93 protein-coding genes, 1 tRNA gene, 3 rRNA genes and 3 pseudogenes (2 of these 100 only partly in view) are annotated in these 115,343 nt (G+C 43.0%); 52 read left to right on the forward strand and 48 right to left on the reverse strand.

Features of this window, described 5'->3' with window-relative positions; translation table 11 throughout:
• The 5 genes from ACQY1Y_RS01690 to infA all read right to left on the reverse strand — a co-directional run.
• Nucleotides 1-525: the 5' portion of a DNA-directed RNA polymerase subunit alpha gene (locus ACQY1Y_RS01690; protein ID WP_002737965.1), read on the reverse strand. Its footprint begins 417 nt before the window's first position; the window shows 525 of its 942 coding nt (coding positions 1-525); its start codon is at nucleotides 523-525; its stop codon lies beyond the left edge, outside the window.
• Between the two features lie 179 nt (nucleotides 526-704).
• Entirely contained in the window at nucleotides 705-1,097 is a 393-nt protein-coding gene (rpsK, locus tag ACQY1Y_RS01695) for a 30S ribosomal protein S11 (protein WP_002735413.1), read from the reverse strand.
• A 39-nt stretch (nucleotides 1,098-1,136) separates the two neighbouring features.
• Complete coding sequence (gene rpsM / locus ACQY1Y_RS01700; protein WP_002735415.1) at nucleotides 1,137-1,520, reverse strand: 30S ribosomal protein S13; 384 nt, start codon at nucleotides 1,518-1,520, stop codon at nucleotides 1,137-1,139.
• 93 nt (nucleotides 1,521-1,613) lie between these two features.
• Nucleotides 1,614-1,727 carry a 50S ribosomal protein L36 gene (rpmJ, locus tag ACQY1Y_RS01705; RefSeq protein WP_012593611.1) on the reverse strand — a complete coding sequence of 38 codons (114 nt, stop codon included), beginning with the start codon at nucleotides 1,725-1,727 and terminating at the stop codon, nucleotides 1,614-1,616.
• 127 nt (nucleotides 1,728-1,854) lie between these two features.
• The gene (infA, locus tag ACQY1Y_RS01710) at nucleotides 1,855-2,085 is read right to left on the reverse strand and encodes a translation initiation factor IF-1 (RefSeq protein ID WP_002737109.1); all 231 of its coding nucleotides are present in this window, start codon (nucleotides 2,083-2,085) and stop codon (nucleotides 1,855-1,857) included.
• Nucleotides 2,086-2,521: 436 nt separating this feature from the next.
• Between infA and ACQY1Y_RS01715 the strand changes: the two genes are divergently transcribed.
• Entirely contained in the window at nucleotides 2,522-3,115 is a 594-nt protein-coding gene (locus ACQY1Y_RS01715; RefSeq protein WP_430013838.1) for an IS607 family transposase, read from the forward strand.
• Nucleotides 3,087-4,325, forward strand: a complete 1,239-nt coding sequence (locus ACQY1Y_RS01720) for an RNA-guided endonuclease InsQ/TnpB family protein (protein WP_430013839.1) — start codon at nucleotides 3,087-3,089, stop codon at nucleotides 4,323-4,325. Before ACQY1Y_RS01715 ends, ACQY1Y_RS01720 begins: the two co-directional genes overlap by 29 nt.
• Nucleotides 4,326-4,422: 97 nt before the next feature.
• On the opposite strand, the gene ACQY1Y_RS01725 is transcribed toward ACQY1Y_RS01720, so the two are convergent.
• Nucleotides 4,423-4,689, reverse strand: a complete 267-nt coding sequence (locus ACQY1Y_RS01725) for a YciI family protein (protein ID WP_002776115.1) — start codon at nucleotides 4,687-4,689, stop codon at nucleotides 4,423-4,425.
• A gap of 160 nt (nucleotides 4,690-4,849) precedes the next feature.
• Between ACQY1Y_RS01725 and ACQY1Y_RS01730 the strand changes: the two genes are divergently transcribed.
• Together ACQY1Y_RS01730 and glcD are read left to right on the forward strand one after the other, a co-directional pair.
• Complete coding sequence (locus ACQY1Y_RS01730; protein WP_069473888.1) at nucleotides 4,850-5,401, forward strand: 2'-5' RNA ligase family protein; 552 nt, start codon at nucleotides 4,850-4,852, stop codon at nucleotides 5,399-5,401.
• Nucleotides 5,402-5,548: 147 nt separating this feature from the next.
• The gene (gene glcD, locus ACQY1Y_RS01735) at nucleotides 5,549-7,015 is read left to right on the forward strand and encodes a glycolate oxidase subunit GlcD (RefSeq protein WP_430013840.1); all 1,467 of its coding nucleotides are present in this window, start codon (nucleotides 5,549-5,551) and stop codon (nucleotides 7,013-7,015) included.
• A gap of 29 nt (nucleotides 7,016-7,044) precedes the next feature.
• Here the strand turns inward: glcD and ACQY1Y_RS01740 are convergent, their stop codons facing one another.
• Both ACQY1Y_RS01740 and ACQY1Y_RS01745 read right to left on the reverse strand, forming a co-directional pair.
• On the reverse strand, nucleotides 7,045-7,809 hold the full coding sequence (locus tag ACQY1Y_RS01740; RefSeq protein WP_430013841.1) for a hypothetical protein: 765 nt from the start codon (nucleotides 7,807-7,809) through the stop codon (nucleotides 7,045-7,047).
• A gap of 707 nt (nucleotides 7,810-8,516) precedes the next feature.
• Nucleotides 8,517-9,284: a creatininase family protein gene (locus ACQY1Y_RS01745; protein ID WP_430013842.1), complete on the reverse strand. Its 768-nt coding sequence runs from the start codon at nucleotides 9,282-9,284 to the stop codon at nucleotides 8,517-8,519.
• A gap of 69 nt (nucleotides 9,285-9,353) precedes the next feature.
• Between ACQY1Y_RS01745 and ACQY1Y_RS01750 the strand changes: the two genes are divergently transcribed.
• The 3 genes from ACQY1Y_RS01750 (at nucleotide 9,354) to phoU (ending at nucleotide 12,247) form a co-directional block, all read left to right on the forward strand.
• Entirely contained in the window at nucleotides 9,354-10,109 is a 756-nt protein-coding gene (locus tag ACQY1Y_RS01750; protein ID WP_430013843.1) for a response regulator transcription factor, read from the forward strand.
• 47 nt (nucleotides 10,110-10,156) lie between these two features.
• Nucleotides 10,157-11,458, forward strand: a complete 1,302-nt coding sequence (locus tag ACQY1Y_RS01755; RefSeq protein ID WP_430013844.1) for a sensor histidine kinase — start codon at nucleotides 10,157-10,159, stop codon at nucleotides 11,456-11,458.
• 120 nt (nucleotides 11,459-11,578) lie between these two features.
• A complete protein-coding gene (gene phoU, locus ACQY1Y_RS01760; RefSeq protein WP_046662732.1) occupies nucleotides 11,579-12,247 on the forward strand; it encodes a phosphate signaling complex protein PhoU in 669 nt (222 codons plus the stop codon).
• Nucleotides 12,248-12,296: 49 nt separating this feature from the next.
• Here phoU and ACQY1Y_RS01765 read toward each other — a convergent pair whose 3' ends face one another.
• Nucleotides 12,297-13,166 carry an ABC transporter permease gene (locus ACQY1Y_RS01765; protein WP_016515633.1) on the reverse strand — a complete coding sequence of 290 codons (870 nt, stop codon included), beginning with the start codon at nucleotides 13,164-13,166 and terminating at the stop codon, nucleotides 12,297-12,299.
• A gap of 293 nt (nucleotides 13,167-13,459) precedes the next feature.
• On the opposite strand from ACQY1Y_RS01765, the gene ACQY1Y_RS01770 reads away from it, so the two are divergent.
• The 3 genes from ACQY1Y_RS01770 to ACQY1Y_RS01780 all read left to right on the forward strand — a co-directional run bounded on the left by ACQY1Y_RS01770 (nucleotide 13,460) and on the right by ACQY1Y_RS01780 (nucleotide 16,925).
• Nucleotides 13,460-13,936: an NAD(P)H-quinone oxidoreductase subunit N gene (locus ACQY1Y_RS01770; RefSeq protein ID WP_430013845.1), complete on the forward strand. Its 477-nt coding sequence runs from the start codon at nucleotides 13,460-13,462 to the stop codon at nucleotides 13,934-13,936.
• A 202-nt stretch (nucleotides 13,937-14,138) separates the two neighbouring features.
• Nucleotides 14,139-15,581, forward strand: a complete 1,443-nt coding sequence (gene gltX, locus ACQY1Y_RS01775; protein WP_430013846.1) for a glutamate--tRNA ligase — start codon at nucleotides 14,139-14,141, stop codon at nucleotides 15,579-15,581.
• A 261-nt stretch (nucleotides 15,582-15,842) separates the two neighbouring features.
• The gene (locus ACQY1Y_RS01780; RefSeq protein ID WP_002735114.1) at nucleotides 15,843-16,925 is read left to right on the forward strand and encodes an ATP-dependent 6-phosphofructokinase; all 1,083 of its coding nucleotides are present in this window, start codon (nucleotides 15,843-15,845) and stop codon (nucleotides 16,923-16,925) included.
• Nucleotides 16,926-17,246: 321 nt separating this feature from the next.
• Here ACQY1Y_RS01780 and ACQY1Y_RS01785 read toward each other — a convergent pair whose 3' ends face one another.
• The gene (locus ACQY1Y_RS01785) at nucleotides 17,247-18,050 is read right to left on the reverse strand and encodes a PEP-CTERM sorting domain-containing protein (protein ID WP_316577401.1); all 804 of its coding nucleotides are present in this window, start codon (nucleotides 18,048-18,050) and stop codon (nucleotides 17,247-17,249) included.
• Between the two features lie 530 nt (nucleotides 18,051-18,580).
• On the opposite strand from ACQY1Y_RS01785, the gene ACQY1Y_RS01790 reads away from it, so the two are divergent.
• Together ACQY1Y_RS01790 and ACQY1Y_RS01795 are read left to right on the forward strand one after the other, a co-directional pair.
• Nucleotides 18,581-18,694, forward strand: a complete 114-nt coding sequence (locus ACQY1Y_RS01790) for a type II toxin-antitoxin system RelE/ParE family toxin (protein WP_430013847.1) — start codon at nucleotides 18,581-18,583, stop codon at nucleotides 18,692-18,694.
• A complete protein-coding gene (locus ACQY1Y_RS01795) occupies nucleotides 18,687-18,944 on the forward strand; it encodes a helix-turn-helix domain-containing protein (RefSeq protein ID WP_002736118.1) in 258 nt (85 codons plus the stop codon). Before ACQY1Y_RS01790 ends, ACQY1Y_RS01795 begins: the two co-directional genes overlap by 8 nt.
• On the opposite strand, the gene ACQY1Y_RS01800 is transcribed toward ACQY1Y_RS01795, so the two are convergent.
• Nucleotides 18,904-19,803, reverse strand: a complete 900-nt coding sequence (locus ACQY1Y_RS01800) for an ROK family protein (protein WP_430013848.1) — start codon at nucleotides 19,801-19,803, stop codon at nucleotides 18,904-18,906. The two genes, ACQY1Y_RS01795 and ACQY1Y_RS01800, sit on opposite strands and share 41 nt — an antisense overlap.
• A gap of 189 nt (nucleotides 19,804-19,992) precedes the next feature.
• Between ACQY1Y_RS01800 and ACQY1Y_RS01805 the strand changes: the two genes are divergently transcribed.
• From ACQY1Y_RS01805 to ACQY1Y_RS01815, 3 genes are read left to right on the forward strand one after another with little or no spacing between them, the layout of a single operon-like run.
• A complete protein-coding gene (locus tag ACQY1Y_RS01805; RefSeq protein WP_272071883.1) occupies nucleotides 19,993-20,484 on the forward strand; it encodes a DUF29 domain-containing protein in 492 nt (163 codons plus the stop codon).
• 10 nt (nucleotides 20,485-20,494) lie between these two features.
• Nucleotides 20,495-20,986: a DUF29 domain-containing protein gene (locus ACQY1Y_RS01810; RefSeq protein ID WP_430013849.1), complete on the forward strand. Its 492-nt coding sequence runs from the start codon at nucleotides 20,495-20,497 to the stop codon at nucleotides 20,984-20,986.
• A 13-nt stretch (nucleotides 20,987-20,999) separates the two neighbouring features.
• Complete coding sequence (locus ACQY1Y_RS01815) at nucleotides 21,000-21,491, forward strand: DUF29 domain-containing protein (protein WP_004162190.1); 492 nt, start codon at nucleotides 21,000-21,002, stop codon at nucleotides 21,489-21,491.
• Between the two features lie 9 nt (nucleotides 21,492-21,500).
• Here ACQY1Y_RS01815 and ACQY1Y_RS01820 read toward each other — a convergent pair whose 3' ends face one another.
• The 6 genes and pseudogenes from ACQY1Y_RS01820 to cobN form a co-directional block, all read right to left on the reverse strand.
• Nucleotides 21,501-21,881, reverse strand: coding sequence for a DUF7682 family zinc-binding protein (locus ACQY1Y_RS01820; RefSeq protein WP_002747647.1), 381 nt, complete (start codon nucleotides 21,879-21,881; stop codon nucleotides 21,501-21,503).
• A 206-nt stretch (nucleotides 21,882-22,087) separates the two neighbouring features.
• Nucleotides 22,088-23,140 carry a phosphotransferase enzyme family protein gene (locus ACQY1Y_RS01825; protein ID WP_004162191.1) on the reverse strand — a complete coding sequence of 351 codons (1,053 nt, stop codon included), beginning with the start codon at nucleotides 23,138-23,140 and terminating at the stop codon, nucleotides 22,088-22,090.
• A gap of 283 nt (nucleotides 23,141-23,423) precedes the next feature.
• A pseudogene (locus ACQY1Y_RS01830) lies at nucleotides 23,424-23,864 on the reverse strand (DUF4276 family protein); the annotation flags it as partial.
• Between the two features lie 158 nt (nucleotides 23,865-24,022).
• Nucleotides 24,023-24,249: pseudogene (locus ACQY1Y_RS01835) on the reverse strand (hypothetical protein); the annotation flags it as partial.
• Between the two features lie 4 nt (nucleotides 24,250-24,253).
• The gene (locus ACQY1Y_RS01840) at nucleotides 24,254-25,543 is read right to left on the reverse strand and encodes an AAA family ATPase (protein WP_287636551.1); all 1,290 of its coding nucleotides are present in this window, start codon (nucleotides 25,541-25,543) and stop codon (nucleotides 24,254-24,256) included.
• A 74-nt stretch (nucleotides 25,544-25,617) separates the two neighbouring features.
• Complete coding sequence (cobN, locus tag ACQY1Y_RS01845; protein WP_430013850.1) at nucleotides 25,618-29,259, reverse strand: cobaltochelatase subunit CobN; 3,642 nt, start codon at nucleotides 29,257-29,259, stop codon at nucleotides 25,618-25,620.
• Nucleotides 29,260-29,613: 354 nt separating this feature from the next.
• Here cobN and ACQY1Y_RS01850 point away from each other — a divergent pair, with 354 nt between their 5' ends.
• Nucleotides 29,614-31,815, forward strand: coding sequence for an ATP-binding protein (locus ACQY1Y_RS01850; protein WP_430013851.1), 2,202 nt, complete (start codon nucleotides 29,614-29,616; stop codon nucleotides 31,813-31,815).
• 155 nt (nucleotides 31,816-31,970) lie between these two features.
• On the opposite strand, the gene ACQY1Y_RS01855 is transcribed toward ACQY1Y_RS01850, so the two are convergent.
• From ACQY1Y_RS01855 to ACQY1Y_RS01865, 3 genes are all read right to left on the reverse strand, one after another.
• Nucleotides 31,971-32,087 carry a photosystem I reaction center subunit VIII gene (locus ACQY1Y_RS01855; protein WP_002737043.1) on the reverse strand — a complete coding sequence of 39 codons (117 nt, stop codon included), beginning with the start codon at nucleotides 32,085-32,087 and terminating at the stop codon, nucleotides 31,971-31,973.
• A gap of 57 nt (nucleotides 32,088-32,144) precedes the next feature.
• Nucleotides 32,145-32,627, reverse strand: a complete 483-nt coding sequence (locus ACQY1Y_RS01860; RefSeq protein ID WP_002737469.1) for a photosystem I reaction center protein subunit XI — start codon at nucleotides 32,625-32,627, stop codon at nucleotides 32,145-32,147.
• A 518-nt stretch (nucleotides 32,628-33,145) separates the two neighbouring features.
• On the reverse strand, nucleotides 33,146-33,556 hold the full coding sequence (locus tag ACQY1Y_RS01865; RefSeq protein WP_016516027.1) for a universal stress protein: 411 nt from the start codon (nucleotides 33,554-33,556) through the stop codon (nucleotides 33,146-33,148).
• A gap of 163 nt (nucleotides 33,557-33,719) precedes the next feature.
• Here ACQY1Y_RS01865 and ACQY1Y_RS01870 point away from each other — a divergent pair, with 163 nt between their 5' ends.
• A complete protein-coding gene (locus ACQY1Y_RS01870; protein ID WP_193976926.1) occupies nucleotides 33,720-34,928 on the forward strand; it encodes a phosphoglycerate kinase in 1,209 nt (402 codons plus the stop codon).
• A gap of 132 nt (nucleotides 34,929-35,060) precedes the next feature.
• Here ACQY1Y_RS01870 and ACQY1Y_RS01875 read toward each other — a convergent pair whose 3' ends face one another.
• From ACQY1Y_RS01875 to ACQY1Y_RS01890, 4 genes are all read right to left on the reverse strand, one after another.
• A complete protein-coding gene (locus tag ACQY1Y_RS01875; protein ID WP_130756682.1) occupies nucleotides 35,061-35,645 on the reverse strand; it encodes a Uma2 family endonuclease in 585 nt (194 codons plus the stop codon).
• Between the two features lie 260 nt (nucleotides 35,646-35,905).
• Nucleotides 35,906-37,261 carry a glucose-6-phosphate dehydrogenase assembly protein OpcA gene (gene opcA, locus ACQY1Y_RS01880; RefSeq protein WP_002736509.1) on the reverse strand — a complete coding sequence of 452 codons (1,356 nt, stop codon included), beginning with the start codon at nucleotides 37,259-37,261 and terminating at the stop codon, nucleotides 35,906-35,908.
• Nucleotides 37,262-37,367: 106 nt separating this feature from the next.
• The gene (gene zwf, locus ACQY1Y_RS01885) at nucleotides 37,368-38,897 is read right to left on the reverse strand and encodes a glucose-6-phosphate dehydrogenase (RefSeq protein ID WP_002736082.1); all 1,530 of its coding nucleotides are present in this window, start codon (nucleotides 38,895-38,897) and stop codon (nucleotides 37,368-37,370) included.
• A 316-nt stretch (nucleotides 38,898-39,213) separates the two neighbouring features.
• Entirely contained in the window at nucleotides 39,214-40,404 is a 1,191-nt protein-coding gene (locus ACQY1Y_RS01890) for a DUF3747 domain-containing protein (protein WP_430013852.1), read from the reverse strand.
• A 460-nt stretch (nucleotides 40,405-40,864) separates the two neighbouring features.
• Here ACQY1Y_RS01890 and ACQY1Y_RS01895 point away from each other — a divergent pair, with 460 nt between their 5' ends.
• From ACQY1Y_RS01895 to ACQY1Y_RS01905, 3 genes are all read left to right on the forward strand, one after another.
• Nucleotides 40,865-47,002 carry a translocation/assembly module TamB domain-containing protein gene (locus ACQY1Y_RS01895; RefSeq protein ID WP_430013853.1) on the forward strand — a complete coding sequence of 2,046 codons (6,138 nt, stop codon included), beginning with the start codon at nucleotides 40,865-40,867 and terminating at the stop codon, nucleotides 47,000-47,002.
• 82 nt (nucleotides 47,003-47,084) lie between these two features.
• Nucleotides 47,085-47,576 (forward strand): GNAT family N-acetyltransferase, encoded by a 492-nt coding sequence (locus tag ACQY1Y_RS01900; protein ID WP_002735254.1) that lies wholly within the window; start codon nucleotides 47,085-47,087, stop codon nucleotides 47,574-47,576.
• Between the two features lie 349 nt (nucleotides 47,577-47,925).
• Nucleotides 47,926-48,429, forward strand: coding sequence for a hydrogenase maturation protease (locus ACQY1Y_RS01905; RefSeq protein WP_002738268.1), 504 nt, complete (start codon nucleotides 47,926-47,928; stop codon nucleotides 48,427-48,429).
• On the opposite strand, the gene ACQY1Y_RS01910 is transcribed toward ACQY1Y_RS01905, so the two are convergent.
• The 3 genes from ACQY1Y_RS01910 to ACQY1Y_RS01920 form a co-directional block, all read right to left on the reverse strand.
• Nucleotides 48,356-50,038, reverse strand: a complete 1,683-nt coding sequence (locus ACQY1Y_RS01910) for a mechanosensitive ion channel family protein (RefSeq protein WP_016516022.1) — start codon at nucleotides 50,036-50,038, stop codon at nucleotides 48,356-48,358. The two genes, ACQY1Y_RS01905 and ACQY1Y_RS01910, sit on opposite strands and share 74 nt — an antisense overlap.
• 3 nt (nucleotides 50,039-50,041) lie before the next feature.
• Nucleotides 50,042-51,139 (reverse strand): saccharopine dehydrogenase family protein, encoded by a 1,098-nt coding sequence (locus ACQY1Y_RS01915; RefSeq protein ID WP_430013854.1) that lies wholly within the window; start codon nucleotides 51,137-51,139, stop codon nucleotides 50,042-50,044.
• A gap of 92 nt (nucleotides 51,140-51,231) precedes the next feature.
• Complete coding sequence (locus ACQY1Y_RS01920) at nucleotides 51,232-52,671, reverse strand: sensor histidine kinase (RefSeq protein ID WP_002736280.1); 1,440 nt, start codon at nucleotides 52,669-52,671, stop codon at nucleotides 51,232-51,234.
• A gap of 834 nt (nucleotides 52,672-53,505) precedes the next feature.
• On the opposite strand from ACQY1Y_RS01920, the gene ACQY1Y_RS01925 reads away from it, so the two are divergent.
• The 10 genes from ACQY1Y_RS01925 (at nucleotide 53,506) to ACQY1Y_RS01970 (ending at nucleotide 67,088) form a co-directional block, all read left to right on the forward strand.
• Nucleotides 53,506-54,852, forward strand: a complete 1,347-nt coding sequence (locus tag ACQY1Y_RS01925) for a glycoside hydrolase family 10 protein (RefSeq protein ID WP_430013855.1) — start codon at nucleotides 53,506-53,508, stop codon at nucleotides 54,850-54,852.
• A gap of 45 nt (nucleotides 54,853-54,897) precedes the next feature.
• Nucleotides 54,898-55,509: a hypothetical protein gene (locus ACQY1Y_RS01930; protein WP_430013856.1), complete on the forward strand. Its 612-nt coding sequence runs from the start codon at nucleotides 54,898-54,900 to the stop codon at nucleotides 55,507-55,509.
• Nucleotides 55,510-55,712: 203 nt separating this feature from the next.
• Entirely contained in the window at nucleotides 55,713-57,263 is a 1,551-nt protein-coding gene (locus ACQY1Y_RS01935) for a glycoside hydrolase family protein (protein ID WP_430013857.1), read from the forward strand.
• A 91-nt stretch (nucleotides 57,264-57,354) separates the two neighbouring features.
• Complete coding sequence (locus ACQY1Y_RS01940; protein WP_430013858.1) at nucleotides 57,355-57,990, forward strand: hypothetical protein; 636 nt, start codon at nucleotides 57,355-57,357, stop codon at nucleotides 57,988-57,990.
• Nucleotides 57,991-58,084: 94 nt separating this feature from the next.
• Complete coding sequence (locus ACQY1Y_RS01945) at nucleotides 58,085-58,966, forward strand: hypothetical protein (RefSeq protein WP_002737178.1); 882 nt, start codon at nucleotides 58,085-58,087, stop codon at nucleotides 58,964-58,966.
• Nucleotides 58,950-59,300 (forward strand): hypothetical protein, encoded by a 351-nt coding sequence (locus ACQY1Y_RS01950; protein WP_002736715.1) that lies wholly within the window; start codon nucleotides 58,950-58,952, stop codon nucleotides 59,298-59,300. The genes ACQY1Y_RS01945 and ACQY1Y_RS01950 overlap by 17 nt, the downstream gene beginning before the upstream one ends.
• A gap of 250 nt (nucleotides 59,301-59,550) precedes the next feature.
• Nucleotides 59,551-60,528 (forward strand): DUF3616 domain-containing protein, encoded by a 978-nt coding sequence (locus ACQY1Y_RS01955; protein WP_002737462.1) that lies wholly within the window; start codon nucleotides 59,551-59,553, stop codon nucleotides 60,526-60,528.
• Between the two features lie 409 nt (nucleotides 60,529-60,937).
• On the forward strand, nucleotides 60,938-64,060 hold the full coding sequence (locus ACQY1Y_RS01960) for a DEAD/DEAH box helicase (RefSeq protein ID WP_430013859.1): 3,123 nt from the start codon (nucleotides 60,938-60,940) through the stop codon (nucleotides 64,058-64,060).
• 13 nt (nucleotides 64,061-64,073) lie between these two features.
• Nucleotides 64,074-64,913, forward strand: a complete 840-nt coding sequence (locus ACQY1Y_RS01965; protein ID WP_430013860.1) for an SWIM zinc finger family protein — start codon at nucleotides 64,074-64,076, stop codon at nucleotides 64,911-64,913.
• A gap of 150 nt (nucleotides 64,914-65,063) precedes the next feature.
• On the forward strand, nucleotides 65,064-67,088 hold the full coding sequence (locus ACQY1Y_RS01970) for a potassium channel family protein (RefSeq protein ID WP_430013861.1): 2,025 nt from the start codon (nucleotides 65,064-65,066) through the stop codon (nucleotides 67,086-67,088).
• A 50-nt stretch (nucleotides 67,089-67,138) separates the two neighbouring features.
• Here the strand turns inward: ACQY1Y_RS01970 and ACQY1Y_RS01975 are convergent, their stop codons facing one another.
• Nucleotides 67,139-68,917: a hypothetical protein gene (locus ACQY1Y_RS01975; RefSeq protein ID WP_430013862.1), complete on the reverse strand. Its 1,779-nt coding sequence runs from the start codon at nucleotides 68,915-68,917 to the stop codon at nucleotides 67,139-67,141.
• Between the two features lie 248 nt (nucleotides 68,918-69,165).
• On the opposite strand from ACQY1Y_RS01975, the gene groL reads away from it, so the two are divergent.
• Nucleotides 69,166-70,839 (forward strand): chaperonin GroEL, encoded by a 1,674-nt coding sequence (gene groL, locus ACQY1Y_RS01980; RefSeq protein ID WP_002759846.1) that lies wholly within the window; start codon nucleotides 69,166-69,168, stop codon nucleotides 70,837-70,839.
• Nucleotides 70,840-71,029: 190 nt separating this feature from the next.
• Nucleotides 71,030-72,919: an ABC-F family ATP-binding cassette domain-containing protein gene (locus ACQY1Y_RS01985; RefSeq protein WP_430013863.1), complete on the forward strand. Its 1,890-nt coding sequence runs from the start codon at nucleotides 71,030-71,032 to the stop codon at nucleotides 72,917-72,919.
• Between the two features lie 29 nt (nucleotides 72,920-72,948).
• On the opposite strand, the gene ACQY1Y_RS01990 is transcribed toward ACQY1Y_RS01985, so the two are convergent.
• From ACQY1Y_RS01990 to rpmF, 3 genes are all read right to left on the reverse strand, one after another.
• Nucleotides 72,949-73,416, reverse strand: a complete 468-nt coding sequence (locus tag ACQY1Y_RS01990) for a hypothetical protein (protein ID WP_288136865.1) — start codon at nucleotides 73,414-73,416, stop codon at nucleotides 72,949-72,951.
• A gap of 213 nt (nucleotides 73,417-73,629) precedes the next feature.
• Nucleotides 73,630-74,229, reverse strand: coding sequence for a sulfite oxidase-like oxidoreductase (locus tag ACQY1Y_RS01995; RefSeq protein ID WP_288136864.1), 600 nt, complete (start codon nucleotides 74,227-74,229; stop codon nucleotides 73,630-73,632).
• An 88-nt stretch (nucleotides 74,230-74,317) separates the two neighbouring features.
• Entirely contained in the window at nucleotides 74,318-74,500 is a 183-nt protein-coding gene (rpmF, locus tag ACQY1Y_RS02000) for a 50S ribosomal protein L32 (protein ID WP_002742494.1), read from the reverse strand.
• 188 nt (nucleotides 74,501-74,688) lie between these two features.
• Here rpmF and acsF point away from each other — a divergent pair, with 188 nt between their 5' ends.
• Nucleotides 74,689-75,747, forward strand: coding sequence for a magnesium-protoporphyrin IX monomethyl ester (oxidative) cyclase (acsF, locus tag ACQY1Y_RS02005; protein ID WP_288136863.1), 1,059 nt, complete (start codon nucleotides 74,689-74,691; stop codon nucleotides 75,745-75,747).
• Between the two features lie 158 nt (nucleotides 75,748-75,905).
• Here acsF and ACQY1Y_RS02010 read toward each other — a convergent pair.
• Both ACQY1Y_RS02010 and ACQY1Y_RS02015 read right to left on the reverse strand, forming a co-directional pair.
• A pseudogene (locus tag ACQY1Y_RS02010) lies at nucleotides 75,906-76,568 on the reverse strand (IS1 family transposase); the annotation flags it as partial.
• Between the two features lie 456 nt (nucleotides 76,569-77,024).
• On the reverse strand, nucleotides 77,025-78,452 hold the full coding sequence (locus ACQY1Y_RS02015) for a glycosyltransferase (protein WP_002774578.1): 1,428 nt from the start codon (nucleotides 78,450-78,452) through the stop codon (nucleotides 77,025-77,027).
• Between the two features lie 213 nt (nucleotides 78,453-78,665).
• Between ACQY1Y_RS02015 and ACQY1Y_RS02020 the strand changes: the two genes are divergently transcribed.
• Nucleotides 78,666-79,901: a bifunctional sterol desaturase/short chain dehydrogenase gene (locus ACQY1Y_RS02020; protein ID WP_002774580.1), complete on the forward strand. Its 1,236-nt coding sequence runs from the start codon at nucleotides 78,666-78,668 to the stop codon at nucleotides 79,899-79,901.
• Nucleotides 79,902-79,911: 10 nt separating this feature from the next.
• Here the strand turns inward: ACQY1Y_RS02020 and ACQY1Y_RS02025 are convergent, their stop codons facing one another.
• Both ACQY1Y_RS02025 and ACQY1Y_RS02030 read right to left on the reverse strand, forming a co-directional pair.
• Nucleotides 79,912-80,856: an NAD(P)-dependent alcohol dehydrogenase gene (locus ACQY1Y_RS02025; protein ID WP_430013864.1), complete on the reverse strand. Its 945-nt coding sequence runs from the start codon at nucleotides 80,854-80,856 to the stop codon at nucleotides 79,912-79,914.
• A 2-nt stretch (nucleotides 80,857-80,858) separates the two neighbouring features.
• A complete protein-coding gene (locus ACQY1Y_RS02030) occupies nucleotides 80,859-81,245 on the reverse strand; it encodes a hypothetical protein (RefSeq protein ID WP_409880059.1) in 387 nt (128 codons plus the stop codon).
• Between the two features lie 441 nt (nucleotides 81,246-81,686).
• Here ACQY1Y_RS02030 and ACQY1Y_RS02035 point away from each other — a divergent pair, with 441 nt between their 5' ends.
• Nucleotides 81,687-82,217, forward strand: a complete 531-nt coding sequence (locus ACQY1Y_RS02035; RefSeq protein WP_430013865.1) for a universal stress protein — start codon at nucleotides 81,687-81,689, stop codon at nucleotides 82,215-82,217.
• Here the strand turns inward: ACQY1Y_RS02035 and ACQY1Y_RS02040 are convergent.
• Complete coding sequence (locus ACQY1Y_RS02040) at nucleotides 82,207-84,366, reverse strand: ComEC/Rec2 family competence protein (RefSeq protein WP_430014634.1); 2,160 nt, start codon at nucleotides 84,364-84,366, stop codon at nucleotides 82,207-82,209. The two genes, ACQY1Y_RS02035 and ACQY1Y_RS02040, sit on opposite strands and share 11 nt — an antisense overlap.
• Before the next feature lie 53 nt (nucleotides 84,367-84,419).
• Nucleotides 84,420-86,231, reverse strand: a complete 1,812-nt coding sequence (gene sppA / locus ACQY1Y_RS02045) for a signal peptide peptidase SppA (RefSeq protein WP_430013866.1) — start codon at nucleotides 86,229-86,231, stop codon at nucleotides 84,420-84,422.
• Nucleotides 86,232-86,401: 170 nt separating this feature from the next.
• Between sppA and ACQY1Y_RS02050 the strand changes: the two genes are divergently transcribed.
• Genes ACQY1Y_RS02050 through obgE form a run of 3 tightly spaced genes read left to right on the forward strand, consistent with a single transcriptional unit; the run spans nucleotide 86,402 to nucleotide 88,160 of the window.
• Nucleotides 86,402-86,617: a hypothetical protein gene (locus ACQY1Y_RS02050; protein WP_430013867.1), complete on the forward strand. Its 216-nt coding sequence runs from the start codon at nucleotides 86,402-86,404 to the stop codon at nucleotides 86,615-86,617.
• Between the two features lie 2 nt (nucleotides 86,618-86,619).
• On the forward strand, nucleotides 86,620-87,087 hold the full coding sequence (locus ACQY1Y_RS02055; protein WP_430013868.1) for a type II toxin-antitoxin system VapC family toxin: 468 nt from the start codon (nucleotides 86,620-86,622) through the stop codon (nucleotides 87,085-87,087).
• Between the two features lie 44 nt (nucleotides 87,088-87,131).
• Nucleotides 87,132-88,160: a GTPase ObgE gene (gene obgE, locus ACQY1Y_RS02060; protein ID WP_002753947.1), complete on the forward strand. Its 1,029-nt coding sequence runs from the start codon at nucleotides 87,132-87,134 to the stop codon at nucleotides 88,158-88,160.
• 9 nt (nucleotides 88,161-88,169) lie between these two features.
• Here obgE and ACQY1Y_RS02065 read toward each other — a convergent pair whose 3' ends face one another.
• Together ACQY1Y_RS02065 and rpsP are read right to left on the reverse strand one after the other, a co-directional pair.
• The gene (locus ACQY1Y_RS02065) at nucleotides 88,170-88,535 is read right to left on the reverse strand and encodes a KH domain-containing protein (protein ID WP_002736767.1); all 366 of its coding nucleotides are present in this window, start codon (nucleotides 88,533-88,535) and stop codon (nucleotides 88,170-88,172) included.
• Nucleotides 88,528-88,776 carry a 30S ribosomal protein S16 gene (gene rpsP, locus ACQY1Y_RS02070; RefSeq protein WP_002736858.1) on the reverse strand — a complete coding sequence of 83 codons (249 nt, stop codon included), beginning with the start codon at nucleotides 88,774-88,776 and terminating at the stop codon, nucleotides 88,528-88,530. Before rpsP ends, ACQY1Y_RS02065 begins: the two co-directional genes overlap by 8 nt.
• Here rpsP and ACQY1Y_RS02075 point away from each other — a divergent pair.
• Entirely contained in the window at nucleotides 88,775-88,915 is a 141-nt protein-coding gene (locus ACQY1Y_RS02075) for a hypothetical protein (protein ID WP_155119094.1), read from the forward strand. The genes rpsP and ACQY1Y_RS02075 overlap by 2 nt on opposite strands.
• Nucleotides 88,916-89,235: 320 nt before the next feature.
• Here ACQY1Y_RS02075 and rfbB read toward each other — a convergent pair whose 3' ends face one another.
• The 3 genes from rfbB to ACQY1Y_RS02090 all read right to left on the reverse strand — a co-directional run bounded on the left by rfbB (nucleotide 89,236) and on the right by ACQY1Y_RS02090 (nucleotide 93,351).
• Nucleotides 89,236-90,312 (reverse strand): dTDP-glucose 4,6-dehydratase, encoded by a 1,077-nt coding sequence (rfbB, locus tag ACQY1Y_RS02080; RefSeq protein ID WP_430013869.1) that lies wholly within the window; start codon nucleotides 90,310-90,312, stop codon nucleotides 89,236-89,238.
• Nucleotides 90,313-90,358: 46 nt separating this feature from the next.
• Nucleotides 90,359-91,285: a cation diffusion facilitator family transporter gene (locus ACQY1Y_RS02085; RefSeq protein WP_430013870.1), complete on the reverse strand. Its 927-nt coding sequence runs from the start codon at nucleotides 91,283-91,285 to the stop codon at nucleotides 90,359-90,361.
• A 392-nt stretch (nucleotides 91,286-91,677) separates the two neighbouring features.
• Nucleotides 91,678-93,351, reverse strand: a complete 1,674-nt coding sequence (locus ACQY1Y_RS02090) for an IS1634 family transposase (protein WP_430013871.1) — start codon at nucleotides 93,349-93,351, stop codon at nucleotides 91,678-91,680.
• A 333-nt stretch (nucleotides 93,352-93,684) separates the two neighbouring features.
• Between ACQY1Y_RS02090 and cysK the strand changes: the two genes are divergently transcribed.
• The 6 genes from cysK to ACQY1Y_RS02120 all read left to right on the forward strand — a co-directional run bounded on the left by cysK (nucleotide 93,685) and on the right by ACQY1Y_RS02120 (nucleotide 101,698).
• Nucleotides 93,685-94,665 (forward strand): cysteine synthase A, encoded by a 981-nt coding sequence (cysK, locus tag ACQY1Y_RS02095; RefSeq protein WP_272103431.1) that lies wholly within the window; start codon nucleotides 93,685-93,687, stop codon nucleotides 94,663-94,665.
• The gene (gene epsC / locus ACQY1Y_RS02100) at nucleotides 94,662-95,621 is read left to right on the forward strand and encodes a serine O-acetyltransferase EpsC (protein ID WP_430013872.1); all 960 of its coding nucleotides are present in this window, start codon (nucleotides 94,662-94,664) and stop codon (nucleotides 95,619-95,621) included. Before cysK ends, epsC begins: the two co-directional genes overlap by 4 nt.
• Before the next feature lie 78 nt (nucleotides 95,622-95,699).
• Entirely contained in the window at nucleotides 95,700-96,632 is a 933-nt protein-coding gene (locus ACQY1Y_RS02105) for a family 2A encapsulin nanocompartment shell protein (protein ID WP_002735851.1), read from the forward strand.
• A complete protein-coding gene (locus ACQY1Y_RS02110) occupies nucleotides 96,625-98,280 on the forward strand; it encodes a family 2A encapsulin nanocompartment cargo protein cysteine desulfurase (RefSeq protein ID WP_430013873.1) in 1,656 nt (551 codons plus the stop codon). The genes ACQY1Y_RS02105 and ACQY1Y_RS02110 overlap by 8 nt, the downstream gene beginning before the upstream one ends.
• Before the next feature lie 272 nt (nucleotides 98,281-98,552).
• Nucleotides 98,553-101,123: an SUMF1/EgtB/PvdO family nonheme iron enzyme gene (locus ACQY1Y_RS02115; protein ID WP_430013874.1), complete on the forward strand. Its 2,571-nt coding sequence runs from the start codon at nucleotides 98,553-98,555 to the stop codon at nucleotides 101,121-101,123.
• A gap of 335 nt (nucleotides 101,124-101,458) precedes the next feature.
• Nucleotides 101,459-101,698, forward strand: a complete 240-nt coding sequence (locus ACQY1Y_RS02120) for a hypothetical protein (protein WP_002750429.1) — start codon at nucleotides 101,459-101,461, stop codon at nucleotides 101,696-101,698.
• Between the two features lie 196 nt (nucleotides 101,699-101,894).
• Here the strand turns inward: ACQY1Y_RS02120 and ACQY1Y_RS02125 are convergent, their stop codons facing one another.
• Together ACQY1Y_RS02125 and ACQY1Y_RS02130 are read right to left on the reverse strand one after the other, a co-directional pair.
• The gene (locus ACQY1Y_RS02125; RefSeq protein ID WP_002736383.1) at nucleotides 101,895-102,227 is read right to left on the reverse strand and encodes a DUF5615 family PIN-like protein; all 333 of its coding nucleotides are present in this window, start codon (nucleotides 102,225-102,227) and stop codon (nucleotides 101,895-101,897) included.
• Nucleotides 102,217-102,534 (reverse strand): DUF433 domain-containing protein, encoded by a 318-nt coding sequence (locus ACQY1Y_RS02130; RefSeq protein WP_002750425.1) that lies wholly within the window; start codon nucleotides 102,532-102,534, stop codon nucleotides 102,217-102,219. Before ACQY1Y_RS02130 ends, ACQY1Y_RS02125 begins: the two co-directional genes overlap by 11 nt.
• Nucleotides 102,535-102,969: 435 nt before the next feature.
• Between ACQY1Y_RS02130 and dprA the strand changes: the two genes are divergently transcribed.
• The gene (gene dprA, locus ACQY1Y_RS02135; protein ID WP_069473893.1) at nucleotides 102,970-104,118 is read left to right on the forward strand and encodes a DNA-processing protein DprA; all 1,149 of its coding nucleotides are present in this window, start codon (nucleotides 102,970-102,972) and stop codon (nucleotides 104,116-104,118) included.
• A 66-nt stretch (nucleotides 104,119-104,184) separates the two neighbouring features.
• On the opposite strand, the gene trxA is transcribed toward dprA, so the two are convergent.
• Nucleotides 104,185-104,541 (reverse strand): thioredoxin, encoded by a 357-nt coding sequence (gene trxA, locus ACQY1Y_RS02140; protein WP_103113154.1) that lies wholly within the window; start codon nucleotides 104,539-104,541, stop codon nucleotides 104,185-104,187.
• 376 nt (nucleotides 104,542-104,917) lie between these two features.
• Between trxA and ACQY1Y_RS02145 the strand changes: the two genes are divergently transcribed.
• Nucleotides 104,918-106,123, forward strand: a complete 1,206-nt coding sequence (locus tag ACQY1Y_RS02145) for an acetate kinase (protein WP_430013875.1) — start codon at nucleotides 104,918-104,920, stop codon at nucleotides 106,121-106,123.
• A 3-nt stretch (nucleotides 106,124-106,126) separates the two neighbouring features.
• On the opposite strand, the gene ACQY1Y_RS02150 is transcribed toward ACQY1Y_RS02145, so the two are convergent.
• Together ACQY1Y_RS02150 and ACQY1Y_RS02155 are read right to left on the reverse strand one after the other, a co-directional pair.
• Nucleotides 106,127-106,678: an anti-sigma factor family protein gene (locus ACQY1Y_RS02150; protein WP_430013876.1), complete on the reverse strand. Its 552-nt coding sequence runs from the start codon at nucleotides 106,676-106,678 to the stop codon at nucleotides 106,127-106,129.
• A gap of 113 nt (nucleotides 106,679-106,791) precedes the next feature.
• Entirely contained in the window at nucleotides 106,792-107,448 is a 657-nt protein-coding gene (locus ACQY1Y_RS02155) for a sigma-70 family RNA polymerase sigma factor (RefSeq protein WP_002735181.1), read from the reverse strand.
• A gap of 594 nt (nucleotides 107,449-108,042) precedes the next feature.
• Between ACQY1Y_RS02155 and ACQY1Y_RS02160 the strand changes: the two genes are divergently transcribed.
• From ACQY1Y_RS02160 to rrf, 4 genes are all read left to right on the forward strand, one after another.
• A 16S ribosomal RNA gene (locus tag ACQY1Y_RS02160) occupies nucleotides 108,043-109,531 on the forward strand.
• 132 nt (nucleotides 109,532-109,663) lie between these two features.
• Nucleotides 109,664-109,737, forward strand: a tRNA-Ile gene (locus ACQY1Y_RS02165).
• Between the two features lie 155 nt (nucleotides 109,738-109,892).
• Nucleotides 109,893-112,772, forward strand: a 23S ribosomal RNA gene (locus ACQY1Y_RS02170).
• Nucleotides 112,773-112,827: 55 nt separating this feature from the next.
• A 5S ribosomal RNA gene (rrf, locus tag ACQY1Y_RS02175) occupies nucleotides 112,828-112,945 on the forward strand.
• The 16S, 23S and 5S rRNA genes sit together here with 1 tRNA gene alongside, the layout of an rRNA operon.
• A 50-nt stretch (nucleotides 112,946-112,995) precedes the next feature.
• Here rrf and ACQY1Y_RS02180 read toward each other — a convergent pair.
• A complete protein-coding gene (locus tag ACQY1Y_RS02180; RefSeq protein ID WP_002775585.1) occupies nucleotides 112,996-113,286 on the reverse strand; it encodes a DUF2288 domain-containing protein in 291 nt (96 codons plus the stop codon).
• An 890-nt stretch (nucleotides 113,287-114,176) separates the two neighbouring features.
• Between ACQY1Y_RS02180 and ACQY1Y_RS02185 the strand changes: the two genes are divergently transcribed.
• Nucleotides 114,177-115,343, forward strand: the start of a protein-coding gene (locus ACQY1Y_RS02185; protein ID WP_430013877.1) for an SDR family NAD(P)-dependent oxidoreductase. It continues 7,635 nt past the right edge of the window; the window shows 1,167 of its 8,802 coding nt (coding positions 1-1,167); its start codon is at nucleotides 114,177-114,179; its stop codon lies off the right edge, out of view.

Here is a 115,343-nt window from a genome sequence, read left to right on the forward strand (position 1 = left end):
TTTGGTTACGGGCATAAAGATAGAGTCGATTTGCAGAAAGTCGAGCGAAGTGGCTTCTTCTTTACTGCGATCAATTGCCCGGTAGCCTTTGCCTTTTTCCACGCGAAATTCCATCTCTAGCTTGGCCCCTTCGGCTAGGGTGGCGACGTACTGATTGCGATCAACTATCTCGATTTCTGAGGGTAAATCGAATTGTGCCGCCACTACTGTCGCCGGCCCAGTTGCCACTAAACGCCCGATCTGGGTTTGATTGGTGTAGCTTTTCAGAATGATTTCTTTCATGTTGAGCATGAGTTCCATCACGTCCTCGCGTACCCCCTCGACGGTGGCAAATTCGTGATTGACTCCCGCGATCCGCAGGGCCGTCACGGCCGCCCCTTCCAGATTGGAAATGAGAATCCGTCTCAGGGCATTACCTACGGTTGTACCCTGGCCTCTTTCCAGAGGCTCTAGTACAAATTTACTGTACTGACTCTGATTCTTGTAAGTTTTTGCTTCTACACACTCGATTTGAAATTGCGCCACCGATTGACCTCCCTTGTTCAGTTATCAGTTATCAGTTATCAGTTATCAGTTTTCTTTGGCTTTCAGCCTTTAGCTTTTTGCTCAGATGGTCTTTGACGACCCGATTCTGCTGCTGATGCGCTCAAAGCTAACGGCTGTCGGCCTCAAGATCCCTGTCACCTGAAAAAGCTGTTCACTGTTTACACTCTCCGGCGTTTGGGAGGACGACAACCATTGTGGGGGATGGGAGTCACGTCCCGGATCAGGGTGATTTCTAATCCTGCTCCTTGCAGGGCCCGGATTGCGGTTTCCCGTCCTGCCCCGGGGCCACTAACCATCACTTCTAGTTGACGCATTCCCTGTTCGATCGCTCGGCGGGCGGCGTTATCGGCGGCGGTTTGGGCGGCGAAGGGGGTTCCTTTTTTGGCTCCTTTAAAACCACTCGATCCCGCCGATGCCCAAGAGATCACATCGCCTTTGGTATCGGCGATCGTGACAATGGTATTGTTGAAGGTCGATTGAATGTGAGCGACTCCGGTAGGAATATTTTTTTTCTGTTTTTTCGGTCCGGTTTTTTTGGTTGGTCGCGCCATAGTTTTTCTTGATTGGGGGATATCGCAATGAATAAAAAATTATTTCTTGGAGGGGGCTTTTTTCTTCCCTGCCACTGTCACCCGACGACCGCGACGGGTCCGCGCATTGGTTCGCGTCCGTTGCCCGCGCACGGGTAATCCTAGCCGATGCCGACGACCTCGATAGGTGCCGATATCGGCGAGGCGTTTGATGTTCATCGCCTCCCAGCGTCTCAAATCCCCCTCGATTTGATAATTTGTCTCGATATAAGTCCGTAGCGCCGCCACGTCTTCATCGCTGAGATCCTTGACCCGAGTGTCAGGGTTAACACCCGTCGCGGATAAGACTTCTTGGGAACGCGATAGACCCACTCCGTAGAGGTAGGTCAGGGCGATTTCCACACGCTTATCGCGAGGTAGGTCTACACCAGCTATCCTTGCCACGCTTTTTTTTTCTCCCTATGAACGATTTTTTTTCCAAAAACGACTACAATTAACGGTAACGATTCTCTGCCCCAAGACAGTGACTTTGGTTGATTAACCTTGTCTCTGCTTGTGTTTGGGGTTAGAACAAATTACCATGACTCGACCGCGCCGACGGATGACGCGGCACTTTTCGCACATTTTTTTGACAGACGCTCTAACTTTCATGCCTAACTATTTTGGCAACACTGCAAGCTTATTATTATATCAGATTTCTTTTACTCGTGTCACCTATTTTTTTTAAATAAATTTGGCTGCTTATTAGGCTTTTTGGCTTCTCTGCCCCTATTTATCGCTATTTTTTTTGATTTTTCAGGCGATAGGTAATTCTGCCTTTGGTTAGGTCGTAGGGTGTGAGTTCCACTTTTACTCGATCGCCAGGGAGGATTTTGATATAATTACGGCGGATTTTGCCGGATATGTGAGCTAAGACGTTGAAACCGTTATCTAAATCCACCCTAAACATGGCGTTGGGCAAAGATTCGGTGACGGTTCCTTCCATTTCGATGAGATCTTGTTTAGACAAAGTTAATTCCTCAATTTCACTGGGGACAATTTATTTAATGATTCGGAGCTCTCTTGGGTTTGGTGGTTAAAATGTATTCTAAGATACATTCCTCCCAGCGGGGGGGTGGAACGAACCACAAAGACACAAAGGACACAAAGATTGATCGATCATATAGTAAGTTAAACTTATCACACAGAACCTAGTAGGAGAGCCGATTCGGCAGCAGCAACCGTGCTGTCACCACAGTTCCCCCAGTATAGCTTATCAGTGATCAGATGTGAGTTTTCAGTTCACAGCAAAAAAGCGCCCCATCTTCCCTCTCCCATCTCCTGACTCCAGTCTCCACCCCCATCTCCCCACTACTAGGCAGTATTGTAAAGTTTTGTAAAAAATATATGCAAATGACTGCAAACAACTGCTAATATGGTTAGTACAAGTTTACGTTGCAGTTCACATGAAACTATCAGATTATGCTAAGAAAAAAGGGATCAGTTATGATACTGCTTGGAGAATGTGGAATCGAGGGCAGTTACAAGGAGAACGTCTTCCTACAGGAACAATTATTATTTTTGAAGATGACCGTTCTTGCGGTGAAAATAAAGTAGCTATTTATGGGCGAGTTTCTAGTTCAGAAAATAAATCTAACTTAGAGACTCAGGCAAAAAGATTGGAAGCTTATTGTATTGCGAAAGGCTATCAAATTGTTCGAGTAGTTAAAGAAGTAGGAAGTGGAGTCAATGCTCATCGAAAGCTATTATTAAAACTTCTAGAACAAACTGATTATAATTTGATTGTCGTAGAACATAAAGATCGTTTAAGCAGAGTAGGGTTTAATTATCTGAAAGTTCTTTTAACTCAAACAAATAGAGATCTAGAGGTCGTTAATCTAGCAGAAGAAAGAAAAGACGATTTAATGCAAGACTTCCTGAGCATAATTACCTCATTTTGCGCTCGATTATACTCATTAAGACGACGAAATAGAAAGACAGAGTGTTTAATTAAATGCCTTGAGGAGAATGATGAAATTAGTTCAAAAACATCTAATTAAATTTAATCACAAAAATTATTCAGTAATTGATAAATTAGGATTTTTATCGAAGAATCTGTATAATTGTGCTGTTTATTTAAACCGTCAAGTTTTCTTTTCACATCAACCATTTTTAACAATGACTGAGTTACATCATGCCTTAAAAATGAGTCCAGATTATCAAGCCTTACCGGCCAAAGTAAGTCAGTTAGTATTAAAGCAAGTAGAAAAAACCTTTAAATCCTACCAAAAAGCGAAAGAACAATACAAAAAATCGCCAGATAAATTTACAGGAGAGCCTAAGTTGCCAAGATACAAAGACAAGGAAAAAGGTAGAAACGTTTTAACTTATAACTATCAAGCCATTTCTAAAAAAGCGTTGAAGCAAGGTTTAATCAAGCTATCAGGGACTAATTTAGAATTTAAAACTAATTTAAAGGAAGTTTTAGAGGTCAGGATTATTCCTAAATTGGGTGCTTATTGTTTAGAGATTGTCTATGAACAACCATCCTCATCAAGTCAAGAGGGAGAAAGATATGCTTTTATCGATTTAGGCTTAAATAACCTAGCTGCTGTTACCTCTAATATTCCCGAATTTCAGCCAACTTTAGTATGTGGAAAAGCCTTAAAATCCTGCAATCAAAAGTACAACAAGACACTAGCTAAACTCAAATCGGAATTACCCAGTCTCCAGAAGACCAGTAAAAGAATACAAGGTTTAACTTTAAAGCGTAATTGCCAGGTGGATTATTACCTCCACACCGCTAGTAAATATATTATTGATAAATTACTAGCTCATCAAATTAACCTTTTAGTTATTGGTCATAATCAAGGCTGGAAACAAAACATTAATATTGGAGATAGAAATAACCAGTCCTTCGTAAATATTCCTCATTCAAGGTTTATCGAACAACTTACCTATAAAGCAAATTTAGTAGGAATAGAGGTCAAAACAACTAATGAAAGCTATACCTCTAAATGTAGTTTCTTGGACTTAGAGTCTATTCAAAAGCAAAAAAGCTATTTAGGCAAGAGAATTAAAAGAGGACTATTCAGAAGCTCGTCGGGTTATTTCTATGGAGCAGATATTAATGGTTCCTTAAATATTGGAAGAAAGGTAGTCGGAGAGGCCGCCTTTAGCGGGAATCCGATAGAGAGGTTCGTAGTTAACCCAGTACGGGTCAAAGCGTACAAAGCTAATTCTAAATGCAATATTTGCGTACAGAATTAGTAACTATTAGGGAGTAATATTTAGATAATCAACAGCTTAACATTGCCGTCTTTTCACTGATTACTGATTACTGATTACTGTTCCCTGAAAAGCTAGATTACTCTACGACAATTCGCCATTCATGGAGTTCGTATTCCACACAACCATTCTCGATTAAAGGATCGCGAACTATAATTGCTTGAGCCTCCTCAAGAGAATCGGCCTGAAATAATAACATTCCGCCGCCCCTTTCTGCCCAATAACCAGTTTTTGCTGCTCGTCCTTGGCTAATTAAATCACGCACATAGTCCTTATGGGCGCTGACATAGCGATCGAAGGTAGTTTTATCAACAATGCCTTTTTCTATCTTGACAAACCAGGGCATAAATTCTCAGGAGGCTAGGACTGATTAACAATCATATAATTATACCGATTAATCTTGACCGTCGAGGGTGCAATATAACAGAGATATACAATTAGCTAGAGTTGTGGAAGACTGCTAGAATCGAGGTGACAGCTTTATTTCTGTAGCTTTGCTTGCTTCCATGAATCAACCCCAGGGATCTCTATTTTTTATCGCACTTTTGCCGCCGCCAGAAGTACAGGAAATTGCCACAAAAATCAAGTTAGAGTTTGCAGAAATTTACAATAGTCGCGCTGCCCTGAAATCGCCTCCCCACGTCACTCTCCAACCCCCTTTCCGGTGGAATTTAGAACAATTACCCGATTTAGAAAGATGTTTAGAGGAATTTGCCCGCTTGCACGCTCCTATTCCCCTAATTCTCCAGAATTTTGCCGCCTTTAAACCGCGAGTCATTTATATTAATGTCCAGAAAACGCCAGAATTATTAACCCTGCAAAAACGGCTTTTACAGCAGCTAGAATCTTCCTTGAATATCATTGATAATGCCTCAAAAAGCCGAGCTTTTTCGCCCCATTTAACCGTTGGCTTCCGAGATTTAACTAAAGATAATTTCTGGAAAGCTTGGTCAAAATATGCTAATCAAGAGCTATTTTTTGAGGTGATGATCGATCAAATTACCCTCCTAATTCATAACGGTAAGCGCTGGGAAATTTATCGGCAATTTTCTCTATAATCCAGACCCTTGCAGGTTTCTATCTACAGAGGAAGAGGTTCTAGTGGTAAAATAGGAGAGAGCAGTTTTTAAAGCTTAATTTCTGGCTTTTTTGCGATATTTTAACCTATAGAGCCATTTTACTGCGACTCCGCCGCCCTGAAACCTATGTTACTCAAAAATCCCCCGAAAATCTCCCCCAATCTGATCAAACAGCTAGAAGCGATCCTTGGCAAAGATGGAGTCATCCGTCGCAAAGATGAATTATTAACCTACGAGTGCGATGGTATCACAGGATACAGACAAAGACCCGCTCTTGTGGTGTTGCCTCGCAGTACCGCAGAAATTGCGGCGGTGGTGAAACTCTGTCACGATAACGAGATTGCCTGGGTAGCAAGGGGTGCAGGAACGGGCTTATCGGGAGGGGCGTTACCCTTAGAAGAGGGGATTCTCATCGTCACGGCGCGGATGAATCAGATTCTCAGGGTTGATTTAGATAATCAAAGGGTGGTGGTACAGCCCGGGGTGATTAATAATTGGGTGACGCAAGCGGTAAGCGGGGCGGGATTTTATTACGCACCGGATCCCTCTAGTCAAATTATCTGCTCGATCGGCGGTAATGTGGCGGAAAATTCCGGCGGGGTTCACTGTTTAAAATACGGTGTCACCACCAATCACGTTATGGGCTTAAAAATCGTCCTTCCCGACGGTTCAATTATCGATGTGGGGGGTGCGGTACCGGAACAACCGGGCTACGATTTAACCGGTTTATTTGTGGGTTCCGAGGGAACTTTAGGCATCGCCACGGAAATCACCTTAAGAATCCTGAAAACTCCGGAGTCTATCTGTGTTTTACTGGCTGATTTTACCAGTATCGAGGCGGCGGGCCAAGCGGTGGCGGATATTATTAAATCGGGAATGATTCCGGCGGGGATGGAGATTATGGATAATCTCAGTATCAACGCCGTGGAAGACGTGGTGGCTACCGGCTGTTATCCCCGGGATGCCGAGTCAGTTTTATTAGTGGAATTGGATGGTTTAGGAGTAGAAGTCGTCAGTAATAAACATCGGGTTGCCGAGATTTGCCGTCAAAATGGGGCGAGAAATATCACCACGGCTAATGATGCCGAAACCCGCTTTAAACTCTGGAAGGGCAGAAAAGCGGCTTTTGCGGCGGCGGGGAAAATTAGCCCTAATTATTTTGTCCAAGATGGGGTGATTCCGCGCACTCAATTGGTGTCTGTTCTTCAGGAAATTAAGGCTTTAAGTGAAAAATACGGTTATAAAATCGCCAATGTTTTCCACGCCGGGGATGGCAATTTACACCCGTTGATTCTCTACAATAACAAGGTAGAGGGGGCCTGGGAAGAAGTGGAAGAGTTAGGCGGTGAAATTCTCAAACTTTGTGTGCGGGTTGGCGGCAGTTTATCGGGCGAACACGGTATCGGCATCGATAAAAATTGTTATATGCCCGCCATGTTCAACGAGATTGACTTAGAAACTATGGGCTATGTGCGGGACTGTTTTAATCCCAAAGGTTTAGCTAACCCGGGGAAATTATTCCCCACCCCGCGCAGCTGTGGGGAAGCCGCTAATGCGAAAATACAAGGGTTTGCGGGGGTGGATGTGTTTTAGGTTATCGGTAAGTATTGACTGATGACTGATTACAGTCCAGCTTGGGGTGCTAGGGGCAGATTGATATTAGAGGGGAAAACTGGGACTTGTCTTTCCAGAAAACGCTGAATGATTAATTCTCGGAAAATCTCTAGGTCTTTTTGCCATTGTCCCAGATATTGTTTGAGCAGATTGAATCGATCGCGGCCCTCGGACAGATTATAGTTAAAGTTGCCGGCAAATAATAGCGCCCCTAAAATTTTGCCATCGGGTAATTGCAATTTTGCCTCGTTAATCGCCACGGATAGCTGAGAGGTTTCTAACTGATAAAATAGATTGATGCCGGCTTGTAGGGGGGCCGTACCGAAATTGTGCCAGGGACCGGGGGCGAGAAGAGTTTCGGTGATGTATTTTTTAGCGGCATCGGGGCTACTGGGGAGAGGAACAATACTTTTCGGGGCGATATTCAGGGCTTGATATTCGGCTAAAGGGAGTTTATCTAGATATAAACCGACAATTTCTGGCAGTTTCAGGTTCAGGCTATCGGGGGATTTAATTATCTCCACAAAGGTAATTTTCCGGGGTTGAGCGACGATGCTGATGCCATTTTGAAAATTAACTTGAGCGTAATTGGGATTGAGTACCGGCTGGCCATTTAATTCCCAGTCGGGGGGAACTATTCCCGAATATTTGAGGAAATCAATCGTTAGCATGGCGGGATTGAGGCTTTTGGCGGTAATTGCGATGGCAAGTTCTTGTATTTCCCGCAAACTAGCCAGTGGTTGATTGGAGTTATTGTCAGTAGTGGCAATCATCAATTTTCTCCTTTTGGATATTTATCTTTTCTTTCTAAGTGGGTGGGGGTTAAAAATTGTTCAGATATCCCCCTTATTAAGGGGGGATTAAGGGTAGGGTCGTTTCATTCTCTCAAATGTCATTCTCTCAAATCCTTATCTGGTAACGTTTTTAGTCGATTTCTCCGAATAAATAGCTGAAAATTTCTAAAAACGTCGTGCTTTGCTTACCGCATAAGCGATTAAAGGTAGCAAAAAAAGAATTAGATTGCGAGAATGAAACAGCCCTAGGGATTAAGGGGGGATCAAAGACAAAATCTATCTTCAATTTAATTGAAACCACTTAAGTAGGTAGGCGTTAAAAGTTGTCAGACACCCCCCTTATCAACTATCCCTTATAGGGATCTTTCTTAACAATTTTTGCAGTAAGCACTCCAACCCTTATCCTGACTTGATTTCAGTTTTTTCTTTGTCAGTAAGGGTGTCAACAAGGAATATTACAAATTGTTAACCGAGTCTTGAAAGCCTTGTGCTACAAAGGTTTGAAATGTTAAGAAAGATGTGACTAAAGGACAGCTTATCAAGGGGGGCAGGGGGGATCCCCCCGCCTATCGGCACCCCCCTTATCAAGGGGTGAAGGGGGGATCGAACCTAAAATCCATTTTTAATTTAATTATAACCAGCTACTTACTTAGGGTTACAGTTAAATTATTCCGGGTCTCGGTGGCTTAGTTACTAATCAACTCAGACACAGGACAAGAGAGCCATTCTAGATAAGTATTACTCAATTCTTTCACCGCTAATTCATAGAATCTCTGACCGTGTTCGGGAGTCGCTAAAGCAGGATTGGAACCCATACGACCATCGGGGTAATTTTGGCGAAAATTAGCCGCACCGTAAATACCATGACCAGAAGCCACTTTTTCCGATAAAAAGGCATTTTTACGGCTTTCAGGGTAAAGATACTGAGTTAATGCCACTTCGCTCGGTGTAGCGTGGGAACCTTCCTGATCTCCATACAATTCTTTGGCTAAAAGATAAACTTCTCGCACCATAAACCAGTTGGCCACTTGACATTTAACCTCGTTTGTGTTAGGCAAATTGAGGGTATCCAAATGATAATAGGTTTCCGAAAAAGCGGCTTTTAGGGTGGCAATATTGCCCCCGTGACCATTAATAAAGAAAAATTGACGAAAACCAGCTCTAGCTAAACAAGTCACATAGTCGAGGATGACTTGAATCAAAGTGCTAGGACGAAGACTAATTGTACCAGGGAAAGCCGTGTGATGTAGGGCCATACCCACATTTAAGGTGGGTGCTACCATTGCTCGTACCTGTTTCCCCACTCCTTTAGCGATCGCCTCAGCACATAGAGCATCTGTACCAATAAGTCCCGTCGGCCCGTGTTGTTCCGTGGAACCAATAGGAATAATAATTCCCTGAGATTGTTCTAGATAGGATTCCACCTCTAACCAGGTGGATAACTGTAATAACATTCGGCTCTACCCCCCCGAGTGCAGGTTGACCAATTGAGATAAAATTAGGACGAATAATCAAGTATTTTTATGTTAACCCTTGACACCCCCCCCTTGTCGGCGAGTACGGATTTCGTTCCCAATCATCGGATTTTAATCGTTGAAGATGAAGAAGTGATTCGGGATATGATTATTTTGGCTTTGGAAGAAGAAGGTTACGAGGCGCTCGGTGTTAGTGATGGTCGGGCTGCTTTAGAATTGCTGCAAAGTCAAGAATCTACTAATCACGGTGAATCTCGGTTTGATTTGGTCGTTTTGGATTTAATGCTACCCCAAATCAGTGGTCTTGATATCTGCCGTCTGTTGCGCTATCACGGCAATATTATCCCGATTTTAATCTTAAGTGCTAAGGCCAGCGAAACCGATCGAGTTTTGGGTTTAGAAGTGGGTGCCGATGATTATCTGACTAAACCTTTTAGTATGCGCGAATTAGTCGCTCGTTGTCGCGCTCTGATTCGTCGTCAAGGATTTACTTCCCTAGCTGCCGCTCCCGTGCGAAAATTCCGCGATGTTCTTCTTTATCCCCAGGAATGTCGGGTGACGGTGCGAGATGAAGAAATTAACCTTTCTCCTAAAGAATTCCGTCTCCTCGACCTATTTATGAGTTATCCGCGCCGAGTTTGGTCAAGAGAGCAGTTAATTGAACAAATTTGGGGGCCAGATTTTTTAGGAGATACCAAAACCGTCGATGTTCACATTCGCTGGTTACGCGAAAAACTGGAAATCGATCCCAGTCAACCAGAATACCTGATTACTGTACGCGGTTTCGGTTATCGTTTTGGCTAGGTGAGCGATTATATTTTCAAGTTTAGCGATCGCCGCTCGCGCAGACAATGACTATTTTCGCTTTTATTTTCGGAGTAGTTTTAGGTTTGAGTATTTGTTATTGGCAAGTCTCACGCTTAAATAGAGAGTTAAAGCGAACCCTAAGCGCTCTCTCGGATTCGGTGGATTTGTCGGCCTCTTTTCCCGTTACCTCCCTGGTGCGTCGAGAATTACAGTTTCTCTCCCAAAGTCTGCAAGAGCGAGAAAAGAGTTTAGAAATTCAGAAATCCTTGCTAGAACTAGCGCCGATCGCCTATCTTCATATAGATACCGATAATCAACTGCTCTGGTGTAATCAACAGGCAATTACCCTCTTAAAACTCGATCGCTGGCAGCCAGATCAAGTGCGTCTGCTGCTGGAATTAGTGCGCTCCTACGAATTAGATCAATTAATTCAAGAAACTCGCCAAAAACAGAGTCCACAGGTGCAAACTTGGACTTTTTACCCGACTAATTATCCTGTCAACCCCATTAGCGATCGCCAAGTGATTGCTCCTAAATCGATTGCCTTGAAGGGTTACGGTTATCCCTTGCCAGAAGGTGAAATCGCTGTATTTATCGAAAATAGACAGCCTTTAGTAGAATTATCCCAAAATCGCGAGCGAGCTTTTTCTGACTTAACTCACGAGTTACGCACTCCCTTAACCTCCATTTCTCTGCTCACCGAAGCTTTACAAAAACGCCTCCAAGCTCCCGAAAGACGCTGGTTAGAACAAATGGGGAAAGAAGTGGAGCGTTTGAGTCAATTAGTCTGCGATTGGCTAGAAATCAGTGAATTACAAGCGGATGCGGGGCGATCTTTACAATACCAGATGATTAATCTAGAGGAATTAATCAGCGCTGCTTGGCAGACTGTCACCCCAATAGCCGCCCAAAAACAGATTAGCTTAGATTATTCCTCTCCGGTGGATTGGACGGTAGAAGTCGATCACTCTCGTCTGCTGCAAGTTTTCCTGAATCTCTTTGATAATGCCATTAAGTATAGTCCCGATCAGGGGAAAATTCGCCTAGAAATTCGGGAAATATCCGATACTATCGGGGAAAAATGGCTGAAAATTGACGTTATCGACAACGGGAAGGGATTTAATGAAGCGGATCTACCCTACGTTTTTGATCGGCTCTTTCGTGGTGATCCTTCCCGCACCCGTCAAAAACAAGGCACAAAGGATTATAGTACCGGTTTAGGTTTATCGATTGCTAAAGAGATTATTCAAGCCCATGGCGGTTCGATCGTCGCTCAAAATGATCCTAACACCGGCGGCGCTCGCCTACAAGTCACTCTCCCCCGTCAAAAAAAGGAGGTGGGGTGATGGGTGTGGGGTGTGGGGAGAAAAAAAATCTGTCAAGTTCTCTGGACAACTGTACAAAATCGAAAATTTTCTTGTTATCACTGTAGAGAAAGAGTAGTTTTATGTTAAGCGAATCCGACCGTGAGCCTATCCAAAGAAACCAATCATCCCGATCGCACCTATTTCGCTCGTTCTCTCCAGCGATTGGAACAGGATGTGCTGAGAATGGGAACCTTGGTCGAAGAATCCTTTCGTCTTAGTCATCAATCCCTTTTTGCTAGGGATTTAGAAATGGCGAAAAAAATCCCCCCCCTTGACAAGGAAATCGATCGCTACTACCGTCAAATCGAGTTAGATTGCGCCACTCTCATGACTCTACAGGCTCCCGTAGCCCAAGATTTGCGGCTTTTAAGTGCTTTTATGCAATTAGTGCGCGATTTGGAACGTATCGGCGATTATGCTAAGGATTTAGCCGAAATAGCACTCAAGTTATTCGCCTACACTCCCCACGATTGTATGGGTGAGATCGAGGCTATGTCCCACCATGCTCAGTATATGTTAGCCACGAGCCTGGTTGCCCTGGCCGACCTCGATCAAGAAGCCGGTCCCAAGGTCAAAGAACTAGATAATACGGTCGATCGAGCCTATGATTATCTCTATCACACTCTCGCCCATCAAAGAGATATCAAGGGTGTGGTGGAACCAATCTTGCTGATGGCTTTACTAATCCGTCATCTGGAACGCATGGCCGATCACGCCACCAATATCGCCCAAAGGGTATCTTACATCGTTACCGGACAGAGAGGCTGAGGGTGTGGAGGCTCCTGAGATGATTTCTCTCGAACTCTGGCCCGCGCTTTTAGCGTTTACGACTCAGGGGGTTTAAAATTTCACTTAACCCCTCTCCCAAGAGGGATAAACCCACCACCATCGTGGTCATTGCTAATCCGGGGAATAAAGTCGTCCACCAGATACCTGTAGATAAATCCGCCAAAGCTTCCTTGAGATCATGACCCCATTCCGGCACTTCTTCTGGTAATCCTAAGCCTAAAAAGCCTAAACCGCCTAAAACCAAGATCGCATCCGCCGCGTTGAGGGTAAACAGAACCGGGACACTCTGGACGACATTAAAGAAAAGATATTTTGATAATATACGACCCGGTGTAGCTCCGATCGCTCGTGCCGCTTCGATAAATAACTCATTTTTAACGCTGGCGGTTTGATTTCTGACCACGCGAAAATATTGAGGAATATAGGCAATACTAACAGCGATCGCTACATTGAGGATACCACGACCCAAAACGAAGGCCAGAGCCACCGATAATAATAACCCCGGCAAGGTGTAGAGGGTATCCATGAGAAAGAGGAGAACGCGATCGATTTTACCTCCCAAATAACCGCTAATTAACCCCAAAGGAACCCCGATGACTAAAGATAATCCTGTGGCCAAAAATACCACGGACAAGGCCGCTCGCGCCCCGAATAGGGTGCGGGAAAAGACATCATAACCGCGCACATTCGTCCCGAACCAATGGGCAGAACTGGGGGCTTGTAGGGGATAATTGCTTAAAATGTCGGTTGGATCCTGAATCAGTCCGAACGCTTGCAGAAGGGGCGAAAACAGGGCAATCAGGATAAAAATAATTGTCAATACCAACCCAACCCCTAGGAGTTTAGTGGTTAGGTTGGGTTTCAGAAAAGGATCGATCGGCAATTTAACAGGAGTCATCGACAAAATTTAGCCATTGCATAGAACGCTAATTGTACAAGAGCAGTGTTTTTTCAAACAGCCGGGGCCGAAACGACCATAAACCAGAGCAAGACTGCTAAAGCTAAAACAGTTAGTTTAATCAGGACATAAAGCAGTCCGTTGGGATAAAGGAGATCGTGAAACATATTGCCTCCTCGGGAGAGAGTAGCGATTGTCCCTCTCTATCTTTGATCCTAAGTCTTTTTCTGTTCACCTGACGCACAACTTAACAAAACGTGCGATTATAGGGAAAAAGATTTTTTTTACTAGCTATGGCATTACTGACCACAGGAAAACCATTTATTCGCGATCTGGAACAATACGGTGCTTTAGGCGTTTACGCACCCTTAGAAGGGGGTTACGAGGGACGCTATCAAAGACGTTTACGGGCCACTGGTTACAATGTCCTGCATATCACCGCTAGAGGTCTAGGGGATTTAAGTGCCTATCTTACCGGCATTCATGGAGTCCGTCCCCCCCATTTAGGTAAAAAAAATATTGGTCGGGAAGCAGCCGTGGGACCGGTTTATTTTATTCCTCCCATTGCTACCTATCAATTGGAAAATTTACCCCCCAAATCTAAAGGTTTAGTGATTTGGATTATTGAAAGTTTTGTTTTATCCTCGGAAGAAAAACAATACTTAATTAGTCTTAGTCAACAGGAACCCCGGTTAAAATTTGTCCTCGAATTGGGTGGGGAAAGATATTTCCGTTGGCAACCTTTGAGCAAATCTTTAGTCGCTGCCTAAATTACCGAAATAACACGGTTATTGAAATATCTCATCCTCAAACCCTCTCCCCGGAGAGGGAAACTTCAATTCTTGAGAGTTTGTTGTTCCTTTCTCACCCTTTGGTAGCTATTCATTTAATTTTCTTAATTTTGCGAGTTGGCCTAGGGGAATTTGCCATAATATGGGATATCGTTGCCGCAAAAAACCTAGGAGTTAGATCGTGACAGTAAGAGTTCGTATTGCCCCCAGTCCCACGGGAAATTTACACATTGGAACCGCGCGCACAGCCGTGTTTAACTGGCTTTTTGCCCATCATCACCGGGGTAAATTTATCTTGCGCGTGGAAGATACAGATTTAGAACGTTCTCGACCAGAATATACCGAAAATATTCAAGCGGGCCTACAATGGTTAGGACTGAATTGGGATGAAGGTCCTTTTTTTCAAACTCAACGCCTTAATTATTATCGTCAAGCTATTCAAACCCTGCTCGATCGAGGTTTAGCCTATCGTTGTTATTGTACCCCGGAAGAATTGGAAAAAATGCGGGAAGAACAAAAAGCCCGCAATCTTGCCCCCCGTTACGATAATCGTCATCGTTATCTCACCCCCGAACAACAAGCTCAATTCGAGCAAGCGGGAAGAAAAGCAGTAATTCGTTTTATTATTGATGATGATCGAGAAATTATTTGGCAGGATTTAATCCGGGAAAAAGTTATCTGGAAAGGTAGTGATTTAGGTGGCGATATGGTGATCGCTCGTACCTCGGAAAATGCGGAAGAAAACTTCGGTCAGCCTCTCTATAATTTAGCGGTAGTTGTTGATGATATCGATATGGAAATTACCCATGTTATTCGTGGGGAAGATCACATCGCTAATACGGCTAAACAAATTCTTTTATACGAAGCTTTAGGGGCAAAAGTGCCGGAGTTTGCCCACAGTCCTTTGATCTTAAATCAGGAGGGTCGCAAGTTATCTAAACGGGATGGAGTCACTTCGATCGATGATTTCCGAAAACTGGGTTTTTTGCCGCAAGCTTTGGTTAATTACATGACTCTCCTCGGTTGGACTCCTCCCGATTCCACTGAAGAAATTTTTACCCTTGAAGCGGCCGCTGAAGTGTTTAGTTTAGAACGGGTAAATAAAGCGGGCGCAAAATTTGACTGGACGAAATTGGATTGGATTAATAGTCAATATCTTCATCGTTTAACTGGTGAGGAATTAGTGCCTTTACTTCTCCCCTACTGGCAAGAAGCGGGGTATAATTTTGATGCTGAAACCGATCGAGCTTGGTTGATCGGTTTGGCTACTCTCATCGGTCCGAGTTTAACTCGTTTAAGCGATGCTGTCGCCGAAAGTCGCTTACTTTTAAACCCTCTGGCTAATTATAATCAGGAGGCTTTGAGTCAATTACAATTAGAGGGAGTTAAGGATATTATCAAGGATATTCTCGCCGCTATTACTCCCGCTTTGACTGGAGAAGTTGCTAAGGGTATTGTGGAGACAACAACTAAAGCCCATCGGGTTAAAAAAGGTCTGGTGATGAAGTCTCTACGCGCTGCTTTGATGGGGGAGTTACACGGTCCGGATTTAATGCAGTCTTGGCTACTTCTCAATCAAAAAGGTTGGGATCTATCCCGTCTTCAGCAAGCAGTAAATAGTTAAATTGATCGGCTATCAGTTATCAGAAAATTTCTCGTATATTAGGGTTGACAAATGCCCTAATATTGCTATATACTTTCTAGTATAATGGGAATCCGTGTCGCCCTGCATACCCTGCTCGTGATCGATTACTGAGGGGATGGGGGCGAATTTTTCGTTTTTTTCCCCTAGCTGTCAGGGACGATCTAGAAACTTTCTTAATTTTCAGGCATTATCCACAACTTTTACCTAAATATAGATTTGTTAATCTCCTGACAAAAAGCTATGGGTGAAAAAAAACGAATTGGAATTCTCACCAGTGGTGGCGACTGTGCGGGTTTAAATGCCGCCATTCGTGCCGTTGTCCACCATGCCAGTGGCAATTATGGCTGGGAAGTGGTGGGTATTCGAGAAGCAACTAACGGATTAGTTAGCCGTCCCCCAAAAACCACTATCTTTGATATTGAAGGAGTCGATCGCCTGTTAGTGATGGGGGGAACAATTCTCGGTACTACCAATAAGGGGGATCCCTTCGCTTTCCCGATGCCGGATGGAACCCTGATCGATCGCTCTCAGGACATCATCGACGGCTATCATAGTCTGGGACTGGATGCCCTGATCGGCATCGGTGGCGATGGTAGTCTGGCGATTTTGCGCCGTATTGCCCAACAGGGAGGCATTAATCTGATTGGTATCCCAAAAACCATCGATAATGATGTGGGAGCTACAGAAGTCTCCATCGGCTTCGATACAGCTACTAATATCGCCACAGAAGCCCTCGATCGCCTCCATTTTACCGCCGCTAGTCATAACCGGGTGATGATTCTAGAAGTTATGGGTAGAGATGCCGGCCATATCGCCCTGGCTGCCGGTATTGCGGGGGGGGCCGATATCATTCTCATTCCCGAAATTCCCTACCGATTAGAGAAGGTCTGCGAGAAGATCCGGCAACGGCAGCGTATGGATAAACAGTTTTCTCTGATTATTGTCTCCGAGGCTGTGCGTACCGAAACTGGCAATCGCCTAGTGCAAAAGGAAGCCCTAGGAGAAGATCGTCTCGGGGGTATCGGTCGCTATTTAGCCGAAGAAGTTGCCAGGGAAACCGGGGCCGAAACGAGAGTGACTTTCCTGGGCCACATTCAACGGGGGGGTATTCCTTCTCCGATGGATCGCTTACTGGGGGCGGCTTTTGGCGTGGCGGCCGTGGATCTGATCGCCAGGAGGGAATTCGATCGCATGGTGGCCTGGCAAAATCGGCAAGTGGTCAGTGTTCCCATTGAGGAGGCGATTAAAACCTATCGCATCGTCGATCTCGAAGAAACTTTAGTCAAAACCGCCAGGGGTTTGGGTATTTGTCTAGGGGATTGAGATTAAATCTAGGGGAATCGGTGCGAGAATTAACCCTTAAGTATCGCCCTTTCCCCACCGATTAAAATTACCCCTCAAATAAAGAAGTTATTTCACCATTAATATAACTGCTGTAATTAACTTACGTTATGGTATAGAATTACAATATTTATTAAATTTTACCCTATCGATCCAAAAAATCTTTTTCTACCACAATAAACTACTTTTGAGCAATTAATTAATAAAATTTAATAAGTAGAAGCACAGGCAAAAAATAAAACCCTCTCAACTGACTGAATGAAGGGGCATTTATGGTATTTTTGTCAGCAATTTAGCCTACTTTTATGGTTTGAGTTTGCGTTTGAGGGTTGAAGCTGCGCCGAGAGTGCCGAGGGTTAATAAGCTGAGGACTGTAGAGGGTTCGGGAACTGTAGTTGAGATCATAAAGCTTCCACCATCCGCAGCAACTGTTAGACTAGGATTTCCCTGTAGCTTGATGTTCAAGGTGGAAAAAGTCCCCAACAACGCCACAGAACCGTAAGCGGAACGAGCACCAGTAGTCGGAGGGGGAGTGAAGGGAGAAAGACCAACGCCAGTAAACGGATTCACATCGGCGATGATTTTGTTCGTGGTATCGACTGTTAAACCATCGCCACCACCACCGTTACCGCTCAATAAACTGAGTGCGATTGAACCATTGCTGGGATCGGAGAAATCATAGATCATCCCGTCAAGATTGGCAACGTGGAAGGTGGGATTGGTCACGGGCGAGCTAAACTGAATCGTTAAAGTCGCAGTCGCAATCGGGGCGTTTGATCCACTCGCTACATAACCTACCCGATCACCTAAATTTTGGGATGGAGTATAGATGTTGCTGTAGCTGTATTGGGGAGTAGTATTATCGATTGTTGTTCCTGCCCAATCTGTCGGGTTAATGCCTAGAATCTGAAAGTTAGAGGAGCCACCAGCGAGTATAGAACCTGTAACGTTCACTCCCCCTAGGGTTCCCGCGAATGTTCCTGTGCCTGGTCCCCCAGGGGTAAAGGTATTCAAGTCAAGGAAAACTACTGCTGCTTTCGCTTGGGGGGTCGCGATGAGGATACTGCTTGTGAGCGCAGTGATGGATAACAATGAGACAAATTTCATTTTTTAGTGGTTTTAAGATAAACGTCGGCAAATATACACACTTCTCCCCCCCCCGTTGTATTAAAAGCTACAATTTAATAAATCTTTACATTTCTCTCCCTCATGGCTGACGCTAGTATCTGCGCTACTTCCTTGTCAGCATCAGGATTTTCAGCGATTTTGGGATTTTCAGGATTATTGGATGACGATGTAAAATAATACACCACCAATGCCGGGCGATATGGAATCACTACACTCCGAAGGAAATGCGATCGCTAAAATATTGAAATGTTTCCTTAAACTGATTATTATATGAAAGAGATTGTTTTCTATTGTACCCAGTCAGGAGCCAGCCCCGTTGAAGATTTTTTAAATTCTCTGTCTGGAAAACAAGCTCAAAAAGTTGGGTTTTACGCTTAATTCAGGAGTTAGATTCTGTCCCGAGTCAATACCTGAAAAAATTAGTCAATACTGATGATATTTGGGAAGTGAGAGTTTAGGTTGGCAATAATATATTCCGTCTGCTGGGCTTTTTTGGAGAAAGTGATTTAATGATTTTAACGAACGGATTTGCCAAAAAGACTCAAAAAACACCATCCCAAGAGATTAATTTGGCACAGCAACGAAAACGAGACTACTTAAACAGGAGATTCGACGATGAGTGATGTGGAACAATATATTAACAGAAGAAAACAAACTGACAGTCAATTTTCCCAAGGCTTCGAGTCTGGTTATCTCAGTTTCAAGCTGGGAGTTATATTAGCGCAGGCAAGAGAAGAAGCTGGACTGACCCAGGAAGAATTAGCGCGTAAGTTAAATTGGGATAAAGCAACAGTTTTCAACCTAGAAGAGAACGTGGAATCTGTCGGTATTTCTACTTTCTGGGAAGGTCGATTAATTGCCAAGCTAATTTAGCAGCCCCCACCATCCCGGCGCGATTACCTAACTCAGCCGTTAACACCTCTAATCCTTCTCTGGAACTAGGTAAAACCCGTCTTTCGATTTCTGTGAGGAGAGAGGGAAAGAAAAACTTAGCACTGGCACTAATACCGCCGCCGATAATTACCGCCTCTGGGGTGAGAACATAGAGTAAACTGGCGATACCAGCCCCCAGTAAACAACCGTAACCCTGCCAGAATTCTAAAGCCTCTCGATCGCCTTTTTCGGCCAATTCCGCCAATTGCTTCGGTTCTTTGCCAGTCATCCGGCGAATAGCTTGCAGGGAGGCGTACTGTTCCAAGGAACCCTGATTACCGCTATTGCACAATGGACCGTCAAAATTGAGGGTTATTAAGCCTAATTCTGCGGCCGTTCCCTTACTGCCCACAAATAAGTTACCATCGAGGATAATTGCCCCTCCTACTCCCGTCCCCAAAGTTAACAGGATCAAGTTTTGAAAGCGTTTGCCCGCTCCTAACCAAGCTTCTCCCAAACCGGCACAATTGGCATCATTGGCTAAAATTGTCGGCATTCCCGTACTTTCTTCTAACCAATCGGCCAGGGGAATATCCCGCCATCCTGCCAAATTAATCGCTATTTTGGCAATTCTTCCCTGAGCATCCGTCGGACCCGGCGCTCCCACACCGATGGCTTGACAACTTTTATCTAAATTTACTTGACAAATGCCTTGATGTATGGTATGGGCGACTTCTTTGGGTGTAGCGGGTTGGGGAGTGGGCAAGCTGAGAGATTCGAGACAATTGCCCTCCTGGTCAAATTTACCAATTTTAATAGCGGTTCCACCTAAATCGACACCTATGACTGTTTTCACCATCGGGCTTTCCTTGTTACTCTGGGAGTAGCTAGGTTTATTATCACTCTTTTTGGCGGTTTTTTTCGCAGTTAGATGTGATTGAGAGGATAATTCGGCTAAACTGGCAAAACTAGCTGATTGATTAGCCCCAAATTTCTTCTATAGTTTAGATACCTGCACCTTATTTCCTGATTTTTACCCATTTTAAAAATGATGAATATTACCATCCCCACTCTCTACGATAGCGATTATCAGCTTTGGTTAGAAAATACTATCAACCAATTGCGTCAAGGGGATTTTCAAGGGGTAGATTGGCAAAATTTATTAGAGGAGTTGGCAGATTTGGGGAAAAGTGAACGACGAGCATTAGAAAGTTTATTAACTCGACTTTTAGAACATTTACTGAAGTTAACTTACTGGCAATCCCAACGGGATTATAATCAAGCTGGATGGAAAAAAGAAATTCGCAATTTTCGGATTCAGATCAAAAAAATTCTTAAAGAGAGTCCCAGTTTAAAGCTCTATTTAAGAGAAATTTTGCAGGAATGTTATCTCGATGCTCGCAATCTGCTTATTGACGAAACCGAATTAGATGCTAGTATTTTCCCTCTGGAAGTGTTAGCTAATCTAGAGGAGATTCTCGATCAAAATTGGCTGCCGGATTGGGAAGCTATCAGCAAGGATTCTGAACAGTGCAATTAAGGAGTAAAAAATGATGAATATGACCATTTCAAATCTCTACGATAGGGATTATCAACTTTGGTTAGAAAACACTATCAACCAATTGCGTCAAGGCGATTTTCAAGGGGTAGATTGGCAGAATTTATTAGAGGAGTTGGCAGATTTGGGGAAAAGTGAACGACGAGCATTAGAAAGTTTATTAACTCGACTTTTAGAACATTTACTGAAGTTAACTTACTGGCAATCCCAACGAGATTATCATCAAGCAGGATGGAAAGGGGAAATTAGAACCTTTCGGAAACAAATCAAGAAATTACTGAGAGATAGTCCCAGTCTCAAACCCTATTTATGCGAGATACTTGAGGAATGTTACAGCGATGCTCGGGAGATAATTATTGATATAACCCAATTAGATGCCAGTATTTTCCCTGGGGAATTGTTAGCTAATCTAGAGGAGATTCTCGATGAAAATTGGCTGCCGGATTGGGAAGCTATCAGCAATGATTCTGAAAAGTGCAATTAAGGAGTAAAAAATCATGAATATTACCATCCCAAATCTTTACGATAGCGATTATCAACTTTGGTTAGAGTCCACTATCAACCAATTGCGTCGGGGGGATTTTCAAGCGGTAGATTGGCCGAATTTATTAGAGGAGTTGGCAGATTTGGGAAAAAATAATCGACGAGCGCTTAAGAGTCTCTTAACTCGACTTCTAGAACATTTACTGAAGTTAACCTACTGGCAATCCCAACGAGATTACAACCAAGCGGGATGGAAAAAAGAAATCAGGAATTTTCGCCTACAAATTGCTGATCTTTTAGAAGATAGTCCCAGTTTAAAGTCCTATTTAAGGGAAATTTTAGCAAAATGTTATCTCGATGCTCGCAATCTGCTTATTGACGAAACCGAATTAGATGCCAGTATTTTCCCCGGGGAATTGTTAGCTAATCTAGAGGAGATTCTCGATGAAAATTGGTTGCCGGATTGGGGAGATATAAACAGGGATAAATCTTCCGAGGTGAACTAAAGATTAGCTTCACCTACCCGGTTTACAGACATTATAGTCCTCGTGAGAGATCACCGCCTCTGGGACGAGAAGATTGCCGTGGTCGCGACAGATGAGGCGATAATTGCGGGTAACGGGGATACTGATAATAAAGCGATCGTGTCGCAATCGTTTACCGTGGAAATCTCGATAATTGCGGTGATTTTGCAATCCTTGCAGGATTTCCCTAGCTTTAAGTACCACATTTTTCGGTAATTCCCGCAGATCGATCGGATCCTGGGAAAAAGTGGCTTCCCAAGCATTTTTTTGACGTTTTCTTTCTTCCCAAGCGGCATCTAGTTGAGCGCAATGATGGCAGACTTGGCCATAACCCTTGTGACCACAGGGAAACTTCTTCTTTCTTCTGGACATAATACCATCTGTCTGTAAGGCTGTGAGCGACTATTCAAGAGCGGTAAAGCTTGCTTCACTTTTGGCAGATGGAGAAGAAAGTCTTTACCCAGTGATTATCTATACTTACCAGCATACAGGGATCGATACCTCGTTTGGCCATTGACCAGCCAGAAAGTTGATCTTGGTTAGTTAGGGACTGCTGTCACCAAAAGGATTAAGGCTGCTTAGAATAATTCCCATTCTTGGGTTCTTAAACGTTTGAGAATAGCTAAACGGCTACTAAAATAATTAGCACAGAGACGACTATAATCGGTTAAACGCAGGTTATTTAAGCTAATTGACCAAGACCAAATATAGGCCGCTTGGGTGAGATACTGAAGACAAGATAATTCACCATCGGTTAAAGGCACTGTTTGCTCGTAACCTTGGATAAAACTGTGGCGAATCTGGCGATTTAAGCCGGATTGTAGGGAAACTTGCAAAAATTTAGCGATATCAAAAACTCGCCAACCATAACCGCACTGATCGAAATCAAATAGGGTCATCTGATTATCAGGGGTGATATGCACATTACCACTATGAGGATCGCCCCAACAAATGCTCCAATAGGGAGATTCTGTCGGTAATTTGGCGGTTTCTTCCTCTATTTCCCCAATGGTTTCTAAAACACAGTCTAGGTCCCTCGGTCGTTGGTGCAGAAAAGGTGCGATAATTTGCAGGGAATCCTCGAGAAGATATTTGAGGTTGAGGGGATGACGATAGGCTAGGGGGTGAAAATCTGCCGTCACCCGATGTAAATTAGCCACGATCGCCCCTAAATGATAGGCTTGTTCTATATCTATATCCCCAATAGCAATTCCCCCAGGAGCATAGGGAAAGAGGACGGCGTAACGTTTCCCTTCCGGAGCATTAATTTCTAGGGATAAATCACCGTTTTTGCTGCGAATTGGCGCGGCGACGGGAACCTGAGAGCGATCGAGATAATCTAATAATTCTAGCTCGAAGTCTATTTCCATTTTGCTGCGCCAATGGCAGTGAGATACGCGCAAAATGTAGGGAGTTGTCAGGGTTTCGAGGAGATACACATCACTTAAACCCCGATGCCAAAATTGACAATTTTTCGGCATATCAATCTCGTAACGAGAAAAAACCAAATCTGCTAGGGCAGCGGGAGCCAGAGTGGAGTAGAGTGTGGGAAAAGTCCATTCTCCAGTGCGAAAATTGGCAGCGGGAGAACTAGAAGGCAGTAAATTGAGCGAAGCCAGAAAAGTCGTCACGATTCCCTCCCGATGCAAGTGTGGACAACGCTCGCATCATCCTATTTTATAGGCCACATATATTACAAATCGGTTCGATCGCTCCGTATATTTCGCTACATTCCTCTGTTAATCAGTCTTTAAGTAGTCAGGCAAAATTAATTACCAGCCACAGAGGGCTGAAAGCCTTGCTAGACAAGGATCGCTATGGGTAAATAATTTTACCCAGATACTTAATATCCCCTACTGCCCGCTCTCGACGATTATTTTAAATGCCTAAAAGTTTAGCCTGAAAAAATATTGCTTATCTTGATTCTTCCTGACTGAGATGACGTAGTTTATCTCGAAAATAGCCAAAGCTGGGCGATCGATTAATGTCCACATTCATCTGAGGAGAAATATTTTCTGCCCAGACTGTTTTCTCTTGACCCACAGAAGCTCCACCTAACTTAGATAATTGTTTCGCTCCACCTCTGTATATAGCATCTGCCAGTTTTTCCCAAGTACCACAGATACTATCATTAATATAGGAATCCAAGATAGCACTTTTGGCCTGGGGATAAGCAATTTTTATGGCATTAATATCACCTAAATACCAAGCTTCTCCTTCTTCAATAGCAATACAGAAGTAAATTTGGGATTGGATAGCAGATTTTTCCAGACAATTGCTTAATTCCTGTCGAAATTTCCGAAAACATCGATTATCCAGATCGCAAACCACAATCAGTACAGCAGCATAATTATCAGGGTAACTAGAAAAAGGGCTCTCCCAGCTTTGGTGGGTAAAATGTATTCTAAGATACATTTCTCAAGAGCGAGGGGGTGGAACGAACCACAAAGACACAAAGGACACAAAGATCGATCGATCATATAGTAAGTTAAACTTATCACACAGAACCTAGAAGAGCCGAAAAAGTTTTATCATATCCTTGAATCAGTTTAGGTAGTCGCTCAAGAAGAATCCTTTTACTAGGATCGGAAACAGACTGTAAGTCTCTGGGAATATGACCACTGCCTTTATAGGAATGAACCCTAAATGTATGACCTGCATTCATGTCAATAATCTTAGGAATTAGAATATCAAGTGCTTTTTTTCCCGACAAATCCTCGACCAAAATTTCAAAGTGCATGACCTTATCTCTCATCTAAGTAATCACTATACCAAAGACTACCAAGGGGCAATCCTTCTGAGACGAGATTCTTAATTAAAGGATTGTCACTGGCCCGTTTAATCCGAGAAAAACCATCATCACCCTTTTCCAGAATCCAAACTTCTTCCGGCTGGAGAGCATCAACAAAATAAGGTTGATGAGTGGTGATAAAAATTTGAGAACTTCCTCTCTGTCCTGTGGCGTGTTTTCTAAATTCTTGAGCCAAGGTTTCTAATAGTTTATGGTATAAGCCGTTTTCTGGCTCCTCAATACAGATAAATGGCGGTGGGGAAGGGTTTTCTAACAGTAAGAGATAGGCCAATACTTTTAAAGTACCATCGGACATTTGCTGTACATAAAATGGGTCTTGGAATCCCCGATCATTAAATTTTAATAGTAGTCGATTATCGGGACTTTTTTCGGTGCTAATTTTTTCTATACCCGGTATCTTACGAGAAATACTATTAAGTATATTCTGAAATTTCTTGGAATGCTCTCTTTCCATAAACTGCACCACATTACCGAGATTATCTCCATGGATATTCAAATGTTTCTGGGGTCCGGCTAGGGGCAAACTTCTGGCCGCATCGGGAGTAAAATAGCTGAGATACCATCCCTCAATAAATCTCCGAAATAGGGAAATTCTCGGATGCTGTTTGAGAGAACCTAACGTAGCAATTCCTAGTTTGCGCTTATCATTCAGTTCCACTAACTCGGTTTCCTTGCTTTCCTCATCAGCTTCTCGTTGAATTTTTTCTATTAACTTAAATAAATCAAAATGGTCTTGACCTTCTTCTACTTGTTTCCCTTCTTCTTCTCCTTTCCAAACGATTCCTTTCCCTTCATCGAGGAGTAAAAATGAAAAAGGCCATCCGGTCTTTTGACCTTTTCTTCTCTGTCTGAGTCTTTCTTTTTTTACATAAGGTCTATTATCCGTATCTAGATCAATAGCTAATTCATAGGTAATTGGTCGGGAATTGTAATCTTCTTTATAGTAAATCTGAAATTCAATGCTTCCTTCCTGACCCTGGGAACGAAGACGCTCAAACCCACCCCGACCTCGCGCATCACAAGCTTCTTCTACTCCTCCTTTAAGACAATCAGATAAAAAACCGAACGCATCAAAAAGTGTGCTTTTTCCCACACCATTTTTGCCGATAACGGCCGTCATCGGTGTCAGAGAATCTCGATTTTGAGTGTTCCATAACTTGCCCAGGGTTATATCCTTGAGCGCTCGATAATTTTTAATCCTCAATCCCTCAATTCCGGCCATTATTTAGTCCCGTTTCTCATTACTAAAGTAATTTGAGCAATTTCTTGATAGATTGATTCTAGACCAGTTATCAATTACTGACCCGATTCGATCGCTCCTTCGGCCTCATGGACAATTGCCCTCAATTGATCTAAAGTTTTCTGGTCCACCTGGGTCCATAATCCCCGTTGTTGAGCTTCTAATAATCTTTCGGCCATATCTCGCAATGCCCAGGGGTTTTTCTCCTGAATAAATTGTTGTACCTTGTCGTCAAATAAATAAGCTTCGGCTACTCCCTGATAGATAAAATCCTCCACCAGATGAGTAGTGGCAGAGTAGGCAAAAATATAATCTACGGTCGCAGCCATCTCGAAAGCGCCTTTATAGCCGTGTCGCATCACTCCCGCTATCCATTTGGGATTAACCACTCGCGAGCGGTAAACGCGGCGAATTTCTTCCTCTAGGGTTCTGATGCGGGGATTTTCCGGACGGGAATGATCACCAAAATAGGTGACGGGATTTTTGCCGGTTAATGCCCGGACACTGGCAGTTAAGCCGCCTTGAAATTGATAGTAGTCATCGGAGTCGAAAATATCGTGTTCCCGATTGTCCTGATTGTGCAGCACTATCTCTAATTCTTGCAGTCTATTTCTCAATACTTCCGGTAAAGAATGGGCAGTTCCTTGGCTATCATAGGCATAACAACTCCAGTTAATATAAGCATTAGCTAAGTCTTGATCATTTTGCCAGTTTTGTGACTCGATTAACCCCTGTAAACCGGCCCCATAAGCACCCGGTTTGCAGCCAAAGATTCTGGCAGTAGCTCTCAGTTTCGCCTCTTTTTCTCCTAAGCCCTGACTTAGCCAAAACTCCCTCTCTGTCTTCACTTTCGCCGCTAAAGGATTAATTTTTTCCTCTTCCTCTTGACAAGCTACCGCATTTATGCCAGAATTAAGAAGATGTAGTATGCTGGGGAAACTGTCCCTAAAAAAGCCCGATACCCGAACGGTCACATCAATACGAGGACGGCCTAAGCTAGACGGGGTAAGGATTTCAAACCCGACCACCCGACGGAAAAAACCATCCCAAAGGGGACGAATTCCCAGTAAAGCCATGGCTTCGGCCACATCTTCGCCACTATTTCTCATCGTCGAAGTTCCCCAGATAGAAATCGCCAAAGTGCGGGGATATTCGCCATTTTCTTGGGTATAACGTTCAATTAGTGCCTCTGCAGCCTTTCTTCCCACTTCCCACGCGGTTTCTGTGGGGATTGCGCGGGTATCGACGGAATAGAAATTTCTGCCGGTGGGGAGAACATCGGGACGGCCGCGGGTGGGAGCGCCGGAAGCACCACTGGGGACGTATTGGCCAGCGAGACCTTTTAAGAGATAGGTAAGTTCATCGGGGGTTTGTTTTAAAGCAGGAATTAACTGATTTTCTAGCCAAACCAATTCTTTTGCCGTATTTTCGCCTACAGGTTCAATTTTCTGGCTAATTAAATCCTGAGCGAGACTTTCCAGATAGGTAGTAGTATCGTTATATTCCGTCAGGGGGTCGCAGTCGAGATGGAGGTCAAGGGCAAGGGAACGGGTTAAACCGGGGCGGTCAGGACTGGGAGAACGGGCAATCGATTGGATTAAATCAATTAACTGCTGACCCTGGGGACATTGACCGAAGATATGTAAACCGTCGCGGATTTGTGCTTCCTTGAGTTCACAGAGATAACCATCCACGAGGGTGAGAAATTGACCAAAGGAAGCGTTGGTCGCAACGCGCTCGCTACGCGAGATCGTGCCTAGCTCTCGATCGAGATTAGTTTTCGCCACCAGATCGTTAATCCGCTCGCGAATCAGAGCTAAACGAGAAGGATCAAGAGATTCTGCTTGATAATATTCATCGATGAGGGACTCTAACTTTTCCCAATCCCCATACAATTCCGCTCGCGTCATTGGGGGAGTGAGATGGTCGATGATAACAGCTTGGGAACGTCTTTTAGCGTTGGAACCTTCTCCGGGGTCATTGACAATAAACGGATAAAAATTCGGCAGCGACGAGAAAGCAATTTCGGGATAACAATGGGGAGAAAGAGCGAGACTTTTCCCCGGTAGCCATTCTAAATTGCCGTGTTTACCGAGATTAATCACGGCAGTGACTTGGAATTCCCGTCGTAACCAATGGTAAAAAGCGAGATAGCTGTGGGTAGGTTCGAGGTCGGGGGAATGATAATTAAGAGTCGGGTCAAGGTCATAACCGCGAGAAGGTTGAATACCGATAAAGACATTACCTAACTGGATGCCGGGGATAGGGAAATCCCTGTCTGGATGTCCCCAACGGTCAAGCAGAGCGCTTTGATTATCGGGGGGAAGGGAGGAGAAATAATCTAGATATGCTTCTAGGGAGAGAGATTGATAGATAGGTTTTAATTCCCTTGTCTCCAAGTCATTAGTGATACCGGAAATCAGCAATCGCATTAATTCGTCGCTATGGTCGGGGAGGTCGGTGAGGGTATAACCTTGGGTTTGTAATGCGCGAAGAATTTCCAGACCACTAGCGGGAGTATCTAAACCGACTCCGTTAGCGATACGACCATCCTTATTGGGATAGTTGGGGAAAATGAGAGCAATTTTTTTCTGGGAGTTGGGAAGGGAGGAGAGTTGACAATAGTTTGCGGTTAAATCAGCGACAAAATCAACCCGGTGGGGGAGGGGTTGATAGATAACTATTTCCGTTTCTAGTTTGGGATGTCGGGTGAGGACAGATTTAAACGAAATAGCGCGGGTGATAATTTTGCCATCCATTTCCGGTAAAGCGATATTCATGGCCACATCCCGGGGGGAAAGACCTTGATAACCCTGTTGATAAGCTTCTAAACTGCTGCTGCTGAGGATAACTTGGAAGATGGGTTTATTGAGGGACTGCCAGAAGTGATGATTTTGTTTGTCTTCCGGTCGCTGGATAGAGAAGCTAGTGGTGTCGAGAATTAGGTCTGGGGGATGCTGGGAAAAGAGGGTTAATAGTTCCTCTTGCACTTCGATTTCCCGGAGAGAGGAGAGAAAGATAGGGACAGTTTCAATGTTTCTTTGGGTGAAAGCACTGATTAAAGCATCGATAGCTTTGGTATTACCCGCGAGATAATGGGAACGATAGAAAAGTATCCAAGTCCGTGCTTGGGGTTGGGATAGGGTTGTCTGGGAATAGATTCCCAACCTAGGGACAACCCCAGGAGGAGAGGGAAGATAGTCGAGATGGAGACAGGTATGCGCGATAAATTTAGCAGCATTAATCCAGTTATCTATCCCTGCTTCCGTGAAATAGCACCATAACTGGTTAACAGTAGTCAGGGAAGCAGTGGAATGACTCATCAACTCTAAATCCGGTTTATCCTCTCCCGGGAGGACAAATAAAGTTGCACCGGTTTCCTCGACAATTTCCTTAACTACTTCCAATCCGTAGGACCAACTCCCCCGTCCCCCCAATAAGCGAAGAATAATCACCCTTGCTTGGGATAGTACCTTGTCCCCATAGTTATCAATACTGTATTGCTGTTGTAACTGGGATAAATTGAGGGCGCGAATTGCGGGAAAATTATCCGGTAGATGGTCGATAGCTGCCGCTAGAGTTTGAATATCGGTATCAGCCATGGTGAGGAGAACAATCGGGGCCGGATTTTGGTCAATAATAATCACCCCTTCGGTATCTGCTGTCCAACCACCCGCTTGGGGAGCAATACGGTGCATAAGTTTTGAGAGTCAGGTTAAATAATGATTAGGTTTTGAGAATCAGGGTCTCGATCGAGGGATCATTGTTGGGTAGATAGAGATGATTATATCTGTCTGCGGCAATTTATAGCAGTTATCTTAATGGTGAGGTGCGAAGTTTTCGTTTTGGGGAGCCAGTGGTCGGTCGTCAGGAGTTGATATCAAATTAGGTTACATTTCCCACTTACGAGAAACAATGTTAAGAATAGGGATTGGGGAATAGTAGGGGATAGGGACTAAGAAAACTTGACCAAACCCCAGTCCCCAGTCCCCCCATCACCTTACTGATAACTGATAACTGATAACTGATAACTGATAACTGATAACTGATAAATGAACGCTTCTCCCGCTTATGTTTGCTGTCAAGTGTTGTCATCTACTCACCTCGAACAACTTCGTTCTTGGTGGGGACAGTTGGCAATACAGGTAACAGGGCCCAGGATTAGTCTCAGTGAAAGAGATATTCCCCCACAGACGGGGGAAATCTATCAACTCTTGCTTTCCACTGACCTACAAGCTTTATTGTTAGCCAGTCCCCAAGCACATAACTTTGATTACGAAGTCCGCATTAGTTTTGAAGCGAACACGATTAAAAGTTTTCTGCAAGGACTGGCCGTCAAGTCTCTCCACCACCCAAAAATTCAGCAGGGTTATCAAATTTTAAATTTGCCTCCATCCATTAATGTCAGCAGTTTTCAAAATAAAATTTTAGTCAAAATTCTCTCTATAACTTCTTCTCCGTCTGCTGAGGGGGGTTGTCCCCGCATCTTCTCCGTTTGTCAACCGGTAGAAGCGGCCCTATCCCAACAAATCGAACAGGAAAGATTATTAAACCAAGTCATCACCCAAATGCGTCAGAGTTTGGAGTTACCGGTGATTCTGGAAACCGTGGTCAGGGAAGCGCGGGAATTTCTGCAAGTGGACCGATTGTTAATTTATCAATTTTTCCACGGTATCAGTGAGGGAAAGGGAAAAATAACTTCCGAGTCGCGCGTTTCTGACCAGATAAATTCCGTGTTAAATTTAACCCCTGAAGACGATTGTTTTTCCTATATTCCCCAATACAAGGAAAAGTATCGTCAAGGATTAATTCTGTCCGTGGATGATGTGGATGTTAACTATTCTTCTTCCTTCTGTTTGTCCGAATTTTTGCGACAACACCAAGTGCGATCAAAATTAATCGCTCCCATTGTGGTACAAGAAGAATTGTGGGGTTTATTAATTGCCCATCAATGTGGAGAAAAACGCCAATGGTTGCCGCAGGAAAAGAAATTTTTAGGTCAGATTGGTGAACATCTCGCCATCGCTATCTATCAAGCGCAATTATATTCCCAAGTACAGGAACAAAAAGATATTTTTGAGCGCCGGGTAATCGAAAGAACCCAAGAATTACAAGATACTTTAATGGCCGCCGAAGCTGCTAACCTCTGCAAAAGTGAATTTTTAAATAATATGAGTCATGAGTTATTAACTCCCCTAACTTGTATTATCGGTTTGTCCAGTACCCTGCAAAAATGCTCGGCAGCCAGTAATTTTTTACCTCCCGATAAACAAAAACACTATCTACAAGTTATTCAGGATAACGGCAATAAACTATTAGAATTAATTAATGATTTGCTTAATTTCTCGCAAATTTCGGCAGGCAAAGCCGTTTTAGATATTAAACAATTTTCGCTAAAATATCTCTGTAATCATGTTTTAGAAATTATCAAAACAGAGGCAGAAATTAAAGAAATTAATCTGATTTTAGAGATGAAAATCACCGAAAAAGAGCATTATTTTTATGCCGATTACGATCGAGTTCAGCAGATACTTTTGTACTTGTTAAAAAATGCCCTAAAATTTACCCCCGAACAGGGTGCTGTCACGCTGAGACTGTGGAAAGAAGGCAGTCAGGTCATTTTTCAGGTAGAGGACACGGGCATCGGCATTCCTGCTCAAAAAATACCGCTTCTGTTTGAAAAATTTACCCAGTTGGATGGCTCTCGTAAACGTCGTTATGGTGGTATGGGATTAGGACTGGCTTTAACTAAACAATTAGTGGAACTCCATCGCGGCACGATCGAGGTAGAATCTTGCTTAGATAAAGGTTCCATCTTTACCGTCCGTTTACCTCAACAAAAGCCACCCAAATCTCAACCCCAACCCTCGGATCATAATCCCCATTTTAATCAGCACCATCCCACTATAGTTTTAATTGAAAGTGACGAAGAAATTGCCAATCTTATTTGTGAGTTATTGATGGTGGCACATTATCAAGTTATTTGGTTAATCGATAGTGTCTCCGCTATCAAAAAAATTGAGATCGTGCAGCCAAGTATTATAATTGTCGATCGAAAAATGCCCGATATATATCATCTTTGTCATCTCTTAAAAAAATCCAGGCAAACTCAAGCCAGTAAAGTGCTAATCTTGAATGATACCCCTGAAATCAGCGTTAATTTCCTCGGTCGTCATGGCATTGATGACTATCTCCTCAAACCGATTCAACCCTCCCTATTGTTGGAAAAAATCCGCTATCTAACCGCTTTATAAGTGGGGTTTGCGGCAAAAAGTTTTTCGGTGGGGGTAGGGTTGCATCTCATTTTCATCTGGTCAATTTTTTCCTTTTTCCTCAGAAAATAGGGCTTGAAAACTAACTATCACATAGCTAATTTTCAAGCCCTTAATTGTAGGAATCCTAGGCTAAATTAGGATTCACTTTCGATATAGATAAATAACAACCCCATAACCACGGCTGGCATTAACCAACAGACGATTGGGATTAAAATCCAAGGCAGATAAGAAGCTGCGTAGGCACCAGTCATGTCAAATGCTCCTAGTAAAAAAATAAGGAAATGATAATCAGGTAGAACAAGGGTTAATTATTGATTAAAAACCCCGCGCATGATGCCATCAACGACACCAAGATTTTCTAGGAGGAAATAGGCCACAAAAGCGCCACCCATACCACCAATAAAGAAACCGGCGGCGAATTGACTCCAACCCTCGGAGGATTGCAGAGGATCACCACTAGCGGCCTTACCTTGGAAGGAGACAAGACCATAACTAGCTAAACAACCCGTAGCCAAGAGAACCATGGCCAAAGCGGGGATTAAGCCGCCGAGATTAGCATATTCCGAGTCTCTCAAGGGACCCAGGACAACCCAGGGACCACCGAGGAAATAACCGTGGGCCATACCCACTTCTAGACCGCGCAGAATCGGAGCTAGACCGGGACGATAGGCAGGTAAGTTACCAATAAAAGCTTTGGTAAAACCAGAAGCGGAAATGGGGGTAGCTAGATGACCAATGAACGGATCATCATTGTAGGGTGTCACCACCTGTTTGTATCCAGTTTCAGCCATTGTGTTTGAGTTCTCCTTTTTCCGATCAACAGGAAAATTGATCATAAAACTTTAAGATTACACTTTAGGCCTAAGAATTACTTCAAGCAACCCCATCGATCGAGTTTTCAAGGGTTGACGGCTGAAACTCTCACAATTCGTTACATTTCTCTCAGGAGACGGGGGAGTGGGGAGCTTTGTTTCAGTGTTGCCAAAGGCACGGCGTAGCCGTCCAGTAAACAGTAATCAGTGAACTGAAAACTCACATCTGATACTAAATCCGTTGAGTATAGGCTACATATCAGGATAGGCAAGAGGCAAGGGGCAAGGGGCAAAAGGAGGAATAGATAATCAGTCTTTAATAACTGGATTTAGTATGATATAGCCTTTTTCAGTCTGCTGAGCTACAAAAGTTATGGGTTTTAGGCACTCATGCACTCATGCAAGAGGAAAAAGGGAAGAAAAATAGGTGTACCTCACTAGCTTAGGAAACGCTATAACTGCTCACTGATAACTGCTCACTGATAACTGCTCACTGATTAAGGGATAATCAACACTGGACAGGGGGCAAGGTTAATAACTTTGGTGGTGACGCTTTCGGACACACCTTCGCTAGTTAATCCTAAACCGCGACAACCCATAACAATCAGGTGAGCATTAATTTCATCGGCCACATCACAGATGACAAAAGAAGGCATTCCCTCCCTTTCAATCATTTCCGCCTTGATGCCAGCTTGGGCGAAAATGGCCTGTGCCGATTGTAACAATCTATCCACCGCTTCGATCGAACTCATCTTATCGTCGGCGGCAATTTCTCCGGTGGGTGTCGTTTCCACCACCGACAACAGCACCAAACGACTGTCAAAGATTTTGACTAATTCGATCACACTACTGGTAGCGTCACGACTTTCGCGGCTGTGGTCGATGGGAAATAAAATCGTCTCAAACATAATTAGCAAGTCTCTCCAATCAAATTTTTCTGGGCAAATCAGTCTTGGAACTGCAACACTGATCCCCAAATCTGAAATAATCTTTGTCAAAGTAATTGCCGCAAGTAGCGATACCCTGATTTAATCTTTATTGTACGGTAAGCAATCTAGGAGGTTATGGGCTGTGCCAAAAAAAACAGTAGCGAATTTAACAGAGGCTGATTTAGCGGGCAAACGGGTCTTAGTCCGGGTCGATTTTAACGTTCCCATGGACAAAGCCACCGGGGCAATCAGCGATGATACCCGTATTCGGGCGGCACTACCAACTATTGAGGATTTAATCAAAAAAGGGGCTAAGGTTATTTTATGCAGCCACATGGGTCGTCCCGACGGTCAAGTTAAAGAAAATTTGCGTCTGACTCCTGTGGCTAAACGTCTCTCGGAATTATTGGGCCAAGAAGTAATCATGTGTCCCGATTCTATTGGTGAGGGAGTGACGGCAGCGATTAGTCAAATGTCTAACGGTCAAGTGGCCCTGTTAGAAAATCTGCGTTTCCACGGTGAAGAGGAGGCAAATGACCCCGATTTTGCCAAAAAATTAGCCGCTAATGCCGATTTATACGTTAATGATGCTTTTGGTACCGCCCACCGCGCCCACGCTTCTACGGAAGGCGTTACCCACTATCTCAGCCCCTCGGTGGCGGGTTATTTGATTGAAAAAGAGTTAAACTACCTACAAGCAGCTATTGAAACTCCCCAACGTCCCCTAGCGGCGATTATCGGCGGTTCTAAGGTTTCTAGTAAAATTGGCGTGATCGAAACTCTATTAGAAAAGTGCGATAAACTGCTCATCGGTGGCGGTATGATCTTTACTTTCTACAAGGCCCGCGGTTTAAGTGTTGGTAAGTCTTTGGTGGAAGAGGACAAACTGGAATTAGCCAAATCCCTGGAAGCGAAAGCTAAAGAAAAAGGGGTGGAATTTCTCCTTCCTACCGATGTGGTGTTAGCGGATCAATTCGATAAAGATGCCAATTCCCAAATCGTCAAGGTCGAAAATATTCCCGATGGTTGGATGGGATTGGATATCGGACCTGAATCAGTTAAAGTTTTCCAAAAAGCTTTATCTAACTGTAAATCTGTCCTCTGGAATGGCCCCATGGGGGTGTTCGAGTTCGATAAATTTGCGGCGGGTACAGATGCGATCGCTCACACTTTAGCCGATTTAACCGCTACGGGTACAACTACCATTATCGGTGGTGGTGACTCGGTAGCGGCGGTGGAAAAAGTGGGAGTGGCGGAAAAAATGAGCCATATTTCCACCGGTGGCGGTGCTAGTTTGGAATTACTCGAAGGGAAGGTTTTACCCGGTATTGCCGCTCTCGATGAAGCCTAATTATCGCTAATATCTCAGGTTTAAACAAGGTGGGTGTTGCCCCACCTTTTTTTATGAATTAGGGAGTGGGTTTTTAAAGTTGGATTGGGAGTTAATCATACCATGACTTTTGCGGCAAAAATAGTTGAGCCACTAGGATACTTCAATCGCGGTAAAATCGACACGCTGATATAAATCTGTCAGGGATATTTGAAAATCTAGAGAAAACAGAGTTAAAATCGCTTCTTGATCGTGATAATCCCGGAATGCCCAATGATCGCCCCTTTTATGAAATTGTTCTATATAATAACCATATTGATCGATTAAAATATATTCTTCAAAACTATCAAGAGAGCGGTAAAATTTAAACTTATCACCCCGATTATAGTCTTGAGTAGATTTTGATAAAACCTCGATAATCACCTGTGGATTGGTAATCGTATCGGTGCGTCCTCTTTCAAGAATTGGTTCTCCCTTAACGATCATAAGATCGGGATAGGTGTACACATTATAGGCGGGTATTGCCAAGCGTAGATCGGTGATAAATATATCATAGGCTTGATTCTGGATAGTTAAGGGAAATCTTCTATAAAAATTTCCCGCAATGCGATTATGGTTAGGAGTTCCCCCAGTCATAATAATAATTTCTCCATCTCGATACTCGTGTCTGTCGGTGGCAGTTTCCTCTAGTTGAAAGTATTCTGCGACTGTGTAGCGTTTCTCAGTGGTTGCGACCATATTGCCCCCTTGAAAGCAAAGCTCTGTCTTTATAATAACCTGTTTTCTGAAAAGGTAAGTAGCTGGTTATAATTAAATTAAAAATGGATTTTAGGTTAGATCCCCCCTGCCCCCCCTTGATAAGGGGGGTGTCTGATAATTTTTAACGCCTACCTACTTATAATTATCGGTTTTAATCAGGTGCTGACTACTGTATAAATATCGAGAGACCTTGTTAACAAGGTCTCTCCAAAGTGGGTGGGATTATTGTTGCTAATTTGTTAATCCGGTTGGGATAATTTGAGGATAGCGCTAGTGACTTTCATGCTTTCTTGATAAAGCACGTCCTGGCCCCAACGCTGTAACTGTTTACCTAGGAGAGTTTCTGTTTTTTGGTCTTCCAGATGGGACACTTGTTCAACCCGGCAAGATTGGGCCCCTCCCGAAGCTTCCATCCGCATACAGCCAGTAGTTCCCGAACAAATTACCGTACAACAATCAGCCTGAAGATTAGTAGAAGTGAGTTTAATACTAATCAGATCCCCTTGTACCTCACCCCAATCGGCCACGGGAATACCGGCTAATTCCGCCTCAATTAAACGCTGGTCCTGACCGAGGAAGCTAATCCGATGAATAGCGTAATCTCCCGACCGGTGACTATATCCCACCGGTCGCCATTGTAACCGGCTGGCCATCCAACCGAGGAACATAAAAGCTTGACAAGGATTGCCCTTTTCGTAATCAATAGTGATGCGATCGACTTCCAGAATAGCATCCCGGCGCTCCGGTGGATCAAAAGCCTCGGCGGTTAGTTCTTGCCAGGGAGCGAGACGACTCCAGTTTAGGTCAGCTAATGGCACATCTGTTGCTAATAAATCCCCCACTTGCAGCAGTTCCGTTTCCGGTTCCCGAAAAGTGCTGGAATCGACGATAATCGTATCACATTGACTGGCCAGACGCTTAAATAGTCCATATTCCCCATCGGGACTGGCTTTCCACCAGAGAAATTTGGGCAAACTGGGAATAGTTAACTCGGAAATAATGCCACCAATTCGTTCCAAGGCTTCCGCTGTGCCGCTTAAAGTGACGTATTCACAGCAAACTAAAGTGTTCTGACTACGTTTGTTAACGGGACAATAGGCAGAAACGGAGGCTTTTACCCCTTCATCGGCCTCGGCAGTGGGACAGAGGGTAATAATGCGACAGGGATTGGAAGCAGCGATCGCATCTGCCACTCCAATCGCATCCAAATCGGCGGCGTATTGACGATGATTAGCCCCATCCTCGGCGTTTTTTTCCGCTTCCCAGGCCGCCCTTAACCGAGCGACAAATTCATCGCTAGAAAGCCCAGTTACTTCTAGTTCTAGGTCCTTCTGGGCCACTTTGATGGCGGCGTGGGTCCGCGGACCGGCAATACCATCAATCGGGCCAGTGTAATAGCCGAGAAGGGTTAACAATTCCTGTACCGCATCGGGTTCATAGACAATAAAGCTAAAGGTGGTGGCCCGGGTGGCGGCCATCCCATCCTCATTATTATTATAGGATTGCCAGATATCGCGCAGTTCCTGCTCGATCACATCGATGGAAACATCTTTTGGTGCTTGCAGGGAGACAATGGGGGGGCTTTGGGTAGTCATGTCAGTTATCAGTTATCAGTTATCAGTGATTCAGTTATCAGTTACCAGTTATCAGGTGTGAGTTTTTAGTTTACTGCTCACTGATTACTGGTCACTGTTCACTGTTTTAGAGTCGTCGCCAACGACGGCCATCGCGGTTAAGGAGAAATTCTGCTTCTGTGGGTTCCCAGGTACCCGCTTCGTATTGGGGTACGGAGGCGGGATCGGCGGGGGCATCCCAAGCGGCGAGAGCGGGAGTAACGATGCGCCATGCTTCTTCTACCTCGTCAGAACGGGTAAATAGGGTTTGATCTCCCAGCATAGCGTCTAAAAGTAGGCGATTATAGGCATCGGCGCTGGTGACACCGAAGGAGGAACCATAACTAAAGTCCATTTCTACCGTGCGCGTGCGTAATTCCGAGCCCGGCATTTTCGCCTCAAAACGGAGGGCAATACCTTCGTTAGGCTGAATCCGCATACTCAGTACATTTGCATTAGTTTGTTGAGCCGCCGATTGGAAGATTAATAACGGCACATGGCGGAATTGGATGGCAATCTCGGAAACTTTTTTCGGCAGACGTTTACCGGTGCGCAGATAGAAAGGGACACCCTGCCAACGCCAGTTATCTACCATTAATTTCATGGCCACGTAGGTGGGAGTGGTCGATTCGGGATTAACCCCCGGTTCTTGCCGATAGCCCAGAATGGGTTTTCCTTTCATCCAACCGGCTTTATACTGGCCGCGGATGGCGGATTTTTCTAGGTTATTAATATCGGCCAGGTGAGTCGCTTGCAGGACTTTGACTTTTTCGCCACGGACACTATCGGCGTTAATAGCGTTGGGTGCTTCCATCGCCGTCAAGCAGAATAACTGCATCAGGTGATTTTGCACCATATCGCGCAAAGCTCCCGATTTTTCGTAATATCCGGCCCGCTCCTCCACTCCCACGGTTTCGGCCACGGTAATCTGGACGTGATCGATAAATTGACGATTCCAGAGGGGTTCAAAGATGGCGTTAGCAAATCGGAACACCAGTAAGTTTTGGACGGTTTCCTTGCCTAAATAGTGGTCAATGCGATAAACTTGGTTCTCCTGACAAACCTCTTGTACGACTCGATTGAGAACTTGGGCAGAACTGAGATCTTTGCCAAAGGGTTTTTCGATCACTAACCGGTGTTTAATTGGGTCTTTCAGCATTCCAGCCGCGCCAAGGTTTTTAAGACCGGGAGGGAAGAAATTAGGAGAAACCGCTAGATAAAAGACTCGATTGCCACGGGTTCCCCGGATTCCGTCTAATTCTTCCAGAAAAACTTTCATTTTGGCGTAACTTTCCGGATCGTCCATGTTGCCGGGGAAATAGTACAACCCTTGGGCGAAGTCTTGCCAATATTCCTCACTGCCAATCCCGTCGGAAAATTCTTCGATGCCTTGGCGCATCTGTTGGCGAAAATAATCATGACTCCACTCTCGGCGCGCTGTACCGACGATGGTTAATTCGGCTGGTAGTCGTCTTTCCCGTTTCAGTTGATAGAGAGCAGGAACCAGTTTTCTTTGGGTTAAGTCTCCCGATGCCCCAAAAATGACTAAGATTAAGGGTTCTGGGGTTCTTTCTTGTCGCAATCCCACTCGGAGAGGATTTTCGAGCAGCTTTACCATAGGATTTTGTCTAGCCGAGGTGCATTATTTTCCAGTCTAGCGGGAATACTCGACGGCATACCTAAAGTAAAAATTAATAACCACAATCAGTAATCAGTAATCAGTGACCAGTAATCAGTAATCAGTCATCGGTCATCAGTCATCAGTAATTGGATAATATCTTTAGGCTTTTTTGAGATCAAAAAGTTCTGGGCATGGGAGTGAGCGGGGGGAAAATTCAGGGACTTTTTCCCTGAATTTTAGGTAATTGACCACCCAAAAATGGGTGAAACCCCACACCCTACCCCTAGGAAAAACTTTTTGCCGCAAACCCTACTTATTTTTTGGCGGTTTTAACACAATCAAGGGTACGGACGATGGCAGCTGCCGCGTAGTTACGACGGGCGGGATCATTTGGTACAAAAGCACTACCCTGTTCGTTCAAGGGAGAGGCCACAGCGCAAAATCCCGACATCTGGGTAATTAAACTGGCAGCCCAATGACCGGAAGTATCGGAAAAATTGGTGGGGGTTTTAGTTTGGGCTAAATCGGGGGCTTGTTGTTGCTGAGTTTTCAGGTAGGTGGCGGCCTGTTTGAGAATCGCCATCAATTCGGCCCTAGTGATGGGGTCGGTGGGACGGAATTCGCCGTTAGCTTTGCCGGCAACAATACCATTGGCCCGGGCCCATTGGATTTTTTTGGCACTCCAGCGCGTCGCTTCTACGTCGTTAAAACTGCCGCTGCCGGGGGGAATATCTTCTAGGTTAATTTTAGTGACAGTTCCCATCCCTTCAATAATCATCGAGACGAATTGTTCCCTAGTGACGGGATTTTCGGGGCGGAAGGTGTTATCTTCTTTAAAACCGGCCACTATCCCAAGGGCGATCGCTTTTTCGATCTCAGTTTTATAGATATCGCCGCTAATATCCCGGAAACTGGCCTCAGCAGTGGGGGGAGGAGTGGTTTCGTTGATAGGAGGTCTGCCGGCGGCTGCGAGAACTTCTGTTTCTTTGCCGCTAAAGTAGAAGTGGCCTAAACTTTTGCCTTGGAAAGTACGACGGCTAAATCTCCAACCCGGTTCGAGGATAATTTTCATAAATCCCGTTTGCATTCCTCGGGTTCTTCCCACCACTAATTCCGGTCTGCGAGCATCCCGGGGAGTTCCCACTAAGTATAATTCGCCATTGCGTTCCACAATACGCAGGATGTAATCTAGCCCAAAATCCCGGCCATCGAGACGGATAGAATAACCATTACTATCGGTGGCGCGGCGACAAATGCCGGTAAAGTCAAAGTTGAGAAGCAGCGGGTCGATCATGACGGGATTTGAGCCGCTTTCGCTCCAACACTTCTGTTTTCCCTGGATTTGTTCCAAGACTAGCAGGTCAAATTTATTACCTCCGTAGGGACGAGCGATCGCTACTACCTGGGTCTGCTCGATGTCCTGTTCGTCAAAGTTGGCCGCTGGTGTGGCAGTTATGCCCAAGGTCATTAGGGCGGTTAGGGCGATCGATAATCTAGCTTTCATGATCTTTATCTATAAGACGATTTTTGCAGTAAAAATAATAGACGTGCTAATCCCACTATTCTAAGACTGAATACTTCCGGTTGTTGTTCCAGACTGCGCCGGATTGTTGTCTGTCTGCACAACTTTTCTCTCAATCTTCAATTTCCAAACCTATTGATCCTAGCAATATTCTGCTTGAACTGGTGGGTTGATCAATATTAATTCGGTTAGCTGTTGAAACTGGCGAGATGTTGGCGAATTGTTGAAAATTTTAGCCAGCCATTCGAGTCTTAGGCTAAGATGGGGAGAGAGGCTTTTAATTGGCCGCAGCCCTTGACTTCCCCACAGGATTTAAGCCCAATAATTGCCTAAAAAATGGCAATTAATCGATTGAGGGCTATCAGTGCCGCGGTGAATTATCATAGTTCATTAGCTCTGGTGAGCCATTGCCCTTTCTTTGGTGTGTGTGAGGTAGACAATTATGAGTAACTCCCCTGGTGATCCTTCTCCTCGTCCTAATCTTTTTCTGAGTATCGGTCGATTTGTCCGCCGGCCTTCTACTTTAATTGTCGGGGGAATTACTCTCCTAGGAATTACCTCCCTTGGCTATTTTACGACTCGTTATTTAGTTTATGAACGTCTCACCCCAATTTTAGACAATATCTTCAGTGAAATGCTGCACAGACCTGTCAGGGTAGGTAAGATAGAGGGCTTTTATTTTAATCGCATTCGTATCGGTAAATCGGAAATTCCAGCTACGGCCAATTCTGCTGATAGTGTATCTGTTGATGCGATCGAATTGGGATTAAATCCGCTGCCGTTACTTTTAGGTCTGCCGCTGCCAGTTGATGTCAAGTTAATTAATCCCAGTATTTATCTCGATCAGGATAAAAATGGTCAATGGCTCGATAATTTAGAAAAAATAGCTAGTAACTTAGATCGGGAGGCACTCATCAGGTTAAACCTGGGTTTTCAGGTGGAGAAGGGAGACATTACTATCCAACCCTATGCCCTGAAAAAACCGATAGAAATTAAGGCCAATGGTCAGGGAAGATTCATCGATAATCAAAGGCAACCTCTCACCTACGATTTTAGCGCAGAAATTCTCAAAAGTCAAGTAAAAATTCAAGGAGAAACGGCGTTAAAAACGGGCGAAAGTCAAACTAATCTTCAGATTGATAGTTTGAACTTAAATGAACTATTAACTTTAATTCCTCGGAGCAATTTCCAATTAAATCAAGGACAAGTAAATGCTAATATTGCTCTCGATATTCCCAGTTGGGCAAAGCTAAATCAAACCGAAGGAAATGGCAATTTTCAGGTGACAGATTTGGCGGGTAAATTCCAACCTTTCCAGTATCCAATTAAGCTAACAACTAAGTTAAATTTACAGGGAGATAAAGTATTAGTCGAACAGGCGACCGCAAGTATTGGCAAGATTAAAACTGAGGTGAAGGGAGAAGTAAATTGGCAAACTGGTTATCATCTCAAGGTCGCGCTAGAATCGGTGGATTTACAACAGCTTTTAAGAATTATTTATCTGCAATCACCTCTAGATTTACGGGGAGAGGCACGCTCTACTTTTCAAGTGACGGGAAAATTAGATCAACCTCTAATTAAAGGAACCGTTAGCAGCAGCAAACCGATTATTTTTGAGCAAATTCCCATTCAATCAATAACCAGTAATTTTCAAACAAATCTCAATCGTCTTAGTTTAGATAAAATTCAAATTAAACCCGTCGCAGGTGGAGAAATTAAAGGAGAAGGAAAATTGCAATTAAATATTCTGCAATCCCTGCAAAAAAATCAACCTCTTGACGGGACAAAAATGCCGATTGATTTGAATTTACAAGCAAATTTTCCCACAAGAAAAATTTTATCTCAATTGGCCACAATTCCCGCTCAAATTAATATAAGCGATCTGCAAGCTAATATTAAAGCTAGAGGGAGTTTAGGACTGCCCCAATTATTAATTAATTGGCAAATACCCAGGGTTAATCAGTCAGGATTAATCAATGTTGCTGGGGAGGGCAAAGTATTTTTAGGAGGCAACAAAATCAATTTAACCGATACGGTCATTAAAACAAATACTGGCAAACTACAGGTTAATGCTAATAGTGATTTTACTAGCAAATTAGTCCAAGCAAAAATCACGGGTAATAACTTTTTATTGACTTCTTTTCTGCCTATCTTTTGTCAATATGTAGATATTATTTGCCCCTACTTAGAAACCTTAGAACCCTTGAATTTAGAGACAGCTAATATTCAAGTTAGTGGCAAAATTGATCAACTCAATGTTAATACTTTAAACGGAATTGCTAACTTAAGAATTAGCGGTAAACAAGGCACAATTTTAGTCAATAGTCAAGTATCGCAAGGAAATTTTCAGGCTAAAGCTGTCTTAGCGGGATTGCTGATTAATTCCCTATTGCCTAACTTACCAACTCAGGTTAAATTAACGCAATCGCAAATTAATTTACAGGGTTATTTAGGGGAATTGCTGAATAATAAAAATAATATTTTCAGCAGTTGGCAAGGTCAAGGGAATATGGAGTTATTAGTAGATAATAATCCTTTAATTGCCACAGCCAAACTGAATCGAGGTTTCCTGACAGGAACAGTTAACACCGGGGGAATTAGTCTCAATCCTCTAGTGGAAAATTTAACAGTTCCCGTTAGTTTAGGCAGGACAAAAATCAGCTTTGCTGGTGGAATAAATTCTCTGATTAGTGGTACTTTAACGGATTTAAAAACTTGGCGCGGAGAAGGAGATATACAGTTATTTGTCAATAATCGATTTTTAAGAACGACAGCCCAACTGGAACAAGGTATTTTAAGCGGTATAATTAATACGACTGGGATTAACTTAAATCCGTTTTTACCCAAGATAAATATTCCTGTTAGTCTAGGAAAAACCCAAGTCAATTTCACTGGTGCAATCAATAATTTACTAGCGGGGAAAATACCAAATCTGTCCACCATCAATGCTAGAGTAAATACTCGCTTGTTAGTGGATAATAATCCGATTAATACTGATATTCAGTTAAACAAAGGTATTTTTAATATTCTCGGTAGTTTAGAGCGTTTTCAGACTAATATTCCCCTAGCGTTGAATATTTACCAAACGAAGTTTCAAGCAACAGGAAATGCCCAAACTATTTTCGACTCTCTGCTAGAAAAACGACTGAACTTAAGCAGTATTAAAGCAGTTTTTAACTCTCGTATTAATGTAGCTAAAGGAGAGATTAAAGCTAAGGCACAACTGAATAATAATTTCTGGCAAAGTGATATTATTGCCGCTAATCTTGATCCCGCTGTCCTACTAAGGCAATTGGGGGGAGTAAAATCAATCTCGATTCCTAACCTAGATTTTAGTGCCAATTTAGCGGGAAATATTCAAGAAATTTGGCAGGGAGTAACACCAATTCAGATTAATAATCTTTCGGCACAGTGGGGAGAAAATAGCTTTAATGTGCGAGGAAATATTCTTTTAGCTAATCTTACCAGTCAACCCGATATCGCTGAGGTTAACTTAAATCTACAGGCAAAAACCGACCTTGCTGCTGTACGGCTAACTCAGATTATATCGCTTTTACCGATTGATTCTAACCTAAAACCCAAAGAATCGACACTAACAGGGATCGGAGAATTTCAAGGACAAATCACGGGAAAAAATCTCTTAAGTGCTTGGCAAAAAGTGGGAAATATACGAATCAAAGGAGATATAAATTTAGCTAACTTTAGCATTAATGAGCGACTCTTTGAACCCCTACTAAAAGGAACAATTCAAGCAGGAATCGGTCAAAATATTAGTTTAAATCTGCGGGGAAATCAGGACATTATTGACCTAACTTTCGATCCTTGTCAACAAAATAATTGTCTGCTGCCCTATCTTCCCTTAGGGATAAATATTCGCCAAGCTTTTGGAAATAAAACTCCTTTTTTAGCAACAGCTAAACGAAGCGGAGAAAATTTAAATGTTCAGATTGCCGATTTTCCCCTAGAAATCCTGAAAATATCTCCGACGGTAGCCTACAATGTTCCGGGGATTATTGCTGGACAAGTGAATGCTAATCTAGACATCAATTTATTTAACTTACAGGGACAGGGACAACTAGAGATTAATCAACCTAGTCTAGGTAACTTAATCGGGGAAAAATTAACGGCAAAGTTGCTTTATCGGGATTCCATAGTTCAACTGCAAGCGGGGAGTTTACAAGCGGGTGCAAGTCAATATAATCTGCAAGGTTTATTTAATTGGCAAACCCAAGCAATAGAAGCTAAACTCAGGGTAGATCAAGGTTATATTCAAGATTTATTATCAGTTGCTAGTATCTATGATTTAACCAGTTTAATCAACCTTTTCTCCTCCGAGAATAACCCAGCTATTCAACTTAATCCCCTAGGAGTAGGTAATCCCGAAGCTTCCCTAGCAGAACAGGTAAATTTGCGGGCAAAAATTGAAGAAATAATCCAGCAATTAGCAGGGGAAAGGGGGGTAGTTGGGATACCGTCTGAACTAGATTTTCGTGGTCGCTATCAAGCAAATATAGCCTTAACTGGGACTTTAAAAAATCCCGATCTTAGCGTACAATTTCAGGGCAATCGATGGGAATGGCGACCCCAAAGACCGACAGTAAATATTGTTAAACCTCTCGGAATTGTCACCACCGATACCCAATTAATTCCCATTGATGAAGTAACAATTAATCTTAACTTAAATCGTCAGTTGCTCAGGATAGAACCGATTAGATTAAAATCACGAGATTCTTCCGTATTTTTAGCGGGTGATTTTTCCTTGAAAAAAGTAGAGGGGACTTTTGCCGTGGAAAATCTTTCTCTCGATCTCTTGAGAAATTTTGTGCAGTTTCCCTTGGATGTATCTGGTAGTCTAAAAACTCAAGGTCAAATTACAGGAACTTTATTAAATCCTCGTATTCAGGGTAACTTTGGCTTTATTGATGGTGCAATTAATGCCCAAAATATTAATCAAGATATAATTGGTTTATTTACCTATAATCAGTATCGTTTTGATTTGCGGACAACCTCCTCCGAATCAATCCAACTCTATGCCAGCATTCCCTATCCTCCCTTACCGAGTAATGATCAATTAAAAATCCAAGCAAAATTAGGAACCGATGCACTCAAATTAATTGAAGCTATCAGTCAAAACGCCATCGAATGGGTTAAAGGTGAGGGAGAGGTAGTTCTTTCAGCGACGGGAAGATTAGATATAAAAGAAGGCTTAAAAATAAAAGATTTAGAAGCAAATGGTATAGTTACTCTCAATAATGCCGCTATCCGCAGTGTTGCTTTTCCAGAGATTTTAACCGTAAATGGCCGCATTGGGTTAACCCCTGAAAGCTTAACAGTAGAGGAATTACAAGGCTCGATCGCTGACAGACAAATTTCTGTGGTGGGAGTTTTACCTTTCTTTCAAGCCATCAAAAATAATCCTAATCCCTTAACAGTTAATATTCAAGAGGGAGATATAGCAATTAATGGTCTTTATCGGGGATTAATTGCTGGGAATGCCATGGTAACGGGAACAATTCAACAACCAATTATCGGGGGTAATGTACGTCTTTCTCGGGGTAAAGTTTTTCTTCCTCGCACCCCAGAAATTAATCAAGAAACGGATAAATCAGTAAGTCGCTGGCTGCAGCCTCTCAACATTCCTCAGACGACCAATATTACTCCAGTTTTAAATAATTTCCAAGTGTCTTTAGCGGGATTATCCATCGAACAAGAACCTTTGTATCAATTTGATTTTAGTGGTGCTTTAACCTTGAACGGTTCGCTCACTTCACTGGAGAAATTACAAACCAATGGAGTGATTAATCTCGATCGGGGACGGGTTAGCTACATCGATACTCGTTTTCTTCTTAACCGACGCAATCAAAATGTTATTGTTTTTGATTCTAGTCGCGGGTTGGGACTTTTTAATCCCTTTGTTGATATTCAACTGCGAACAATTCTCAGCGAATTTTCTCAATCTCGCGATTTTGCTATCTCCCGTCCGGGGGGGGATTTTCCTAGTAATGAAATTCCCGATGATAGTCTGAATCGCATTCAAAGGATCGATGTCACCCTCAGCGTTGAAGGGGAATTAAACCGCTTGCTACCAAATTTAGGCCGTAATATTAATGAAGTGTGCCAAATTCGTCCCAATAGTCCCCCTTTTCCCCTAGAGGAAAACTACACAAATGCAGAATTACAAAAAGCTGCTAATTGTTTACAAGGAGTGGCTTTTGCTAGAGGTGAAGATGAGGGATTGCTTAATACTCCCCTAGTTAAATTAACTAGCACTCCCCCCCGCAGCCAAGGGGAAATCGTTCGACTGTTGGGGGAACAATTGCTGTCGGTTTTTAATGGTTTACAGGGGAAAAATACAGAACAATTAATTCAGTTTGGAGTGGTTCAGTTGGCGATTCCCCTCTTAGCTCAAGGAGTCGTGTATGATGTGGAGAATGCGGTTAGTAATGCGATTGGAGCAACCGATTTTAATATTCTTCCCAATTTGGAAACCGTCTATCGAGTTAATTCCCAGTCTTTTATCCGCTTCTCCTACGATTACAATTTGAATGAGTTTACCGTCCGCTATCAAACTCAATTTTAAGGTAAGATTGAGAGATATAGGAGAGTTCAGAAGTTAGGAGACAAGGCAAAATTAGGTTATACTTCATCTTACTTGATATTCTATGATTATTCGCGAGGCTAAAGAAACAGATTTACCAACAATTATCGAGATTTATAATGCCGCTGTTCCCACTCGCAAGGCAACCGCAGATTTAAAGCCTATTTCCCTCGAAAGTCGGCGAGAATGGTTTAAAAAGCACGATCCTGAACAGTATCCCATTTGGGTAATAGCGATCGAAGGTCGGGTGGTGGGTTGGCTAAGTTTACAGATGTTTTATGGTCGTGTCGCTTACCAAAAAACGGCAGAGGTTAGTTTATATATTTCCCCCGATTATCAAGGTCGTGGAATCGGTAAATTATTAGTAGAATATGCCCTGAATTGCTGTCCGAAATTGGGTATATCTAATCTTATCTGTATTATTTTTGCCCACAATCAGGCCAGTATTCGTCTCTTTGAAAAATTCGGCTTTCAACGATGGGGTTATTTACCCCAAATTGCCGCTCTAGACGATTTTCTGGCTGATGTGGTCATTTTAGGGAAAAAAGTCGCTTAAATAGGCAATTCTCCCCATAGCTAGACTAAATTCTAGACTTAATTGAATATCAGTATTTTCTGGTTCGCCTAGAGATGATTTCTAGGTGAGAGAAAAGAGATAGTATTTATGGCTCTTCCTTAGCATAATTTTTTCCTCATCAAGAAACTACTATCAAGGCTTAAGTTTTCTTACCAGACTCAGTTAATTTATCGATTAGGTCAAGCTGTGTATCGAGATCATCCCAGATATCCTATACTTATTTTACAGCGTTTCTGGTCAAGACGAAGTATAACCTAATTTGGTATCGACCATCGACTCCCCAAAAAGGAAAACTTTGTACATCATCATTAAGATAACTGCTATGACCATGAATAATTTTAAAATACTGCTCATCGGCTATGGTAATACTTTAAGAAATGATGACGGAGTGGGAGTGAGAATAGCCGAAATTATTGCCGAGGAGAATTGGTCTAATCTAGAGGTCATCGCTACCCATCAATTGACTCCTGAGTTAGCGGCCGATATAGCTGATGCTTCTCTAGTTATTTTTGTTGATGCGGTATTATCTAATCAAACTGATATCCAGATAGAAAAATTAGCGGCAGTTACCGAATGGAATAATTTCGGTCATGCAGAAAGTCCTGCTTCTTTATTAGCATTAACTCAAGCAATTTATCAACAAACTCCTAGGGCCTGGGGAATATTTATTCCTGCTATTAATTGTGAATTTGGTGAAGAATTATCAACAATAACTCAAAAGGGCTTGACAAATGCGATTAAAGCTATTAGGAAAATTATTACTTCTGAGGATTTGACTGAATACCAAAAGCAGGACTTTGATAATCTTCCGGCAGATAATTTTCAGGAATAGTGCTGTGATTGCCATCCCGGAGAGCCTTGTAGTGAGGAGACATAATTTCGATACCGACTTCGTTACATTTATCCTGAATATTTTGGTGTAATTCAGAATAAATATACACCATTTTGTTAGGATGATCGGTGTAGGCATTTAGCTGATAGCTGACATAAAAATCATCGAGACTGGTTTGCAAGACAAAAGGAGCAGGTTCTGAGACAATAAATTGGGTGGCTAAGGCTGCTTCTTTCAGGGTTGCGTGAACCTTACGCCAAGGTAAATCATAACCGAGAGTGACTGTGGTTTGCAAAATTAAAGGCTGTTTGAATTCCCTTTGAGAGACACTAAAGTTAATCACATTAGTGTTTAACAGCGATGAATTAGGAATCGTGATAATTCTATTAGCTGGTGTGCGAATACGGGTGACTAATAGTCCTTTTTCAATCACATCTCCAATAACATCACCAATAGAAATTTTATCTCCTAGTTGAAAAGAGCGGGTATAGATGAGGATAATTCCCCCCACCACGTTAGCAATAGCAGAGGTGGAACCCAAGGAAAATAGTACCCCTAAAAATACCGACACCCCCTGAAAAGCAGGAGAATTAAATCCAGGTAGATAGGGAAAAGCGATGACTATAGCTAAGGCAATTATCAGCAGTGACAGTAAATTATAGGTTGGTTTTGCCCAATCGGGATAGAAACCATTAATTACTAAATTTTCTCTTTCCAATCCAGTGAAAAATGGTTTAATTGCTCTCAACAGATAGTGAGTTATAAAAATAATTAGCAGTATGATAAAAATACTGGGTAAATATTTTGCTATCTCTTGGGAAACAACTTCTAAAGCACTAAAAAAGTATTGCAGAAAACCATCACCAAATTTTCTAGTCCAGGGAAAAAGACGAAGGACAAAAGTTAAATAAAAATAGAGAATAGTTAAAATAATTAGAGTGCGGATAAATTGCAAAACTCTTAGGGAAAAAATTCCTATTGTCTGGGAACTAATAATCTCAAAATTTTGGAATACGACCCCAGGAACTAGGGAGGTGATTAACCTCTGAATCTGGGGAAAAACCCGCGAAGATATAAAAATTATTACCCAGAAAATTAAGACCGTGGCCAAGGTAGCACTTACCGTCAAAACTGCATCTTTTAAGAGGTTATCCGGTTGACGTTCTTGACGATAACGGACAATGGCCGCTTTAATCTTTGCTAAAGCTCGTTCGGCTAATACTTCTTGACTGACCGCCTGTAATTTGGCATCTTTAGAAGTAATAGTAGCAATAACCGTATCTCCCAAAATAATCGAAGGGTTTTTGTCTTCAGGATCAATTTTTATAGTTAAATCTTCAGGAGAAAGAGCATCGTCATCGGCAATTTTTTCAATTCTGTCTGTAATCGATTTCGCTCTTTCTTGCGCTGAAAAAGAACCTATTCCCTGCCGAATCGTAAAAAGTTCTTGATTATCAAGCATGACGGGAAAAACTTCTCCCAAAGTTTCCAGGGGTGTTTCCTGTCCCTGTTTAGCAGGATTATTCTGGGCTGCTATCATGAAGATAGGGGATAAAGTCAGTAACAAAACTAAACAAAACAGTCCTAGGTAACGCCAGATTTTTTTCATCTTCTAAGCCACAATTGTACAGGAGCGATCGAGTTTAATACCTCTTTTTTTCATCGTAGCATGGAATAGTTCTGTGGATAACACCTGTTCCACGGGATAAATCCCAGCTTTTTGGAGTTTTGCCGCTAAGATTAATTCTGCCACGCTGCCAGTTCCCCAACCCGCTGCTTGAGCAGTATTCTCGTGAACCATAGTTGCTTGATAAACTGCTTTTTGCTGCCCTTGCCATCCGACGACTTTTGCCAACATTGCCACCCCAATTCCCGAAAATTTATCGGTTACTTCTGTCATGCGATAACTAACTTGGGAAAAAAACTCAATTCCCCGATAACTTTCTACCCAAGCATCGGGAAAAATATGGGCAGTAATCCAAGTTAAATGATTATAAAAATCGGGAATAGAACCAAATTTTGTGATCACATTTTGCACTGGAAAAGATTCGGCAAAAGTATAGGTTTCTGGCATATCAAACCAATAAACACCAGTTTTACCCAAAGGAGCGGGAAAGTCAATTACTTCCCTGGCAGTATAGGGTTTAATCTCTTGCCATTTTCCCTCAATCCAAGCTAAAAAAGGCTTTTTTAAACCGAGAAAAGTTGTCCGCATTACGGTTAATCCCGCACCTCCTGAACCGGCTACGGCATAATTTAAACGGATCGTTTCTACCCTATCTAATTGTTCCACTCCCTCCCGCACTATACTATTAGAAATACCGGGGAAAATTCCCGTATTAACCACGGCAGTTATTCCTGCTTTTATCGCTAATTCTCGATAGGGAATTAACTTTTGATAAAAAGAACGATGATCACTAACATCAATATAATTGACTTTTTCTTCGATGCAAATTTTTACTACCCTGCCATCGCGATAGTGAAAGGGACCGGCACAATGAATAACTAAATCACTATTTTTAATTGCTTGTCTAAGCTTGTCTATTTCTTCTAAATCTAAAGCCAAAAACTGCATTCTTGGCAGTAATTTAATGGCTTTTTCCTTGCGTCCTGTGATAATAATTTTAGCTGAAGTATGATTAATAATATCTAGGGCGACACTTTGACCAATGCGACCGGTGCCACCTAAAATTAAAACAGTTTTTTCCATGGCAACTATCAATAATATTTGTTGCCCTAGTATAGCATCCTCTTGGCAATTTTGCCTATTTTACAAGATGAAAAATTGAGAATAATCCCAACTTATTTAATGCGTCCGAGGGGCAAGAAAATAGTTAAAATCTCACCTTCTTCGGGTTTTTCACGCACAATCAATTTACCTCCCAAAGCTTGAAAAAGGTTTTTAGTCACCTTCATATTCAGACTTAAACTACCGGTTTCTGGTTGAAACATTAGGACTTTTCCCAAAGCTTTGAGGGTAAGATTAGGTGATTTTATTTGAGTTTGAAACTGCATTTTTAATTGATTTCCTGCCGTTGATATATGTACTTGCAACAGTCCACCACTAGCCATACTGCGAGTACATTTTTCCACGACTCCATTTAACATTTGATCCAATAAATTCGGGTCGCTAATTACCGAAGGCAATTTTTTCGGTACATTAACTTCTAAATTGACATTGCGCCGTTTAGCCTGTTTTTGCCACCGAGGAATACTATCTTGAAAGACTTTTTCTAGAGCAATTGGAATTAATTGAATTGGTTTATCTCCCAGAGGATTAATACCCAATTCTGCGGCTCGGAAAATTAATTCCATGCGCTGAATTTGTTCACTACATTCTAAATCGATTGTTTCTAAATATTTTTCTACATCTTCCGTTACTTTGGCCCGTTTTAACAATAATCTGGTAATGGTGCGAATGGTGGTTAAAGGGGTGCGAATTTCGTGGGTTAAAGCGCGCAATAATTCCAAATCACAACCCGATTCTAAATTAGAATTATCTTCCTTTGGCGGAGTGATTTCGGCATTGATAGGCGATTTCGTTTTTTTCAGGTCTAAATTAGGCTGGTTGGGTAAATTTTGCAGTAATTGGCGACTAAATTGGCTAACTAGACGATAATCCGGCGAGGGACTGCCATTAGCCTCGATAATTGCCTCTAAAGTCTCGATTTGCGGATAACGCAGATTAACTAATCGTTGCCGCAACTGCTGCCAAGCTTGCTGAGTGAGGACGGGATCAAAGGAAAATTGAAAAGAGGACAAACCCCACTGATCCTCGCCTAAAACCAGCAAAAGAGCGAAACTTTCGCTAAAAACCAGACAAAATCTTTCATTAGCAATCGGATCCGTTGGCAAGAGAGGCAATTCATGAATCTCTGTCGGGGAAATATCGGCGGCGGATTTTTCCTGAGAAGGCAATTGCAAACCCAGCCATTGTAAATGTTTTAAAGCTTTAACGGTAAAAACACCGAATTTAAAACCCGTTAAAGCCTTGCTTTCTCTGACTAAAGCCGTCGGACCGGAGAGAATTAAACCCCGACTGGCGGCATTATTTGGGTTTTGTAATAAGATATTTTCTAAAGATGCGATCGCTGCGAACCATTCACTTTCCGCTTTCAGTTGCGAGCGCTTGAGCCATTCCGATAAATTAGGATAAAAAGCATTGGGGGTGAAAGTTTCCCGGTCCTGATGGTCAGTCGGCGGGAAAATATCGCTTAATTTCGGTAAAGACCCCTTTAACATCGTCTTCATCACTGACTAGATACAAATTCCTTACCTAGAATATTACCCCCGTTAATGCCCATCCCATAACGGTAAAACCGAACTCTATTGGCAGTGATATCCGCGTTTTGATAACAGTTATCTTAATGGTGAGGTACAAAGTTTTGCTTTTGGGGAGTCGGTCGTCGATAGCAAATTAGGTGGCTCTTCTGGTTTCTGTGTGGAAACGAGGTCTATACTGATAGTCTCTTCGACAAAATAGTCCTAAAAGTGTTACCCGATAAGTATTTCACGATTCCATAAGCAAAAATTATCACACAAAGTCGAGAAGAGCCATTAGGTTACACTTCGTCTTGATCGGAAAGGCTGTCAATCGGCTTAATGATTTGTAATATAGGTTAGTCCAGTTGATTACCTATGCTGGTTGTGGGTTTAGTAGCTCAATTCAACCTCGATAAGTCTAATATTTAACTACACCTCCCGACTTATGTGTTTTTTTGTTACATTTAAGTATTTTTTTTGTTTATCTATGGTTATCATAGAGCGAGTTAAATTGTTCCCAAATGATTTCCCTAACTAACCGATCTTTGCTCCCAAACCCTTTGTCCTTGACATTACGTCAATAGGAGGAACCATCGGCTCTTGGTTTGCCTGTTTAAGTGTTGCTTTCAAGCTAGGTAAACAGTTGAGTAGTGGTAACTTTCGAGCAATAGTTGGGGTCGGTTATTGACTATATTTTGCCGTGAGCAAATTCTGAGAATTAATCAGAACTAAGTGCGCTTGTCTGTCTTCCGAACCCGTCGCTGCTGCGGATTTGAGGTTCATTTATCCTTTGTCTGAGAGAGAGTAAAAAATATGCTGCACATTCATATTCTTCAGGATACGTTTTTCAAGTCTTCCACAGCTTTTTCCGAAACCCTCAATAGTGGGCAAAAATCCTTAATCAAAGCGGGAACTAAACTGCCAATTAAATCTTATTTTCGCCAAAATAATCATTATTCTGTCAAGTTAGCCGCAGAACAAGGTTCAGTGGGGAAAGCGGGATTTTTCTTTGATGATCATGTACAAGTAGAAGAAATACGGGGCGTTTGGCTCACCAATGTTGACAGTGATATTCTCAAGTCTAAAGATAACCTAAAAGCTGGGTTGGAAAAACTTAAAAATTTAGGATTTAATACTCTTTATCTAGTAGTTTGGAACAAAGGCTATGTGTTTTTTCAATCACAAATTGCTGATAATGTCTTCACTGCCGATAAGGAAAAACTCAAAAAAGTCAACCTTGAAAAAGAGTTAGTCGGTAGAGATCTACTAGCAGAAATCATTGAGATTAATCAGACAGAAAAGTATAACTTTCGGATTATTGCTTGGTTTGAATATGGTTTAATGGTTCCCCCAGCTGCTCCCTTATTTGCCCAAAAACCAGATTGGTTTATGCTTACTCATCAACAGAAAAATACCGTTGATGGTGATGGAAATTGCCGCTTAAATCCCGCTCATCCTGAAGTTAAAGATTTTTGGGTTAGTCTTATTCGTGAAGTAGTTAAAAACTATGAAATTGATGGTATTCAATTAGATGATCACTTCGCTATTCATCACGCAAAATTCTTGCCTAATGGTACTAAAAATTTTGATTTTAGCATGGGGTTTGAATCCTTTACTATCAAACTTTTTCAAAAGGAAACTGGTTCAGTTAGTCCCTTAAGCAATCCCCAATTAGCGAAATTTAAAGATTGGCGTAAGGAGAAGTTAACTCAATTAGTGCGATTGATTTTTAAAACCATTAAAGCGGAAAAAGACGATTGTATTCTCTCCATTTCTCCCAATCCTTTAGGATTTTCTGTTGATCATGCTTTAGCTGATTGGGAAGCATGGGAAAAGGAAGGATTAATTGAAGAACTGGCATTGCAAACTTATCGTGGAGATGTCCAGAGTTTTGAGAGAGAAATCGATAAATCAGAGGTAAAAGCAGCGCGGGAACATATTCCCACCGTCATCGGTATTCTCACAGGTTTAAAACCCAGTGATAGACGAGTAAATTTCCAATTAATTCAAGCACAAACTCAGGAGACTCGTGAGCGAGATTTTGCCGGTTTTGCCTATTTTTTCTATAGCAGTTTATTAGACCATATTCCCACCACAGAAACCGTGGCTGACAGGGAGAAGAAATTGGCTCAAATTCTTGCTACCGATCAATTTGTTTAATTTATTCTTTGAGATTCAAAATTATCCATAAAAGGAGATAAATTCATGACTCAATCTTCCCTTTCCTTGAATAGCATGGCTACAAAAACTGAAAAATTTTTGCTAAATAATCCCTTCTGGTTTTTGCTGTTTTTAGTCGGATTGGTGGCTTTTCTACTGCTTGCTAATATTGCCATTTTTCCCTCGTTAACTATGCGGGGAGATATCGCCCTAGATAAGATTTTCATTGGCACAATTGCTATTGTTGCGGTGGTGGAACGCAGCGTAGAATTATTTATTGCTGCTTGGCGTAATCCCCAGAAAGAGGTTTTAGAACAAGAGATTAGTGTTTTGAAAAATATTGCCTCTCGAACGGAGGAACAAGAAGCACAATTAATCTCAAAACAAAAAGAGTTACTCCAGTACATAACTCTAACCAAAAAATATGCTCTCTTCTTAAGTCTTGTCTTTGGTTTTATGGCAAGTTTTACAGGGATTCGTATTCTAGAACCTTTGGTAAATATGACGACAACCAAACCTGAGCAAATCGCTACATTCTACAAATTAGATTTAGTTTTGTCAGCCTTAGGTATTGCCACGGGAACTAAGCTATTTCATGGTTTGCCCGCTTTAGTCTCTGATACCATTACTGCCACCAGAGGGCAAGTTAATAAATAGTTAACTGTTATCATTAAGTCACGAAACATCAATAAATTCTAGATTTCCTGGTTATAAAAACTGGGAAAATTTCTGTTGAATTAATTTCAAAAATACTTAATAAGAAATATTAAATATTTGCCAATTATGTCGAGGTTTATGAGAGTATAATAGCTGTACGAAAAATAGTCAAAATTTGACTATCCTCAAGAGGAAAATTAAATATGGAAATTTCGCAAATCTGTCTTGACTTAATTAAAAAATGGGAAGGATTTCGTGCCAATGCTTACTTAGATCCAGTGGGAATACCTACTATTGGTTATGGAACGATTCGTTATCCCAATGGGCAACCTGTGGAGTTAGGAGATATTGTCACCGAAGCAGAAGCGGAGGACTTATTAAAATTAGAGGCTGACGATTTTGCTGAGTTAGTTACCAAAAAAGTAACAGTAGGACTCAATCAGAATCAATTCGATGCTCTAGTTTCTTTTTGCTACAACGTGGGTGGTGGGGCGTTTCAAGGAAGTACCCTACTGAAAAAACTTAATAGTGGTGATTTTACTGGAGCGGCAGAACAATTTTTAGTTTGGAATAAAGCAACAAAAAACGGAGTGAAAATTGTTTTAGAAGGTTTAACTAATCGTCGCCGTGAGGAAAAGGCTTTATTTGAAAAATCTGGAAGTGAAGGAAAACCTTTAGACAAGCCTGAACCCTCCTTACAAGCTCAAGTTGATTGGTTAGAGGGCTATCGAGACAGAAATAATGATGATACGATTATTGTGGCTCGAAAAGGCTCTGATGTTATAGAAATTTTGACTGTAGAAAGCCCAGATAAAGAGGACTTAATTACCGTCATACGTCAATATCCTAATGCTAAAAATTTCCTCATTGCCCCCCAGGAAAAACAAGTACCTGCGGGGGAAAGAATCTTAATTCAAAAAAGGGAATTTGCGACAATCACAAAAGTTGCTGCTCCTCCCTCATTGGATAATCAACTTTTAATAATTGGAATGGGAGCAGACGAAGATACTCCCGCCAGTTTAAAGCAAGATATTGAGGAATTGCAGGTACGTTTGCGAGATTTGGGCTACTATCAAGGGGAAATTGACGGCAACTTTGGTTCAGGAACGGATCAAGCTGTTAAAGCTTTCCAAGCCAAATTTTTTGGAGCTAATGAAGCAGATGGCAAAGTCGGCCCCCTGACTTGGAAAAAACTGTGGGAAGGAAATCCAGTTCCTGTAACTCCTCCTGTCGGCGTACCCAGTGCGGGTAAAAATTATCTTAAATTAACCAAAATCAACAAAAAAGATGAATTTGGTTGTTTCGTTTTAAAAATGGAATACTTTAAAGATGGACAACTGAAAGACAGTCTTAATGTGTGTTCTGGTACGCCATCGAGACAGATTTTTAAGACGGCTACCGCTAGTGTACCTAAATCATTTGAGCCGCTACCAGAAGGGTTATGGCGAATTGAGAATATTAAATGGGCAGGGGGTCCTGCACACAAAGATGATTACTCTGGAAAATTTGTATTTCCTGATCCTGGAGTTGGTCCAGTGTCAACGCCTTTAACTTATCAAAAGCCCAATTCAACCCGTAGAAGTGCTATTGAAATTCACATCGACTGGAATCGCCGCAAGAAGTCTCCGGGTACCGCAGGATGTGTGGGAATTTATACGATTGGCGATTATCAACGTTTTGTTCGTTGGCTTCGGGAAACTGACCCACGAGACTTTTTTGTGGATTGGGGTTTAGGAACTTGTCCCAAACCCTAGCCTATCTTTAACAAGGGGCAATTGAATTGTTTAATGATGATTCAATTGTCTCTAGTAATTATTGGTACATTGAAAATTTTTCTAACCATAAATGTTACGCAAAATCACCCTTTTTACCTTATATTTATTGCTAACAGGTAACTCAATTATTGGCACAGAATCTTGTCAAAAATTTTTTGTTACTGCCACCGATGGTTATGTGAATATCCGTTCCTATCCTCAAATACAAGGGAATAACGTTATTGCAACTTTACCTAGCGGCAGTTCTGTACAATTAAGTGAGGGTCATCAAAAATGGCTGAAAATTAAATTACCTCTTGCTGGTTGGTTAGCTGGTAGTCAAATTTCTCGAATTTCTTGTGATCAAGGTCGTGATTTACTTATAGAATTGGGACTGCCGACTATAATTAAACTTGGAAACAAAGCAGCAAATGGCTATCAAAAAGATGCGGAAACTTTGGTTAAAATGTCTCCGTATATAGATGGGATAGTAGAGGAAAATTATGCCACAGTTATTGTACAATGGGCTAATCAAAATCCGAAATTTTTAGTTGCCATTCTCGATCGTCAAAGTCCAACCATTCGCCGAGCAGTTTTATCTTCTCTCGATTTTGGATTAGGGACTAACACAAATGAGCGTAAAAACTTGGAAAAATTTATGCAAAATATTTCTCCAAAAAGTTTAACCTACGTTGATTGGTATAGGCGTAATCCTGTTTATCCTTAGTAGCAAATACAAGATCAATATTATTCTTTTAATTCATTAAGGAGGCTCTTCATTGAAACCTAGCGCAGTCATCAGAACATCAATTATAACTGTCATGGGAACTATTTTAGTTGCCTGTGGAGCTTCCCTTGAAGAATATCAGAAGTTTGCCAAATCTGGTCAGGAATACGCCACCGCTCTTGATAGCCTGTTAGTTATTTCTGGTGATTATTTTGTGGATGCCAGTTCGGAAAATTTGATTGCCAATGATTTACAGGATCAAGATAGAGACAGTAGTAACTATGCTGAGACTACCAAAGAAGATGATGAGTGGCTCACTTTAATTGCCGAAATGCGTCAACACAATCATCTATTAAAAGAATACTTTTTTGCCTTAGAAGATTTAGCCACTTCTACTGCTCCTCAAGAAGCGAGAAAAGCGACTGATAATATTTTTAAACAGTTAAATAGTATCAGTAACATTATTCAGGCTAACCCTAGAGTTGGTTCGATTCCTGTACCTTCGATTTCCGAGATTATCCTAAGTCAAAAAATCAAGGGTGAACTAAGAAAAGAACTAGAGGCAAGGAAGGAAGCAATTTATCGAGAAATTGCTATACAGGAAGCTTTACTGAAACTGCTTACCAGTCAGATTAAAACTGATTTAAAGGATATTCAAAACCTCAAAGATGAGCGCTCTGTTTTACCCGCATTTGCTGCTGAACAACCAATTGAAAAACCCGATGATTGGATAATTAGACGCAGACAAATTAGAACGATGACTCTCTCAGTTCAAGGTTTAGATGACGCAACTAAAGCAACAGAATCTTTTAAGGAGTCTTTTAAATTGCTCTTGGAAGATAGATTTACCATCGGACGTGCCAATGCTTTATTATCTGAGATCGAATCTCTCATCAACATATCGGAAGATTTAAAAAGATCAATCAACCAAAACAAGACTACCACAGGAGTAAAAGACAATGACCACAAATACTGATACACAAAAATTACTTGAGGCACTGCAAGAATTTCTCGATGAAATTAGTGCAATTCAAAATCAATTGACCATTCCTGGTATTCTGGGTAAGTTTCCTGATGATGACCAAAAAAGGCAATTTAAGCAGTTTCGTACAGAGTGGAAAAGACTTGTTAATAAAACTCGTATCAATATTGCTAGTGTTTTAGTTAGTGAACTAAAAGCTAATGAAATTGAACTACATGAAGGAATAGATGCTATCAATAAAGAAATAAAAAAACTTGATGATACGGTTGGTTTTCTAAACCTTTTGGGTAGAACAATCGAAATCCTTGGCAGAATTATTAAACTTTAGTTTATGTCACTGCTTTTTGTAATAGTTCGCCAATTCAAAAAAGATAGCAAAAACAGTTGTTATTTGATATAATTTTAGAAAGTCTTGGTACTCTAATTATGACACTCGAAAATTTTTTTAACCTAGAAGGAATTAGTTATTCAAATTAATCCTTTCTCAGATTATTTCTAGTCATTTTTTGTCCTTTTATCTTTTATTGCCTATAATTTTCTTAATCCTCACTTTTTCAGTTAATAAGGAGAAGACAATCATGCAACCTCTGAACTTTTCTATTATCCAAGAAATCAAACATCAAGGAATTTGTGATGCTTCTGCAGCCACTGCTTTAGGAGAAAATAAATTTGTTATTGGTAATGATGAGGCAGATGTAGAATTAGGTAATATTCTCTGGATTTATTCCTCTCAAGAGTCGGGAAAAGCGCTGGAAACCATTGACATTAATGGTTGGCTAAAAAACAATCCTAAAAATAGAGAAATCGACTTAGAAGGGGTAACTGTGCTAAATGACATAATCTATTGGATTACTTCCCACGGTCGCAATAAAAATGCTGAACAAAAACTCCCTCGTCATCAATTTTTTGCTAGTAAAATTACCGATGACGGCTCTAGTATAGTTCAAGTGGGTGAGTCTTATACTCAGTTAGTATTGCGCGATATTATCGAAGACTCTCAATTGGCTAAAATATTTGATTTCAAAACAGCAGAAACCAAAGCTCCCAAAGCTGAAGGAGGATTAAATATTGAAGGTTTAACGGCAACTCCAGACGGAAATATCTTAATCGGTTTTCGTAATCCTGTCCCCAACGGTAAAGCTCTTTTATTACCCCTAAAAAATCCCAAGAGTTTAGTTACTAATTCAACCACGGCTAAAGCTGAATTTGGTGATCCTATCCTGCTAGATTTGGGAGGATTAGGAATTCGTAGCCTTGAATTTTGGCCAGCTTTAGAAGTATATTTAATTATTGCCGGAGAATTTCATGGAGGCGATCAATTTGTTTTCTATACTTGGTCAGGAAAAAAAGAAGATGCACCGGAAAAGATAGAATCACTGCAATTCCCTGACGGGTTTCGTCCAGAAGCTTTGTTGTTTTATCCCCATTTCCCAGATCGCTTTCAGATTTTAAGCGATGATGGTACAATCGAGCGAGTTGGTAATACTCCCTGTAAAAATACCGATAAAAATAATCCCGAAAAATATTTCCGCAGTATTTGGGTAAAAGTTAATTAATACCAATTCTCACCCATAAAAACTACAGATCGAATTATCGAATTTAAGTTCCCCTTTTCCCCTTTTTCCCATTTTAAGGGAGACGAAGGCAGGGGGATCAAACTCCTGTAGCCGGATTTTGGGGAATTGCTATAATTAGCCATCCTTCTTAGTGGAACCTCAACAAAACCTAGAACAAAAATAGCTTTAAACCCATATAGGGATAAGCTTTAAGCTCAAAAAAACCGTTGATCACGTCTTCTCAATGGTTTTTTATCCTAGAAGCTCTATTAACCTTTTTCTCTGATCCAGAGGACTTCTGGGTTCGCAAAGGGACAAAAAAGTGTGGAGAATCCTCCCATAATCGCTACAATTTTTCTAGAGGCTAAGTATTGCCCTCATTTAAGTTCTTTTGTACTCATTAAAAACCATGAAAATTCTTCACGGTACTTGGATTCCCCAATCAACGGATGAATTTATTCAGAAGGGTAGCTTTTATCTTTGGGGAGAAACTAGCACCCCGAAAAAGAGTCGCACCACTGCCGATAATTATCATCCTTTTCAGTTAAGCAAAGAAGAATTAACTAGCTTTCTCACTGGAGAGTTAGGAATAGTTCAATCGAATTATAATCCTCTTAGTCGGCAATTTGTCCCCCGCTACTTTCTTTTACCTAGTCACGAGAATCAACCTTTACCCTCCTTAGAATTACTGCGTTATCTAGAAAAAGAACCCCCAGAAAATAGCCAATGGCAATCTTGGCAAATTGATTGTTATCCCCTTAATCCTGTACTTAAACTGCTCAATGATCTGCACTTTATCTGTCTTTACAACTCCTCAGAGATTCAGTTAGGTGCAGATCTACTTTTTTGGTATCACTACAGTCAAGCTTTTAAAGAAATAATTCTCAAAGATAACTATATTCCTGCCTTTAAATATCGAGAATTAACCACAAATAACAAGAAAACCGCTAACTTTGCCATCTACCCTCTTTGGGAAATTATATCAGCAACCTACGAAACCAATCTCGATCACTATCTCGAATATCTTCCCCGCATTTGTCTTGCTGGCGCTGAAAATCCCCATGCTTCGCCACAATTATACGATCCCAAAACCCTACTCCAGCACTTCTCCGAATGTCTCCTCAATGAAATTGTCACTAATACGGCAATTCCTGCCAGTTTTGATAAAAAAATTAGCGAGACAATTATAGGTGATTGCTTCTCTGTGACTAAGACTGCTGGATTTCTGCAAACCGCTGCCGCTTTAGAAAAATATCAACAGTGGCAAACTTGGAGACAGCAATTACTAGGAGACCAAAATATATCTAATTTTACCCTGGGTTTTAAACTAACCGAGGTCCCAGAAAATAATATTGAACAGTGGCAAATTACTTTTATCCTCATCTCTAAACAAGACCCCTCCCTGCGATTAGAATTAGACGAATATTGGTATGCAGTACCCGAAACTAGGACAAGCATACGAGCGCATTTTGGTCAAGATTTAGACAAAAATATTTTACTAAGTTTGGGTTATGCTGCCCGTATTTATCCCCCCATTTGGCAAGGATTAGAAACGGATAAACCGACGGGATTTTATCTCAACCTTACAGAAGCTTTTACTTTCTTAAAAGAAACTGCTTGGATTTTAGAAGATGCGGGATATAAGGTAATTATTCCCGCTTGGTGGACTCCCGAAGGCCGTCAACGCGCTAAAGTTCGGCTAAAAACCACTTCTAAATCAGGCAAATCTACCCCCGTTAGTAAAGGGATTTTTAGCCTCGAAAACATCATTGAATATCAATATGAATTAGCCATCGGTGAAGAAACTATTAGTCAAGAGGAATGGCAACAATTAATTAACACCAAAACACCCTTAGTTAAATTTCGAGGTCAATGGGTAGAATTAGAACAAAATAAAATGCAGCAAATGCTGGATTTTTGGCAGAAATATCAGCAGGAAAATCCTGAGATGAATCTGATTGAGTTAATGAAAAAAGCTGCCGAATATCCAGAGGAGATTATTGTTGAAACCGATGATTTTTTAGGTTCTATGCTAGAGAAATTACAAAATCCTAGTCAACTAGAACCGATCGAAAATCCTCCCCAATTACAAGGAACGCTGCGGGAGTACCAAAAGCGCGGAGTTGCCTGGATTCAATACCTGGAACAATTGGGTTTAAATGGTTGTCTTGCTGACGATATGGGACTGGGGAAAACCCTACAAGTAATTGCTAGATTGATTGGGGAAAGAGAGGGAGATAATAATGTTTTACCAACTCTGCTAGTTGCACCCACTTCCGTGGTCGGAAATTGGGCAAAAGAAATTGAAAAATTTGCCCCCCATCTTCAGGTTTTAATTCACCATGGTAGTAAGCGCTATCAAGATGAGAACGAATTTCAGACAGTAGCTAGTCAAAAGGATATCGTCATTACTTCTTTTACCTTAGTTCGCAAGGATTTGAAATTATTTAACTCGCAATCCTGGCAACGTTTAGTAATTGATGAAGCACAAAATATCAAAAATCCTAAAGCGGCACAAACTAAAGCAATCTTGAGTTTATCTGCACAACATCGTCTCGCATTAACGGGAACTCCAGTAGAAAATAGACTGCTTGATTTATGGTCAATTTTTAACTTCCTTAATCCTGGTTATTTAGGTAAAGAAACTCAATTTCGTAAAGCTTTTGAAGTGCCAATCCAAAAACAAAATGATCGTCTCCAGTCCACGGTTCTCAAAAAATTAGTGGAACCTTTTATTCTGCGTCGGGTAAAAACCGATAAGCAGATAATTAAAGATTTGCCTGACAAAGTGGAAAACAAACAGTATTGTAATTTAACTAAAGAACAAGCTTCTCTCTACGAAGTTGTTATCAAAGAAGTGGAAAAACAATTAGAAGAAGCGGAGGGAATAAAACGCAAAGGATTAATTTTATCTACCCTGATGCGCTTGAAACAAATTTGTAATCATCCCCGTCAATTTTTACAGGATAACAGTGCTTTTACCCCTGAGCGATCGCATAAGTTAGAGCGTTTGGGAGAAATGCTAGAAGAAGTAATTTTAGAGGGAGATAGTCTGCTAATTTTCACTCAATTTACTGAAATCGGTGACTCCTTACAAAAGTACCTCAAACAAACTTTTCGCTATAATACTTATTATCTTCACGGGGGGACTTCTCAACCAAAACGAGAACAAATGATCGAAGAATTTCAACATCCTGAAACAGAACCTTCCGTATTTATTTTATCCCTAAAAGCTGGGGGAGTGGGGATTACTTTAACCAAAGCAAATCATGTTTTTCATTTCGATCGTTGGTGGAATCCTGCGGTGGAAAATCAAGCAACCGATCGCGCTTTTAGAATTGGTCAACAAAAAAATGTTTTCGTGCATAAATTTGTCACATTGGGAACCTTAGAGGAAAGAATTGATGAAATGATCGAGGAAAAGAAAAAGGTAGCTAATGCTATTGTTAGTAATGATGAATCCTGGTTAACGGAATTAGATAACGAAAGTTTTCGTCAGTTAATCGCATTGAATAAACAGACAATTATTTAATCGAGGTAAACCTATGAATAAATTTAGTAAAACTTGGTGGGGACAACGCTTTATAGAAACATTAGAGGAATTTACCGACTCAGCGCGTTTGAGTCGAGGACGTTCCTACGCTAAAAATGATAAAGTCAAGAATTACGAAATTGACGGTAATTTAATTACTGCTCAGGTGCGAGGTTCCATTAATCCCTACTTTGGGGTTTACAAAGAACCTTTGTATAAGGTGAGTATCGAGATTAAACCAATTACTAAAGCAGAGTGGTCACAAGCTTTATACAATCTTGGTTCAAGAGCGAGTATGATCTCTAAACTGCTGCTCAAAGAAGTTCCCGATAATATTGATGAAGCATTTAGCGATCTGAATATCCACTTATTACCCCACAGTCAAAAGGATTTTATCACCAATTGTTCCTGTCCCGATTGGGAAAATCCCTGTAAACATATTGCTGGAGTTTATTACCTCGTTGCTTCCCAATTAGATCAGGATCCTTTCCTCTTATTTGAATTACGGGGTATCTCTCGTCAAAAATTACTGCAAGAGTTAGCAAAAACTCCCCTCGGTAAGCTGCTTTCCTCCTCCATCCAAGAGGAAAAAATTCCTCTTAACCCCGGGACTTCCTATCACACTAAACCCGAAACCATACCAGCAGCACAAACAATTGATCTCAAAGAATTTTGGCACTCCCATCACCGTTTACCAGAAAATCCTCAGTTAGTTAAATCCGCAACTATTCCCGCAATTGTCATTAAAAAAGCCGGTAATTATCCTGCATTTTGGGATAAGGATACCTCCTTTATCGAGGTAATGGAAGAAATGTATCAACGAGTACGCAATAAAAATGCTGGTATGTTATAATTAGGTGGGTGTTAAAAATTGTCAGACACCCTTCTTATTAAGAAAAAATTAAGGCTAGATTAAGGGGAGATCAGCACCCCCCTTATCAAGGGGGGCAGGGGGGATCAGAAGTTTGAAAAAGCATTCTATTTTTTAAGACAAGCAGAATCTATGAACCAAGAATCTCTCAGCTTTGTCGATGGGAATGTCAAGTTAGCCGATCGCTTTTTAGTTTGTGGATTGGGTAGTCTCGGACAACACTGCGTCAAGTCTTTAAAAGAGTTTGGGGTTAGCGTCGTCGGTATCGAACTAATACAGCCTCCCAGTTGGGAAATTAATGATTTTCCCGATTTATTAGAGGAAATAATTATCGGTGATTGTCGTCAAAAAAACATTTTAGCAAGAGCGGGAATCGATCGCTGTCGGGCTGCTTTAATTGTCACCAGTGATGAGCGAATTAATGCCACTACTGCCCTAATTATTCGGCAATTAAATCCCCTTACCCGCTTAGTGGTGCGTTCTTCTAAAGATAATCTCAATCAGCTACTCAAGGAACGTTTAGGCAATTTTATCGCCTATGAACCCACCCAACTACCCGCCAATGCCTTTGCTTTAGCCACATTAGGCACGGAAACCCTCGGTTTTTTGCATCTCGACGGTCAGAAATTGCGGATTATCCAGAGACAAATTAGCCCCGAAGATGGTTTACTCGATCGCTTTTTAGGTGATTTAAATACTCCCACCCGTCGTCTGTTAGCACACACAGCCCCCGATGAACCTTTAAGGGCCGGATTTTATCAATGGTCTCCCACCACCACTATCAGGGCTGGTGATACCATTACCACTATAGAGACTACCTATCAAAACATCGATTCTACCCGCCAGAAACCGTCAAATTCTCCCCAGAAGTTGCGGGATTTTTGGCAGAAATTCCTCAAAGAAATCCAACAATTCTGGCAATTGAGTTTTCAGCAGCAAATTCATCGGGTGGCTTTCCTGTCAGTATTTATCATTATCCTCCTAGTAATTATCGGGACTTTTCTTTTCCATCTCTACGCCCCGAGAGCTTCCTTTATTTCCTCTCTTTCAGGAACAGCGATCCTTTTATTAGGTGGTTACGGCGATGTTTTCGGTGGCTCTAACCCCGAAGATTTAAATGCGGTTCCCTGGTGGATGCAGCTATTTAGTCTCTTTTTAACCTTAGCTGGAACCGCTTTTATCGGGGTTCTCTATGCCATTTTGACAGAAACTTTATTATCATCAAGATTTCAATTTATCCCTAACCGTCCCCCAGTTCCCCAACAGAATCATATCGTTATTGTTGGCTTAGGTCGAGTCGGCAGAGAAGTGGCTAATTTATTACTAGAAATGCAACAGGCGATCGTCGGGGTGAGCTTAAATAGGGATTTTGATGGGACTATGCTGCCAAAAATGCCCCTGATGACGGGAAATATCGAAGAATCTTTAAAAAATGTCAATTTAGATAGGGCCAAAAGTATAGCCATCGTTACCGATGACGAAATCCTCAATTTAGAAGTGGCCCTAACCACCCGCAAACTCAACCCCCAAAGCTACTTAGTCATCCGCACCACCGACGACAACCTTAGTCAACAATTAAGTCAAATTCTGCCCCGATCTCACATTTTAGGAACCAACACCGTAGCGGCAGAAGCCTTTACGGGAGCGGCTTTCGGAGAAAATATTATCTATCTGTTCCGTTGGGCGCAAAAAACGATTCTGGTGACAGAATACGAGATCGAAGCCGGAGATACTCTCAATGGTAGCTCGATCGGGGATATTGCCTACGGTTATCGAGTCGTGCCGATCCTACACCAACGAGAACGGCAAGCCCCGAAATTAATGCCCGAAGATTATCTCAATTTACGCATCGGCGATCGCATTGTGGTGCTGGCCACCATCAACGGACTGCGACGGGTGGAGCAGGGTCGTCGCACTCCCAAAACTTGGCGCGTGCGGGTGGAAAAAGCCTTTAACCGCAATATTGCCGCGGAAGCACCCACCGTGATCAGTCGTTTTTCTAATTGTCCCCTGAAAACCGCCAGCGATCTCATGGAAAATTTGCCAGCGACTCTCGGCGCCCCCCTCTACGAACAGCAGGCGATTCGATTAGTTTCCGAGTTAAAAAAAATTCAAGTTCAAGCCTTGGCTATTCCCATTAACCCGAAATCGGGGTAAATGGGAGTTATACTTTTTTTGTCAAACTAGAAGGCTCTCTCGGTCTTTTTTTATGCAGTTAAAGTGACCGTAGCCTTGGCAGTTTGTCCAGAATCAGAAGTGGCAGTAATAGTAATTGTATCCCCAGCATTTCCTTGTGGGGGTGCAGTGTAGGTAAATTTGGCATCAGTGGTATTTTTATCAATTTTACCGCTTTCTGGCGGTGAGATTGTGATGGTGTAGTTACCAACGGGATTAATGCTAAATTCCTGGATTCCATTTAATGCTAAAGCTGCGCTAGACGGAGCGATCAAAATCGTTGGAGGTAGTCCCTGTCCAGTGGAACTAGCCTCTACAGTTACTTTTTTCTCTACTTGATTAATTAAATCGGGAATAAGACGTTCGCTAAATCCAGCCACAAAAGCCATTGTCAAAAGTCCATATAAATAGGTGTCATTCCCCTTATTTCCATTGTCAGTCCGAATTTGTAAGGGAGAAATGCTAGAGTTAAGAATTAGCAGAATAAAGAAAGCGAAACTTCCCCCTAAAATGGGTTTGGTTAAACCAATTGACAATGGCAAGAAGTCATCGTCATATTTTTGATTTTTGGGATTATCAAAGTCTTGCAAACGAGTTAGAAGACTAACTGCTCCCCCTAAAGTCCCTGTCATCAATATCAATATCAAGAGTCTAAAATTTTCATCTTTGTCCTCAGTATTTTGGTTACTAGAATTTGAGATTGGAGGTAAGGGCATAAGCAAATTCTTCACTGGAGGGGAGTTCATAATACCCCAATTCAAAGGGAGAGCTAACACTAATCCAATTAAAACTTTTGTAGGTATTTTGATAGAATGGAAAAGATTACCTCTGAAGTCGGCTAGACCATTCCAAAAACCCATCTGGGTTTTTCTTAATCCTGTTTCGGCAGCATAGCGTAATTTTTGTGCCAAAATAATATTAGGTTGACCTGTTAAAGATTTAATCGCAATTTCTCCAGCATCTACCACCGACTTTACTTGCATGATATCCCAAGCTTTGGAACTGTTGATGAGTTCCACCTGCGCTATCCCTAGTATTATAATTAATTTGGCTAATTCTCCCTGTACTTCCCGGTCTAATTCTGGAGGGAATCCCGCTACTTGTTCTTTAGTTTTTCCCAGCAAAGTATCAATTCTTTGATTTAGTTTAATCACCTCATCTCTAGCTTTAATTTCATTGATTAAATCGTCTAAAGTTTGAAATAAAACACTTGCTTCTTGTACTTGTAGTTGTGCAGAATTATCTTTAAATTCCTTGACTAACTTTTCAAAGGGTTCATCTACTTCAGGAATTGAACTATATTTGTCTAATTTATCCTTCAGTTCAGCAATCAAAGACTCATTTTTCTGTTGTAATTCCACAGTCGTGGAAAATTTAACCAAAGTATCTTTAACTTTTGTTTGCCAAGCAGTTAGCTTTTCCTTAAGTTTTGGCAAGTTTGCATCGTTAGCATTAGCATCAAATACAATCGTAATTGTTGCGACCAAACTATCAATTTCTTGGCTTAAAGTATCAAGAGGAATTTCTGAAATTTTACCCGTAGATAAAAGGTTGATTGTCTCCACAAGCTGATCTATATGAGCTATTATTTGTTTTTCTAATTCTTCTCTGCTAGGTAAAGGGTCTGAAAAAGTTAATTCACCTAGTTTTTGAATAAGTTCATCTCTTAAATTATTAGTCTCTTGAGTGATTGTTTTGGCTTCTGTTTGGTAACTAGCAAGGGTAGCTGATTTATCCTGACTAAATTTATTTTGGGTTTCTAGAATAAATTGATTAATTTTTTGTTCGATAGCAGGATTTGGATTAATCATGGTTGTCTTCTCCTAAAAAAAAGGCGAAAATGGGCTAAAATTCGATTATCTCCCCAATGCTACAATAGTTATCATTGATTTTCTGCAATTATTCATAAATCTTGATAAATTTTTATTTTTTTAACTCAATTCAGTCTGCCGTGGGGAGATAACACCCTGATCTCCTCAATAACCGCACACCGGGATTAGCACTCAAGCCCTAAGAGTGCTAAATTAACTATAAGGAGTCCTATCACAACAGCGATACCATGTCCAAAATCATTGCCTTTAAAGATGAATCCCGTCGCGCCCTAGAAAGAGGTGTCAACGCCTTGGCCGATGCGGTAAAAATCACCCTCGGTCCGAAAGGACGCAATGTCTTGTTAGAAAAGAAATACGGCGCCCCCCAGATCGTTAATGACGGCATCACCGTCGCCAAAGAAATCGAATTGTCCGATCCCCTCGAAAACACCGGGGCGAGATTAATTCAGGAAGTAGCGGCAAAAACCAAAGATTTAGCGGGAGATGGCACCACCACCGCCACCATCATCGCCCAGGCTTTAATTAAAGAAGGTCTGAAAAACGTTACCGCCGGGGCCAATCCCGTCGCTTTAAGACGCGGACTAGACAAAACCATCGCCTATCTGGTCGAGGAAATCGCCGCCGTCGCTAAACCGATCGCTGGAGATGCGATCGCTCAAGTGGCCACCGTTTCTTCCGGCAACGATGAAGAAGTGGGACAAATGATCGCCACCGCCATGGAAAAAGTCACCACCGATGGCGTAATCACCGTGGAAGAATCGAAATCCCTAACCACGGAATTAGAAGTAGTGGAAGGGATGCAGATCGATCGCGGTTATATCTCTCCCTATTTCATCACCGATCAGGAAAGACAGATCGTCGAGTACGACAACCCCCTGATCCTGATTACCGATAAAAAAATCAGTGCGATCGCTGAATTAGTCCCCGTCCTCGAAGCCGTTGCTCGTCAAGGTCGTCCCCTATTAATTATCGCCGAAGATGTGGACGGCGAAGCCTTAGCCACTCTAGTGGTCAACAAGGCCCGGGGGGTCTTAAATGTCGTCGCCATCAAGGCCCCCAGTTTCGGGGAACGTCGCAAGGCGGTTTTACAAGATATTGCCATCCTCACCGGTGGTCGTCTGATTTCCGAAGAAGTGGGCTTGAGTCTTGACACGGTTAGCCTCGATCTGCTAGGGCAAGCGGCAAAAATCACCCTAGAAAAAGACAATACAATTATTGTCGCCTCCGGGGACAGCCGCAATAAGGCCGATGTGCAGAAACGTCTCGCCCAACTGAAAAAACAGTTAGAAGAAACCGATTCCGAATTCGATAAGGAAAAATTACAGGAACGCATCGCTAAATTAGCCGGCGGTGTGGCCGTGATTAAGGTCGGGGCAGCCACAGAAACCGAACTCAAGGATCGCAAACTCCGCATCGAAGATGCCCTCAATGCCACCAAAGCCGCCGTGGAAGAAGGTATCGTCCCGGGCGGTGGTACAACCTTGATTCATCTGGCTTCTAAGGTGAAGGCTTTCAAAGCTTCTCTCACTAACGATGAGGAAAAAGTCGCCGCCGATATCGTCGCCAAAGCCCTAGAAGCCCCCCTGCGTCAGTTAGCTAATAACGCCGGTGTGGAAGGGGATGTGATCGTGGAAGGTGTGCGCGAAACCGCTTTTAGCGTCGGTTACAATGTCCTCACCGGCAAGTACGAAGACTTAATCGCCGCCGGAATTATCGATCCGGCTAAAGTGGTGCGGTCAGCCGTTCAAAACGCCGCTTCCATCGCCGGCATGGTCCTAACGACCGAAGCCCTCGTGGTCGAAAAACCCGTTAAAGAAGCCGCAGCCCCCGATATGGGCGGCATGGGCGGCATGGGCGGCATGGGCGGCATGGGCGGCATGGGTGGCATGGGCATGATGTAATTCCTGATGCCGTCTGGCCCCTGAAAATAATCTCATTCCATTGAGCCAATCTGTCCCTTTTCTCGTTATCGTCGGCATTAGGGACAGGTTTTTTTTCATCGGGAAAAACTTTTTCAGCAGAACCTGCTTAATCTATCCTTTGCATTAGTCCAGACACTACACTAGAAAAGAAGGATTATTCCCAGAAATCATGACACTGCTGACGGTTCGATCGCTCAAAAAAGACTTCGGTATCAAGGAAATTCTCAAAGATGCGAGTTTTAGTCTCGATGATCGCGATAAAGTCGGCCTGATCGGTACGAATGGATCGGGAAAATCGACCCTATTGAAAATGATCGCCGGATTAGAAGCGATCGATGGTGGCGAAATTCAAATCAATTCCGGGATGAAAATCGTCTATTTACCCCAGCAACCGGAGCTAGACGACGATAAAACGGTTTTAGAGCAGGTTTTCGCCGATAGTGGCGAAAGTATGACTTTAATTAAGGAATACGAGGAATTGTCCGATCGCCTTGTCCATGAGCCAGAAAATCTGGATACTATTATGGAGCGTTTGTCAAGGGTTTCGCAACAAATTGATAAACTTGCCGCCTGGGATTTAGAAACTAACGCTAAAGTTATTTTAAGTAAACTGGGCATCGATAATTTTAATGCTCGCGTGGGAGATTTATCGGGGGGATATCGCAAAAGAATCGCCATCGCTACCGCACTTTTAGCCGATCCTGACTGTTTATTGATGGATGAACCCACCAACCATTTAGACGCGCTTTCCGTGGAGTGGTTACAGAGTTATTTGTCCCGTTTTCGGGGAGGATTATTATTAATTACTCATGATCGCTATTTTCTTGATCGAGTGACTAATCGCATCATTGAAATCGATCGGGGAGATTTATCTACTTATGCCGGTAATTATGCCTATTATCTAGAAAAAAAAGCCTTAGCGGAAGAATCGATCGCCAGTAGTCAACGCAAACACGCGGGAGTTTTACGACGGGAATTAGAATGGTTATCCCGGGGACCAAAAGCGCGCAGTACCAAACAAAAAGCGCGGATCGATCGCATTCAAGCAATGGGTAATAAGGAATTTAAACAGGTGGAGGGAAAAGTCGATATTGCCACCGCAGGAAGACGCATCGGCAAAAAAGTTATCGAAGTAGAAAATATCTCGAAAGCTTACGGAGATCGCACTTTAATTAAAGATTTTACCTATATTTTTACCCCCGAAGATCGCATCGGTATTATTGGCAGTAACGGGGTAGGAAAATCTACTCTCATGGATATTATCACCGGGAAAACTCTCCCCGATTCAGGCACGGTTGACATCGGTTCCACTATTCATATTGGTTACTTCGATCAACAATCCGATGATATCAATATCAACGAAAATCAAAGAGTAATCGAATATCTGAAAAGTGTGGCCGAATTAGTCAAAACCCTAGACGGCAGCGTCATCACCGCTTCCCAGATGTTAGAAAAATTTCTCTTTCCTCCCGATCAACAGTATGCACCAATTTATAAACTTTCTGGAGGGGAAAGAAGACGCTTATTTTTGCTACGAGTTTTGATGAGTGCGCCTAATGTTTTAATCTTAGATGAACCCACCAATGATCTCGATGTGCAGACTTTAGCAATTTTAGAAGAATATTTAGAGGACTTTAACGGTTGTGTGATTGTCGTTTCCCATGATCGCTATTTTCTCGATCGAGTAGTTGATACTATTTTTTCCTTTGAAACCGGGGGTAATATCCGTCAATATCCGGGTAATTATTCCCTTTATCTCGATCAGAAAAAAGAGGAGGAGGAACCAAAAGAAAAAAAAGTCACCCCAAAAACTGTTAAAGCTTCTCCCTCACCCGTCAATAAAAAAATCTCTTTTAAAGAGAAAAAAGAATACGAAGACATCGAAAAACAAATACCAATTTTAGAAGCAAAAAAAGCCGAAATTGAACAGGTACTTTATGGAGAACCCCTAGAAGATTTTACCAAAATAACCGCTCTGACCGAAGAATTAGCTCAATTGAGTCAAAAAATTGATACTTTAACCGATCGCTGGTTAGAATTAGCAGAAAAATTAGGCTAGGATAATCCCTATTTTCCCGATCAATTTAGTCAAAACTGAGTGATAATTTCTGGTGAATCATCCTCATCCATGACCAGATCTACCGACTCCACCCGCAAGAGTGCCAAATTATCGTTAACCACCCCTTGAAGATAGATTTCCCCCATCCCTTCACCCCCCAGATCGATCGAGCCAAAAACTTGACCGGTTTTTGTATTAAAATTAAACTGAAAATAATTAGCCGAGGAAATTCCCTCGCTGACATTATCGTATTTAGCGATCTCTTGACCACTGTTATCATAAAAAGATACCTGAAAATCTTCTAAAACTTGCATCTTTCCCGAACCTTTTTCCGAAAAGATAGTCGGGGCCGTTTTTTCATCATAACTAAAAGAACCTTTAGCTGTATAACCCTGATTTCCCAACCATTGAAAATCGATCGTCACCGCTAAAACCCCTTGGCTATTCATGTTAGCAACTAAAAGGAAAGCTAATAAAGTCAATATCATTTTTTTCATGGTCAATCCGAATATCATTAGTCGGTTATTTCAGTTATCAGTGATCAATCACTACAACTGGTCTTCGGGGGAGAGTCAAGAGGTACTCTGTCTATCCCTATAAACCTTAAGAAAACTTCAATTACATGGGTACAAGGAAAGGAAACCCAAATGATCTTTTGTGGGTGGGTAACTTCCGTTTGCTGATATCACCCTATTTTAAGACAAAACTCGTCAAAAACCGCCATAACGTTCCTCTAACCAGGGATCACCTCGTCGATGGTAGCCATTAAGTTCCCAGAAACCCAGTTGCTCTTGATCGAGAAATTCTAAGCCATTAATCCATTTAGAACTTTTCCAAGCGTAGAGATGGGGGACAACTAAACGCAGCGGACCACCGTGGTCGGGGGGTAAAGGTTGACCAAACAGTTGAAAAGCGAAAAAATTATCCTCGTGCAGGAATTCCTCTAGGGTGAGGTTAGTGGTATAACCACCATAACAGTGTTGCATGACGTGGGTAGCTTCTGGCAACAGGTCAATTAAGGTGATAAAATCCGATACCTTAATTCCCGTCCAAGTCACGTCTAATTTTGACCAACGGGTGACACAGTGAAAATCCTTAGTAAATTCTGACTGCGGTAGGGCCATAAAATCCGACCAGTTAAAAATTTTAGTCGTGGCCACCTTTCCCCAAACCTTGAATAACCATTCCTCGGTCTTGATTTGGGGAGTATCTCCGTAGGTAAGCACAGGAAAACCACTAGCGAGATATTGGCCCGGAGGAACTCGGTCTTGATCGGGAGATTCTGGTTTTTTAAAGAATTTGCCTAACATTAGTTGAGACTCACAACGAAAACCCTAAACAAATCTTAAAATACTAGGGAGCGAAAAGGTTTTCTCCACCTCACTCCCCATCATCAAGTTATTCCTCGTCTTCCCCTTCTTCTTCCTCTTTAGTGGGATAGACAAAGCTGTTAGAACGACCAGAAAGAACAGATTTACCCAAAGATAAGGCTTTTTGCGCTTCCCGAGCCGCTTGCTTTCTCCAGTGCGCTCTCCGTTGGTCGCGCTTGGCATTTGAGGTTTTCTTCTTGGGACAAGCCATAGTATTTTAACGATAGTTATAGACTCACAACCTTTCTATTCTACTCCCTATTTCCCTAATCGGCTCGCTACTTGTCTGATTCCCTTGCTCACTACTGCCCAAAATATTGATAAAACTTAATAATTATCATTGGCTTACCTATTTATGTTTAAAATCTTATATAGCTATGTAGTCAAGTAATTTCCATCATGGTCACTACCGTCGAACCTCCCTCCCAGAAAAAAGCTGCTCTGCGCGAAACTATCCTCACCCCGCGTTTCTATACCACCGATTTTGAGGCTGCCGCTAATTTTGACCTTTCTTTGCAAGAAACCGAAATCAAAGCGATGTTAGAGGAGATGCGGACCGATTACAACCGGCATCACTTTGAACGTCAGCAAGAATTTGAGAACTATCAAGATAATCTCGATGAAAAAACGAGAAATGCTTTTATAGATTACCTAGAACGCTCCTGTATCTCCGAATTTTCTGGCTTTTTGTTATTTAAGGAACTGTCACGACAACTAAAAAGCCGTAATCCCTTGTTAGGGGAGATATTTCATCTTATGGCTAGAGATGAAGCGCGCCATGCAGGATTTCTCAATAAAGCCATGGCTGACTTTAATATTTCCCTCGATCTAGCCAAAATTACCAAAACCCGCACCTACACCTTTTTCCCCCTTGAATGGGTGTTATATACGGTCTATCTCTCCGAAAAAATCGGTTATTGGCGTTATATCCTCATTTATCGTCATTTAGAAGAACATCCCCAGTATAAATTTAATCCTCTCTTTAATTACTTCGAGAGTTGGTGTCAGGACGAAAATCGCCACGGAGATATCTTTAAAACCTTACTGCGAGCTAAACCACAATTGTGGAATAATTGGCGATCGAGATTATGGAGTCGTTTTTTTCTGCTTTCCGTCTTTGCTACCCACAGTTTAACTGTACGCGAACGCTCAGACTTTTATGATGCTTTGGGAATGGATGCGATCGCTTTTGATCAAGAGGTAATTCGTCAGACTAATAATACCTCTGCTCGCGCTTTTCCCACCATTTTAAATGTGGACCATCCCCAATTTTTCCCCCGTTTAAACCGTTGTGCCGAACGTAATTTACAATTAAAAGCGATCGATGAAAGTAGCGCTCCTCAATGGCTAAAAACAATGCGTAAGTTACCCTTACAGTTAGGTATCGTCGGAGATCTGTTGCGATTGTATCTAATTAAACCCATAGATGCAGAGGCCACCAGAGAAATGGTACTTTAATTAGTTATCAGTTATCAGTTATCAGTTCACAGCAAAAAACTCCCCAATTTCCAATTCATAATCCATAATTCCCACACCCTACACCCCACACCCCACACCCACGAAAAACTGGTGGTGATTCGGTAGTAGTGATGGCGGCTTAATCCTTTGCTTTGCTGTGCATTGTAGTCATGGATAAAATACCAAAGGGTTCCCCAAGGTGATTCTCCATTTTTTTAGAGAAAGATAGACTCTCTCTCACCAGCCGAGAAATCCTTTGTCTAAAGGTATTATTTAATCTTTCAATATGATTAGTTTGACCAGTTTCTTTTCCGACTGGTCGATGACGTTTACTAGGAATTACTGTCTTATAGGACTCCCAAAAGTCTGTGTAAGCAACAGCACATTGTCGGTAAATATCGGGTAGGCTTGCCCAAAGTTTTTTGGCTGATTGACGACTCCTATCTCCGCGCATAGCAACCAATAATTTCCCTTGTTTTTCTATCAATTAACCGCCAAATATACACCTTGATTGTTTTAGAAAAAACAAAAGACCACATCTCATCACATTCTATAACTAATTTACCTTTTAGTTTGTCTGAAACCTTTATTTGACGGGGTACAGCCGCCAGTTTATTGTTGACATAATTTTGTAACCATGACCAAATTACCCCTGTTACTCTGGCAATTCCTCGCCAGGAAATTCGTTCGAGCAAGAGTTTATCAATTAATTGTTTGGTTTCCTCAGAGACGGTTTTATTAGTGGGATTGATCACAAACTGACGACCACATTCTTTACATTGACGTTTGGGTTTTCCATTATGAATAGAACCATTCTTAATCCTATGGTGAGAACCACAATTAGAACAGGGGAATAGAGGTGAACTAGGGGGGGATTTTGTTCGGTGCTAGACTGATATTTGAGTAAGCCAGACAGAAGCCAGAAAAAGATATTTATCAGAAAAGTCATGATCAAGCTAGAGGTTTAAAGACTGATCGGGTTCCAATTATTTTTATTCATAAATATTTTACACAATTCATACCAGGTAAGCAACAGAGCTACGCCACTACTACCGAATCATTACCTTCTCGAGAAAAAAAACTGGAGCGAGCGCTTTTCGCCACCCCAGTGCTGTCACGGAATTCAATTCTGTATCTAAATTAACACATTATTGGCAGCAAGCATGATTAAGGAAATTGGAAATTTTTCCGAAAGGGGTTTCCAAAGGCTGTAACCTTGACTGACAGGGGATTTCGAGCCTGATAAGGCCAAAGTTTTTGGAGTCTATCCTCGAAAATTAAACTTCGGCGCTGAGATGTTCCCCCAGATGAACGGTTTTCACCCATTTTAAACGTTTAGGACGCAAAGCCATCCGGAGGCTGACACTGGGAATAATAATAAACCAGTGCATCATATAAATCATGCCGCGAAGGGTTTGAGCAAGGATGTCTAAACCGAGAGCGAAAGTGAATTTTCTACCCGTATTGACTCGGATTAATCCTGTCACCATCCCCCAGAGAGAAAGGGAAAGAGCCAAACCAGTTAAAGGAGTTAAAATCGGAGCTTGATGCTGGGTAATAGTGATTAAAAGATCGGGAATAGCGGCCGCAGGTAAGATATATTGAACGAGCAAAAAAGCAATTAAATCAAACTTTTTCGGCCAAGGCATGGGAGACTTTAAAATCGCTTTCCAATAGTCGAGATAACGCTGAAAACCACCTTCGGCCCAACGATTGCGCTGATGCCATAAAGCGATCGCAGTTGTCACCCCTTCTTCTGCTACTGCGGGAAAATTTAAGACATTAATTTTCCAATTATCGATATGGAGACGAATAGTTAAATCAAGATCATCGGTGATCGTTTGTTCATTCCAACCCCCGCAACGATTTAAGGCACTACGACGGACAAATTGACCATTTCCGCGCAATTCTCCGATCCCTCCCACCGCGATCCGTTGCTGTTGGAAACAGCTATCAAAGATCATTTCTACCGCTTGTCCTTTTGTCCAGAAGTTTTCGGCGGCATTGGCGATCGCTTTTCGCACCTGTACCGCACCCACTTCTCGATCGTCGAACATTGGGACCACATGACGGAGTAAATCGGAGGATAATCCCGCATCGGCATCGAATACGCCGATAATTTCCCCGTTAGTCAGGGATAAAACCTGATTCAAGGCGCCGGATTTGCCACCTCCGGCATTAGCAGGACGATGGAGAATTTTTAATTGGGGATATTCTAAAGCAAGGCGATCGAGAATTGCACCGGTGTTATCGGTGCTATAGTCATCGACGATCCAAACTTCTAACTTATCTTGGGGATAGTCTAGATGACAGAGATAATTAACCAGTTTCGTGATTACGGTTTCTTCATTTTTGGCCGCTACTAAGAGGGACACCCTGGGGACAGAGGTTAAATCCCAATCTGGTAAAGGAATTGGCGGCGTTTCTGGTTTCGTGAACAGCAGCCGCAAAGCTTGCCCCGATAGTACCATAGTTAGGGCGATAATTGCCCAATAACCCCAACTCAGCCAATGAAGTCCGATAATTATTGTCCAGATCGCCATGAGGCTAAAAGCCGCTTTCTGTCTGCGTCCCGATCGGCCTTGAAAAATTTCGCTCCTAAATTCGTCCTCCTCATCTTCGGGATCGGACCAGTCAGATAGGAGGGAACCAATCGGGTCTAATTCTTCGTTATCATCCTCTCGCGACCAATAATTTTCTGCCATAATCGACTCAGGTTAAGTAACTGTTCAAATAGAAGCTTATTTCTTGCTTTATCTTACCGAAAATTGTTAAAATTTTTAACGGAATCTTAAGTTTTTTTCGGGAAAGAAACCCCAGTTTTTCAGGCTATTGGTTCCTTTTACCCGATAAATGCGCTTTTTTGGGCTAAGATTACTTTGTTTACATTCGTTGAGAAAATTTAACATTTATCCCCTATGTCAAACCTGCTCCTCTGTGTCGGACTGATTTGTGGCTCAATTATTTGGGTGGAGATCGTGCGTGATAGCTATCATGCTCTGGCCCACCATTGGCAGCCCCTTTATCGTCTGCACGTCTGGCATCATCGGGTTTTTCGTCCCGATCTGTCGGTAATGAGCGAGGAAATTTATCGTCGGGCGCACTGGTACAATGATGTACCGGAGGCCTTGGTTATGTTGGCTGCCAGTGTTTTACCGGTACTACTGGCCTACTCTTGGGGTTTCGATCGCCCTTGGTTGGGTTGGTTAGGTTCCCTTTATACTTTGGCTTTTCTCAGTACGGCGATCGGTCGAGGTTTAGGGATCGCCAATCTGGAGGAATTAACCGATTTAACCCATCGTCCGGGGCAATTTGAGAGTTTCCCCGCTCAATGGCGCGTTAATCGTACTTACCACTGGCGACACCATTTTGATAACCAAAAGGCTTATTATTGTGGAACTTTCACCTTTATGGATAAATTGATGGGGACGGCACTTTCTCTCAAGGGTAAAACGATCGCCATTACCGGAGCGAATGGAACATTAGGGCGATCGCTGTTAAAGTACCTACAACTGAAGGGAGCCAAGGTAATCGCGCTCACTTCTGGGGAGAATGCGATCGCTATTGAAATTAACGGCGAATCAGTACCTGTAAAAACCGTACAATGGCAAATCGGTGAAGAAACGCAACTTGAGGACCTATTTAAGTCTGTAGATATACTGATTTTAAATCACGGCGTTAATGTCCACGGCCAAAGAACCCCAGAAGCGATCGAATTAGCCTACCAAGTGAACACTTTTTCCGTCTGGCGTTTAATGGAATTATTCTTCAAAACTGTCCGCACTAACGAGCAAATTGCCCGCAAGGAAGTCTGGGTGAATACCTCGGAAGCGGAGGTTAATCCTGCCTTTAGTCCCCTCTACGAACTCAGTAAACGAGCGATCGGTGATATGATTACCCTGCGTCGTTTAGATGCTCCCTGTGTGGTAAGAAAGCTAATTCTTGGCCCTTTTAAGAGTAATTTAAATCCTGTGGGTATTATGTCCGCCGATTGGGTGGCTAAACAGATTATCAAGGCGGTACAAAGGGATAGCCGCAATATTATTATTACTATTAATCCCTTGACTTTTATCACCTTTCCAATTAAAGAATTCTCTGTTTCTACCTACTTAAAACTATTTACTCGTTCCCCAAAAAAACAGAAAAATCCCTAACTATTTATCCTTAATCGGGGATCAGGACTATTTTTCCTCGCACTCTTTCCGATTCACTATAATTATGAGCTGCTGCCACCTGGGAAAAAGTATAGGTGCGATCGATTCTAACAGTTAATTTACCCGATTCGATCGCTTCTTTGAGAAATTGCCAGTCGGACGCTTGTGCTTGAGCAAAAAATATCAGTTTCCCTTTTTGGGGCAACCAAGCACCGAGATAATTTAAGAGGATAATTCCGGGATTTGGGAGGGTGGTTATATAGGTGCCTTGGGGTTTTAAAAGCTGACGACAGTGCCAAAAAGAAGACTTAGCCACAGCATCGAAGATTATATCATATTTCTGCTCGGTTTTTCTCCAATCTTCTTGGGTATAATCGATAACTTTATCTGCTCCTAAAGAGGTGACATAATCGATATTTTTACTACTACAAACTCCATCTACTTCTGCGGAGAAAATTTTCCCTATCTGCACGGCAAAGCTACCCACTCCTCCCGATGCACCATTAACTAAAATCCGATTTCCTGCTTGAATATTGCCAAAATCTCGCAAGACTTGCAAAGCGGTAGAAGCAGCTAAAGGAGTGGCGGCAGCTTCAATAAAACTCTGATTATGCGGTTTTTTAACTAATAGGGAAGCGGGAATAATTGCATATTCAGCATAGGTTTTACCGGGCAATTGATTGAGAAAACCAAAAACCTCATCTCCGATCTGAAATTGTTCCACCTGACTACCTTTTTCAACGATAATTCCCCCATAATCAAAACCTAATTGCAGGGGAAATTTATTACCTGTGGCTATTTTGAGCATCCCCCGACGAATCTTCCAATCAATCGGATTAATTCCCGCTGCCATAATCTTAATTAAGACTTCTTTCCCTTGGGGAATTGGCTTTTCTATGTCTGTGTATTGGAGAACATTACTATCGCCATAGCGATTAATGATAATAGCTTTCATAATTAAGAAAAAAGTTGATAAAATAGTAAGGGAGCAAAAGTAATGACCAAGAGAACCAAAATCCAAACTCGTCCCGCTAAAAGATTATAATCTTGCCCTAATCTTGACCAAGAGTGACCGGCGATAAAATGGCCGAACAGAAATTCAAAACCCACTGTTAATAGTAACCAAATTAAACCGATGGTAATTGCTTGACCGGACGATTCTAGACCCCAAAAATAGACAAGAGTGCCAATATAAAGACTAAAAAAGAGGATTCCTGTCAGGGTAGAAATTTGATGAGCGCGTAGTTCATCGAGATATTTTCCGTAGGTGGTTTCTCGGAGGATACCGTTACTAATTCCTATTACGATCATCGGGAGCCATGCGACAATGTAGCGACTAATCATAAGTTGTTGGTTTAGAACTCGCTCTAATTGGATTATATACCGCAGCTGCTCTGGGCAAATCTCTCAAGGCAAGAGAAAAAGACAAAAATTGCATTTATCCCATTAATTGACCATTTTTCTAGTTACGGCGTTTCTCATAAAGATGAAGTATAAACTGATCGGGTATCGTCTCGGAGTCTCACCAAAACGAAAACCTCATACCTCACCATTAAGATAACTGCCATAAGTGAGGATAGGGGTGACAGTAGGGTAAATTGTTAATTTTTTTGCTAATTCAGCTAAATCATCCGAAAAATGTCACACTAGAGGTAGAGGAGCGTCAACTATCAATCATCAGCTTTCAGCAATTTTTGGCTATTTCCCCGGGGTATTGCTGGCAGCCGATGGGAAAAAAGATTAACTTCAACCCTGACGTTATCTGCTATCGAGGAGGCTAATTCTATGGATAATACGGAAACAATCTCAGTCGATCGGGATACCAACAAACTCTATAATAAAATTCTCGTGGCTGTGGATTATCAAGATCCCACTCCAGAGGTTTTGAATGCGGCTATTCTCTTAGCGAAAACCTACGCTAGTGAGTTGCGAATTGTTTATAGTATGTCTCAACCTTTGACTCCCTACACGGAAACTTTTATTTATGGTAATCTGATCGGTTATGGTGGCGGTTATCCCCCTGATATGATCGCCTTAGAACAACAAATCACCGAAGAAATGCAAGCGGAATTACAAGCTTGGTTAAACGGTTTAGTCGATCGAGCTAAGGAAGATAATATCACGGCCAAGGCTGATTATTATATCGGTGATCCGGGGCAGAAAATTTGTCAAGTTGCCCAGCAGGAGGGGATAGATTTAATTATTGTTGGTCGTCACGGTCGATCGGGTTTATCTGAGTTAATCTTAGGTAGTGTCAGTAATTACGTGGTACATCATGCTCCCTGTTCAGTTTTGGTGATACACATCACTCATTAATTAGAAAGGGTTGAAATCCATTTTTTGCTGTCCATTGAATCGCTCCATCTCTCCCGGTCCAGTAAGTCTTAATCCGGGCCTTTCTCAGTTGATTTTTGGCATTGCGGGAGAGATTGTTAGTGACAGCGATCGCTGTTTGGGGTCGAATTGACTCTAGCCATTGTTTATCTAGATTGCTTCCCTGCCATAATAACACTAGGGGGCTGAATTCTTGGGATAAATTAACGGGAATTTTCGGGTTGACAATCCATAGCCAAGATTGATTTTTTACCTGAAATTTAAATAAATTTTTCTCGAGCAATTGTCCAGTAATTTCGCCAAGATTAAATTTTTCTAACTGGGATAAATTAATAGTTTTTTGAATCGGTATGCTCTGACTGATAGTTGAGAATTGCGCCGAATTATTGACGGTTATTGCTCTTTGTATTTGATTAATTCCCTCCTGTCGCAAAAAAGGCAAAACTGTATAACGTGCTGTTGCGGGTTCCTCCCCATTAATTAAGAGAGTATTTCCTCGATTTTGAATAATGATTACCGGTTGCGATTTGGTGGCTAAAACTGTCACCTGAGTTAAAGTAAAATGCTGATAAATAATCGGTATTAAAATTAAAGTGAGGATAAATAAACCAACTAAATGCCACCGTTGACGAAACCAGAGGTTGCAGCAGATTAAGGTAAGGCAAATATAAATAATTAACATCACTCCTAAAGATAATTTACCCGTGGAGTAGGTACTAAAAGGAAGCAGACTAAAAAAGTGGGTAATTTGCAGTAATAACTTGAGAGGGTAATAGAGAATACTAGCACCAATACTGCCTAAAGGGGGATAAATTAAGCCTAAAAAAGCAGTAAAAACTCCTCCTAAACTAATTAGGGTAATTAGGGGAGTTGTGATAATATTAATGGGGATATTATAAAGAGTGATCGAGTTAAACGTAAACATTAATAAAGGCATAGTCCAGAGAGTGGCAGCTAGACTAATAGCTATAGGTTCAGCGATTAAATTAGGGAAATAGTCAATTTTATTTTTCAGTAAGGGAACGGTAATAATTAATCCCAAAGTCGCTAAAAAACTTAGCTGAAATCCTAAATCCCAAATCCAGAGAGGCTGCCATAATAATAGAATTGTAGCTGCTAGTAATAGGGAGCCTAAACTATTAACTTGTCGATTATAAAGCAGACCGATTAATGCCCCAATTCCCATCAAAATCGCCCGCATAACTGAAGGTTGTAACCCTGTTAAGGTGCCGTAAATTATTAAGATAGTAACGGCAATAATAAACTGTTTTTTGGGTGATAAATTGCGAGTAATAGTTAAAACAAATCCCAACAAAATAGACACATGAAAGCCAGAAGCTGCTAAAATGTGAGCTAATCCAGTTTTAATAAATAAATCGGTGATTTTTGCTGGCAAATTAACCGCTTGTCTTCCGAGGGTAATCGAACTTAATAAAGTGCCTTTTTCTTGGCCTATTCCTTGAATTTGTGCCTCAACAATGCGCTGACGAATCTGCCAAACTCCCCAAGTCGGTGACTTTTTATCAATAATTATTTCCCCTTTTAAACCAGCAAAAGCACCCTGACGCGCTAGATAATTAGCAAAGTCAAAAGCACTGGGATTATTGGCACGACGGGGACGATAAAGTAATCCTTTAACTGTTATTTCTTGTCCGGGATAAACCTGATTTTCTGCTAGATTTGGTAGAGTAACGTAGAGTTTACCCTCGGATTTTTTTGTGGGTAAATTCCTAAGGCTAAATTCTTTTACTTCTAACCAAAATTGTAAATTTTCTCGGCGATTGAGACGGATTTCTGATATAATACTCCCCGTGATTTTAATAGAGTTAACCACATTATTTTTTAAAAGATGACTGATATCGTTTGCGCTGGGGTAAGGAGTGCGAATTTCTAGATAAACAACGGCAAATATAGCTATTAATCCCGCTATCAGCCAAATTTTTTTCGGGGGACTTTGCCACCAAAAACGACGGATAAAAATTGTGGTTAACGTGGTAATTAGACTAAGAATAACAATTCTAATTACCACTTCTTGCCATCGGTTTAACTGGGGACTAAAATCTACCAGACCTGTAGATAATAATCCCAGAATATAGGCTAAACCAAAAATCACACTATTAGGGCGATTCATAGAAATTTTTGTCAAAGAATTTCAGAATTAGCGAGCATTATTTTTACCTAATATCAGCGAAAATCGAGATTAAAAAGTAACTTAGCATAAACACGATGGGGATCGTTAAATGTAGGTAACTTTAATAATTCCTGCTGAAAATTTTGCCATTCCTGCGTCAAAGGATGATTATTTTTAGTGAGAGGAGGAAGATAGGTTTGCAAGAAATTAGAGAGAAGTTCTTCTTGCCAACTTTGCGATCGAGGATATTCTTGAAGACTCCAATCATCCCCTAATTTAGCTGTTTTGGCCGCATATTGTACTGCCACTTCTAGACCACCAATTTGATCAACTAAACCAATTTTAACCGCATCTTTTCCCGTCCAGACACGACCTTGGGCCACAGTTCTAACCTTGTCTGGGGATAATTTTCGCCCCTGGGCTACCGTCTCGATAAATAAATCATAGAACCGATTAACTGCCGCTTGATAAATTTCTAATTCTTGGGGATTTTTCGGTCTGGTAATAGTAGATATATCGGCTAATTCTCCAGTTTTCACTGTATCCCAATCGATGCCATTATTATTAGCAATCTTCTGGATATTTAACAATAATCCAAACACACCGATGGAACCAGTAATTGTATCATTATCGGCAAAAATTCTTTGACCCCCCATGGCGATCCAATAACCCCCAGAAGCTGCCACATCACCCATAGAAATAATTACCGGTTTGGTCGCATCTAAACGCTTAATTTCCCGCAGAATCACCTCAGAAGCGGTGGCACTTCCCCCCGGACTATTAATCCGCAAAACTACCGCTTTCACCTCCTCCTTCCCCTGTAATTTTCGCAGTTCCTTCGCCAATTTATCCCCACCGATTTGGCCTCTATCTCCCTGACCTTCTACGATTGTCCCTTCTGCATAAACTATCGCTATTTGATCGCTACTATCTTCCTCCTCATCGAGAGAACTAGCATAATTGGCTAAAGAAATTTGCGAAAAAGAGCTAGAATTTCCCTCCTCATTAGTTTTATTTTTTGCTTCTCCCGTCAACTCTTTAGCTAAAACAATTACTCGATCTAAATAGGCCACTTCATCAACAAAACCCGCCTTTTTCGCCGTGGTTGCTTCCAGAATACCTTGAGTATCAGAAATAGTTTGCAGCTGTTGGGGGGTTAAATTGCGACTTTTGGCCACTGTGGAACTATAGTTAGACCAAATTGTATCGAGTAGGGTTTGCAGCTGCTGACGATTCTGGACACTTAAATCCTGACGCGTATAGGGTTCCACTGCACCTTTAAAAGAACCCACTTTTACCACTTGCACCCCCACACCATACTTTTCTAGTGCATCGGCAAAAAAGGTTTGTTGACTACTTAAACCATTAATTTCCATTCTCCCCACGGGATTAATAATCACCGTTTCAGCAACGGAAGCGAGATAATATTCCTTTTCCGTCCATTCCATATCGTAGGCGATAATTTTTTTACCCGATTGGCGAAATTTTGCCAAAGCTTGCCGCACTTCCGTCAGGGTAGCATAGCCATATTCACCGATATTGTCGCGACCATAGAGTAACAGACCGACAATGTTATCATCAAGGGCGGCCTTTTCGATCGCCGCTATCACCTGTCGCAAATTTAAAGTGGTCGTACTCTCACCGGTCAAACTATCGGCTAAACTGGAACTAGGAGGAGCATCGCTGATATTGGTGGCCAAGTTAAAAACTAAGACCGATTTTTCCTTAACTGAGGAGCTATCGCTAGAAATAAGCAAGGAAAGCAGTAAAAATGCTAATCCTCCCACACCTAAGACCGAAAATGCCAATAATCCCAGTAAAGTTCCCAAGCAACTAGCGAAAGTTTGTTTAAAAAACTGCCCCATCGGTTTTCATCTGCTACTAATTATCCTGTTTCCTATTGTAGGGATTCCCCGCCCAGAAACAAGTTTTTTCTTTCCGAACAAATGTACTAAAAACTTTGGAGATAGTGACTGGAGTTGTGAAGTGTCAAGGGATCGGCTAAGATTGTGATAGATAATTTCCAGTAAAAGAGATGAATCAATTAAAACCCAAACTTGTCAATTATCCAGATTGGGATCGAAAAGAACAAATTAAACGAAATCGTTCGGCCTTGGCTATCTTAGAACAAAGACGACAAAAACGGTCACAAATAACCGATGAGCAAGACCAAGAAATTTCCCAGTGTTTGCTCAATTTTCAGACCGCGATTGATAATGCTCGTCCTTTGGGTTCAAAGCTTTATAGCTAAGGATGATTGTCTTTATCGATTCGGGGGTTTTGGGTTTATTAACTCATCCTAAAAAAGCGGGTAAACCGGCTGACTGCGAAGACTGGCTTTATTCACTTTTCTCCAAGGGCGTTTATGTAGTTAGTTCCGATATCTGTGATTATGAAGTCAGAAGAAGCCTATTATTAGAATCGGTCAAAAAAAATTCCTTTAATAGCCCAGATAATCTTAATGAATTACGCAATGTCATTGATTTTTTAAATTTAGATACCGATGTGATGTTAGCAGCGTCACAAATTTGGGTAGAAACTCGAAAGATTGGCAAACAAACGGCTGATAATTACAATATTGATGTAGATATTATTATTCTTGCTCATTGGCAGTTATTAAAAAAACAATATCCGAGTCGTTATCTAGTCATCGCTACTACTAATGTCAAACATTTTCAGGGATTTGCAGAAGCTTTAAATTGGCAAGATATTAACATATAACAGCTTTAAGCTTGATCATTTTTTCACTTTAACTACTTAATCTTATGCAGTTTATTGATCGCGCCGAAATAGAAGTGGAAGGGGGTAAGGGAGGTGATGGAATTGTCGCTTTCCGTCGGGAAAAATACGTCCCCGCTGGCGGTCCGGCCGGAGGTAATGGGGGAAAAGGTGGTTCGGTGATTTTTGTGGCGACTCAGAACCTGCAAACCCTGCTAGATTTCCAGTATAGTCGCTATTTTAAGGCCGATGACGGCAAACGGGGCGGCCCTAACAACTGCACCGGGGCCAACGGTAGCGATCGCATTATTAAAGTTCCCTGTGGTACAGTGGTTTACGATCTCGATAGCGAGGAAATTATCGGCGATTTGGTCACTCCCGAACAGACTTTAATCGTGGCTGCCGGGGGAAAAGGGGGATTAGGCAACCGCCACTTTTTAAGTAATAATAATCGCGCACCCGAATACGCTTTACCCGGTTTAGACGGAGAAAAACGCCATTTACGCCTAGAATTGAAGTTATTAGCGGAAGTGGGCATTATCGGGCTGCCCAATGCGGGAAAATCCACCCTAATCTCGGCCGTTTCCTCTGCTCGTCCCAAAATCGCCGATTATCCCTTTACGACTCTCATTCCTAACTTGGGAGTGGTACGCAAACCCACGGGAGATGGGACGGTATTCGCCGATATTCCTGGATTAATCGAGGGAGCGCACCTAGGAATCGGCTTAGGACACGAATTTTTGCGCCATATCGAACGCACACGCCTGTTAATTCATCTTGTTTCCTTGACAGCAGAAGACCCGATCGCCGATTATCAAATTATCCAAGGAGAATTGGCCGCCTATGGTCGAGGCTTAGAAAAGCGATCACAAATACTGGTTTTCAACAAAATTGATGCTGTGGACGAGGAAACGATAGATAACTATCAAAAGCAGTTTGCTAAAATAACCAATGCCGAGATTTTGACTATTTCCGCCGTAACAGGAGCCGGATTAACCACTTTACTCGCCAAAGTTTGGCAGCAATTAGAGCAACTGGAGAGGGTCGAGGATGAAACCCCTTCCCTGTTTTCCTAAAATCGCTCGTTAGTTGTTGAGCTGCCGGGGTGCAGGTGGTCGGCGATTGCTCGGCCTTCTTTCCGTACCTTCAAAGTTACCATTAGAACGACGGGTGCGGCGCTGTTCGCCTTCATTTTCGGCCGCATAGACTTCTAGATAAAGAGAGCGACCCGCATTTGCGGCCGCCATCTCTAGGGTAGTTCTAATCGCCTGTAAATTGCGTCCTCCCCGGCCGTAAACTTTGCCTTTATCGGCATCATCGAAGGCTACACGCACCCAAAGACGTTCATTTTCCTTACAGCGCTCGATATCCAATCTCAGACTGGCCGGATCTTCCAAAAACGGCTCGATCATAAATTTCACCAGTTCGAGATAATTGGGGGTACTAGGCATTGATTTTCTCGAAAATTTTCTGTTTGGTGAGAATGCTGCGCACGGTGTCCGTCGGTTGCGCTCCTTGTTGTAAGCGTCGGATGATCCCTTCTTCATCGAGACGCACTTCATCGGTGCGGGGATTGTAAAATCCTAATTCCTCTAGGGGACGACCATCGCGACGACTGGTGCTAACGGCCGCAACGATACGATAACTGGCTTCGCGTTTTTTACCAAAGCGTTTTAGACGTAATTTGATCATGGTTACTCAAAAATTCTTCTTTCCGATTCTAACTCATCCCGACGGTATTTCCACAAGTGGCGATCGAGGGAACGGTCGGCAGCCATTCGATATTATTGAAAATAACGCCGATATCTTATCAGTGATCAGTAAACAGTGAACTAAAAACTCAAATCTGATCCCGTCGAGCGTCTCCCGTAGGCTGCATCTCCTATTTGTGACTTTCTCTCACTTATGGTCAGCAGCAGTTATTAAAAGAGGGCGAATGCAATTCGCCCCTACAATAATATTATTGCGCCAATGGTAGGGGCGCACCGTGGTCAGTGAGTTTATCGAACTGCGTGCGCCCAAAATATGATATAGATATTTCTATAAAATTGAGATGCAGCCTTTCACTGATTACTGTTTACTGTTTACTGATCACTGAAAGGCCTCCCGTCTTGACTAGGAAATTAATTTTGCACGACTACTTACCCTTCTCTAACCGTAAACTTTCCCATAATACTCTTGATATTCTTTGGATAACAAAGGTTGCCACCAATCCCGATGATCGAGATACCATTGAATGGTTTTTCTTAATCCCCCCTCTACCGTTTCTTGAGGTTGCCAACCTAATTCGGTGCGAATTTTAGTGGCATCAATAGCATACCGGCGATCATGTCCGGGGCGATCCTTGACAAAAGTAATTAAATTCTGAGCAGGTTTCACGGGTAAATCGGGAGCTAATTCATCCATTAAATCACATAACATCCTGACTAAATCGATATTTTTTACCTCATTATTTCCGCCAATATTATAGGTTTCTCCCGCTTTTCCTTTGTGAATAACTGTATCTAAAGCTTGACAATGATCCCGCACATATAACCAATCTCGAACATTTTGACCATCACCATAAACAGGTAAAGGTTTACCCAAAAGAATATTAATACACATCAAAGGAATTAACTTTTCGGGAAAATGATAAGAACCATAATTATTAGAGCAATTAGTAATAATTGTCGGCATTCCGTAGGTATGAAAATAAGCTCTCGCTAGATGATCACTCCCCGCTTTTGAGGCAGAATAGGGACTATTAGGAGCATAGGGAGTAGTTTCGGTAAAAGCCGGATCATCTAATCCTAAACTGCCATAAACCTCATCGGTGGAAACGTGCAGAAAAAGATAGTTATCGGGTTGGTGATTACTTAACCAATGTTGCCGAAAACTTTCTAATAGAGTAAAAGTTCCCACCACATTAGTTTGCACAAAAGCTCCAGGACCAAGAATCGATCGATCCACATGGGATTCGGCGGCAAAATGGGCAACTGTATCGATATTTTCACTGGCAAATAACTCATCAACTAAAGCTTGATCGCAGATATCCCCTTGCAAAAAACGGAAATTCTTTCTATCTTTCAGTGTCGCTAAATTATGCAAATTGCCCGCATAGGTAAGAGCATCGAGAACAATAACACGATCCTCGGGATAATTCTCGCACCAATGATGAACAAAATTCGAGCCGATAAATCCTGCTCCACCAGTAATTACTATGCTTCTAGCTTGATTTTCTGTCGCCATGGTCACCTCTAGCAAAAGTTCGCTACTTATTTTAGGCTTTTTTGCTTCACACTTCTTCATCAAAAGTGATCTGATCGGAGTGATAATCCGGCGGTTCAACGTGAATTAAAATTCTCACAGGGCTAAATTGTTGGCTTAATCTTGCTTCCACCGCTTCCGTGATTGCGTGAGCAGTTTCTACATCTTGAGCGGAGACAATTAGGTGCATTTCTATAAATACCTGTCTTCCTACCACTCCCCGAGATGCGATCGCATGACAATTAAGCACCCCCGGCACCTCCAGGACAATTTGATGAATCACTTCAGGAGCGATCGCCATTTCATCCACTAACAAAGGTAAATTCTCCATCAGGACTTTCCAACCACTGCTAAACACCAAAAAAGCGACGGGAAAGGACAAAATCACATCTAACCATTGTAATTGGGGAATATTAGCCGTATTACCCACCCAAACCCCAACTAACCCCAATAAAACCGTAATTGTCACCCACACATCACTCATGGTATGACGAGCATCGGCAATCAAAATCACACTACCGACACGCTGCCCCACCGATCTCTCATAGTAGGTGACAAAAATATTCACCCCTAAAACGATAATTAATAGCCATAATTCAGGACCGGCAATCTCGACAGGTTTTCCGCCTTTAATAATACACATGATCGCTCCCTGCAAGATTTCAAAACAGGCAATTCCCAAAAAGGCAGCGATCGCTAAAGCTCCGATCGCTTCGTATTTCAGATGTCCGTAGGGATGATCTCGATCGGGATAGGGAGAGGAAAACCGCATCGCCACCAATCCCAAGACATTATTAGCACTATCGGTGACACTATGGAGAGCATCCGCTTGCAGACTCAAAGAACTAATTCTCAAACCCACCCCCGCTTTGATCGCCATAACCAAAATGTTCAGCAGCAGGGTGATCCAAAGAACCTTTTGGACAGTAGCCCGATTATCTTTTAAAACAGCCACAGGATTATCAGTTATCAGTGATCAGTGTTAATTTTCCCACTCTTATCTCCGTTTTTTTTCCTTTTTACTTTTGGCTCTTCTAGAGTACTGGACAGTGGGAAGTTCTTGCCGGGGGGGGGAAATCTGACTATCCCCAGGATGTTCAGGCCCACATTCCGCACCCTAAGTGTCACAACGTCTCAAAAGAGGAAGGGGCGTGAGTCAAAATACTTATCTAGAGGAGTGAGTTGGCGGCAAGCTGCCGGCAACTAAGCCGAAAATTTCAGGGTTCCCCCAGTAATTCTCAATAAACAGTGCTTATTGAGAATTACTGGGCAATCAGACTTAACATCTAGGGGGAGATGTTCGAGTAGTGCTTAAGTTTTATTACCCCTTGAAGTCAATACCTCTCGTCAAGATAAGAGATAATATTCTTGGCAAGGTTTGGGAAAAAATCTCAAAATGTTGCGCCTCTCATCCGTTAAGTTGCTAATCTTTTGATTGTCTTGAATAGGTCGGAGATGAATCCCTTGAAAGTTCTGAAATATCCAGCGTAATGTTGGTCGGTCAGTTAACTTACCCAACTGATTTTTCAGTCCCGTCTCCTGCTGTTTTAAGTTCAGACGAAGTTGTCTTTGACCAATAGTATAAACCAGCAGGCACAAGCCCATGAGCATGGCCATGACCTCAATTCTGTGGGGAGATTTGAGAAAGACACTGTCGGCAAAAAAGCAGGGGTCTTTGAGAAAAGAAAATCCTCTTTCTGGAGCTTGTTGCCCTTTATATTTTTTGAGTATATCCTCACTGCTCAATCGTTTTTTCTCCAATTCGTTAGTTGCTAAAACGAATCGTCCTGCTCGTTTCTTTAGCCTCTCAATGGCGGACAAATTTAACTCTAATTCGGCTTGAACTTGATAGCTTTGAGAGGGTAAATCGTCTTTTGATTTGAGTTTTGACCCCTGGGACTCAGGCGGAATGAGATTGACTTTAATCTCCGTTAACTGATGATATTTTAAGGAGTCAGATAATCCCTTGACTATCGCCAACGCCACCGCTCTATTCTCAAATTCTCTTCGGGATAGTTGGCGGATTTTTTCTTGAGCAGAATTCTTTTCCTGCTCGATTTTTTTCTCTAATTTTTTCAAGTCTGATTCTTGTCTAGCTTGACTTTCAACTAGCAACCATCTTTGTTCTATCCCCCCATAGTTAGAGCTTGTTTCCTGCCAGGAATAACCCGGTATTTCTGAATCGGTTAACTCTTTTTCTGAGATGCTATCGACTAACTTTTGAGCCTCTTTAATGCTGAAGGGGACTCGAGACAACCAACGCATTTCTCTCATTAGTTTTAAATTCTCTTTGCTATAGAGGGCGCTATCGCCGACTATTAAACTGTCAAAGTCAACTTGTTTTTTAAATTCTCGGGCGATTTGACCAAAAACCGCTTTGTCCGCTTCATTTCCGTCCCCTACTTTCAGGAATAAAGGTACATCTCCATCCCCACTTACGATTAAGTCAATCATAAATTGTTTTAAGTCAGGTCTTCGGTCGCGGGAGTATCCGTAGGTAATTTTTATTGGCTTTTGTCTGGTTTCAATTTCTTCTCCCACTGCTCCTGATTTCAGGATTTCTACTGTTGGGTATTCCTTTTTATATTCTCCTTCTACTGATAGAGAAGTCGAATCTAAATGGGAATTCTCGGTTGCTACACCAAATTTTTTCACGGCGGCTAAACTAATGAGTAGGAAAATGACCGAAACATTAAGTTGATAAAGTTTGTCCATTACTCGACCAATTTTATCATCATTTAATTGTTTGGGTTCGATGCCTTCTCCCAGCAGATGTTCGGTTGCTTTATCTTCAAAAAATTGAGGAAATAAATACAAGGCCCGGGAGACAAATCCCAATCCGTTCAGGATAATTGCTTTGACGACTTGCCCCGCTGTGACAATTTCTCCTCGCTCAATTGAGACTTGTTCGTTGATAATTTCAACGATTCCTATTTCATCGATAATTCCGGCTACTAATCCCAGATGGTCTAGATTTTTGACTTCAATTTCTGTTGATTGATTCCTGGTCGAACAGTCCACTCGCCTCAGTTTTCCAATAATTCCTATTTTTTCATAATTAGGGGTTTCAAGACCCCCCTAGCTGGTGCCGAGAAAACCTTCACCAGCTAAGTATTTTTACTCAAGTCTCTGGAGGGGACAGCTTATGTGACAGTTGAGGGTGCGGAATGTGGGTTTGATTCTTCCACCTCAGCGGCCGACCCCGCTTGATTGTAAAGATTTGTTTAGCTTAACCAGAGGTTGATAGTGCGTAGGCTAAGATGAATTGTAAATGGATTCAAAATGAATTTCAAATGAATTCAAGATGAGCCAATCTGGTGAACTGTCGTATTTTGATCATGGAGTTGCCATTTTGTGAGTAAGAAATGGTTCGCAGATAACAGTTTGTCGATCGGGCGGACTCCTCTAGTGCGCCTTAATCGAATCGTTGGCAACAATCACGCCACGGTTCTGGCCAAGATTGAAGGTCGCAATCCGGCCTATTCGGTCAAATGTCGTATTGGTGCGGCCATGATCTGGGATGCAGAACAACGGGGACTATTGGGGCCGGGCAAAGAACTGGTGGAACCCACCAGTGGCAATACAGGCATTGCCCTGGCCTTTGTAGCCGCCGCTAAGGGGATTCCCCTAACCCTGACCATGCCTGAAACCATGAGCTTGGAGCGGCGCAAACTGTTGCTCGCCTATGGAGCCAATCTGGTGTTAACAGAAGGGACTAAAGGCATGACCGGGGCGGTGGCAAAGGCAGAAGAAATTGCCGCGTCTAATCCCGATCGCTATGTGTTGTTGCAACAGTTCCGCAATGCTGCCAATCCCCGCATCCATGAGGAAACCACCGGCCCTGAAATTTGGCAGGACACAGACGGGGCGATCGATATTCTCGTGTCGGGTGTGGGAACGGGCGGAACCATTACGGGAGTTTCGCGCTATATCAAAAAAACCCAAGGAAAACCGATTTTATCGGTAGCAGTGGAGCCAGAAGCCAGCCCCATACTATCCCAAGCCCGGGCAGGTCAGCCCTTAAAGTCCGGCCCTCACAAAATTCAGGGCATTGGGGCGGGGTTTGTTCCCGAAGTTCTAGATTTATCCCTCGTGGATGGGATTGAAACCGTTTCCAACGAAGAGGCCATTCTTTATGCCCAACGGTTGGCCAAGGAAGAAGGGATTATCTCGGGCATTTCCTGCGGTGCCGCCGTCGCCGTCGCCGCTCGTTTGGCACAACAACCCGAACACCAAGGCAAAACCATTGTCGTGATTTTGCCAGATTCCGGAGAACGGTATTTGAGTTCCATCCTGTTCCAGGGGGTATTTAATGAGCAAGGGTTAGTGGCATGACGAGCGAGCATCCGAGCAGTTCCAGCGCTCTCTCCCAACCCACCTTGTCCTTGGATCTCGATGAAATTATCGCTCAATTGTCTAAACCTCGTGGCGAGTCGTTCCACAGTTGGTCTCAATCACGAAGCCATTTCCCCTTGCCCTCCCGTGAGGCCTTATTTCGGATTGTCGATCGACTGCGTGCCGTTCTCTTTCCCTATCACTTTGGCAATCCCGATTTAGGCGAAACGTCCAGCCGCTATTTTATCGGTCATACCCTCAATGAAGTCTTGCAACTGCTGCATCACCAGGTTTGTCGCGAACAGTGGTTGCTGGGGTCGCAGTTGCACTGGTCGTCAGACCAGATTGAGAAGCACGCCCAAGGAACGGTACAAGCCTTTGCCACTCAATTACCTCATCTGAAGGCTCTGCTGGAAACCGATATCACGGCGGCCTATCGAGGTGATCCGGCGGCCAGAAATTTAGATGAAGTGTTGTTTTGTTACCCCGGGGTAACGGCAATCACTTATCACCGCATTGCCCATGCCCTGTATCGGTTGGACTCGCCCCTGTTGGCGCGGATTATCAGTGAAATTGGTCATTCCTTAACGGGGATTGACATTCACCCCGGGGCGTCGATTGGCAATAGCTTCTTTATCGATCATGGGACGGGGGTGGTGATTGGGGCCACCACGGTGATTGGCGATCGCGTACGCCTTTACCAAGCGGTCACGCTCGGCGCAAAAAGCTTTCCCCGGGACGAATCGGGCAGTTTAATCAAAGGTCAAGCCCGTCATCCGATTATTGAAGATGATGTGGTGATTTACTCAGGTGCAACGATTCTCGGTCGGGTAACTATCGGTCGGGGCGCCACCATCGGTGGAAATGTTTGGTTAACCCGCAGTGTGCCGCCGGGGGGTTTTATCTCCCAGGCGCAACTACGACAGGAAATGTTTGATGACGGCTCTGGAATTTGAGGGGCTGTCCTGACTGTGAATGTTCGGCCATAACAGTCGCTTTGTTACTTTTTTTTTTGAATTGGAGGATTTAACTCAATGACCTATACCCAAGATCATGAATTGCAACTGGCTTTGGGAGATGCTGCCGCTCGGCAGTTGGCCAATGCCACAAAGACCGTTCCTCAGTTATTGACCATTTCGCCCCGGTGGTTCGTTCGCCTCTTGCATTGGCTACCCGTTGAGGCGGGGATTTATCGTCTCAACAAAGTCAGGGATGCCTCCCGGGTTGAGGTGGCTTGCTCTGAACGAGATGAGCGGGAGCTGCCCGAAACCTTTGTGGATTACGAAGAGAACCCCCGGGAGTATTTCTTGAGTGCGGTGAATACGGTACTGGATGTTCACACTCGCGTGTCCGATCTCTACAGCAGTCCCCACGATCAGATCCATGAACAATTGCGGCTGACGATTGAAACGCTGAAGGAACGTCAAGAAAATGAGTTGATCAACAACCATGAGTACGGATTGCTCAACAATATTGTTGATTCCCAGAAAGTGCAACCTCGCAATGGTGCGCCCACGCCGGACGATTTGGATGAGTTGCTGGTGAAGGTGTGGAAAGAACCGGCATTTTTCCTCGCCCATCCTAAAGCGATCGCAGCCTTTGGCCGAGAAGCAACCCGACGGGGTGTACCCCCTGCCACGGTGTCATTATTTGGCTCTCAGTTTATTACCTGGCGGGGCGTGCCTTTGATTCCTTCCGATAAGTTGGCTGTGAATGAACAAGGCAAAACCAATATTTTGTTATTGCGGGTAGGAGAAAGCCGTCAAGGGGTGGTCGGTCTCTATCAGCCCAATTTACCCGGTCAACAGGGAGTTGGCTTGTCGGTGCGATTTATGGGGATTAGTCGCAAGGCGATCGCCTCTTACCTGGTCTCCCTCTACTGTTCGTTGGCAGTGTTGACCGACGATGCGGCGGCCGTACTGGAGAACGTTGATGTCAACCAATACCACATCTACGACTATGACTAACCCTGAACTGATCCCTGAAAAGGCGGGGGGGAATCTACCCTCTGTATCCCCGCCCACCACTGCCCCAACTGAGGTCGAGAACATTTCTCTTAACCCCTTATTTCAACCTGACCTTCTTGAGCATCTCGCCCAGACGATAATTCAAGAACTACAACGGCACGACCTTGGAGCGTCGCGGGCCAAGGGGTTGAGTCCAGACCGGGATGATCTGGTGCCATCCACCCCCGCAACTTCCCCGGCTGCTGTGGGCGAACGGCCCACAGTTCCCTTGGCTGTACCCTTAGCAACCCCCTCTTTCTACTTCATTGAGGAGTTAGAAACAAAAATCCCCGACCTTCCGGCGGTAGTGGCCAAACCGGGCCAGCTTGTTCAAGTCCCAGCGATCGATCCCCTTTTTGTCCCCCATGCCAGCGGGCGAAGCGTTCAACGACCCAGCTTCTTTGATGTTCATACCGTTCGCCTGGATTTTCCTATCCTGCAAGAACGGGTGAATGGCAAACCGCTGATCTGGTTCGACAATGCCGCAACAACTCAAAAGCCCCAAGCAGTCATCGATCGCCTCGTTCATTTCTACAGCCATGAAAATTCCAATGTGCATCGTGCCGCCCATGAATTAGCGGCCCGTTCCACAGATGCTTACGAAGCGGCCAGAGAAACGGTACGCCGTTTTCTCAATGCCTCATCTGCTAACGAAATCATTTTCGTGCGGGGAACAACGGAAGGCATTAATCTGGTGGCAAAAAGCTGGGGACAACAAACCCTGCAAGCGGGGGATGAGATTGTCCTCACCCATCTAGAACACCATGCCAATATTGTGCCTTGGCAGCAACTAGCCGCCCAAACGGGAGCAAAATTGCGGGTTGTCCCCGTCGATGACCACGGGCAGATTTTACTGGCAGAGTACCAACAATTACTCAACTCCCGCACAAAACTGGTGGCTTTTTCCCATGTTTCTAATGCCTTGGGAACCATTACCCCCGCCAAACAAATCATTGACTTGGCCCATCGGGTCGGGGCCAAAGTCTTGTTAGATGGCGCTCAATCGGTTTCCCACATTCCGATCGATGTTCAACAATTAGGGTGTGATTGGTTCGTCTTTTCCGGGCATAAAGTCTTTGGTCCCACAGGGATCGGGGTACTTTATGGTCAAGAAGACCTGTTAAATGCCACGGTTCCCTGGCAAAGCGGCGGCAACATGATCGTGGATGTGACGTTTGAGCGTACCGTGTATCAGGCGGCGCCCACTCGTTTTGAGGCTGGAACGGGCAATATTGCCGATGCCGTTGGCTTAGGGACGGCCTTGGATTATGTTCAGCAGATTGGTTTGACCACCATTGCCAATTATGAGCATGAACTTCTGGAGTACGCCACTGCGGGACTGACAACCATCCCGGGCCTGCGTTTGATTGGGACGGCAGCCGATAAGGCCGGCGTGCTTTCCTTTGTGCTAGAGGGATTTGATGTGGAAGTGATTGGACAAGCCCTGAATCGGGAAGGGATTGCCGTGCGGGCAGGCCATCACTGCGCTCAACCTATTCTGCGACGCTTTGGTCTCGAGGCAACGGTGCGCCCTTCCTTGGCTTTCTACAATACTAAAGCCGAGGTGGATGCGCTGGTGGCTGCGTTGGAACGTTTCCAACGCCAATAAACTGACGGTCATGGGTGGGGCAGCTTGTACACCTATTCCAGTTCTCCCTAAACTGCCACCTATTTAAAATGTATAGGAGGGTGGGGAGCGGGTTCTTCAAGTTGGATTGGGAGTTAATTATCTTATTAAAAACGGATTGGTCTGACTTTCCTAAAGAGGCAAAAGGGGGAATAAATAATCAGTTTTTAATAACCAGATTTAGTATAATTAGAACCACTTACTTAGGGTAATCTATTTTCTTCTCCCTTCTCTGTCACCTAAAAATAACTACCATGTCCGATTCTCCTGAATCTATCCGCAATACTAGCGTCAGCGATCAAGCTACTAATAATGATGCTCTCGGATTTGAGCCTTATGTAATAGCGATCGCTGAATTTTTGTTGCATGAGCAGACACAACCACCCCTAACTTTATCGGTTGAGGGAGAGTGGGGTAGTGGCAAGTCTTCTTTTATGAAAATGTTAGAGGAATATTTACGAAAAAAGGGAGGTCGGACGGTTTGGTTTAATGCTTGGCGACACGATAAAGCGGAGTCGGTATGGGCGGCTTTTGCGCTGTCTTTTATTAAGCAGATTTCTACGCCCAAAAATTGGCGAGATTTGTCTCGAATTATCCTAGGATACTTTAAATTACAATTATTGCGTTTTAACCTAGAAAAAGGCTTATTTGAATTAATTAAAGCTTTACCAGTAATAATTTTTGTGATTTGTGCATCAATTGCCATTCCCTTTATTTTAATCATTTATGGAGTTGAAGGAATTAACGAATTAATCAGAGCAACAACCTCTCAAGATGTTTTTTGGAGCAAAATTAATTCAGTTGTTAAGTTATTATTTACTGCGGTCGGTTTAACCTTATCAGGAGCAGGTATTTTCGCTGGTATTAAGAGTTTATTGAGAAATTTTCAAAGGTTACTCCAAAACCCTAAAAACAACCTAATTAAATATATAGAAGCCCCAGATTATAAAAAACAATCGGCATTTGTAGAAGAATTTCATGAAGATTTTGCTAAAATTGTCGATGCCTATGTTGGCAATGATAGGGTATATGTATTTATTGACGATTTAGATCGTTGTGAACATCCAAAATCAGCGGACTTGATGCAAGCGATTAACTTGATGATTGCTGATGATCCTTCAGTGGTGTTTATTTTAGGAATGGACAGAGAAAAAGTAGCCGCTAGTTTAGCGGTAAAATACGAAAACATTCTCAAGTATTTACCGTCGGAAACCACAGAAATTGATCCTGATATTTTAGCGAGACGTAGTGCCAATAAAGGGTTAGCTTATGGTTATACCTTTATTGAAAAGTTTGTCCAGCTTCCCTTTTTAGTTCCCCAACCATCCCAGTCAGATTTTGAGCGTTTTTTGACTCAGCTTGCTACTTCAACTCCTCCCAATTTACAGCCAGCTAAACCTCATTTTACATTTTTTCAGTCATTCTGGGGTAAGTCAGCTTTATCACCGAGAAATAATTCTAAGAAAGGTTCCATTTCTCCAATAAGGGAATCAAACCCCTCATCCTCACATGATACCACAATAGAATCCGAACAAACCGAAAAAGAGAAAGCACGAGCAGCTGTAATTAAGCGATTAGAAGCGATTCAAGTCAACAATTTTGATAAAGATTCCCCAACAGTGCGGAATATCATTATGATGGTGGCTCCCGCATTGGATTACAATCCGCGACGGATTAAACACTTTATCAATGTCTTTCGTCTCAAGGTTTATATCGCTAATGAAACTGGTTTATTTTTCGAGGAGCGAGATGAGAAGGATAATTTGTTAGTTCCTTCTCTAACTTTTGAACAGTTAGGTAAATTTACTGCGATTAGTTTAAAATGGCCATTGTTATTGTCAGATTTGGAAAATGATAAGCAAATTTTAGCAAAATTAGAAAAATTTGCACGGGGAGAGTGGAGTCCACCAAATGAAGAGGAGTCGATTCGCTATTGGGGTAGTCATACTAAGCTTAAAGCTTTAATGGCTTACAGTTATGAAAAATCGACAACCGAGGAGGTCTTACAAATTAACCCCAAATTCAGCTTTGCGAAGGTAAATGTTGATAAGTTATTACAAGTATCGCCCAAGATAATTCGGCAAACTGAAACTGTAATTTTACCAAACTTTAACCCAGAAATGGTGGATATACACGCCGGTAAATTTAACATGGGTTCTAATGAGCATGAGAATGAAAAACCGATACATGAAGTAATTGTGCCAGCATTTCAGATAGGCAAATATCCTATCACCCAAGCACAGTATCAAGCGGTGATGGGATATAATCCTTCAAGGTTTTCAGGAAATCCCCAGAACCCGGTAGAATCTGTTACTTGGTTTAATGCTCAAGCTTTTTGTGAAAAACTGAGCCAGTTAACTGGAAAAAACTACCGTTTGCCTACAGAAACAGAATGGGAATATGCCTGTCGCGCTGGTACTGAAACCCTATTTAGTTTTGGCGATGATAGAGAGCAACTAGGAGATTATGCTTGGTTTGATGGTAATTCAAATAATACAACTCATCCTGTTGGGGAAAAGCAGCCTAATCCCTGGGAAATCTATGATATGCACGGCAATGTTTGGGAATGGTGTGCTGATCAACATCATGAAAATTATGTTAACAAACCAGACAATATTAGAGAAAATGGCAGTCTTGCATGGAGAGATAACAATATAACTAATGCATGGAGAGATAACAATATAACTAATGCGTCATCAATAATACGGCGTGGCGGTTCGTGGTGCCGCGACCCTTTGGTCTGTAGTTCAGCATATCGAGGCAGAAGCGTTGCCGAAATTTGCAACCACGATATCGGTTTTCGTGTTGTGTGCGATCTCCCCTAATCAGTTAACAGTTAACTGTTATCAGTTGGGGGCCACCATTGGCGCAATAACATTATTGTAGGGGCTAATTGCATTCGCCCTCTTTGAATAACTTCTGCTGCTCACCTATAGATGAGGGAAAGTCACAAATAGGAGATGCAGCCGATAATTTTCTGGAAATATAGTCTTTAAACCCTTGTCTGGCAAAACTACAAGGAATAATCAGCACTGATTATCACACAAAATCGAGGAGAGCCATAGGGCGAGCCTGAGAATGGAGATCGCTGTAGTTGCCCATCACCGCTTTTCAAGGTTACTTTAATGTTAGAATCGAATCACTTCTTTTAGGTTTTGCTATGCGTGCGATTGAAACCACTGGTATCCTCAATACCCAAGGACAAATTCAACTTGATCATCCTATTCCCCAAGAAAAAGATCGGTTTGTACGCGTCATTCTTTTGATGTCAGAGGATGAACTGAACGAAAAAAACTGGCTAGATGCCGTTTCCCATAACCCTAGCTTTGCTTTTCTGCAAGATCCCGAAGAAGATATTTATACCCTTAACGATGGACAACCTGTAACTAATGAAGGGTAAAATTGTATTAATTCAATTTCCCTTCGACGATTTATCTTCCAGTAAGGTTCGTCCTGCTTATTGCCTAACCAATCAAATTGGAGGCTATCAACATAACCCATGCCGCACAGGATTGTAATGAATATAATCACAGTGTAAAGATTCAATCTTGTAAATTGCGTTACCCAACCTACCTTTTTTCTCTGAATTATGATTTTTATAAAAACTCAACATTTTTATACATATAATCAGGCTCTAAACATTCCCAAATTAAAACTAAATCACTAATAATTTTGCCAATAGATTGACGTTGATGTGAATAAATAATCCCCCAATGCTCTAATCCCATTGAAGACAAAACCAGAAAATCATCATCAAAAGTAAAAATGACTCGGCCTTGCGATAAAGCATAAGCTAATTGTTCCTCATCGGAAGACCCCATCAGTCCTTTTTCTGGAGAAGTTGTAACATCAATCCCTCGCATTCTTAAACCTTTAGCGATCGCATTAGAGACGCTTTCATCTAGGTGAAACTTAAGCTTATTGGCCATTATTTCCCTTTAAAAGTTTTTCGACCAATGAAGGTTTATCCCCTTGTAACTGTTTAGCAAAATTTTCGCTGGATTCAATATCTTGGCGAATTTCTTCTCGATGATCATGGTAATAAGCTAAAGCTGCATAAACATCAGCTAAAGTAATCGTTGGATAATTATAAACAATTTCATCAGGACACATCGCCATTCTTTCATGCCAAATAACAATGTCTTGTACCTTAATACGATGTCCAGCAATACGAGGTTTACCGCCACAAACACCGGGTGTTACTTCAATATGCTGTTTAAGCACTAAAGATGACATAATAACTCATTTACTCTACTTCTAGATATCCTAGCATTTTTCTTGAAAAAACGCAACCACCGATCTTTTAGGATACGTTACCTAACGTGCCTTTTAATGTGAAACATTTTAGACATTTTCATATTATTATCCGTTACGCTATGCTAACATATTCTACCGTTACTGCTACAATTGGCTCCAAAGACCACTATAACCAACTAAAACCATGACTCAAGCCACTTTTGCAGAAATACTAGAAGCAACCGAACAACTTCCCCCAGAAGATCAAGAACAACTGATTCACATTTTAAAAAAGTGAAAGACATGGACGAGGCTCAACAATACCTCAACAGCTAATGGAAAGTATTCCGGCATGATTAAAATAAATTAAGGTGATCTGGCCGCAGTCAGTTTTAACCGACTGAAAATATTACTTGGTTTGAGGAGCTTTTTAAATTGACAGACGATCGCGTTTATTGGTTAGCATGGTCAAGTATTGCTGGAGTTGGGTCAATTTCCCTGAAGCGACTCTATCAACATTTTGGCAGTGTCGCTGTGGCCTGGAATGCCACCGATACTGCGATCGCAGAAGTGGCGGGATTTGGCAAAAAGTCAATGGTAGCGGTACGGGAGGGGCGATCGCAAATTGACCCAGAAGCTCTTTTCGCCGAACATATCCAGAAAAACCCCCTTTTTTGGACCCCTAGCGACCCAGAATATCCCCGCTTTCTCTGGGAAATTCCCAGTCCTCCCCCCTTACTTTACTATCAAGGAAAGGTCAATTTAGAGGAAAATCAGGGAAATATCCCCACCGTCGCCATTGTGGGTACTCGTAACCCCACGGATCACGGCCGGCGCTGGGCGCGGCGCTTAAGTACCCTTTTGGCCCAACAGGGATTTACTATTGTTTCTGGTATGGCCGAAGGAATTGATGGCGAGGCACACCAAAGCTGTTTAAAAGCGGGGGGAAGAACGATTGCCGTCTTGGGAACGGGGGTCGATGTGGTTTATCCTAGTCGTCATCGGCAGCTACACGCGGACATCCAAAAGCAGGGTTTAGTCATTAGTGAACATCCTGCGGCAACTCAACCGAATAAAGCTCATTTTCCCAGTCGTAATCGCATTATCGCCGGTTTAAGTCGCGCGACTATTGTTATCGAGGCCCCCGAAAGGTCAGGCTCCCTGATTACGGCCAGTTATGCCAACGAATTTGGCGGCGATATCTATGCTTTACCCAATTCTCCCGATATTGCCACCGCTAGGGGTTGTTTACAACTGATTCATCAGGGAGCGGAAATTATCGTTTCTGAGGAGAAATTACTACAAATGTTGGGGGCAATTCCCACCGCGAACCAATCCGCACCGGTTAATCTCTCCCCTTCACTCCCTCCAGACACATCCCCGGTCGTTAATGCTGCTCCTCCAGCGAATCTAGAACCCAGACTAGAACAAGTGTATCAGTTATTTGACAGAGATGCCCTGTTGTTTGACATTATTGTTGAAAAAATGCAAATCCCCACCTCAGAAGTGGCGGGGATCCTATTGGAATTAGAATTAATAGGTTTAGTGACTCAGTTACCCGGTATGCGTTACCAGAAAACCTAGTTAACCCCCAAATGCTTATTTAGGGTATTAGCTAAAGTAGTTTTCGGTGCAGCCCCGACCACTAGATCAACTTTTTGACCCCTTTTGAGGATCATCAGGTTTCAGGTGTTTATCTATGGTATTAGCTAAAGTGGTTTTCGGTACAGCCCCGACCACCATATCAACTTTTTGACCTCCTTTGAAGATCATCAGAGTAGGAATACTGCGAATCCCATACTGACTAGCGATATTGGGGTTTTCGTCGGTGTTGAGTTTCACCACCTTGACTTGCCCTAGGAACATTTCGGCAATTTCTCCGACAACGGGAGCCACCATTCGACAGGGGCCGCACCAAGGAGCCCAGAAATCCACTAGGACAAGGTTGGCACTATCTAAAACTTCATCTTTAAAGGTGGCATCTGTAACGGCAGTAACCTCTGACATACTTAAGAAATCCTCTAGTAATCACGGTTATCTAGAATACGCAAAAATTCCATTCTAGAGATTCGTGGTGCGATGTTGACATTCCACTGGTGAAAAGGACGAGAACTAGCTCTAAATCCACTTTAGAGGCCTTAACTTGCATCAGAGGTAGCTTCTTGGATTAATTTCACAAGGGGTATTCTTGTATTTTATAACCCTAGAGGCTCTATTTTGACTTTTTTTTGATAAAGTTTTGTAATATTGCCCGAGTCAGGGATGGGTGATCACAGCCGGATAAAATTTTCCTGAAGAAAAACCCGAAAAGTCAGCGATTTTATCTAGACTTAACCTGAGTTTGATTATGATCAGCACAAGCCCCTCCTAATTGAGCTTTTTTATGAAAATTCTGGTCTTAAATGCGGGATCGAGCAGTCAAAAAAGTTGTTTATACGATTTAGATATTCTCCCCTCCCATCCTCCCCAACCAATTTGGGCAGCGGGGATCGATTGGACGGTTAACCCTGATTACGCGGTTTTAACGGTAAAAGCTCAGGGAATTAAACAGGAAATTAATCTTTCTAGTCAGGATCGTCCGGCGGCAATTGCTTGGATGTTAGATACCTTAGTAACTGGAACAACTAAGGTGGTGGCCAATCTCACCGACATTAGTATAGTCGGTCATCGAGTTGTCCATGGTGGCACAGAATATTCCCAGGCAACCATGATCACTCCCCAAGTCAAAGAAACGATTAAAAAGCTGATCCCCCTTGCTCCTAGCCATAATCCCGCTCATTTAGAAGGAATTGAAGCGATCGAGCAAGTTTTGGGCGATGTTCCTCAAGCAGCAGTGTTTGACACCGCTTTTCATCGTTCTATCCCTCCTGAGTCTTCTCTTTATCCCATTCCCTACCAATGGAGTGAACTGGGAATCCGTCGCTATGGTTTTCATGGCACCAGTCATCAATACTGCTCCCAACGGGCCGCCGAATTGTTGGGAAAACCCCTAGAATCCTTGAAAATGGTCATCTGTCATCTAGGCAATGGCGCTTCCCTATCGGCAGTCAAGGGGGGTAAAAGTATCGATACTACTATGGGATTTACTCCCCTAGAGGGATTGATGATGGGAACCCGCAGCGGTTCGATCGATCCAGGGATTCTGATTTATCTAGAGCGAGAATATCAATATAATCCCGATAGTTTAAATGGCTTGCTCAATAAAGAATCCGGTTTAAAGGGAATTTCTGGTATTTCTGGGGATATGCGGGCAATTACCACGGCAATGGCCGAAGGCAACCAGAGGGCAAAATTAGCATTTGAGATGTATATTCATCGTCTGAAAAGTTTAATCGGATCGATGATTGCTTCTCTAGAGGGGTTAGATGTCTTGGTATTTACGGCAGGAATCGGCGAAAATTCAGCTTTAGTACGGGAAAAAGCCAGTCAAGGCTGGTCTTTTTTGGGTTTAAAGTTAGATTTGGCTAAAAATGCCGCTCGTCCCCGGGATGAGGATATCGCCACCGACACATCTAAAGTACGCGTGATGGTAATTGCTACGGCGGAAGATTGGGCGATCGCACGAGAATGCTGGCATTTATTTCAATAGACCTTACCTTTGACCATTCTCTTTTGGTTGTTCCGCTGCGGGAATCTCTATAATCGGATGGTTGAGAGCAATCATCAAATGGTCTCCCTCTTGGCTAATACTGCTCGGACTGCTCGCCATTTGGGAGAGGGGATCATTGCGTCCCGAGACGAAGTAGGAGCCAACAGCGATCGCCATAGCGGCGAAAATCGCGCCACCATAAACATAATATTGCCGACGACGCTGACTATCGACTTTTCTGAACACCTGTTCTGCCAATCGGTCGCTGGCCATAGTAGCCGGTACGGGGATTTGCCTTAAATTAGTTTGTAATCCCAAGAGCTGCCGATAGAGTTTTTTAGCAGCAGCATCATGGTCCAACCAATGCTGAACTAGCTTCCTTTCCTCTACCGTTACTTCGTTATCAATATAGGCACTAATTAAATCGAAACGATGAGCTTCTTCGTTATCCTCATCTGAGAATAAAATATCCTCGGTTGCGGAGTTGCAATCGCTGTCATCGCGACGTAACAAAGACTTGATCCATTGAACGTCTTCGGGTTGATAATTATTCATGGTTGACCTCGACCAGAAGCGATCGGTATGCAATCACTTTTCACCAGCACGGAGCTAGTTAAATTTAACGACTCCTCACTTCGGCCGTTAGTGCCGAATCACCACAATATTCTTTAGCCTTCAGTAAAATAGGGCTGTAAAACAGATTGTAATTTAGCGCGAGCGCGAGCAATGCGAGATTTAACAGTTCCTAAAGAAACTCCCGTCATCTCGGCAATTTCTTCGTAGGCCATACCTTCAATTTCCCGGAGAATAATAGTTGTCCGAAAAGCTTCTGGCAAATCAGCGATCGCCGCTTGTAATTGATCGTAGAATTCGTGGGTGGTGAGATGTTCATCGGGACTGGGGTAATCGGACTCGATATCCCAATCGATTTCGCCATCTTCCACGCGTCGGGGAGCATCGAGGGAAATGGGGTGATTAACCCGCTTGCGTTTCCGCAATTCGTCGTAAAAAAGATTAGTAGCAATGCGACTTAACCAACCGCGGAACTTGAGGGGTTCATGGAGACGGTTAATATTGCGATAGACGCGAATCCAGACCTCTTGAGCCAAATCAGCGCGATCTTGCCAATCGGGAGCCAAATGATAGAGTAATTTATCAACATGAGCCTGATAGCGCCGCAGCAGTTCCGCAAAAGCTGCCCGATCCGGCTGACACCCTTCCTGACAGCGTGCAATTAGATCGTAGTTGGAGAGTTTGTCAGGGGACACGGGGTTTTGAGACTTTTTGGCCTCAAGTGACCAAGATGCTGGAATCGATTGACTCATGGGATTTCCTCAAGGGTATAAGCTCCTCACTCAGAGGTTGAGGACGGGAGAAGTCAGTAAAGGTTCCCGAAAATAAATAATTTTTTTCCCATGTTTTGATTCTAACTGATCGAACCGAGTTCCTGGACTGAGATTTGCTCGGGGCATTCAATGTTTGACCTTCTCGTTCGACTACGGGGCTGAAAACCTTACTAAGCAGTTATTTCAGCCACTGCATCCCTATTTGATGCCTAAACAGTTCCCACCTATGAGAAACGCTGTCACCGCCATCGAGAGCTAATTAGAACAAAATTACTAGACAAAAACAACCCACCAGAAAAAGGGGAAATAGCTGAAAAGCTTACGTGGCAAGGGATAGAAAAAATATCAAAAAATTTTGCCAAAAGGGGTTGACAAACCAGGGGAAGTTAGATACATTGGTAAATGCGCGGTTGAAGCAAAGCGAAAGCGAAGCGAAACAAACGACGCTCGAACCTAGACAAAACAATAGTTTGAAAGCCAAGCAAAAAAAGCCTCGTTTAGAAGCAATTCTATAACAAAAAAGTCAAACCCGCAAGGGGGAGACAAAAAAAAGTCAAAAGAGTCAAACGATTCATCATGGAGAGTTTGATCCTGGCTCAGGATGAACGCTGGCGGCGTGCCTAACACATGCAAGTCGAACGGGAATCTTCGGATTCTAGTGGCGGACGGGTGAGTAACGCGTAAGAATCTAACTTCAGGACGGGGACAACAGTTGGAAACGACTGCTAATACCCGATGTGCCGAAAGGTGAAACCTAATTGGCCTGAAGAAGAGCTTGCGTCTGATTAGCTAGTTGGTGGGGTAAAGGCCTACCAAGGCGACGATCAGTAGCTGGTCTGAGAGGATGAGCAGCCACACTGGGACTGAGACACGGCCCAGACTCCTACGGGAGGCAGCAGTGGGGAATTTTCCGCAATGGGCGAAAGCCTGACGGAGCAACGCCGCGTGAGGGAGGAAGGTCTTTGGATTGTAAACCTCTTTTCTCAAGGAAGAAGTTCTGACGGTACTTGAGGAATCAGCCTCGGCTAACTCCGTGCCAGCAGCCGCGGTAATACGGGGGAGGCAAGCGTTATCCGGAATTATTGGGCGTAAAGCGTCCGCAGGTGGTCAGCCAAGTCTGCCGTCAAATCAGGTTGCTTAACGACCTAAAGGCGGTGGAAACTGGCAGACTAGAGAGCAGTAGGGGTAGCAGGAATTCCCAGTGTAGCGGTGAAATGCGTAGAGATTGGGAAGAACATCGGTGGCGAAAGCGTGCTACTGGGCTGTATCTGACACTCAGGGACGAAAGCTAGGGGAGCGAAAGGGATTAGATACCCCTGTAGTCCTAGCCGTAAACGATGGATACTAGGCGTGGCTTGTATCGACCCGAGCCGTGCCGAAGCTAACGCGTTAAGTATCCCGCCTGGGGAGTACGCACGCAAGTGTGAAACTCAAAGGAATTGACGGGGGCCCGCACAAGCGGTGGAGTATGTGGTTTAATTCGATGCAACGCGAAGAACCTTACCAAGACTTGACATGTCGCGAACCCTGGTGAAAGCTGGGGGTGCCTTCGGGAGCGCGAACACAGGTGGTGCATGGCTGTCGTCAGCTCGTGTCGTGAGATGTTGGGTTAAGTCCCGCAACGAGCGCAACCCTCGTTCTTAGTTGCCAGCATTAAGTTGGGGACTCTAAGGAGACTGCCGGTGACAAACCGGAGGAAGGTGGGGATGACGTCAAGTCAGCATGCCCCTTACGTCTTGGGCGACACACGTACTACAATGGTCGGGACAAAGGGCAGCGAACTCGCGAGAGCCAGCGAATCCCAGCAAACCCGGCCTCAGTTCAGATTGCAGGCTGCAACTCGCCTGCATGAAGGAGGAATCGCTAGTAATCGCCGGTCAGCATACGGCGGTGAATTCGTTCCCGGGCCTTGTACACACCGCCCGTCACACCATGGAAGCTGGTCACGCCCGAAGTCATTACCTCAACCGCAAGGAGGGGGATGCCTAAGGCAGGGCTAGTGACTGGGGTGAAGTCGTAACAAGGTAGCCGTACCGGAAGGTGTGGCTGGATCACCTCCTTAAAGGGAGACCTAATTCAGGTAGGAGACGAAAAAAAAGTAGTCCCTACCAAGAATCAATCCCAAAAGGTCGGAACGAGGCATGTGGCTTTCAAACTAGGTTCTGGGTTCAAACAAGACCTGAATCAGGAACAAGGGCTATTAGCTCAGGTGGTTAGAGCGCACCCCTGATAAGGGTGAGGTCCCTGGTTCGAGTCCAGGATGGCCCACCTGCACAGGTGGCAAAAAGAAAGAAAAGAAGCGAGGAATCAGCACCTTATCTTACTTATATAGTAAGAGAGAATGCTGGCTCTGAGTTCAGAGTCCAGAGGAACCTTGAAAACTGCATAGAGCTAGGTGAAAAAGCCAAAAAAGAAGACCGCAAGGTCAAGCTAATAAGGGCTAACGGTGGATACCTAGGCACACGGAAGCGAAGAAGGACGTAGTTACCGACGAAACGCTTCGGGGAGCGGGAAGCAAGCACTGATCCGAAGATATCCGAATGGGGCAACCCTAAACACGACCACCTGAATACATAGGGTGGAGCGAGCAAACCTGGTGAACTGAAACATCTTAGTAGCCAGAGGAAAAGAAAGCAACAGCGATTCCCCCAGTAGCGGCGAGCGAAAAGGGAACAGCCTAAACCAAGTTCTTCGGAACTTGGGGTCGTGGGACAGTAACAAAAGACTGGGAAATTTAGACGAAGCGGCTGAAAACCGCACCAGAGAAGGTGAAAGTCCTGTAGTCGAAAAAGGAACCAGCTTAACTGCATCCCGAGTAGCATGGGGCACGTGAAATCCCGTGTGAATCTGCCTCGACCACGAGGTAAGGCTAAATATTCCCGTGTGACCGATAGAGAAACAGTACCGCGAGGGAAAGGTGAAAAGAACCCCGGAAGGGGAGTGAAATAGAACATGAAACCGTTAGCCTACAAGCAATGGGAGGACGATTGAACGTCTGACCGTGTGCCTGTTGAAGAATGAGCCGGCGACTTACAGGTTATGGCAGGTGAAGGGGGAAGACCCCACAGCCCCAGCGAAAGCGAGTCTGAATAGGGCGAAACGTCATAATTTGTAGACCCGAACCCGGGTGATCTAACCATGGCCAGGATGAAGCTTGGGTAAAACCAAGTGGAGGTCCGAACCGACTAATGTTGAAAAATTAGCGGATGAGCTGTGGTTAGGGGTGAAATGCCAATCGAACTCGGAGCTAGCTGGTTCTCCCCGAAATGTGTTGAGGCGCAGCGGTAGTGGAAGTTTAGTCGGGGTAAAGCACTGTTTCGCCGCGGGCTGGGAGACCGGTACCAAGGCGAGGCAAACTCTGAATACGGCTAAAAAAACTACCAGTGAGACGGTGGGGGATAAGCTTCATCGTCAAGAGGGAAACAGCCCAGACCACCAGCTAAGGTCCCCAAATGATAACTAAGTGAGAAAGGAGGTGGGAGTGCATTGACAACCAGGAGGTTTGCCTAGAAGCAGCAACCCTTAAAAGAGTGCGTAATAGCTCACTGGTCAAGCGCTCCTGCGCCGAAAATGAACGGGGCTAAGTTATCTACCGAAGCTGTGGACTACATTGTAGTGGTAGGGGAGCGTTCTATAGGGGGTGAAGCAGTAGCGGCAAGCAGCTGTGGACTCTATAGAAGTGAGAATGTCGGCTTAAGTAGCGAAAATGTGGGTGAGAATCCCACACCCCGAAACCCCAAGGTTTCCTCCGCAAGGCTCGTCCGCGGAGGGTCAGTCAGGACCTAAGGCGAGGCTGAAAAGCGTAGTCGATGGACAACGGGTTAACATTCCCGTACCGATTAATGATTGTGCCGGAGAACGGAGAAGGTCAACGTCAGCTGGATGTTGGTTACCAGTGCAAGCAGTCGAGGCGATGAGAGGTGGCGAAAACACCAGGAGCTAAGACGCGAGTCCCACCTCCCACGGGAGGGAAGTGGCGTTGATCAAGCTTCCTAGAAAAGCCCGAACCACGTTAATCATTAATTGCCTGTACCCGAAACCGACACAGGTGGGGAAGTAGAGAATACTAAGGGGCGCGAGATAACTCTCTCTAAGGAACTCGGCAAAATGACCCCGTAACTTCGGGAGAAGGGGTACCCTCGCAAGAGGGTCGCAGTGAATAGGCCCAGGCGACTGTTTACCAAAAACACAGGTCTCCGCCAAGTCGTAAGACGCAGTATGGAGGCTGACGCCTGCCCAGTGCCGGAAGGTTAAGGAAGTTGGTCAGGAGTAATCTGAAGCTGACGACCGAAGCCCCGGTGAACGGCGGCCGTAACTATAACGGTCCTAAGGTAGCGAAATTCCTTGTCGGGTAAGTTCCGACCCGCACGAAAGGCGTAACGATCTGGGCACTGTCTCGGAGAGAGACTCGGCGAAATAGGATTGTCTGTGAAGATACGGACTACCTGCACCTGGACAGAAAGACCCTATGAAGCTTTACTGTAGCCTGGAATTGGCTTCGGGCTTCGCTTGCGCAGGATAGGTGGGAAGCTTTGAAACTCTCCTCGTGGGGAGGGTGGAGCTAACGGTGAGATACCACTCTGGCGAGGCTAGAATTCTAACCCTGACCCCTAATCGGGGCGGGAGACAGTTTCAGGTGGGCAGTTTGACTGGGGCGGTCGCCTCCTAAAAGGTAACGGAGGCGCGCAAAGGTTCCCTCGGTCCCGTTGGAAATGGGACGATAGAGTGCAAAAGCAGAAGGGAGCTTGACTGTGAGACCCACAAGTCGAACAGGGACGAAAGTCGGCTTTAGTGATCCGACGGCACCGCGTGGAAGGGCCGTCGCTCAACGGATAAAAGTTACTCTAGGGATAACAGGCTGATCTCCCCCAAGAGTTCACATCGACGGGGAGGTTTGGCACCTCGATGTCGGCTCATCGCAACCTGGGGCTGAAGTCGGTCCCAAGGGTTGGGCTGTTCGCCCATTAAAGCGGTACGTGAGCTGGGTTCAGAACGTCGTGAGACAGTTCGGTCCATATCCGGTGTAGGCGTAAGAGCATTGCGAGGAGCCTTCCTTAGTACGAGAGGACCGGGAAGGACGCACCGCTGGTGTACCTGTTATCGTGCCAACGGTAAACGCAGGGTAGCCATGTGCGGAGCGGATAACCGCTGAAAGCATCTAAGTGGGAAGCCCACCTCCAGATGATTGCTCTCATGGCATTAAGCCAGTAAGGTCTCGGGTAGACTACCCGTTGATAGGCTCTAGATGGAAGCTCGGTAACGAGTGCAGTCGAGGAGTACTAACCGACCGAGGGCTTGACCTGATTCTTCTTTCACCACTTTTTCCCTAGCTTTTGCAGTCTTGAGGGTTCTACCCTTCCTGGTGTCTTTAACGTGATGGCACCACTCCGATTCCATCCCGAACTCGGTTGTGAAACTTCACCGTGGCCAAGATACTTGTCGGGTTGCCGACCGGGACAATAGCTCGATGCCAGGATTATTCTTTCCTACCCCTCAATCCGACAAGATTGGGGGGTTTGGTTTTATCTAAGCTATGCTCTGAATTAACACAAAAGGTTGCACGATTAGTGTATTAAAAAGGTTATCGGGATGGGAATTCCAATCACTTAACTGCTCTTGTGTCGGTTTTTCTAGTAGTTTTTCCCCGATCCAATTCTGCACTTGAGCAACCTGATCACCAGCGATCGCTTCTGCCACTTCGATTAAATTGAGGGAATCGGAAACCAGGATCAGCGCATCCCTTTGAGCATGGGGGATCAAGTCACTCCACTCCACTTCGGCTAATTCCTCTAATAACTGCTCGTGAATATTACCCATACTGTCAATCCTTGCGAAAAAGCTCGCTCAATAACGAATTAGCTCCTCTTTCTAGCATACAGGCAAAGGGACAGCCGATTTCCATATACAGTAATTAGGGTTGGCTGAATAAATCTAAAAACCTTGTTGGGTAAGACTTTTAGACTTTTTGTCAATCAAAAAGTACCAGACTGGGAGTGATCAGGGGGAAAATTCAGGTACTTTTTCCCTGAAAATTAGGTAGTTGACCACCTGAAAATCGGTAAAACCCTACACCCCACACCCCACACCCTGCCCCCAAGAAAAACTTTTTGCCGCAAACCCTAATTATCACTGTTTACTGATCACTGAAAAAGCTGACGGCTGACGGCTCAGATGTGTAATTAATTGTGCTTAGAACCTTATGACCGAAGCGATTCGCGCCCCTGGGAAAGAAAGGCAGTGCTTCTCCTTCTCTGCTGTCCCAAGAGAGTCCTTCCACAGAGTCAATGCCACTGGCGGCTTGACACCTCTCCTGAACGGTTACAAAATTACTACTGGACTTGACAATTAAATAATTAAATTTTGTTTAACTGAGTATTTTTACTTAGGGTAAGCCGCTAAGATAAAAATAGGAGCGGTAAAAATAAAAAACAGTAAGCAGTCTTTATTGAGTTTAGGTAAAGTGAACCCAGAGGAGGGATAGGGTAATCGCATAAAAAGACCTCTTGACAGATACAGCTTGGACTCAACCATTGACCATGCAAACGTTTCAGACTTTTGCTTTGTAACGAAACAGTCATAAACCTGACGTAAGCAATACTAAAGCAAATATTCGGTCAAAACCCAAAACCCTGTATCAGCAAAACTTTTTGCCATTCTCAATTGTCAGGTTATGTTGAAGTGCGTGCGATTGCCCTGTAATTAGTTTTATGTTAAAAGAACTTCAGAAATCAGTTGTAGAGGAAAAAATGCTTTGTTTATCTGTAGAATCAAAATCTAAAGGCGAAATTTTTCAGGACATTTCTACTTTTGTAGATATCTTGAACCATAGAGCATTGCAGCAAGCCGAGCAAACAGCTTATATCTTTTTGGCTAATGGAGAAACAGAAACCGCCAGACTGACTTATCAGCAATTAGAGCAAAAAGCAAAAGCTTTGGCGGCTCAACTTCAGTTACAAATGTCTCCGGGAGAAAGAGCTTTATTGCTCTATCCATCGGAGGAAGAATTTATCATTGCTTTCTTTGCCTGTTTATACGCGGGTGTTATTGCCGTTCCCGTTTATCCTCCCCGACGTAATCAAAAGCTCTCTCGACTACAAGCAATAACTAAAGATGCCCAAGCCAAACTGGCCTTAACTACTACATCCTTATTAAATACTATTGAGGAAAAATTTTCGAGTGACCCTGAGTTAATAACAGTACCTTGCCTAGCTACTAATAACATCCCGGATAAGCAAGCAGAAAACTGGCAAAAACCGAATCTTTCTTTAGAGGACATAGCTTTCCTACAATATACTTCTGGTTCCACAGGTATGCCTAAGGGAGTTATGGTTAGTCATAAAAATTTACTTTATAATGAAAAACTGATTGCTTCTGCCTTTGGACATACAAGCGAAACTATTGGTGTAGGATGGTTGCCACTATTCCATGATATGGGACTAATTGGTAACGTATTACAACCAGTGTACGTCGGATTTCCTTGTGTGATTATGCCCCCAGAAGCATTTATCCAAAAACCGCTCCGATGGTTACAGGCTATTTCTCGCTACAACGCTACCAGTAGTGGCGGTCCTAATTTTGCTTACGAATTATGTGCTGATAAAATTAAACCTCAAGAGCGAGAAAATCTGGATTTAAGTTGTTGGGATGTAGCTTTTACTGGGGCCGAACCTGTTCGAGCGGCTACCTTAGAAAAATTTGCTAATACTTTCGCTGATTATGGTTTTAAGAGAGAGGCATTTTATCCTTGTTATGGGATGGCTGAAACTACTCTATTTGTATCGGGGGGAATTAAAAGCCAATCTCCTGTGATTGAAGCAGTTGATAAATTAGCTCTTTTAGAAAATAGTGCCGTTACTATTAACTCTCAACACCCG

The sequence above is a fragment of the Microcystis ichthyoblabe FBCC-A1114 genome (assembly GCF_050500245.1).
Classification (GTDB): Bacteria; Cyanobacteriota; Cyanobacteriia; order Cyanobacteriales; family Microcystaceae; genus Microcystis; species Microcystis ichthyoblabe_A.

What these genes read in the sequence shown, in the direction of transcription:
- rpsK (WP_002735413.1), bottom strand. Translation starts at nt 1,097, where the DNA reads ATGGCGCGACCAACCAAAAAAACCGGACCGAAAAAACAGAAAAAAAAT.
- rpmJ (WP_012593611.1), bottom strand. Translation starts at nt 1,727, where the DNA reads ATGAAAGTTAGAGCGTCTGTCAAAAAAATGTGCGAAAAGTGCCGCGTC.
- ACQY1Y_RS01715 (WP_430013838.1), top strand. Translation starts at nt 2,522, where the DNA reads ATGAAACTATCAGATTATGCTAAGAAAAAAGGGATCAGTTATGATACT.
- ACQY1Y_RS01720 (WP_430013839.1), top strand. Translation starts at nt 3,087, where the DNA reads ATGAAATTAGTTCAAAAACATCTAATTAAATTTAATCACAAAAATTAT.
- ACQY1Y_RS01725 (WP_002776115.1), bottom strand. Translation starts at nt 4,689, where the DNA reads ATGCCCTGGTTTGTCAAGATAGAAAAAGGCATTGTTGATAAAACTACC.
- ACQY1Y_RS01730 (WP_069473888.1), top strand. Translation starts at nt 4,850, where the DNA reads ATGAATCAACCCCAGGGATCTCTATTTTTTATCGCACTTTTGCCGCCG.
- glcD (WP_430013840.1), top strand. Translation starts at nt 5,549, where the DNA reads ATGTTACTCAAAAATCCCCCGAAAATCTCCCCCAATCTGATCAAACAG.
- ACQY1Y_RS01740 (WP_430013841.1), bottom strand. Translation starts at nt 7,809, where the DNA reads ATGATTGCCACTACTGACAATAACTCCAATCAACCACTGGCTAGTTTG.
- ACQY1Y_RS01745 (WP_430013842.1), bottom strand. Translation starts at nt 9,284, where the DNA reads ATGTTATTACAGTTATCCACCTGGTTAGAGGTGGAATCCTATCTAGAA.
- ACQY1Y_RS01750 (WP_430013843.1), top strand. Translation starts at nt 9,354, where the DNA reads ATGTTAACCCTTGACACCCCCCCCTTGTCGGCGAGTACGGATTTCGTT.
- ACQY1Y_RS01755 (WP_430013844.1), top strand. Translation starts at nt 10,157, where the DNA reads ATGACTATTTTCGCTTTTATTTTCGGAGTAGTTTTAGGTTTGAGTATT.
- ACQY1Y_RS01765 (WP_016515633.1), bottom strand. Translation starts at nt 13,166, where the DNA reads ATGACTCCTGTTAAATTGCCGATCGATCCTTTTCTGAAACCCAACCTA.
- ACQY1Y_RS01770 (WP_430013845.1), top strand. Translation starts at nt 13,460, where the DNA reads ATGGCATTACTGACCACAGGAAAACCATTTATTCGCGATCTGGAACAA.
- ACQY1Y_RS01780 (WP_002735114.1), top strand. Translation starts at nt 15,843, where the DNA reads ATGGGTGAAAAAAAACGAATTGGAATTCTCACCAGTGGTGGCGACTGT.
- ACQY1Y_RS01785 (WP_316577401.1), bottom strand. Translation starts at nt 18,050, where the DNA reads ATGAAATTTGTCTCATTGTTATCCATCACTGCGCTCACAAGCAGTATC.
- ACQY1Y_RS01790 (WP_430013847.1), top strand. Translation starts at nt 18,581, where the DNA reads ATGATTTTAACGAACGGATTTGCCAAAAAGACTCAAAAAACACCATCC.
- ACQY1Y_RS01795 (WP_002736118.1), top strand. Translation starts at nt 18,687, where the DNA reads ATGAGTGATGTGGAACAATATATTAACAGAAGAAAACAAACTGACAGT.
- ACQY1Y_RS01800 (WP_430013848.1), bottom strand. Translation starts at nt 19,803, where the DNA reads ATGGTGAAAACAGTCATAGGTGTCGATTTAGGTGGAACCGCTATTAAA.
- ACQY1Y_RS01805 (WP_272071883.1), top strand. Translation starts at nt 19,993, where the DNA reads ATGATGAATATTACCATCCCCACTCTCTACGATAGCGATTATCAGCTT.
- ACQY1Y_RS01810 (WP_430013849.1), top strand. Translation starts at nt 20,495, where the DNA reads ATGATGAATATGACCATTTCAAATCTCTACGATAGGGATTATCAACTT.
- ACQY1Y_RS01815 (WP_004162190.1), top strand. Translation starts at nt 21,000, where the DNA reads ATGAATATTACCATCCCAAATCTTTACGATAGCGATTATCAACTTTGG.
- ACQY1Y_RS01820 (WP_002747647.1), bottom strand. Translation starts at nt 21,881, where the DNA reads ATGTCCAGAAGAAAGAAGAAGTTTCCCTGTGGTCACAAGGGTTATGGC.
- ACQY1Y_RS01840 (WP_287636551.1), bottom strand. Translation starts at nt 25,543, where the DNA reads ATGGCCGGAATTGAGGGATTGAGGATTAAAAATTATCGAGCGCTCAAG.
- cobN (WP_430013850.1), bottom strand. Translation starts at nt 29,259, where the DNA reads ATGCACCGTATTGCTCCCCAAGCGGGTGGTTGGACAGCAGATACCGAA.
- ACQY1Y_RS01850 (WP_430013851.1), top strand. Translation starts at nt 29,614, where the DNA reads ATGAACGCTTCTCCCGCTTATGTTTGCTGTCAAGTGTTGTCATCTACT.
- ACQY1Y_RS01855 (WP_002737043.1), bottom strand. Translation starts at nt 32,087, where the DNA reads ATGACTGGTGCCTACGCAGCTTCTTATCTGCCTTGGATTTTAATCCCA.
- ACQY1Y_RS01860 (WP_002737469.1), bottom strand. Translation starts at nt 32,627, where the DNA reads ATGGCTGAAACTGGATACAAACAGGTGGTGACACCCTACAATGATGAT.
- ACQY1Y_RS01865 (WP_016516027.1), bottom strand. Translation starts at nt 33,556, where the DNA reads ATGTTTGAGACGATTTTATTTCCCATCGACCACAGCCGCGAAAGTCGT.
- ACQY1Y_RS01875 (WP_130756682.1), bottom strand. Translation starts at nt 35,645, where the DNA reads ATGGTCGCAACCACTGAGAAACGCTACACAGTCGCAGAATACTTTCAA.
- opcA (WP_002736509.1), bottom strand. Translation starts at nt 37,261, where the DNA reads ATGACTACCCAAAGCCCCCCCATTGTCTCCCTGCAAGCACCAAAAGAT.
- zwf (WP_002736082.1), bottom strand. Translation starts at nt 38,897, where the DNA reads ATGGTAAAGCTGCTCGAAAATCCTCTCCGAGTGGGATTGCGACAAGAA.
- ACQY1Y_RS01890 (WP_430013852.1), bottom strand. Translation starts at nt 40,404, where the DNA reads ATGAAAGCTAGATTATCGATCGCCCTAACCGCCCTAATGACCTTGGGC.
- ACQY1Y_RS01895 (WP_430013853.1), top strand. Translation starts at nt 40,865, where the DNA reads ATGAGTAACTCCCCTGGTGATCCTTCTCCTCGTCCTAATCTTTTTCTG.
- ACQY1Y_RS01900 (WP_002735254.1), top strand. Translation starts at nt 47,085, where the DNA reads ATGATTATTCGCGAGGCTAAAGAAACAGATTTACCAACAATTATCGAG.
- ACQY1Y_RS01905 (WP_002738268.1), top strand. Translation starts at nt 47,926, where the DNA reads ATGAATAATTTTAAAATACTGCTCATCGGCTATGGTAATACTTTAAGA.
- ACQY1Y_RS01910 (WP_016516022.1), bottom strand. Translation starts at nt 50,038, where the DNA reads ATGAAAAAAATCTGGCGTTACCTAGGACTGTTTTGTTTAGTTTTGTTA.
- ACQY1Y_RS01915 (WP_430013854.1), bottom strand. Translation starts at nt 51,139, where the DNA reads ATGGAAAAAACTGTTTTAATTTTAGGTGGCACCGGTCGCATTGGTCAA.
- ACQY1Y_RS01920 (WP_002736280.1), bottom strand. Translation starts at nt 52,671, where the DNA reads ATGTTAAAGGGGTCTTTACCGAAATTAAGCGATATTTTCCCGCCGACT.
- ACQY1Y_RS01925 (WP_430013855.1), top strand. Translation starts at nt 53,506, where the DNA reads ATGCTGCACATTCATATTCTTCAGGATACGTTTTTCAAGTCTTCCACA.
- ACQY1Y_RS01930 (WP_430013856.1), top strand. Translation starts at nt 54,898, where the DNA reads ATGACTCAATCTTCCCTTTCCTTGAATAGCATGGCTACAAAAACTGAA.
- ACQY1Y_RS01935 (WP_430013857.1), top strand. Translation starts at nt 55,713, where the DNA reads ATGGAAATTTCGCAAATCTGTCTTGACTTAATTAAAAAATGGGAAGGA.
- ACQY1Y_RS01940 (WP_430013858.1), top strand. Translation starts at nt 57,355, where the DNA reads ATGTTACGCAAAATCACCCTTTTTACCTTATATTTATTGCTAACAGGT.
- ACQY1Y_RS01945 (WP_002737178.1), top strand. Translation starts at nt 58,085, where the DNA reads ATGGGAACTATTTTAGTTGCCTGTGGAGCTTCCCTTGAAGAATATCAG.
- ACQY1Y_RS01950 (WP_002736715.1), top strand. Translation starts at nt 58,950, where the DNA reads ATGACCACAAATACTGATACACAAAAATTACTTGAGGCACTGCAAGAA.
- ACQY1Y_RS01955 (WP_002737462.1), top strand. Translation starts at nt 59,551, where the DNA reads ATGCAACCTCTGAACTTTTCTATTATCCAAGAAATCAAACATCAAGGA.
- ACQY1Y_RS01960 (WP_430013859.1), top strand. Translation starts at nt 60,938, where the DNA reads ATGAAAATTCTTCACGGTACTTGGATTCCCCAATCAACGGATGAATTT.
- ACQY1Y_RS01965 (WP_430013860.1), top strand. Translation starts at nt 64,074, where the DNA reads ATGAATAAATTTAGTAAAACTTGGTGGGGACAACGCTTTATAGAAACA.
- ACQY1Y_RS01970 (WP_430013861.1), top strand. Translation starts at nt 65,064, where the DNA reads ATGAACCAAGAATCTCTCAGCTTTGTCGATGGGAATGTCAAGTTAGCC.
- ACQY1Y_RS01975 (WP_430013862.1), bottom strand. Translation starts at nt 68,917, where the DNA reads ATGATTAATCCAAATCCTGCTATCGAACAAAAAATTAATCAATTTATT.
- groL (WP_002759846.1), top strand. Translation starts at nt 69,166, where the DNA reads ATGTCCAAAATCATTGCCTTTAAAGATGAATCCCGTCGCGCCCTAGAA.
- ACQY1Y_RS01985 (WP_430013863.1), top strand. Translation starts at nt 71,030, where the DNA reads ATGACACTGCTGACGGTTCGATCGCTCAAAAAAGACTTCGGTATCAAG.
- ACQY1Y_RS01990 (WP_288136865.1), bottom strand. Translation starts at nt 73,416, where the DNA reads ATGAAAAAAATGATATTGACTTTATTAGCTTTCCTTTTAGTTGCTAAC.
- ACQY1Y_RS01995 (WP_288136864.1), bottom strand. Translation starts at nt 74,229, where the DNA reads ATGTTAGGCAAATTCTTTAAAAAACCAGAATCTCCCGATCAAGACCGA.
- rpmF (WP_002742494.1), bottom strand. Translation starts at nt 74,500, where the DNA reads ATGGCTTGTCCCAAGAAGAAAACCTCAAATGCCAAGCGCGACCAACGG.
- acsF (WP_288136863.1), top strand. Translation starts at nt 74,689, where the DNA reads ATGGTCACTACCGTCGAACCTCCCTCCCAGAAAAAAGCTGCTCTGCGC.
- ACQY1Y_RS02015 (WP_002774578.1), bottom strand. Translation starts at nt 78,452, where the DNA reads ATGGCAGAAAATTATTGGTCGCGAGAGGATGATAACGAAGAATTAGAC.
- ACQY1Y_RS02020 (WP_002774580.1), top strand. Translation starts at nt 78,666, where the DNA reads ATGTCAAACCTGCTCCTCTGTGTCGGACTGATTTGTGGCTCAATTATT.
- ACQY1Y_RS02025 (WP_430013864.1), bottom strand. Translation starts at nt 80,856, where the DNA reads ATGAAAGCTATTATCATTAATCGCTATGGCGATAGTAATGTTCTCCAA.
- ACQY1Y_RS02030 (WP_409880059.1), bottom strand. Translation starts at nt 81,245, where the DNA reads ATGATTAGTCGCTACATTGTCGCATGGCTCCCGATGATCGTAATAGGA.
- ACQY1Y_RS02035 (WP_430013865.1), top strand. Translation starts at nt 81,687, where the DNA reads ATGGATAATACGGAAACAATCTCAGTCGATCGGGATACCAACAAACTC.
- ACQY1Y_RS02040 (WP_430014634.1), bottom strand. Translation starts at nt 84,366, where the DNA reads ATGAATCGCCCTAATAGTGTGATTTTTGGTTTAGCCTATATTCTGGGA.
- sppA (WP_430013866.1), bottom strand. Translation starts at nt 86,231, where the DNA reads ATGGGGCAGTTTTTTAAACAAACTTTCGCTAGTTGCTTGGGAACTTTA.
- ACQY1Y_RS02050 (WP_430013867.1), top strand. Translation starts at nt 86,402, where the DNA reads ATGAATCAATTAAAACCCAAACTTGTCAATTATCCAGATTGGGATCGA.
- ACQY1Y_RS02055 (WP_430013868.1), top strand. Translation starts at nt 86,620, where the DNA reads ATGATTGTCTTTATCGATTCGGGGGTTTTGGGTTTATTAACTCATCCT.
- obgE (WP_002753947.1), top strand. Translation starts at nt 87,132, where the DNA reads ATGCAGTTTATTGATCGCGCCGAAATAGAAGTGGAAGGGGGTAAGGGA.
- ACQY1Y_RS02065 (WP_002736767.1), bottom strand. Translation starts at nt 88,535, where the DNA reads ATGCCTAGTACCCCCAATTATCTCGAACTGGTGAAATTTATGATCGAG.
- ACQY1Y_RS02075 (WP_155119094.1), top strand. Translation starts at nt 88,775, where the DNA reads ATGGTTACTCAAAAATTCTTCTTTCCGATTCTAACTCATCCCGACGGT.
- rpsP (WP_002736858.1), bottom strand. Translation starts at nt 88,776, where the DNA reads ATGATCAAATTACGTCTAAAACGCTTTGGTAAAAAACGCGAAGCCAGT.
- rfbB (WP_430013869.1), bottom strand. Translation starts at nt 90,312, where the DNA reads ATGGCGACAGAAAATCAAGCTAGAAGCATAGTAATTACTGGTGGAGCA.
- epsC (WP_430013872.1), top strand. Translation starts at nt 94,662, where the DNA reads ATGACGAGCGAGCATCCGAGCAGTTCCAGCGCTCTCTCCCAACCCACC.
- ACQY1Y_RS02105 (WP_002735851.1), top strand. Translation starts at nt 95,700, where the DNA reads ATGACCTATACCCAAGATCATGAATTGCAACTGGCTTTGGGAGATGCT.
- ACQY1Y_RS02110 (WP_430013873.1), top strand. Translation starts at nt 96,625, where the DNA reads ATGACTAACCCTGAACTGATCCCTGAAAAGGCGGGGGGGAATCTACCC.
- ACQY1Y_RS02115 (WP_430013874.1), top strand. Translation starts at nt 98,553, where the DNA reads ATGTCCGATTCTCCTGAATCTATCCGCAATACTAGCGTCAGCGATCAA.
- ACQY1Y_RS02120 (WP_002750429.1), top strand. Translation starts at nt 101,459, where the DNA reads ATGCGTGCGATTGAAACCACTGGTATCCTCAATACCCAAGGACAAATT.
- ACQY1Y_RS02125 (WP_002736383.1), bottom strand. Translation starts at nt 102,227, where the DNA reads ATGGCCAATAAGCTTAAGTTTCACCTAGATGAAAGCGTCTCTAATGCG.
- ACQY1Y_RS02130 (WP_002750425.1), bottom strand. Translation starts at nt 102,534, where the DNA reads ATGTCATCTTTAGTGCTTAAACAGCATATTGAAGTAACACCCGGTGTT.
- trxA (WP_103113154.1), bottom strand. Translation starts at nt 104,541, where the DNA reads ATGTCAGAGGTTACTGCCGTTACAGATGCCACCTTTAAAGATGAAGTT.
- ACQY1Y_RS02145 (WP_430013875.1), top strand. Translation starts at nt 104,918, where the DNA reads ATGAAAATTCTGGTCTTAAATGCGGGATCGAGCAGTCAAAAAAGTTGT.
- ACQY1Y_RS02150 (WP_430013876.1), bottom strand. Translation starts at nt 106,678, where the DNA reads ATGAATAATTATCAACCCGAAGACGTTCAATGGATCAAGTCTTTGTTA.
- ACQY1Y_RS02155 (WP_002735181.1), bottom strand. Translation starts at nt 107,448, where the DNA reads ATGAGTCAATCGATTCCAGCATCTTGGTCACTTGAGGCCAAAAAGTCT.
- ACQY1Y_RS02180 (WP_002775585.1), bottom strand. Translation starts at nt 113,286, where the DNA reads ATGGGTAATATTCACGAGCAGTTATTAGAGGAATTAGCCGAAGTGGAG.